Raw genomic sequence first — 115,343 nt, 5'->3', positions numbered from 1 at the left:
AACCAAGATACGGGAATGAGTAGTCGTTTCGCTCAGAAACGGAATGAATTGTCGTTTACGTCTTTGGCAATCGGTTATCGTTTTGACCCGAAGAATTTTAAATTCTTGCAAGCGTGCCGGATTGCCAGTATGTCGCTGAACGCCACGATGGAGGAATTAGGTCGAATTTCATCGATCAGAACGGAAAGGGGATTGGATTACCCGTTTGCCAGAACGTTCAACGTGTCGTTGTCGGTATTGTTTAATTAAAATGAGGAGGAGTACGAGATGAAAAACTTATTATTATCAGCAATTTGCATCGTTTCGTTGTTCTTGTCTTCCTGTCAGAATTGGATTGATGTGAATCCGAAAACGGATATTGAGGCCGAAGAGTTCTTTACTTCAGAGGACGGGTTCAAGAGTGCGTTGACCGGATTGTATAGCATGATGGTGCTGGAAAAGTCATACGGAAGACAGATGACGTTTGATTTCGTGGAGAAATTGGTTCAACGATATGACAATTACGCGGCAGGAACCGTGACGGATGAGGAACGGGCTGCTATCTATAAATATGGTGAAACGACAAGTTCTAAAAATGCGATTGCCGAGATCTGGTTGAAGTTATATAACGAGATTGCGAATATCAATAATTTTCTGCAATACCTTGAGTCAAACGGGGATGTGATCGTGACGGAGGGGTATCGTGATCTGATGAAAGGGGAGGCTCTTGGCTTACGTGCATTCCATTATTTTGACCTGTTGCGTTTGTGGGGACCTATTTATACCCAGGATTCGACAAAAGCATGTATTCCTTACCGGGAGCAATTTAATTCGGAAAGCGCACCCTTGATGGCAGCTAACGAGGTGATGAAACGTATTGTTGCCGATTTGAAAGCTGCCGAGGAATTGTTGAAGAATGATCCGATGAATTATGAGAATGTTGCAGACGAGCCTTTCATCGGTTATCGCAAGCATCGTATGAACAAGTATGCCGTTAAGGCTATGTTGGCCCGCGTATATTTGTACATGGGAAATAAGACGCAGGCAGCGAATTATGCCCGGGAGGTAATTAATGATTCCGGGTTGCGGCTTGTACGTGATAACCGGGAAGACGTGTCTTCGTACGGGGAGACTATTTTCGGACTTTCCATGTATAATATGGAAGAAAAGTTAGCGGCTTATTGGAAAGATGCCACGACTTTCGACACGCAGTACTATATTTCTCGAACCAATATTTCATCCGTGTTTGAAACCAATTCGGGCATCGGGTTGAATGATATGCGTTATCGTTCGAATTATGGCTTTATTCATACTTCTGCCAATCTTTTTCTTTGTCGCAAATATTTAGGTGCCAGCGGAATGTATGGAGAGAAAATCCCGTTGATCCGTTTGGCTGAGATGTACTATATACTGGCAGAATCGGTTGCTTTGTCTGAATGTGGACAATATATTAACGCGGTGAAGAACGCCAGGGGTATTTCCAGGGCATACGACGTTGGCACGGGTGTGACTGAAGAACAACGTTTGGAGGAATTGAACAAGGAGTATCAAAAGGAATTTTTTGCAGAAGGGCAGTATTTCTACTTCTTGAAAAGACATAACATGAAAACCTTCTACCGTTGTCCCGTGGAGAATTTTTCAGCTTACGTGCTTCCGGTTCCGGATGACGAAAAAACGTATGGTGAGGCTGAGTAATCATTTAAACGCAAAGTATAGAATATGAGAAATATATATGTTATTATAAGTGTTTTGTTATTCTCTTTAGCGGCGTGTCAGGAAAAGGAGATTCTCGGCTACTCGATAGAACGGGATGGTTTGCAGTTCGATTATGACACGAATGAAATGAGAGTGACGGTTGATTTTATGCAGGAGTATAGAATTGATACGGTATGGTATTCCGGAGTCCCGGGTGAGGGATATTATTACACGTCAAGATGGTATACCGGAGATTCTTTGCTGAAAAAGAAAATTCAATTGAATTTGTCCATGATGGGGCATGCCGTGGATTATGACCGGGAATTTCGGTTGAAAGCGGTGGTGGCGGAAGGTACGGATGAAGTGGCAAAAACTTTCTTGGAGTTTGAGCCTTCGTACGTGTTCCGTGCCGGACAATTGAAAGACACGGTGGAAGTGTACGTGTTGAATCCGGGTGCTAGGGTGAACTACACGATTGGTATTGTTTTAGATACGGAGAATTCCGATCCTTCATTGGAATTGGGAGCAACGGAAAAGAATGAATATCAAGTGCTATTAAGTAATCGTTATCCACAGCCGTCTCAATGGGATGCGAGTGTTGTCGGGGAGTTTAGCGAGGACAAGTATGCATTCATGGTAACCATTTTGGGGAAATTGTATGATCCGTATGCCAACTGGAGTTCTGATATAGCCACGCTGTTAGAGGCTTTGAATGAATACAATGCTTCACATCCCGGAGAAGAGAAAGATTTTACATTCCCGGAACCTCCGGCTCCTACTTGGTGGAGTACGTTTGAACACATAATCGGAGAATATTCTATGGCCAAGAATCAATTTATGCAGGAGGCTTTAGGGTATGATTATAACTATTTCGGTTGGTGGTGGATAGAGGATGAGGCTGGAATGAACCAACGCTTACGGGATGCCTATGACGAATATAACGCTGAACACCCGGATGATCCGCTACCGTTCGAACAATTCCCGGTTATATGAGAGAAAGATTATTCTATGATTCATAAAATAGAAAAACAATGAAAAGATTAATATTTATAGTCGGATTTGTTGCGTGGTTTCTTGTCGGATGTTATGATGATAAAGGAAATTACGACTACAAAGATATAAACACGATTGATGGGCTTACGTTTATGCCTACACCGATTACCGTGGAAGAAGGAAATACGTATCGATACGAGTACCGCCAGCCGGCACAGGAAGAATTGAAGGTGACCTACTCTCCGGTATTTACCCAAAGTATGGTGGAAGGGGAGGATAACGTGGAGTATTTGTGGACGGTGGGATACAAGGATGGTTCTGAGAATGTTGTGGATAGCGTGTTCACGAAAGAACTGGAACTGGCTTATCCTCCAAAGAAAACAACTAGGTATAATGTTAAATTCCGGTTGAGTGATAAGCGGACAGGTGTTGATCATTATCGTGATTTTACCATGACTACGAAAGTGCCGTTCGTGAATGCGTGGTTTGTCCTGAATGGCCCGGAAAACAACAGGAAGTTATCGACCGTGGAGGAACCGGATTCCACGAGCCCGATCATCAGTTATGATGCTTATAAGGATTTGTGGAACAGGGAACGATTCCAAAAAGCGGAGGCTTTGTCGTACGTGAATTTCCTGACTCATATGGATGGTGGGGATAAGTATGAAAATTTATATGTTATTCAGCGGGATTCTGTTGCTTTGATGTTGCCTTTCGTGTTGGAAGACCGGAAAGATTCCAGATCGTTATTTGCACCGGGAGCTAACCCGAATAACTTGGTTTATAGTGAATCTCATCCTTTGAGCAGGTATGCTATTGCCGTGGATAATAACGGTAAATTCTATCATTCGGGAGGAAGCGGATATTATTTTGCCGGTTTGGCTGAAAGCGACGTGCAGAATTACGTGATCGACAAGATTTATATGAGTAAAGCGGGTTTTACCACGATTTGGGATAAAACGAACCGGAAATTTATGTCGTTTGATCCTGCTACAAATCAGTGTTACAACATCACGAGTTCCGACGGGAGTTACCCGCAAAATGCGGTTGAATCAAACACGGTAGAGATAAGTGATTTCCCGGTGGAAGGATTGTCGGAAGTTGTTAACGGGACGACTCATTTGATGGAGATTTTGTGGTTGGGGCAAGGAGTTACTTCGGGTTCCGAAGAGACCGGAGCAACAGCTATTGGCGTGATGACGGATACCTGTTACATCTTCTATATAGAGGCTAGTGATAAGGGAAAATCAATGAGGGCCGAAGAGTCCCCGATTAAGGTGACGAGAGTGAATTTGGGAGAACTCGGGTTTGACCAGAATACTTGTTTTGCCACGTCTTCCGCTTATGCAGAACAATTTTTTTACACGAAAGAGAGTAAGGTGTTCTTGTTTAATACCGTAAGTAAAGAATCGATAGAATTGTATGATGCGGGTGACGTGATCACGAAGTTGAAGTTCAGGTCTGATACTGATGCTAGTTTTCCGGATAATTCTTCCCCGTACCGTTGCTTGGGAATTGTCGTGAATGTGGCAGGTGCGGGTGAATTGCATGAGGTAATTTTGGACGAGGCGGGGGATTTCGTGACTTCACATACGTTTACCGGTTTCGGAGAGATAAAAGATTTGATTTTTACAACAGTAATGAGAGTGATTCAATAGATATGTATAAGTTATTTAGTCAATTGTTTATAATTGCTTTTTTCCTTTTCCCCGGATTATCTTTCGGGGAAGGAAAGAAGTTCACAATTAACGGGAAAATACCGGAAATGCCGTCAGGCAGAATGATAGTGATTTCCCAATTGGTGGACCGGGTGGATACGTTGGGGCGAGGGGATATTCATGGCGGGAAGTTCGTGGTGGAAGGAGAAATAAATGAACCTTGCGTGGCATTGATTTACGTGGAAGGGTATGGCGGAGGCTTTGTTTTTATTTTGGATTCAGATGCTCCTTACGAGATGGAATTGTTCCAGTCTGGTAAAAGCGTAATTAAAGGAGGAAAATTACAGAGCGAGTTAATAGCATACCAGAAAATTGTTTCCGAAGAAAACGAGAAAATTAAAGCTGCACGGGCAAAACTGGCGGAGGCAAGCGAGGCGAAACATTTCCGTACAGCAAGTGAATTGCAGAAGAAGTTGGATCAAGTGATGGCAGATGCGCAATCTCGTTTAGGTGAGGTCGTGGAGAGGAATAAAGATAACGTGTTTGCAGCTTATATCCAGACGGCGGGTATGGAACATCTGGATTTGAGTCGTTTGAAGGAGTGTTACGCGAGTTTGACGGATAAAGCAAAAGCAACAGGCCCCGGTAAGTTAGTGGCAGCTCGAATTCAGGCGTTGGAAGGGGTTGATGTAAATGCTATTGCCCCGGATTTCACGCTACAAACACCGGAGGGGGAGGACGTTGCCTTGTATGACGTGAAAGGAAAATTGAAGATCATCGATTTCTGGGCATCTTGGTGTGGGCCGTGTCGGATGGAGAACCCGAATATGGTGAAACTGTATGCTGAATTTAAAGATAAAGGTTTGTCCGTGATCAGTGTCTCCTTGGACGAGAAAAAGGATAAGTGGGTGGAGGCAATCAAGAAAGACGGGTTGACTTGGTTACATCTTTCTGATCTGAAAGGATGGCAGGGCGACGTGATAAAGAAATACAATATTGATGCTGTTCCGACGATCTTCGTGTTGGATGAAAATAATCGTATTATAGCTAAAAATCTGAGAGGAGAGAAATTGAAGGCTTTTGTCTCTGAACGATTGAAATAAGGTTTGTGTTTTAAAATGTAAAGGGAATCCGATAAGTGAAATTGGATTCCCTTTTTTGATTGTGAGAAGATGATGAACTTTAGACATGGACTCTTTTTTATATATTTGCAAATGTTTGTGTAAAATATATGAATTGTAAAAAAAATAGTCATGCGGAAAGTATTATTGAGTGTGATTCTTGTCGGATGGAGCATATTATTATATGCCCAGTACGAGGGAATGGAATATTACCGGGAACAGGACCCGGCGGTACAAGCGAAATTAGAACAGTGGCAGGATTTGAAGTTTGGTTTTTTCGTGCATTGGGGACCTTATAGCCAGAAAGGGTATTGCGAGTCGTGGACGATTTGTTCGGAAGACGTGGATTGGATTCAACGGGACACGACGATTTCTTATGACGAGTATTACTGGAATTACGTGGGATTAAAGAAGACGTTTAACCCGGTGAAGTTTAACCCGGAATACTGGGCTGATCTGGCAAAAGAGGCCGGAATGAAGTATTTCGTGTTTACCACGAAACACCATGACGGGTTCTGTATGTGGGATACCCGGGAAACGGATTACAAGATTACTTCCGAGGAATGTCCTTTCCATACGGCTCCGAATGCGGATGTCGTGAAGGAGTTGTTTCGGGCCTTCGGGGAAAGAGATTTCATGATCGGGGCCTATTTTTCAAAGCCGGATTGGAATAGCCCTTATTATTGGTCGGATCGCTGGCAACATGGGGATCGTAACGTGAATTACAAGATCAAGGAGCACCCGTGGATGTGGGAGAAATTCTGCAACTTTACTTATAATCAGGTGAAGGAACTGATGACTGGTTACGGGAATATAGATATTATCTGGCTGGACGGGGGATGGGTGGCCCCGGAGAATCGGGGACAGGATATTAAAATGGATCGGATTGTCGATATGGCTCGGGAGTATCAACCCGGCCTGATTGTCGTGGATCGCTGGGTTGGAGGGAAGTACGAGAACTACCGTACCCCGGAACAGAAGATTCCCGAAAAGCCGTGGGAGTACCCGTGGGAAACGTGTATGACGATGGCCAATCAATGGTCGTATTTGCCGGGTGATAAGTATAAGTCTACCCGGGAACTGGTGCATTACCTTGTGGACATTGTCAGTAAGGGAGGAAATTTCCTGTTGAACGTGGGTGTGGATGGTAACGGGGAGATCCCGCCGGAAGGAATCAAAATTATGAAAGAGATGGGAGCGTGGATGAAGGTTAACGGAGAGGCAATCTACGAGACTCGGCCAATTGCACCTTACAAAGAGGCGAAGATTTGTTACACGAAACATAAGAATAACGGGAAAGTGTATGCTATTTATCTAAATGATGAAGATGAACCGAATCCGCCCTCACAGATTATGTTGTACAGTATTAATCCGGCTAAAGGGGCTAAAATCTCGTTGTTGGGTTATAAAGGGAATTTGTCATATAAACGAGTTGGGAATGGGGTGTTGGTGACACTACCGCCTTCTTTCGTGAAGAACCCGGCTTGTGGTTACGCATGGGCATTATGTGTTTCTGGAGTTAATGATAAAGAGGCTGTCTAAAAAGCCAATTTTAAACAACTACCCCCACTAACTCCCCCTTACACAGGGGGAGAAACCGCTTGGTAGTCAACTCTCCCCCTGTGTAAGGGGGAGCTGGAGGGGGTAGTTTGTAGATACTAGATAAAGCTTTTTAGACAGCCTCTTTATCATTAGAACCCATTCAACTGCATGGTTGCCGTGGGAATCAATAACACGAAACCGATAATGACAAGCAGCAGGATGAATTTCCAGAAGAATTTCACCCAAATATCGTAAGGAATACGGGCAATTCCCAAAGCGCCGATCAGCACGCCGGAAGTCGGGGTGATCATGTTCGTGAATCCGTCCCCGAACTGGAAAGCCATCACGGTGGCTTGTCGGGATAGCCCGATCACGTCGGAGAAAGGAGCCATGATCGGCATGGTGAGAGCGGCTTTGGCTGAACCCGATGGAATGATGATGTTGATCATGGTTTGGATCAAGTACATGATTCCTAGTGAAAGTACACGTCCTGCCTCACTCATCAGGCTTGCCAGCGAGTGAAGGATCGGGTCTATAATATGTCCTTCCTGCAAGACAATGATGATACCCCCGGCCAACCCGACTACTAGTGCGGCAGAAAGAATATCTTTTACTCCCGCGATAAAGAGTTTGACAATACTATCTGCATTTTCCTTGGCTGCGAATCCGGAAAGGATTCCCATGGCAAGGAATAAACCGGATATTTCGGGCAGATACCACCCGTAGCCCATCACTCCCACGATTAGGAAAAGAATCGTGAAACCTAGGATTGTCAAGATAAAAAAGTGGAAAGATTTCCGTAAAGAAAAATATCCGATCAAGGCAAATAGCACGGTTAATGCCGGAACAACAAATGTGGTTAGACTGGAATGTTCCCCGATGGATAGTGTCGTGCGGGGGAAATAACAGGAGAAGAGTACAAGTCCGGAGAGGATAAAAAGATAAACCACCCAAGAAGAAGTGTAACTTTTATATTCGATTTCTTGCGTGTTGTCCACTTTTTCCTGTCTCCAATGGCTATCCAAGTTATACACGAGAGAGGCTTTGGGATTCTTTTTGACTTTTGCCGCGTAGCGTAGTACCCAAGCAATCATGATCACGTTAAGGATGGCCCAGCAGAAAACCCGGTATTCAAACCCGGAGAATAGCGGTAGGTCTGATAATCCTTGTGCAATACCGATCGTGAAAGGATTCAGAATAGCTCCCGCAAACCCGACATGGGCGGCGACGTAGACCATACATACTCCCGTGAGAGAATCGTAACCCATGGATATGGCCAGAGGAACAATAATAATGACAAAAGCCAGCGTCTCCTCGCTCATCCCGAAGATCGCCCCAAAACAACTGAACAGGAGCATGACCATGGTGATAATGATGTTATTGACCCCTAGTTTACGGATAATCCCGATATGTTCGAGTTTCTGAGTGGAGCGTAAGAAGGAGAAAATTCCCACGTCGATGGCCTTGCTGTTATTCATGATCCAGAAAGCACCTCCGATGATCAGGATAAAAGCGATAATTCCGGCTTGTTTCTCGAATCCGTTGAAAAGGGCCGAAAACACCTGCCACGTTTGCGGGCTTTTGGCCACCTCGTGGAATGAATCGTTCACGATTACGGTACGTTCCACTCCATTGACATCGACGGTTTCCCGGGCATATTCCCCGCCCGGTATAATCCACGTCAGGATGGCACAGATGATAATGATTGAGAAAACAATGGTGTAGGTGTGCGGCACTTTCTTTAGCATAACGGGCTGTGTTTTAGATTGAGGGTTCAAATTTACAAATATTTGTGAGAGAGCAACAATATGTGGCGTGGAATTCTTAAATTTGCATGAAAGAAGTAAATCATAACCGTATGGACTCATGTTTGCAGGATAAAATATTGGCGGGGGAGAGTAAAGTCTTGGAATTCAAAGAAATTCTGCCGCAAGGGGATAAAATAGCGAAAACTGTTATTGCATTCTCTAATACTAGCGGGGGGCAATTAATTATCGGGGTTGGAGACGACAGAACGATAAAAGGCATTGACCCCGACGTAGATATTTTTGAATTGCAGGATAGAGTGGCATCCATTATCTATGATTTATGTTACCCGAATATTCTTCCCGAATTTTACACGACAAACGTGGATGGAAAGTTATTGTTTATAATAGAGGTCTATCGTGGGAATCTGTTGCCTTACTATTTGAAAAAAGAAGGGCGAAATCATGGTACTTACGTGCGGATAGGAAGTTCTAACCGTAAAGCAGACGTGGAGACCGTGATCGATTTGGAGCGGCAAAGAATAAATAGAAGTTTTGATGAGGAGATCTGTTTTGACACGTCTTTTGATAGTCTGGATTTGACCCCGTTGCAGAAAAGGTTCGAGGCGAGGGGGAAGATCCTTGATATAGAGAAGTTGAAAAGTCTGAAACTCGTCCAAGAAGAACATGGGCATTTGTATCCTTCACAAGCTTTGTTAATTTTGTTAGGGGTACGGGAAAATGCCACCGTGAAGTGTGCCCGTTTTAAGGGAACGACCATGGGATCATTTATTGATAAGAAGGAATATTCGGGAGACCTTTTTTCTCAATTGGATCAAGTCGAGATGTTTATAAAAAACCATCTCCATTTGGCGGGAGTGATTAAGGGGTTACAACGAGAAGATCGGTACGAGATCCCGATGGAGGCGATTCGGGAAGTTATATTGAACGCTTATGTACATAGGGACTATATTAATTTAGGGCGGGATATAAAAGTCGGTATTTATGATGACATCGTGAATATTGTTTCCCCCGGGGGATTCCCGAGTTCGATTACGATTGAGGACGTGCTTGCGGGACGCTCTGAAACGAGAAACAAGGCGATAGCCCGTGTGTTTAAAGAGTTGGACTATATCGAACAATGGGGCAGTGGAATAAAGAGGATATTTTCATGGTGCGAAGAGGCTGGGGTTGCAAAACCGTTGATTACTGAAAAAGGAGATTTCGTGGATGTCGAGTTGTATCGGGAATACACGAGTGTCCAAGAAAGTGTCCAAGATGATGTGGGTAAAAAGTTGACTGTCAGTGAAAGTGTCAGTGAAAGTGTCAGTGAAAGTGTCAGTGAAAGTGTCAGTGAAAAAAAACGAATAAATCTGAATGAAAAACAAATAATGACGTTAGAATTTTGTTCGTTACCTCGGACAAGTAAGGAAATATTCGATATGTTGGAAGTGACGTATCATTCAAGAAATATTAAATTATATATTACCGCATTAGTGAAACAGAAGTTACTTATACGGACTAATCCCGATAACCCTAAAGATAAGAACCAAAAATACATAACAACAGAGGCAGGGAAATTATACGTAGAAGAGAATGATAACAGAAGAAAAACAAGATAAAGTATTTACCCGGGATTTCTTTCGAAAGGTGGGGAAAGCGATACATGATTATAATTTAATAGAGGACGGGGACCGGATTTTGGTAGGAGTTTCGGGCGGGAAGGATTCATTGGCCTTGTTGGAAGTGTTGGCCATGCGCGCCAAGGACCCGAAACAAAATTACACGGTCATAGCGGCTCATATCGCGGTGGAGGATGTCGCTTACGAAGTGGACAGCGATTACTTGCGAGCGTTTTGTGAACGTCTGGGGGTGGAGTATGTTTACCGGACGATCCGGGTGGACACGACGGTGAATCCCAAGAAACCGGCTTGTTTCGTGTGTTCATGGCATCGGCGTAAGATGCTTTTCGATATTGCCAAAGAGTATGATTGTAAGAAACTGGCCTTAGGCCATCACCGGGATGATGCCGTGGAAAGTCTTTTGATGAGCATGATGTTCAACGGAACGATTTGCAGTATGCCTGCCCGGTTGGAAATGTTCAAGAATACGTTCACGCTTATTCGTCCATTAATCTATCTTTCGAATGACGAGACGTCACGATATGCCGAAATGCGGCAGTTTAAAAAGCAAAAAAAGCATTGCCCCCATGAAAAGGCAACGAACCGGGATGCCGTGAGTAAGTTGCTTGACCAGATGGAAATAATTTCTCCCCATGCCCGGAGCAATTTGTTTGCAGCGATGCAAAATATCCGGGAAGATTACTTGCCTTGATGCTGTTTATATACCGGGAAATGATAAAAACGGAATCGAATGATTTTTAAGTGATCCTCCTTTTCCCGCTTGTAGAGTGGAAAAGATAGTTTTTTCTGTATCAGATAAATGGCATCGAATTTTTTAAATAAAAATATTTGTGGGGAAAAATTGTTTTATTCAAAAAAAGGTCCTAATTTTGTCTTCAGGAGGTGAGGATTCCAGAGAGAATGGAATTCTTAACTAGATAAAGGCACTTATTGGAGGATAAGTGTCATTTATTTTTTTATGTACAAATCAAGATCTTAATATAACAATTATGACAAAGAAGGTATCTTATGTAACCAAAGAAGGGCTGAAAAAATTGCAGGATGAACTGGACAATCTGCAGAATGTAGAGCGCCCTAAGATTTCTAAGGCAATCGGAGAAGCCATCGAAAAAGGAGATATCTCCGAGAATGCAGAGTATGATGCGGCGAAAGATGCCCAGGGATTACTGGAGGCTAAAATCGCCCAGCTACAAGATATAGTTTCCAATTGCCGGATCATTGACGAGTCACAGATCGACACGTCAAAAGTTCAGATATTGAATAAAGTGACGATCAAAAATATAAAGACAAAGGCAACGATGACTTATACTTTGGTGTCAGAAAGTGAGGCTGATTTCAAGGCTGGTAAGTTGTCGATCACCACTCCTATCGCCAAAGCTTTGATCGGTAAAAAGCTAGGGGATAAAGTAGAGGTGCAAGTGCCGGCCGGATTGATGGAGTTTGAGATCATGGACATTTCAATTTAATTGAAAACGGAGAACGAGAAAGATAAAAGTTAAAAGCTAAAATCTAAAATTTTAAATCTAAAATAGATCATGGCTTCAATTTTCACGATGATTATTAACGGGGAGATTCCATCTTACAAGGTGGCCGAGGATGAAAATTATTATGCATTCTTGGATATAAATCCCATGCAGAAGGGACACACGTTAGTGGTTCCGAAGAGAGAAGAAGACTATTTGTTTGACCTGACGGATGAGGAATTAGCCGGGATGATGGTGTTTGCCAAAAAGGTGGCCAAAGCAATTAAGAAGAGTATCCCCTGCCAACGAGTGGGGGTAGCCGTGCTGGGCTTGGATGTTCCACATGCTCATATTCACTTGGTTCCTTTGGTTGAAGGCAACGAGTTGAACTTCTCTAACCCAAAGAAACAATTCCCGAAAGAGGAAATGGAAGCTTGTGCTAAGCTGATTAATAGCAATTTGTAAAAATATTAGACAATTTATCATGAGGGACGCGACCACGTCCCTTTTTTTATCAGAAGATGGAAAGAAAAAAACTATACAACGCTTACGAGCAACACGAGGGATATAATTGTTTCGGTTGTGCATCCGGAAATGAACATGGTTTGCGCTGTGAATTCTATGAAGAAGGGGAATATATTACTTGTCATTGGATGCCCCGACCTGAATTTCAAGGTTTTTTTCACGTGTTACACGGTGGAATACAGGCAACATTGATGGATGAAATCGCGTGTTGGAACGTTTTTGCGAAAGTGAAGAGTGCGGGAGTTACGGTTGAATTGACAACGAAATATCGTACTACCGTTTATTCCGATCGGGGGGAAATATTCCTGCGTTCCCGTATCGTGGAACAAAGTACCCGTTTGGCAAAGATGCATGTGGAATTATTCAATGCGGATGGAACGTTGGGTAGCGAGGCTGATGTGGTTTATCGGATTTTCCCGGAGAACGTGGCTCGTCAACGGTTAGGATGGACGGGAATCGAGGCGTTTCATCCCGAGGAAAATGAGTAAACATGGTGGAGGCCCGTGTAATGGGAAATGAGCCGGGAATGATACTTAATTTTGATGAGGTTTGTCAAAAGTTTATCTTGAATTAATGTAAAATAATGTTATTTAAATGCTATCGTTGTGTTATCATAAAGTAAGCCGCTCCCATTCCGCTCCCATTCCTGTCCTATTCCGCTCCTATTACAATAATAAAAAATTAGAGATAGATAGTAGAAGTTAACATTTGTATGAGTAAATAATAACATGATGATTATTGTGTAAATCATGAAATTTGTCAGGATACTCGTTTTGCATGAATAGATCATTACTCGAACTCCGTTTTTCAATTCAAACGGGAAATGATTACCTTTGTCGGGAAAGATTTACACGTGGTGTAATGGCCGTTTGAATGCAGAAATAATGAATGATATGGAATACAAGAATGTGGTTTGGGATTGGAACGGGACGTTGTTGGATGACGTGAAAATTAGCGTGGATACAATTAACGTGATGTTGGAACGGAAACATTTGGGGAAATTGACGGTGGAGGAATACCGATCGATCTTCGGGTTTCCCGTGAAGCCTTATTACGAATCGATCGGATTTGATTTCACGCGGGATGACTGGGAAGCCGTGTCGAGAGACTTTGTGAATATCTATAATGATTTGGCGAAAGACGTGGAGCTGACTCCCGGTATTATTCCAGTGCTGGAGGGAATAAAGAAAAAAGGCATACGGCAATATATATTATCCGCATTGAAAGAAGATTTATTGACCGGAATGTTGGAGCGATTCGGTATTCGGGAATATTTCGATGGGGTTTGCGGATCAAATAATATTTATGCGGATGGGAAGGTGGCACGAGGGGAGGAGATGTTACGGATGTTCCCGATTGTCCCGGGAGAGACGGTCATGGTCGGTGATACTCTGCATGATGCAGAAGTTGCAGAAGCCTTGGGGTTTGATTTCAGATTGTATGCCGGGGGACATAATAGTGCGGAACGCTTGGCGGAAAAAGGAATCGTGTTACAACGAATGGAACAACTTTTGTCGGAAGGCTGGTAGGCGACTTATATTCCGAACAGTACGAATTTCAAATTATTTCTGAGGATGGCCAAGGCACGCTGGAAGTGGGTCTTCACGGTTGTCTCTGCGATGTCCATTTGTTCCGCAATTTCACGGACTTTCTTCTTTTCCACGACGTGTAACAAGAGAACTTCCCGTTGTTTTTCGGGTAAGGATTCCAGAATATATTTCAACCGTTCGTGGATGTCCTCGTCGATTTCCGGGTCTTCCACGCTGGAGAATAGCATGGCTTCGATGATTTTATCCTGATGTTTATATTGGATATTTAGAGAGCGGAGATAGTTCAAGCAATTATTTTTGACGATACCTAATAAGTAATAGAATACGGGTTGAGTTTCATTATAACGTTCCGGGTGAGACCACAGGGAAAGAAAAGCATCCTGTACGAGGTCTTCAGCGTCATCCCAATCGTAGAGGTAACGCATGGCGTATTGCTGTAATTTGTTGAAAGACGTTCGGTAAAGCTCATGAAAAGCCTCTTGATCATGTTTTTTGATCAAGTGTCCCAAGTCGTCTTGTACAGTAAACTGATCCATCGTTGACATCTTATTTCGGACAAAGATAAATTTTTTTTTGGTATCGTGTCATCCGTTTTTGAATCTCATGTTAATTAGGAGTAAAATGTAACATCTGATTAAGCGTGTTGACTTATGGATAAGAAAATTAATATTAGCTGGGATATTCTGGTGAAAAAGGTACGGTGGGGATTGACACCGGAGGAGGAGAGTGCATTCCGGGAATGGCTGGCTCAAGATAAAAGTCATGAAGTATATTTTGAACGAGTGCGAAAGGTTTGGGATGCGGATGAGCCGACTTCTTCTTTAAAGTCAAATCTGTCCAAGGTGATGACTCGTTTCGATGCTTACGTGGAGAAAGAGAAAGAACTCCGCCGTCGTCGGATAATGCGGAACGTGTACCGGTATGCTGCCTGTTTACTGGTGGTTTTGACCGTGGGGGGAGGAATGTGGTTTTTTAGCCAGAATGACGAGTCGGTTAAAGTGGAACCCAAGATGGCCCAAGAGATTCTTCCGGGAGGAAATAGGGCAATTATTCTTTTGGCAGATGGGGAAAAGGTGGACGTGGAGTGGTTGGCCGATTCTAGTCGTTATAAGGTAGATGGGGTTGAAGTCACGACGGAAGAGGGAAAGATTCGATACATGGGAAAAAGTAACACGAAAGTGGAGTATAACACAATCATGATCCCGAGAGGTGGGGAGTATCAGGTGGAGTTGAGCGACGGGACAAAGGTTTGGTTAAACGCGGAAACTCAATTAAGGATTCCAACGACGTTCGTGGGGACCGAGAGAAGGGTGTTTTTAAAGGGGGAGGCTTATTTTGACGTGACGAAAAATGATAAACAACCTTTTATCGTGGAGACGGATCTGGGAGAGGTTAAGGTATATGGGACGCAGTTTAACGTGAAATTTTATCCCGAGGAGCGAGAGATAAAGGCCACGCTGGTAGAAGGAAATATCGGTTTTAGGAGCGAACAGGTGGCCGAGTTGAAAATAAAACCGGGGTATCAGTTAAGATTGGCGGAGGGGGCTAAAAAGCCGGAGGTGAAACCCGTGAAGATTTATAACGAGATTGCGTGGAAGAATAGAATGTTTTGTTTTGAGAGCGAGAGATTGGAAAGTATTATGGTCAAGTTGGAAAGGTGGTATAACGTGGATGTTGTTTTCGAGGACCCGGCGTTGAAAAACTTTAAGTTTTCGGGAAATCTGAATCGCTATGATAATATAGACAAGATATTACATTTTTTTGAAGAAGTGTTCGATGTTAAATTTGTTGTGGATGGAAATACGATAAAAGTGATGCGAAAATAAAAAAAGCAGAGAATGCATTCTTTGGTCGGCAAACTTTAGATGGCATTCTCTACACGGTGATTAATATTAACAATTAATTTTACAAATGTATGAAAAAAAGGACACGTGACAGGCATGTGCGGTCTGTATTTTTGCAAAAAATTTTACTGGTGGTGTTTTTAATGTTCTCTTTTTCGTTGTCTTATGCGGCGAGAGAGGACTCTACGAAACTGGTTAATTTTACGGTGAAATCGGAGTCATTGAATAATGCCTTGATCAAGTTTAAGGATTTGACCGGAGTGCAGATTCTTTTTAATGAAGAGCTTTTGGGAGATAAGGCTTGTAAGGATTTGAACCTGGTGAATGTTACCGTTGATGTTGCTCTTGGAAAAATTTTGGAAGGAAGTGGATTCATGTATTCTAAGGTTGACGGGGTTTACGTGGTGAAAAGAGCCTCGGAACAAAAGGATGCGCAAGTGAAACCCCGGGTATTTACCGGCGAGGTAGTTGACGTGAAAGGGGAGCCTTTACCGGGGGTAACGGTTATCGTGAAGGGAACCACTTTTGGAGGGGCGACGGATGTGGATGGAAAGTTCGAGTTGTCGCTTACTTTGGAAGGAGAGGTAACCTTAGTATTTTCGTTCGTGGGGATGGAAAGCCAAGAAATCGTGGTGAAGGATCAAAAGCCTTTGCGGGTGGTTTTAAAGGAGAGTTCCGAGAGTTTGGAGGAAGTGGTGGTTACCGGTGTCTTCGAGCGTAGGGCAGAAAGTTTTACCGGTTCGGCAACAACGGTTACCCGGAAGGAATTATTAAAACGGGGAAACCAAAACCTGATCCAGAGTTTAAGAAATATGGACCCGGCGTTGAATATTTCCCAGAATTTATCTTTCGGTTCGGACCCGAATAAGTTGCCGGATATGGATTTGCGGGGAACCTCTTCGTTTCCGGATATTAAAGGACAATACACGTCGAATCCGAACTTGCCTTTGTTTATTCTGGATGGTTTCGAGACGACCTTGGAGAAGGTGATTGATTTGGATATTAACCGGATTGAAAGTGTTACCTTGTTGAAAGATGCCGCGGCAAAAGCAATTTATGGTTCTAAAGCGGCGAACGGGGTAATGGTTATTGAAACGGTTCGTGTGCAATCCGGAGAGTTACGGGTGAATTATATCGGTTCTTTGAATTTGGAGATGCCTGATTTGAGCAGTTATAATTTGTGTAACGCCAGAGAGAAATTAGATTTGGAATATCAGTTGGGCGCTTACGAGGGAATAACTCCCAAGCAGGATTTCGAGAAGACACAATTGTATTACCATAATCTGGAAGAAGTTGAGAAGGGGGTAAACACGGATTGGTTGTCTAAGCCTTTGCGTAATGGAATCGGACATAAGCATACGTTGAATTTTGAGGTCGGTACGAGTGAGCTGAGAGTAGGGGTAGATCTTTCTTACAATAATATCGAAGGTGTTATGAAGGGGTCTAAACGTAACACGATCGGGGGAGGATTCACCGTAATTTATCAATATAAAAAGTTGTTGTTCCGGAATCAGTTCTCGTTTTCAACCACGAAGTCGGAGGATTCTCCGTATGGTGAATTCTCGGAATATGCCAAGTTAAATTCTTATTGGCGTCCTTATAATGAGGATGGAACATTGCGGAAATATTTGGGCGTAGGTCCCGTGCTTTCGGAAAAAGTGTATAACCCGTTGTTTAATGCAACCATTAACACGACGTATAAGAAGAATTACACGGATTATACGAATAATACTTATTTGGAATGGAATATCCAGCCGGGGATGAAACTCGTGGGACGTGTCGGTTTGACGAATAGAATTAGCGGGGGAGAAGAATTTTTGCCGGGAAGTCATTTGAAATTTATAAATACGGCAGAGGATGATTTTTTCAAACGAGGAAGTTACAAGCAAACATACGGAAAATCATTTTCTGTAAGTTCGGATATAAACCTGAATTATTCTCATAATTGGGACAAGCATATTTTGTTTGCTAACTTGGGGGCTAATATTCGTAGTAGTAATTCGGAAGAGTACATCCATTCGGCTGTCGGGTTCCCGAATGATAAGATGGATAACATCATTTTTGCAAAGCAATATGCCGATAATTCAAAGCCGACGGGAAGCGAGTCTATTGACAGGGAAGTGGGTGCTTTGTTGGCGGTGAACTATTCATACGATGATCGTTATTTGGCTGACTTTTCGTTGAGAGCAAGTGCCTCTTCTCAGTTCGGATCAGATAACCGGTGGGGAACTTTCTGGTCTGCCGGTTTGGGATGGAACGTGCATAATGAGGCTTTCTTTAAAGAATCCGGTGTGGTGAGACAATTGCGATTAAGAGCGTCCATGGGATATACAGGTTCTCAGAACTTTAATTCATATCAAGGGATGTTGTTGTATAATTACTTCACGGATGATTCTTATCTGGATTTTATCGGAACTTACCTGGAAGGGTTGGCTAACAGCAAATTGAAATGGCAGCAAAAATTTGACACGAACTATGGTATTGACGTGAATTTGTGGGGGCGTTTGAACGTGAAGTTCGATTACTATCGTTCGGTAACCAATAATTTGCTGACCGATATTACGACTCCGCCCTCTTTGGGATTTACCAGTTACAAGGATAATTTAGGTAAATTGTTAAATACCGGGTACGAGTTTAACGTGAATTATTTGGTGCTTTCTCGTCCGGAAGACCGGATGTCATTGAACGTGTTTGTTGCCGGAACTTCCAACAAGAACAAGATTAAAGAGATTTCCAATTCTTTGAGTTCTTTGACGAGTTCGCAAGATAAAGAGGCGGCCAAGTCGAACAAGCCTTTCGTGCGCTTTGTCGAGGGACAATCTTTGAATGCTATCTGGGCTGTTCGCTCTAAAGGAATTGATCCATCCAGTGGTAAGGAAGTTTTTGTACGTCCGGACGGGACGTTAACAGACACGTGGTCGGCTTTGGACCAGGTGGTTTGTGGAGATACCGAGCCGAAGTTGATGGGAAATGTTGGTTTTACTTTTGAGTACAAAGGATTATCCGTGTCTTTCACCGGGTTGTATCGTATCGGGGAGTATATGTATAATCAAACCTTGGTGGACAAGGTTGAAAATGCCCAGTTAAATTATAACGTGGACAAACGGGCTTACTATGATGCATGGCTGAAAGAGGGTGATAATGTACAATTCAAGAGTATCGGGGCTTGGAACAAACCGACTCAGGCAACTTCCCGTTTTGTTCAGAAGTTAAATGAATTCGATTTCTCGGCATTGTCGATCGGGTATGATTTCTATCGGTTTGGTTTCGTGGAGAAATGTGGATTGGAAAGATTGCAGTTGCAATTTAATATGAATGACATAGGTAAAATATCTTCTGTCCAGATTGAACGAGGAACTTCATATCCTTTTGCCCGGTATTGTTCGTTTACGTTGAATGTTAACTTTTAAGAAACCTGAAGATGAAAAAGAGAATTATATACAGTGTGTTACTGATTCTGACCGTGCTGGTAAGTTCTTGCGAGTCATGGTTGGACGTGGAACCCCGTACGAAGGTGAAGTCTGATGATCTGTTTGAAACAGAGGCAGGTTTTAAGGATGCTTTGATCGGGGCTTATACTTTGATGAAAGCGGAGGCTCTTTACGGGCGTGAATTGACTTACGGGTTTATTGATGTTGTGACAGGGCCTTATGCCGCTTATAATAATCAGGTGTACAATGAAGTTGCACAATGGAAATATTTGACCAGTACAACCGTACGGGCGCAGATTGATGCCATGTGGAGTAAGATGTATAATATGCTGGCCAATGTGAATAATCTATTGGATAATATTGATAAGCGTCAATCTGTTTTCACGGGTGATAATTATAATATTATCAAGGGAGAAGCATTGGGATTAAGAGCGTATATCCATTTTGACTTGTTGCGTTTATTTGCATCGGCTGCCGATTTGAATAAAGAGGCAATCCCGTATGTAAAAACCTTACAAATCGAAGTTCCTCACGTGTACACGGGGAAAGAGGTGTTGGCCTTGTTGAACGAGGATATTAAAAATGCTTTGACTTGTCTGGAAAAGGACCCGATTCGGGAAGGAAAATTGAAAGATCTTTCCGGTGATGGGTTTATGAATGCCCGCCAGATGCGTATCAATTATTTTGCGGTGAAGGCATTACAGGCTCGTGTTGCCATGTGGGGGGATGATCTGGAGACTGCCAAGGCGGCTGCCGGGGAGATTTTGGAAATAGCCGATGATATTTTTCCTTGGGTAACGACAAGTGCTATTTCCGCAACAGAAGATAAAGATCGAGATTTCACGTTCTCTACCGAACATATTTTTGCTCTTAACGTGAAGGATTTAAAGGATTTGGCTAATAAATGGTTATTGACAGACGGGAGTAGTCAACAGCTTTATTGCCAGAATTACACGATGCAACAATGGTACGAGATCGGACGGGGAAATGCTGTCGGAGGGAATGATTACCGGGTAAACTATATCATGAAACAGCAGGAGACCGGTAGCCGGGATTACGTGATTCGTAAATATTATCAACCGGATAACTATAAAGCAGATTATGCCAAGAGATTACCGATGATTCGTCGTTCCGAGATGGCATATATCATGGCCGAGTGTTTGATCGGAGAAGATGACGCAAAGGCTTTGGAGTATTTGAACGAGGTGAGACGGCATCGGGGTATCGTGTCAGATTTGACGGATGCAAGTAAATTGCGTGACGAATTGACGAAAGAGTATGCAAAAGAGTTTTTAGCGGAGGGACAGCTTTTCTACTATTGCAAGCGTAATGAGCTGACAAAATTCCCTTATGGTTACCAGACGGCGACGGAGGATAATGTTTACGTGTTGCCGAAGCCGGATGATGAAATTGAGTTTGGAGACTATTACACGACAGATGAAACAAAATAAGAGAATTATGAATTGTTATTTTAAATATATCATGCTGGTTGTAGCCTCGGTATTTGCTTTGTCTTCTTGTGAAGAAAAAGATGTAGAGGTTTACGGGAACGAGGCGTATCTGGTGTTTGAAATGCCGGGTTATGGATTGAATAATACTCCTCGGGATTCGATGGTGTTTTCTTTTCCGGCCAAAGGTGATGAATGTGTAGAAGATACCTTGTGGTTTAAAGCTCGTATTATCGGGAAATCGGTTCCGTATGACCGGGAAATCAAGTTCGTGGTGAACGAGGAAACGACCACGGCAAAGAAAGATGAAAACTATAAACTAGACCCTGTCAGTATGCCGGCTAATAGCTACACGGTGGATGTACCTTTGGTCGTGTATCGTGCCGGTTTAAAGGATAAGAGTGTACGCTTGGAGTTGACCGTTGAACCGAATGAATATTTTGGGGTTGGTTTTGAGAAAACGAGTAAAGCCATTTTTTTGTGGGGAGATATGTTTATCAAGCCGGATAACTGGGATTCTTCCAATTATAAGAATTGTTTCGGGGAGTTTACCGAGACCCGTTATGCTTTCATTTTGGAGGCTTGTGGCATCGTGGAATTACCGGACCCGCAGGATCTTGTGACATTAGGGTTTTATAACGCGAAGGTGCGTGAAGCTCTTTACGAATACAATAAAACACATGATGAACCTTTAGAGGATGAACTTGGATTGGTAGAATTTCAGGTTTGGACTGGAACAGGTGGTATCGGATAGGAAAAATATAGATATTGATTGAATTAATTGGAAGAATATGAATAAAAATATATGGATATTGATTATGGGACTTTTCCTTTTCCAAGCTTGTTTGGATGATGAAGGAAATTATTCCTATTCGGATTTGTTACCTATCGAAATTGATTCTTCAAAAATGGCAAATTCGTATCGGATAACCCAGTTGGATTATTTGGTGGTCGATCCGGGTGTTAAACAAGGGGCGGATGATTCAAATTTATCTTACGAGTGGAAGATTTTCCAAGAGTCGAATATGCCTAACACGGAAACGGGAAAGATTGTAAACGATGTGGTTGGGCAAGAAAGAAAATTGAATTATAAGGTGACAACTCCACCGGGAGAATATACGCTTAGTTTTACGGTAACGGATAAACAAAATGGCGTTTCCGAGGTAATGTCTCGTAAACTTTATGTGGAATCTTTTGCCTCGGTGGGATTAATGGTTATGCATGGTGATTCTGATTCGACGGACGTGAGTATTCTGGTAAATGATAGAATTGTTACGGATGCGGCGACAGATGGTGTAAAGCATAATATTTTCTCGATAACTAACGGTCATAGAGCAGTTGGGGTTCCGGGGATGGTTGCCTACGTGAATAATACCCATAATGTTTACGTGTACACGAAAGGAAATCAGGGGGGATTCCGGACGAGAGGAAGTGATTTGGAGATATTGGATGCGTATGCCGATATGTTCACAGAGCCGTTGGAAAGCAGTAAGATCGATTTTCAAGGATATAATTCATGGCTTTACAACGATTTGTTAGTTAACGGAGGAAAGTTGTATTTCGCCAGCCAGTCAACCACTACATTCACGAAGTTTGGTGTTCCTGTTTTTGGTATGGAGTATTATGCAGAACCGTTTATTGGAACTCAAGAACGTGGGTATTATTATGGTATTTTCTATGATCGGTTACAAAGACGTTTCTTGTATATTGATTATAGTAGAACTCCTAAAACGTTTAAAGAAGCCGGGGCTGCAGCCGCTTTCGACATGAATTTGATCGGGAAGGATATGGTATATGCGGAGCATGGATTCGAGAAAAAATGGTATTGCGTGATGCGAGATCCGGATAATGTAGCTGATCACACTATTTACGTGTGTGATTTTTCCAAATTTGACGATGGAAATCGGGGTGTCGGGAAATACAGTGCAAGCGGATGTACGGACATGAAGGATGCCAAGGCATTTGCCGTGGGAAATCGGAGTGAGTTACTTTATTACGCGACAGCGACAGAAGTAAAGCAATGTAATTATACTTCGGGTGGAACTTCAACCTTGCGTTATACCTTGCCGGATGAGTTGATTCAAGCGGGGTATGAAATTAGCATGATGTATTTGTTTAAAGTATCCGGTAAAGAGAATGAAGGTAAACTTCTTTATGTCGGGGTCTATAATTCAACGACAGGGGAAGGAAAATTGCTGGAATGTCCGATCGTGGAGACAAGTGGAGAGGTGCTAAAAGACAAGATTAAGACGTATGAGGGTTTCAAGAAGATTACTCACATGGCTTACAAGTCAAAATAGACCTAAAGTTTAGTATTCTTCAGGGGGAGCATCGGCGGTTGATGTCGGTGTATTCCCTCTGAAAATGTTCGTGTATGTAAAAACTGTATTTATAAAAGAGTCGAGTATGAAAAAGTTTGGTGGATTGATGTATCTACTTTGTATGTTAATATTAAGTGGTTGTAGTGGTGATGCGTGTAAAGTGGATGGTAAAATGAGTGACTTCTCAGGAGAGACAACGGTTTATCTGTTGCGGAGAACGGGTGAGTTCACGCATGATACACTTATGCAAACCGTCATGAAAGACGGGAGTTTCCGCTTGGAGATCCCTCGTGATTTATGGGGTGAGCAATATAGTTTGAAATTTGGAGATAAGCGTTCGTCGGTTGCTTTTTTTGCAGAACAAGGAAATGTACGTATCGAAGGAAGTGGGAAAACGATTTATGATGCAAATGTAACGGGAACACCGGCAAACGATAGTTGGGATCGATACCAGAAGTTCATGTTGGATATCGCCAAGCAACGAAATCTTTTGGGAAAAGAAATAGGTAGCAGTAACGAGTCGGATAGCATTAAACGAGTAAAATACACGCAACTTTTCCAAAAGCTAGAGGGAGAGATCGAACGTTATAAAGATTCATTAGCACAAGCGGATGCAAATTCCGTGGTCCCTTTATTGCTGTATCATCAATCGTTGCAATTGTTGAAATACGATGAGATTGATCGGATATTAGCAAAATTTACCCCTCAATTAGCTGATAACAGGTATTATAAAGAATTGAAAGCACAGGCTGATGTTTTACGTAAAATATCTCCGGGAGTGATGGCTCCTGATTTTGAAGTGAAGACGGTGGATGATGGAACGATAAAACTTTCTTCTTTCCGGGGTAAATATCTTATTTTGGATTTCTGGGCATCTTGGTGTGCGCCTTGTCGGGAAGAGACGGTTTATATCAAGGATATATATAATAAATTTCATGATGCGGGATTGGAAGTGTTTTCTGTCTCCTTGGATGATAAGAAAGCGGCTTGGTTGAAAGCGATCGAGGAAGATGGCATGATCTGGAATCATGGGTGCCAGTTATTAAAAGGCGGTAAAAATACCCCGGTGGCACAACTATACGGGATTGACGGTATTCCGGCTATATGGGTGATTGATCCGGAAGGTAAAATTCTGGCTCAAGGACTTAAAGGGGAAGAATTGGTTGCATTTTGTACCGGATTATTCCAAAATAAGTGATTACTGGGTTGTTTTCTAAATGTTCGAGAATGAAAAAAATAATTATATTACTATTACTGGTATGCCCCGTGCTGACGCTGCGTGCTGATGAGGGAATGTGGCTGTTATCACGTTTGAAACAGCACAATGAGGCTCAGATGAAAAAATTGGGATTGAAAATTCCCGTGGAATATATTGTAGATAGTTTAAGCCAGGCTATTATTTCTTACAATGGAAGTGGGACAGCTTCTTTTATTTCAAAAGACGGTTTGTTGCTAACGAATTATCATTGTGCCTATGCAGCTATTCAACAGAGTAGTTCGGATGAGCATAACTATATTCGAGATGGATTTTGGGCGATGAATCAGGGGGAAGAAATTCCATTGAAGGGAGTTGATATTTCCATTAACCGGGTGATTAAAGATATTTCAGAGGAAGTGAACGCCAAGTTGGTGGGAGTAAAACCGGAACATAGTACAAGATTTGGAGTTGTTAATGGCATTGCGGAAAAATACCGGAAACAATATCCGGGAATGAAAGTGAATATTCGCAGTTACCGGGATTACACGTTGCACGTGCTGTATGTAACGCAATCATTTCAGGATGTTCGTCTCGTGGGGGCGCCCCCTTTTGCAATTGCAAAATTTGGAGGAGAGACAGATAACTGGACGTGGCCTCGTCATGGTTGTGATTTCGCTTTTCTGAGAGTGTATGTATCTAAAGACGGGAAATCAACCGGTTATCATGCCGATAATGTTCCTTATCATCCGGAGGTGTATCTGAAGGTTTCAGCAGAAGGCTATGAAAAAGGAGATTACGCTATGTCAATTGGTTATCCCGGTTTCACGGAACGGAATGCAACTTCTATGCTGATCTGGGAGAGGCAGAACGTGTTGAATCCCCCGTTAATCAAGGTTCGTACGGCCAGACAGGAAATATTGCAGAAGTTTATGCGTGAGGACGAGAGTCTGCGTATAAAATATGCAGAAAAATTTGCATCATCAGCCAATTATTGTAAGAACTCCATCGGGGTAAATCAATGGATTGAGGATCTTGATGTTTGTAAGAAAAAGGCTGAACAAGAACAAGAGTTCTTGAATTCTTGCGAGAATGATTCCGTCCGTCAGGCTTATGCTGGTATGCTTCAGACGATGGAGAAAGGAATTAAAGAATGCGCTCGTTATCGTATTGCTCTAGGGTATTATGTGGAAGTTCGAAATGGGTGTGAAATGCTGAATTTTATTTCCGGTTTTGGGCGTTCCATTCCCTATGTCATGAAAGAAAAAGGGGAGTCCATGAGAAATTTTGTGGTGAATGTGAAAATGCACTACAAAGATTATTCAGAGAAAGTTGATCGGGCTGTGACAAAAGCCTTGTTAAAATTGGTATGGGATGATCTGGATGCAGATTTACAACCTAATTTCGTTGCAACCTTGAAGACAGACTATAATGGAGATATAGATCGTTTTGTTGATGAAATGTATGAACAATCTGCATTTGCTAATGAAGAACGTTTATTGGCCGCATTGAAAAATCCGAATTGGAAAGTTGAAGATGACTTTGCTTATAAAATAGTAGAGCAAATGGAGAAAAAGGATAGGGAGATATTTGCTTTGGTTAGCAAAAAACTGGATGTAGTTCGAAAAGCTCAATACCAGTATAACAAAGGAAGATTGAATTTCCACCAAGAAGATTATTATCCGGATGCAGATAAGACGATCCGTCTTTCTTACGGAACGATTTGTGATTTACCTTTAGGAAACGGAACCGTGAAATCTTACCAGACACGATTAAGTGGGGTGATAGCGAAAGCGGATGCGAACACGGGGAATCCGGATTTCGATTTGCCGGAGAAATTGAGAACACTTTGGGGACGTAAAGATTTCGGGCGTTATGGAGAGAACGGCGATCTGCCGACTGATTTTATCATGAATGGAGATGTTACCGGGGGTAATTCAGGAAGTCCGTTATTGAATGCGAAAGGAGAATTGATCGGGTTGGTATTTGACTGCAACTGGGAGTCCATGACCCGTGATTTCAACTTTGATCAAAATCTACATCGGGTTATTTGTTTGGACGTTCGGTACCTACTCTTTATCACGGAGAAATATGCTCACATGAATTATATTATTGCTGAAATATTAGGGAAGTAATCACATGAAGTTAAAATATATTCTGGCGTGTTTATCGTTTCTCATGATCACGTCAACGGCCTTTGCGCAAAAGGCCGCTTACATTATTGTCTCTAAGGAAGAGATGAAGATGACCGTTTATGATAATGACGGGAAGGAGTTATTAAAATTTCCTATCGCTTGCGGGATGAATTTCGGGCAGAAAGTGAAAGCGGGGGATAACCGGACACCGGAAGGTGTTTTTAAAGTTGTGAGTAAAGAATCTGCGGCACATTGGACGTATGACTTCGGGAAAGGACCGGTGAAAGGGGCTTACGGGCCTCTGTTTATCCGGTTGAGTACTCCGGGGTTTAAAGGTATTGGAATTCATGGTACGCATGATCCTGCAACGGTTCCCGGGCGGGAGACTCATGGATGTATCCGATTGAAAAATGATGATTTGGTGAAGTTGTCTAAATTCGTGGATAAGGGGACAGTCGTGGTTATCCTACCTAGTCGTACGGATGTGCTGGCAACTTTGTCGAAGAAGGAGAATACACCAGAGAAGTTATTCATGTATAAATAAATAAGCGTATGAAGGGATTATTAGGGTTATGGTTGGTGATTTGTGTATGTGCCTGTACATCTAAAGATGTTTGCCACGTGCAGGGGCGTATCGAGGGAATAAAGAATGATGTAGAGATCGCGGTTCTACGTCAGGTCGCCGGGTTTCAGTATGATACGGTGATGAATGTATCTATGCAGGGGGGACGGTTCCAGTTCGATTTGCCGGGAGAATATTACGGGGAAGCGTATGAATTACAATTTGGTAATCTGCCGGGAAGGGCTCTTTTCTTTGCGGAGAAAGGAAATGTACAGGTGCGTGGTCACGTGGATTCTCTTTTCTTCTCCCGGGCATCGGGTACTCGGGGAAATGATGAGTGGCAGAGTTATCAACGGTTTACGAAGTTATTATCGGAAAAGAGAGAGAATGCCATGTTTGCTCCTGAAATGAGAGAGGCGAGCGAGGAAGAGCAGATAGCAAGACGGAAAGTGATTATGCAAGAATACGAGGAAGAATTACTTTGTTTTCAAGATAAGTTGGCCGGAGATGGAAATTCTTTAGCAACCTTGTATAGTTACTGGAAGAGGTATTTGAACATGGATGCTGACGAGATTTATTCGGTTTTAAAGAAATTCGATCAACAACTTGCTGGTAATCGTTATTATCTTGATATGAAGAATCGGGCAGAGACGTTGACTCGGGTGGCTCCGGGAAGTATGGCTCCTGTTTTTACCGCTATAACTTTGGAGGGTGATACCGTATCTTTGGCCGACCTGCGGGGAAAATATGTTATTCTGGATTTTTGGGCGTCTTGGTGTATGCCATGTCGTGCCGAATCGGTTCACGTGAAGGAAATTTATCAAAAACTTCATGAAAAGGGATTGGATGTTTTGTCTGTGTCGTCGGATAAGGATGAACAGGCATGGCGGAAAGCAATAGAAGATGACGGTATGGTGTGGAATCAAGGAATCTTACGAGGTAAGAATAAAAAACACGTGTACGAGTTGTACGGTATAGTCGGAATTCCTGCCATTTGGGTGATTGACCCGGATGGAAAGATTATAGGAAAAGGTTTGAGAGGTGAAAAGTTGAAAGATTTTTGTTCTCAATTGTTTGATTAGATCAGTAAGAACCCCCAAAATGACGAAAGCATTTTGGGGGTAATTTTTTATAGCTTGTATTGATACAATTGAGCTAATATGCTGTGATACTCTTTCTCCACGTCCAGATAGCTTTGGTGACTATCATAGATTGTCGAGAGTTCCGTGAAATAATCAATTACGGAGAGTTGTCCGGCATTCAGGGCTTTGTTGAGTAATTCGATATTACGTTGTTGTTCCAATACTTTGGCATAATCGGCACGAGAAATCTGTAATGCCTCGGCTTGTTGGTAAAGCTGTTGAAGATTCGTTTTTAAATTCAAGCGATTGTCTTCCAATGAGGCCGTGGCAAATTCAGCTTGTGCTTTCGCTTTTTTCACCGTGTTCTTGTTCTCGAACAGGGGGATAGATACTCCTACCATAAATCCATTAGAAGCCACGTGGTCCGAGGCCGCATTACGTTTGTACCCGACATCGAATTTCGGCAAGGTAAGGGAACGACTTAATTTCACTTCCCGGTTGGCAATCTCTTGATCTCCGGTAAGGCTTTTCAAATTCGGGTCTGCCTCCATGAAGGCAGCTTGTAATTGGTCAAAATTGATGAGTTCTTCCCCCGCCGGGTAGTCCGTCGCGTCAAACGTGATCGGGTTTCCCCCGTTTAAATTGCGAAGTTGCTCTTCGGCAGCGGTTAAGGCGGCTTTGTTCAAGCGGCTTTGATTTTGGGCATTCAATAATTCTAACTGTATTTTATTTAATTCCAATTGGTTCGCATCACCGGATTCAAACCGCTTTTTGTAGAGTGCGAACATGGTTTCTGCATTAGCTAACCGCTCGTCCAAGAGGCTCTTTTGTTTCCGCAAGTAGATGATCTCTATACAAGTCTGTTTGGCATTTAAAAGTAATTGTTGGCGATAGGCGGCGGATTGGAATCCGATCGTGTTTGCTTTTAAGTTTGCCAGTTTGTTTTTGTTGGAGTAGGTTGTTGGGAAATCCAGCGATTGTTTTACCGTCAACGTGTACTCCGAACCGGGATTGTTACGGTTACCCCACATCTGTTCCCATTCCACCGAGGGGTTGGCAAGGAACTTCCCGGTTTGGGCCTCCAACTTTTGAGCATCGGTCATTTTCGTGTTGGCTTGCAATGACTTGTTGTTGGTTTCAATGCTTTTCAGCACTTGATCGATGCTGTTTTGGGCTCTCGTGGTGAGAGTTCCCAAAAGCATCCATCCGAGTATGTACAATTTATATGTTTTCATTTCTTTATTTTCAAAAGGTTACATTTCCAGGTTCTCGATCTCTTTCTGTTTGTGATTAAGTAACAGGTACATGATCGGAACGACAAAACCGTTTAATAAAGTAGAGCTTAATAATCCGCCTAGAATTACCTGGGCCATGGGGCTTTGGATTTCATTACCCGGAAGGTCACCGCCTACGGCTAACGGAATCAAGGCTAAAGCGGAAGTCAAGGCTGTCATCAAGATCGGGTTCAACCGGTCAAGTGAACCGTGAATAACGCTATCATGCAAGGACATACCTTCCGAGCGCAGGTGATTGTAGTGAGACACGAGTAATATACCGTTTCGGGTAGCGATCCCGAACAGGGAGATAAACCCGATGATGGCCGGGATACTGATGATTCCCGATGTAAACCAAATACTTAGTACTCCTCCAATAATTGCCAACGGTAAGTTCAACATGATGATACCGGATAACGGCATACTATGGAACTCGTTGAACAATAATAGGAAGATCAATAATATGGAAATTACCGAGGTTAGGAACAACGTGCGGGATGCCGCTTGTTCGCTTTCGAATTGTCCGCCGTATTCCACGTGGTAACCTTCCGGCAGGGTAATTTGTTCCCCTACTGTTTTTTGGATGTCTTTTACCACACCGTTCAAGTCACGTCCGGCAACATTGGCCGAAACAACGATTTTCCGTTGCACGTTTTCCCGGCTGATGGTGTTCGGACCTACCAAGGGAAGGATTTCAGCCACGTAGTGAAGTGGAACTTTCTGCCCGTTGGCGTCAATCATCAAATTACCGATCTGTTCCATGTTAGCCTTGTCATCATCATGTACTTTTACGGTGAGGTCGAACACTTTACCGCCTTCGTACACTTGTGACACGACTTTACCGGAAAGAGCCACGTTAATGAATTCCGAGAATTCAGGCAGAGGGATACCGTATTTAGCGAGCATATCCCGTTTGGGTTTGATCTGCAATTGGGGACGTTCGATTTGTTGTTCCAGTGTCAAGTCGGCAATACCGTCAATTCCTTGAATGGCCTCTTTGATTTGTCCACCGATGTTATATAGTTTATTCAAGTCGTTTCCGAATAGCTTGATGGCGATATTCGCTTTTGTACCGGAAAGCATGGCATCAATACGATGAGAGATCGGCTGACCGATTTCGATGTTCACTCCCTTTAGTTCTCCCAGCCGTTGACGAACGTCAGCCAAGAATTCATCCCGGGAACGTTTATCTAGTTCGAAAGGAGCTTCCATTTCAGAAACGTTTACTCCAAGGGCGTGTTCATCCAATTCTGCACGTCCGGTTTTGCGGGCCACGGTTTGTATTTCCGGAATGTCCAGAAGAATCTCTTCTGCCATACGTCCCATATTATCAGATTCTTCCAAGGAAACTCCCGGCATGGTACTGATGTTAATCGTGAGTGATCCTTCGTTGAACGGGGGCAGGAAACTACGTCCCAATCCGGTCATGATGACAATCGTGAAAATTAGCAGGGCAGCACTCGTCCCGATAACCATTTTCTTGTGGCGGAGAGCCCATTCCAATGCTTGCTTGTACCATACTTTCAAGGTGCGGGACACGAAAGGTTCTTTCTCGTTTTTCTTCAGCGCCTTTTTGGTGGTTAGCATATAGCTACATAGTACTGGGGTCAAGGTTAATGCCACAACTGTTGAGGCGAACAGGGCCACGATAAATGCGATACCTAGCGGGATCAACATACGTCCTTCCATCCCGGAAAGGAAGAATAAGGGTAAGAAACAAGCCACGATAATCAGTGTCGAGTTCAGAATCGGCATTCGTACCTCGCGGGAGGCCTCGAACACGACTTTCAGCGAGGAAAGTCGTTCTTCCGCGGGCTTTAATTGATTTTCTCGTAAGCGCTTGTACACGTTCTCCACGTCAACAATAGCATCATCTACAAGAGAGCCGATGGCAATGGCAAGTCCTCCTAAACTCATCGTGTTGATCGTCAAGCCGAGCCCGTGAAGGGTCAAAATGGCAACCAGCAAGGATAGGGGAAGGGCAACTAGCGAAATAATCGTGGTACGCACGTTCATTAAGAAGAAGAAAAGCACGACAACCACGAAAATAGCTCCCTCGAACAATGCTTTCTGTATGTTAGAAATAGAACTTTCGATAAAGCGGGATTGACGGAATATGTCGGAAGAGATTTTCACGTCAGACGGTAATGTCTTTTGCAGGTCCACGATGGCCTGATCCAGTTTATCGGTTAGTTCCAGCGTGTTCGTGTTCGGTTGTTTCGTGATGGTTACCAGTACGGCAGGTTTTGCTCTTTCGGAGGCAAGACCCAGTTTCGGTTCTTTCGGTCCGATTTGTACGGTTGCGATGTCCGATAATAGAACCGGAACGTTGTTTACGGTTTTAACTACACCTTTACCGATTTCTTCCACGTCATTTGTTGCCAAAAGACCTTGCACGATGTACTCGTTACCATATTCGTATAGAATACCTCCCGTGGAGTTCTGATTCATGTTATCCACGACGGTCAACACTTCATCCATGCTGATCCCGTAATGTTTCATCCGTGCGGGATCAAGAAGAATCTGGTATTCCTTGATGTCACCACCGATCACGGCTACCTGTGCAACTCCACCCGTGGATAACAAACGGGGCCGGATTGTCCAGTCGGCAATCGTCCGTAAATCCTGTAAAGAAGTACTGTCGGCAGTTAACCCGAAAATCATCATTTCTCCCAAGATGGAAGATTGCGGTCCAAGGGTGGGTTGTCCCACGTTACTTGGTAAAACATCTCCCAACGTGGATAGTTTTTCAGACACGATCTGACGGGCCGTGTAAATATTGGTACCCCAATCAAATTGTACCCAGACTACCGAGAATCCGGTTGTAGAGGATGAACGTACACTTTTCACGTCCGTGGCTCCATTGACAGCCGTTTCGATCGGGAAGGTTACCATACGCTCCACCTCTTCGGGAGCCATTCCTTGCGCCTCGGTCATAACTACCACCGTGGGCGCGTTCAAATCCGGGAATACATCCACTTCCATTTTATGCGCCGTGTAGGACCCCCATAGGAGCAAAGCTATCGACGCGATCATTACCACCAGCCGGTTATGTAATGAATATTGTATAATCTTATTCAGCATCCGCGATTAATTTTAGATTTCAACTTTTAGTTTTTATCTTCTAACTTTTAGTTTATCAGTGTTCATGGCTATGTCCGTGAGGAATTGCTCCGGATGCAGAGGCCATTTTGACTTGATAGGCTCCTTTGGTTACGACACGGTCTCCGGGGTGCAGGCCTTTGATGATCTGTACCTCTTTGCCATTATTGGCACCCAATGCCACTTCTTGTTTGCGGTAGCCTTCCTCGTCAATTTGCACGTACACGTAGTGGATTCCCATCTCGTTGGTTAATGCGGATACGGGGATGGATAACGTGTTTTCAATTGGGGCTGAAATAAGATATACTTCTACGAAGGATCCCGGGATCACTTCGCCTTTATTGTCAAATTCGAAAGATACGGGGATAAAGAATGAATTCTCGTTGGAAGTTTTTCCGAAAGAAAGCAAGCGTCCGTTCAAGTCTTCCAAGGAGTAAACTTTATTATCGTACGGAGTCTTGAAATTAGCGCTCTTTACGGATTGCATGGCATTGTAGTATCTTTGGGATACTTCGGCCCGGAGTACTAGGCGTTGGTTTTGAGAAACCGTTGCTAATGGTTGTCCGACCGTGATGTATTCTCCTTCTTTTACAAGAATGTTTTTCATGTGTCCGTTAATCGGGGCGTTTACACTGACTCCCTTTGCCGTTTTGTTATTGGATACGGCGTCATAAGCTGTTTTCGCGTTCTCGAATTCCAGTTTGGTACTTTCGAATTCTTTTTGAGATATGATTTTGTCCTTTACAAGAGCCTCGGCACGGTCATAGCTGGCTTTAGCTGCCTCGTAAGTTGCTTTTACTTTCGTGTAATAATCTCCTTCCGCAATGTCTTTTGAAGAAATCTGGAATAGGGATTGTCCTTTTTGAACCTTTGTCCCTTCCGTTAATTTGTTGGAAGAGAAAGAAACGACGCCATTACTGGTAGCGACGATAACAGCCTCATCACCGGGAGCGGCAAGCACTTGTCCTGTTGTTTTGACTACTTGGTTAAAAGAGGCGGGTTGAATTTCCCGTACTTCGAAAGTGGTTTTTGCTGCTTGGGCTTTCGGGAAAATGATCTCGTCACTGTGTTTGGTTTCTTCACTTTCGTGACTGTGACCGGCATGTTCCTCCCCGGTTTCATGTTCATGATCGTGTCCCTCATGTTCGTGATCATGTCCCTCGTGTTCATGATCATGTCCTTCGTGGCTATGATCATGTCCTTCATGGTCGTGTCCTGCGTGAGTCTCCGTTGCGGAGTGAGTGTGTTTATCTTGTGATGATTGGTTTTTGCACCCCCATAAGGAGATCGCTAATATTGTAATAGCATAAATAATTGTTCTCATAAATAAGTGATTTAATGTTGAGAATAAAACAATAAATAATAATTGTCCGGTTCACGCCGGGCGAGTAATTCTATATTTAAGCTATTACGGTAGGAGGAGCCCTGCCGGCAGAGGTGACGCTCCACGTGATTGGGTGGAGATGTTCCCGGTAAAATATGGGTGGAACTTCTTTTGGTACTCCGAGAAGTGATAACGAGTGATCTAACCCGGCAAGGGTCAGTATGGATTGGAATGGTTGATCCGGAATGATATTCGGACAACAATTACACTCGTCATGATGTTGTTTTACAATACTTGTCTGGAATAGTAATCTGACTTCACATTCACCCTCGGTAGGAGTTGAGTCATGTTCGTGGTTACATGCTTTTTCGATGAACGAACTGTGTTCATGTGTAGCCGTGAAACAGATTAATTTACCGTGGTGATGATGAGGCATAATGGACGACAGTAGCATAATCATGCTAGCAAAAATAAGCGGGATAATAGCTATCTGTCGTTTCCTCATGGTTTACAAACCTTTAATCGATACAAACATAGTTTTTTGTGTGCGGATTTGCAAATCTTCACACAAAGTTTAATAAAACATTAACTATTTCTGCATCTGTTTCTCGAAACCTTTCAGCATCAATTCCGCGGATGCCGGGTTCGTTGCTAATGGAACATTGTGAACGTCACATACACGCATTAACATTTGCACGTCAGGTTCGTGAGGGTGTTTCCCAAGCGGGTCACGGAAGAACAGCACCATTTGTACTTTATGTTCTGCCACTTGTGCTGCAATCTGGGCATCTCCCCCGAGTGGACCGGAAAGAAGGCGTTCAACTTTTAACCCGGCAGCCTGTGCATGTTTTCCGGTAGTCCCGGTAGCAATGATCTCTATGTTTGCCGAGTGCATGAATTCATAATGTCTGTTCAGGAAAGCAACCATATCTGCTTTTTTCCCGTCATGTGCGATTACTGCTAGTTTCATCTTCTGTTATTTTAAGGTCATACAAATATATAAATATGTAAGTGAAAACCGGAAAGCTAAAAACTAAAAGTTTTGGTTGATTTCAGTATTGTATCTGTTTTCTTGAAGAAATTCTTGCTTTTCGTCAGGTGAAAATCTTTCATAACACTGTCAGCCAAATTTTCCGGTATCACGTAATAACGCCGCCGCCCTTCCTCGTAGGGACGGTACATGTAAAATTTAATCGGCTCCATCTGATAACGTACAGGATGATTCCGGGGTTTCGTTAAAGTCACGCGAATACATATTCCTCCTTCTGTTCCTTGTTGGGACTGGTTGGAAATAAAGTTACCCAGAGAGAAAACGGTAACGCCTAGTGTATCTTTGTCCGAGGTATAATATTCTATCGGCTGGACCACGTGGGGATGTGAACCGATGACCATATCAGCTCCTTGTTCATGCAACCATTTACTTAATGCCCGCTGTTCCTTGTTCGGAAAGTTATGGTATTCATACCCCCAGTGCATGAAGGCTATGATGTTGGTGGCCGTGTCCCGGTGTGCCAGTTGGATGTCTTGTTTTATGGCGGTCGTGTCAATGTGCGGGACGACAAAACCTTTCGGAACGGGGAGGCCATTTGTCCCGTACGTGTAGTTGAGTAATGCTATTTTGAAACCATCTTTCTGAAGATAGAGCGGGTGTCTCTTTTTGTAATTGAGGGTATCTGTGAATGTTCCCGTGTGTGGGATTCCTAATGAGTCCAAATAATAGATGGTATTGGTGATCCCTTTCCCGAGTTGGTCACAGCTATGGTTGTTGGCGGTAACAAATGTTGTTACTCCCAGTTGATGAAGGTCCCGGGCAATTTGCCAGGGAGAGCAGAATCGGGGATAACCGGAAAAGTCTTTATTCCCCAAGGTCGTTTCCAGGTTGGCAATGACGAAATCGGCATCTGCCCAATAAGGAGCGATGTACTTGAAACATTTCTGGTACTTGTAGTCTTTTTCCGATGGTTCGTGCGCGCTATATATCTGCGGAAGGTGTTGGATGATGTCCCCGCAAAACAAAAGAGTCAGCGTTTGTGACGAGTGAGGAAATTCCAGCGAGTAATCGGTTTGAACGGGTGATTTCTTCTCCTTGCAAGACGTGAACAACAGGAAGACGATACAGAACAAGAGAATTCGGTTGTAGTGCATGTATTTTTATTCTTTCTAGTTGATCAATGGGGAAGAGAGATAAAAAAAGCCGTCCGAAGACGGCCTTTTGATTATTTCGTTAATTCGAATTCAAATTCTTCTTCGGCAGGAGGGATACATTGTCCGCCAGAGCAAGACATATATTCTACGTAGCCTACTAATTTAGCTTTGTCTCCTTTCAGTTTCACCCGTTGTACGAAAGTCACGGTCCCTTCGAAATATTTCAATTCCATGTTGAAGGCCTCGCTCTTTTCAGTTTTAGGTTCTGTTGTTGCTTTAAATTCTCCTACTAATTCAATGTCTTTCGTCTCGTCTTCATCCATGTTGAAGGTTGTAGGAAGAGGTCCGTTTTCCGGTAATTTGGTATCGTACAGATGCCATCCGCTTTCAATTGTCGCTTTGCAGATGATGTCATAAACACCTTCGCTTACTTTCTTGAAAGAAATTTGCCATTTCACTGGTTTTAATACCTGTGAATTTGCAGCCCCAACCATTAAGGTTAATATTGCTGTAAGAATTAATAGTCTTTTCATGAATAAATTAAATTAGTTTTTAAAATAATTTCTCTCTAAAATTTAGTGATGCAAAGTACAAAATTATCGAGAGAAACTATGTTAGCTTATAGTTAAATTTTTTATAATGTTTTTTTCACGGCCACTTCTTCAAAGCTTTCGATGAAATCTCCTGTCTGAATATCGTTGTAATTATTGATGTTCAAACCACACTCGAATCCCTTGGAAACTTCTTTCACGTCGTCCTTGAAACGTTTCAATGATCCCAGTTCTCCGGTGAAGATCACGATACCGTCCCGAATCACGCGTACTTTTGAAGAACGGGTGATCTTTCCGTCTCTCACGATACATCCGGCAATCGTTCCCACCTTGGTAATCTTGAATGTTTCAAGCACTTCCACGGTAGAGGTGATCTCTTCCTTGAATTCCGGGGATAACATACCTTCCATGGCGGATTTGATTTCCTCGATCGCCGTGTAGATGATCGAGTAAAGTCGGATGTCGATTTCCTCTTTCTCTGCCAGCTTTCTGGCACCCATGGAGGGACGTACCTGGAATCCGATGATGATGGCGTTCGATGCGGCAGCCAACATAACATCGCCTTCGGAAATTTGTCCCACGGCTTTGTGAATTACGTTCACCTGGATTTCCGGGGTTGACAACTTGATCAAAGAGTCGGACAAAGCCTCGATAGAACCGTCCACGTCTCCTTTCACGATGATGTTCAACTCTTGGAAGTTTCCGATAGCAATACGTCTGCCGATCTCATCCAGCGTGATATGTTTCTGGGTACGCAATCCCTGCTCGCGTTGTAACTGTTCCCGTTTGTTAGCCAAGGCACGGGCGTCTTTCTCGTTACCCATGACGTTGAATTTATCACCAGCCTGTGGAGCCCCGTTCAAACCGAGAATCAATGCCGGGCAGGATGGTCCGGCCTCTTCCATTTTACTTCCGCGTTCGTTGAACATGGCCTTCACGTGTCCGAAATATTGTCCGGCTAGTACCACGTCTCCTACGCGTAACGTTCCGCTTTGTACGAGTACGGTTGCCACGTAACCCCGTCCTTTATCCAGTGAGGACTCAATGATTGAACCGATCGCTTTCCGTTTCGGGTTAGCCTTTAACTCTAGGATTTCAGCCTCAAGTAACACTTTCTCCAGAAGTTCTTCTACATGAAGACCTTTTTTAGCGGAGATTTCCTGACATTGGTATTTACCACCCCATTCTTCTACGAGGTAGTTCATGGCAGCCAGTTCTTCCCGGATCTTGTCGGGGTTAGCTCCCGGTTTATCAATTTTGTTTATCGCGAATACAATGGGTACTCCTGCCGCGCTGGCGTGATTGATTGCCTCAACAGTTTGCGGCATGACGTTATCATCGGCTGCAATAATGATGATGGCAATATCCGTTACCTGGGCACCTCTGGCACGCATGGCCGTAAACGCCTCGTGTCCCGGGGTATCTAGGAAGGTCACGGTTCTACCGTCAGTAAGTTTCACGCTGTAAGCACCGATGTGCTGGGTGATTCCTCCTGCCTCTCCGGCAATCACGTTTGCTTTACGGATATAGTCCAGTAAAGATGTTTTACCGTGGTCAACGTGTCCCATAACGGTCACGATCGGCGGACGGGATTCCACGTGTTCTTCTTGTTCGTCTTCATCCTCGTCAATAGCCTCCTGAATATCCACGCTTACAAATTCGACATCAAATCCGAATTCTTCTGCCACGATATTAATGGTTTCTGCATCCAGACGTTGGTTGATGGACACGAACAAGCCCAAGGACATGCAAGTTGAGATAATATCTGCCACGGAAATATCCATCATGGTTGCTAACTCGCTAACCGTAACGAATTCCGTGAGTTTAAGGATACTCTTTTCCAGTTCAGCCTGCTCCATTTCGGCCTGCATCTTCTGGTGTACGGCATCTCGCTTGTCTCTCCGGTGTTTGGAACTCTTGGTTTTTCCCTTGTTCCCCAAACGGGCAAACGTGTCTTTGATTTGCTTTTGTACGTCTTCTTCAGAAATTTCAGCCTTGCTGGCTTTCTTTTTCTTTATCTTCTTTATTTTTTTCTTGCTTTCTTCCTGTTTGGCGGTTTTAGAAGCTTCAATATTGATTTTCTCGTCTTTTTTCAGAATACGTTTTCTCTTTTTACGAGTTTCCGATTCATCTGAATCTTCTTCACCTTCGTTTATCACGACATTTTTCTTGATCACGATGTCATCCGTACTCTTGGGAGGAACCAAAGATTTTTTCTTGAGTTCCCGTTTGTCCCTTTCTCTTTCTTGTTTACTCTTCTTCGGGGGCCGGGTACGCTGATTGATCGCGTCCAGATCGATTGTCCCGACAACCTTCACGTCTTTAATCGCCGGGGTCGGTGATTTGTAGCTCACTTCCCTGTCGGTTCTGTTGGAATGATCTTCAGACGGGGCTTTTTCCTCCTGACGGGTTTCAACTTTCGGTTGCTTGATGATCGTTTTCGGAGTTCTGGCAACAGGAGCTTGAGCTTCTTCCCGTTCTTGCTTTTGTGCAACTACGGGAGTTTCTTTTACCTGAGGTTCTGCCGGTTTTTCTTCTTTCTTTTCCTCGATCTTCACCTCTTTTACCTCCTCAACCTTCTCTTCCGGTTTTTGTTGTTTATTCAGTCTGTTCAGGTCGATGTGATCCACGACCTTAATTTTGTTTTCCAGTTTAATCTCGTCCTTTATAGATATAAATTCCGGAGCGTGTTCCTCCGTACCATTGTTCATGTTATCAATGGTAACCGTTTCTTTTTTTAACCGTGTATTTTTTAAATCTACCCGATTGGATTCTTTTTTAGCCTCGCTATCGGTAGAAAACTCTTTCGCTACTAAAGAGTACTGGTCATCTGTTAATTTTGCGTTTGGATCAGATGAAATCTTAATCCCCTTTTCCTGCAGGTAATCCACTATCGTGGACAAACCTACGTTAAATTCTCTAGCAACTTTACTTAGTCTAACTGCCATATTAAGATTTTATTTTACAAGCATTATAACCTTGAGCGTTCCTTATTCAAATTCGGCTCTTAATATTTTGAGAACATCCCTGATGGTCTCTATCTCAAGATCAGTCCTGCTCTCTAATTCTGATTCACTTAACTCTAACACGCTCTTTGCCGTGTCACAACCCACGCGTTTCAGTTCCTCGATTACCCATGGTTCGATCTCGTCGGAGAATTCTTCCAGGTTAACGTCTTCTTCCTCTGCGGTTTCAAGTTCACGATAAACATCGATCTCGTAGCCCGTGAGCTGGCTGGCCAGTTTGATGTTCAAACCGCCTTTACCGATAGCCAGGGAGACTTCCTCCGGGTTCAGGTAAACGTTCGCTCTCTTGTTTTCCTCGTCCATTTCGATCTTGTTGATCTTGGCCGGGTTCAACGCACGGGTGATGTATAGTTGGATGTTGTTCGTGTAGTTAATCACGTCGATATTTTCGTTTCTCAGTTCCCGGACGATGCCATGTATACGTGAACCTTTCATTCCGACGCAAGCTCCCACCGGGTCGATACGGTCATCGTATGATTCAACGGCCACTTTGGCACGTTCTCCCGGAACACGTACCACGTTTTTGATCGTGATCAAACCATCAAATATTTCCGGTACCTCGTTCTCGAACAATCTTTCAAGGAATACGGGTGATGTACGGGAAAGGATGATGTACGGGGAGGCGTTTTTCATCTCCACGCGAATAACGACTGCACGGATGGTATCTCCTTTCTTGAAGAAATCACTGGGGATTTGCTCCTGTTTCGGGAGGATCAGCTCGTTGCCCTCGTCATCCAGAACTAAAATCTCTTTTTTCCATACCTGATAAACCTCTCCGGTCACGATCTGGCCCACTTTCTCTTTGTATTTGGTGAAGATGTGATCTTTTTCCAGTTCAAGAATCCGGGCTGAAAGGTTTTGTCTTAAAGCCAGCACGGAACGGCGTCCGAAATCTTTGAATTTCACCTCGTCGGTCACCTCTTCTCCCACCTCGTAGTCGGCATCGATTCTCTTTGCCTCCGTCAGCGAAATTTGGGTGTTCGGGTTTTCGAAGGCATCGTCTTCCACCACGATACGGTTTCTCCAGATTTCCAAGTCACCCTTGTCGATATTTATAATGATGTCAAAATTCTCGTCCGTCCCGTAACGCTTGATGAGCATGTTTCTGAAAATATCTTCCAATACTCTCATCAAGGTTGCCCTGTCAATATTTTTAAGCTCTTTAAATTCCGCGAATGAATCTATCAAATTAATGGCTTCCATTTTTATTTTATGTATTTAGAAAACAACAATATCTTTAACCTCCTTTATGTCTGTAAAATGAATCTCTTTCTCCACTTTGACAATGCTTTTCTTCTTCTTTCCTTCCACGGCCACTTTTTCTTCACATTCGATCACGATCCCCGTGTTGGAATGGGATTTTAATATTCCCTGTAATTTTCCCCCGTTTTGCAGTTTCACCTCCACTTGGTTACCCAGGTTTTTCTCGTATTGCTGGGTTACTTTGAAGGGATAACCGATTCCGGCACTCGAAACGGTTAACTCGAAATCCTCGGTATCTCGATCCAGTTTTGCGTCCAATTGTTTGCTGAGGGTCACGCAGGAATCCACGTTAATACCCTTCAGAGAGTCGATGTAGACCTCGATCGAGTTGTCCGGAGATACTTTCAAGTCCACCAGAAACAAATCTGTCCCCTGCAGTATTGTTTCGATAATGTCTTTTATTTCCTCTGTACTTTTCATTCTACTCTTTAATCTAAGATAACAGAAGAGGGGACTAATCGCCCCCTCGTTTGTTAATAACCGAGTGCAAAGATACAATTAATTATTTTTAATCCAAAGAGTTCCAGTGGAAAATAGGTGATGGCGGAATATTTTTTTTCGGTGCGAACGTTTCCGGGAAAGGGGTTTCATAGCAATGGAAATCGTGTTGGAGACAAGCCTTTAGGCCTTGATATGTATGGTTTTAAATACTGGTATTGAAACATATTTGTCACATTTTCTATATAGTTCCAAATAAAATTTGTAAGTTTGCCGAAATTTTTTGAATTATGGAGTTTAAAGCAAAGGATATAGCAGCTCTATTAAGCGGGGTTGTCGATGGAGACCCCGAGATTTCTGTAAATAACGTATCTAAAATAGAGGAAGGAAAGCCGGGAACGTTGGCTTTTTTAGCTAATCCTAAATACGAACATTATATCTACACGACGCAAGCATCGATCGTGTTAGTGAATAAAACATTCGAACCCACGCACGAGTATTCCTGTACTTTGATCCGGGTGGAATCGGCTTATGATGCCATTGCAACATTGCTGCAAATGTATGATGATATGAAGCCGAAACCAGTAGGAATTGAACAACCTTCTTATATCAGTGATAGTGCCACGATCGGGGAAAAACCTTACATCGGGGCATTTGCATATATAGGGAGAGGTGCGAAAATCGGGAATAACGTGAAAATATATCCTCAGGCCTATATCGGTGACGGTGTGGTTATCGGGGATAACACGATTATTTATGCCGGGGTAAAGATTTACACGGGATGCGTGGTCGGGAAATCCTGTATCCTTCATGCCGGAGTGGTACTGGGAGCTGACGGTTTCGGATTCGCTCCGGAAGGTGATCATTACAAGAAAATCCCGCAGATCGGTAACGTGTTGCTAGAAGACGACGTGGAGATCGGGGCAAATACTTGTATCGACCGGGCCACCATGGGTTCTACGATTATTAAAAAAGGAGTTAAACTCGATAATTTAGTCCAGATTGCACATAACGTGGTGGTGGGTGGTAACACGGTTATCGCTGCCCAGTCTGGGATTGCCGGGACTACAAAAGTCGGTGAGAACTGCGTGTTCGGCGGGCAAGTGGGTATTGTCGGTCACTTGAATATCGGGTCGGGGACGCAGATTGCTGCCCAGAGTGGTATCACTTCCAACATACCGGAAAAATCTGTCCTGCGCGGATCACCTGCATTCGATTATCCGAAATACCAGAAATGTTATGTCATGTTCCGTAAATTACCGGAGCTATACGGGCAAATAAAAGATTTAGAGAAAGAAGTAAATAAATTAAAATCAGAATAAAATGTCAGTAAAGCAAAGAACTTTAAAGAGTGAATTTTCTTTGAATGGAAAAGGTTTGCACACCGGGAAACAGGTGGCCGCGACCTTTAAGCCAGCTGAAGAGAACTTTGGCTATCGAATACGTCGAATGGATTTGGAGGGGACTCCTGAAATTCCAGCTTTGGCTGAATATGTAAAATTAATGGATCGTGCCAGTTGTCTTGAAAAAGACGGCGTGTGCGTGTTCACCATGGAGCATGCGATGGCAGCTCTTTACGGGAGCGGAATTGACAACTGCCTGATCGAGTTAAGCGGGGAAGAATTCCCGATCTTGGACGGTAGTGCTAAATATTACGTGGAAGAGATAGAGAAAGTAGGTTTTGAAGAACAAAAAGCGGATAGACGCTACTTTACCGTGAAAGAGCAAATGGAATTTTGTAGCGAGGACGGGCAGACGAAAATCACGTTATTGCCGGATACCGACTATAATATAAATTTGGTCGTTGCTTACGATTCTCCTTACTTGCAAATGCAGTATGCTACTTATTCTGAGCAAGTAACCGATTTTGCGAAAGAGATTGCCCCGTGTCGGACATTCGTATTCCTGCGCGAGTTGGAAATGCTTTTGCAGCACAATCTGATCAAAGGCGGGGATTTGGATAACGCGATTGTGATCGTTGATCGTGAAATTTCTCAAGAAGAGGTGAACCGTCTGGCTAAACTGTTCAACCACGATTCTATCGAGGTGAAACAGGGTATTTTGAATAATTTGGACCTGTACTTTGACAATGAACCGGCTCGTCATAAATTGCTGGATGTTATCGGGGATCTGTCTTTATGCGGGCGTTTTATCAAAGGACGTGTTATCGCGGAGAGACCGGGTCATAAAGCAAATACCAGCTTGGCCAAGAAAATGTGTAAGGCCATCACGCAGGCGGAGAGAGAAGATGTTCGTCCTGACGTGGACACGACAGCCGAACCGTTGATGGATGTGAATAAGGTGAGAGCCTTGTTGCCTCATCGTCCTCCTTTCCTGTTGGTTGACAAGATTTATGAGGTGACGGATGACATCGTGATCGGTTGTAAGAATGTTACCATGAACGAGCCTTTCTTCGTGGGACACTTCCCGGAAGAACCGGTGATGCCGGGTGTGCTGATCGTGGAGGCGATGGCGCAGTGCGGGGGGATTCTGGTGTTGAATCAGGTGGAGGACCCGGAGAATTACTCCACGTATTTCGTGAAAATAGATGGTATCAAATTCCGTCATAAAGTTGTTCCGGGCGATACGCTGGTCTTTAAGCTGGTAAAGATTGCTCCCATCCGTCGCGGGATCGTGACGATGAGAGGGTACGCTTTTGTCGGTAAAACGTTAGTTTGTGAAGTGGGAGAATTCATGGCCCAGGTTGCAAAAACGAAAAAATAGTGATAAGCTTGTACTTAAAATGTAACTATTATATTGTAATTAAATAAAAAAACGAATGAAACAACCGTTAGCTTATGTTCATCCTGAAGCTCAGATCGCGGATAACGTGGTGATTGAGCCTTTCGTGACAATTGATAAGAATGTTGTCATTGAGGAGGGAACAAGAATTGGTTCGAATGTCACTATCCTGGAGGGAGCGCATATCGGGAAAAATTGTAAGATTTTTCCGGGGGCTGTTATTTCTGCCATTCCTCAGGATCTTAAATTCAAGGGAGAGAAGACCATCGTCGAGATTGGTGATAACACGACCATCCGGGAGTGTGCGACTATAAATAGAGGTACTGCCGCTAAGGGCGTAACTAAAGTCGGGAGCAATTGTTTGATCATGGCCTACGTGCATATCGCGCATGACTGCGAGATCGGGGATAATTGCATTATCACGAATGCTTGTCAGTTAGCCGGAGAGGTCGTTGTGGATGATTTCGCTATTATCGGTGGAATGTCTGCCGTACATCAGTTCGTACATATCGGTCGTCACGTGATGATTCAAGGCGGCTCTTTGATTGGTAAGGACGTACCTCCTTACGTGAAAGCCGGGAGATTACCTTTATCCTACGCGGGAGTGAATTCGATCGGTTTGCGCCGTCGCGGATTCGTGAACGAAAAGATCAACGAGATTCAGGATATTTACCGGATACTTTTCCAATCCGGGTTGAACAACTCTGACGCGGTGGAACGAATCGAGGCCGAGATGCCGGCATCCAAAGAACGTGACGAGATCATTATGTTCGTGCGTAACAGCAAACGGGGTGTCATGAAAGGCTATATGGGATAAAAATCCAAAGCATTAAAATATAAGAGGTGTGGTACTCTACCACACCTCTTTCGTTTGTAAGGATTTACTTACTTGTATCTGTTCTTTATTTTCTCATCATCCGGAAAGGACAATTTTCAATCACCGTGCGGATACGTTTTACTTGATCATAGGTTATCGTGTAAGCGGGCCCATAAACATCCATAATCTGGTAAGAATTGTAGTAAATTTCGTTACCGTTTTTGTAAAGATGATTCCCGTCCTCTTGATACGTCCATTTTTCAAGGCTCATGTTTGAGTAAGCGGCCGTGTAAGTATCATCGCAGAAATCGTCTAGCTCTCCGACTCCTATTCCGTAGTATGTGGGGAAAAGTCCATAGAAAATTCCTAAAGCGTCTTCGAGTCCCTTATTGTCTTGAACCATTGAATAATAGGTGCTTCTGGTAATCCCGATAGCAACTTCATTGAAACTATAATATTTTGCATCAGAAATGTTATTAACGGTTCTGATATACCGATCGCCCATTTCCAAATGACTGCCATTGTTTAAAATATATGCGGGTAAGTTCACTTGGTCTTCTGTGAATTCGGAGATATAAATATTTAGATAGTGATTTATATCCCAAATCAGATAACTTTTAATATAACTATTAATACTTGTCTCATCACTGACTTCCACTCGATTGATTCCTTTTTCTTTTAGTTCGTTTCCTTTGGGATCATGAGTAGCCAGTTCAAACGTGATTTTTGAATCGATAGAAGAAGGAGCATGAATGATTTCGTTTTTAAAAACTCGGTTAACCCGGTCAATCAATTTCTCAATATCTTCGGCATGAATACTTGCATAGGCATTTGCTTGGCTACGGGGCACAACGATGTGAAATATTACGGGAACCGTAATGGGTTCAAACACATCGGTCGGGACCGGACGTAAAGCAACTTTCCTGGGTGTAGACTCAAACCCTTGGTATGAAGCCAGGAATACCAGTGTATCTTCTGAAAGATCGGTAGTTTTAAAGGTCCAATCCACGGGAGTGCCGTCTTTTTGGTAGATTTTTATTTGACTCGAGTCAAGCTGTTCGGCAGAAACTTCTATCGTGTCTCTATAAGTTTTCTCGATCAGGTTTATTTCTCCGTCTACTTCTTTCTGTATCAAACGGGTATTTTCAACTGCACAGAAAGCTTTTACGATAAACTTTAATTCGGCGGTGCCGTCAGCTATCAGCACGGGGCTGTTGGGACTCAAGCTTAGGCGTACGATATTTAGCGGAGCCTCGATTTTGTAAGATTCATATTCTTGTTTTTCGCAGGCTGTGCATAAAAAACAAATTATGATGATAAAAAAACTGATATTTTTCATGATGTCAAATTCTTAAACTATTAATTATTCTGTAACAATCAGCCATCCTGGATTCTGTTCGATGTCGTTATATTGTAATTCCTCTTTCACGGGTATCGGCAGCGTGAAACGATAATCGTTGTCCTCCAAAGTATAAGTAGGATGTTCGGCATCTTCATAAGAACTACGGGTCCAGCCTGTCTGTAATCGGCTTAGGTCACACCAACGCATATCATATTCATAACAGAATTCCCGGCGACGTTCATTCAATATCTCTTGTAAAAGGGCATTTCCTTGATAACCGTTATAATTTGAATACCGATGTTTTTGAAAATCCTCCAACCATTTCTTTCCTTCCGATTCATTACCGGAACGGGCATAGCTCTCTGCAATGATCAGGTACATTTCGGCAGCAGACCAGAATTGATAGAGTTCTACTGAAACATATCCGGTTGCGATATTCATGTATTTAGTAATTACCTGCTTGTCATTGAAGAACTTTGTTTTTCTAATATCATTATCTTTAAATAATGCGTAAAGACTGGCTGAAGAATACAGATTTTGTGATGCGGATTTAGGATTTCCGACAATAAATCGTAATTCGTTGGCAGACCTAAAGTCAACCATTAAAGCATGCGGAGCCTCTTTTGAAATCCCAAGTACCTCGTTATATACCGGGAAAGGCTCATAATCCTCGGTGGATTGTAATTTTAATGCTTCCAAGGCAGATTTTGCGTGTGATGCAGCATTTTCGTAATCGTCATCGGCTTTGGCTCCCGAATCCCCTTTATAAAGGAATACTTGGGCTAAGATAGCATGGATGATGTTTTTGTCATAGAAAACATTGTAGGTAGATCGAGGTTCGGTCGTACATTCCACACATTCCGTCAGGTCGGAAATGATTATCCGGTAAACCTCTTCCTGAGTCTTGCGTGAGGCGTCGTATTCTGCTACCTTTTGGGCATCCAGATTGACGGGTAACCCGTATTTATTTAAGTGGTAAGGAGAAAAGTATTGCATTAACTTGAATAGATGCCAAGCCCGTAACACTTTTGCTTCACAACGAACAATATCGGCTTGTTCCTTGGAAGCCTCAACCCGGCTCAATTCATCAATAATCGTATTAAAGAAACCGATATTCGAGTAATAGGCTTTCCAGATGACTCCCGGTTGTGTCGTGTTTTTCCAGTTCGCTGATTCCACGTACAAATTCTTTATATTCCCGAATATATAGCGGTTTTTAACGTAGGTGTCCACGTCAATGTCATCCCCGTAAAAGTGGAGGAAGGTCCAGATGTCATTTTCGATATAGGGGATTGAAGTTCCCTCCAGATTGTCGTAATCGGGCTCGGCATACATACGTAAATGTCCACCCAATAAAGCTTTTACTTCGTCATAGGTCCGGATAGCTTGAACATTTGACGGTTTGACATTCAAATAATCCTCACATCCCCAGCAGCAAACGATGAGTGCCCAGAGGCATATTATTATTTTTTTCATCTTCATTATTTTTTAGAATCCAAAATTCAATGTAAATGTATATTTCCGGGAATTCGGATAACCAAATTCACCCATTAACAAAGGGTCTATTCCCTTGTAGCTTGTGATTGTGAATAAATCTTTAGCCGTGAAGCTCAGACGGGCGGAGTTGAACCCTATCTTTTCAAGCCATTCAAGTGGTAAGTTATACCCTAATGATACATAGCCGCACTTCAGATAGTCTCCTTTTTCCAATCCCCAATCGAACATATAGAAAGTATAGAGTCCTTTCAATTGAGTCAGACGGGGAACATTGGTGATGTCTCCGGGTTTCCGCCAGCGATTTAAATCATTTACGTGCCGGTTCTGGCTGTCCGGGTCTTTAAACGTGTTGAACGAACGGATCATGTGGCCTGTTTTGAATTCAAAATTGGCGGAGAATACAAATTGCCTGAAATTTACTGTCGTGGAGAAGCCTCCTACATAATGTGGATTGGAGTCTCCCAAGTAACTTACCATGTCTCCGGGAATATCGTAGAAATTAGTCGCCATGTCATAAGTAGCGTCGTTGCTATTCTTATGTACCAGTGTAGTCCCGGTCATGGGGTTTATTCCTGCTACCCGGTAACCGTACCAGCCTCCTGCCGGTTTGTCTTCGACAAATTGGTGTCCTTCTTCCTGGGAAATTTTTGTGGGTAGGTCATCCACGCTTTTGTAGTAAGTATCTTTTACCGTATTTTTATTGTAGGCTATATTGAAATTGGCAAACCATTGCAATTTTTTCATTTTCAATAAAGTTATACCCAAGTCAATTTCAATACCCTTATTGTGCAGGTTCGCCACGTTGGCTGTTGCTTCCTCTCGTCCGGAAGAAATTGCCAAGTGTTTTTTATCCAGTACATCACGGGTAATATTGTAATAATAGTTCAAGTTCAACTCTACCCGGTAATCGAATAATGACAGGTCTAAACCGACATTCATATCTCTTTTGGTCTGCCATTTGATATTGGGATTCGGGTAAGTGAATGATTGGGGAACAAGTTGACCGTCGTATTTTATATTTTTATTTAAAGTATAAACCAGAAAAGGAAGGGCATTTTTATCGATACTTCCGGTATAACCGAAACCGCCCCGGAATGATAACATGTTTATCCATGATACTGTTTCCAAGAAACGTTCTTTGTGTACATTCCACCGTAAAGCTACATTCCATAAAGGAGTAAACTGATTTTTATTTCCGATTACATCCGAACCGTCATAACGCATGGACCCGGTTACTATATAACGATCCTTGTATGAATAGGACAGATTGGCATAGAAGGAAGACAAACGGGAAACTTCTTTGCCCGTATTTCCTAATTCCAATAAATTGATGTCCGATTGTGCTATGCCTGTTAGTTCGGGAAATCCGATGATGTTGTGTTCCTCATCGAATATCGGGGAATAGTTATAGAAAGATTTACTTTGTCGTTCCATAACCTCCTGACCGATGAATAAATTCAAAAAATGGGTATCCAAGAAATCTTTTGAATAGGATAAAGTATTTTTTAGCGTGTAACTATTCGAGTAGGAAGTGCTTTCCCGCAAAGAACCTTGCGCCATATCCGGATCCATTTCACCGGACCAACCGAGCATGCTTTGATACCAATTGTTCTTGTAATTCGTGTAGGTTCCGGGACCTTCCACCGTCCGGTCATGGTTGGAATTGACGTTATAAATACCATGTGTGGTAAACATTAACCCTTTGATAATCTCCCATTCCACTTTCATCGAAATATCTGCATCGATATACCGGGTGTTTTGGGTGTTCTCTTTGATTTCTTTCATAATATTGAAAGTAGACCACTGTAAACCGGGATGTAATGAACTTGAATTCGGGGCGTAAGTAATATCGGATGCATAAGAACCGTCCGGATTATAGAGACGTTCGTAAGGATTGGCATACATGGCGTATTCCAACGGATTTACCAAGCTGGCTGTTATCTGGTCCTTTTTATAAGTTACGCTCAAACCTCCGGTAATCCGAATCTTTTCGGAAGGGGAATGGGTGATCTTGCTGCTCATTCCTAAACGGCTGTATGTGTTATTGGGAACAGTACCTTCTTCCGTCAGGTAATTTACGGAAGTGTAATGTTGTGTTTTTTCAGAACCTCCGGACATGCTGAAATTATATTGCTGGGAGATGGCTGTTCTGAATATCTCTTTAAACCAGTCCGTGTCAATTTTTCCCAGTTCGGCAATTTTCGCTTCGGCTTCCTCGGTCGTGTATTTCCCCATGTCTCTCATTCTTAAAATGTTCATCACCTGCCCGGGTTCATATAACCAGGAGGCTTCATCTGTGGCAAACTCCCGTTCGAATTGAATCTTCTGGGCGGTATTCATCATGTGTATATTATTTACAGGCCGTTCTGTAATACCGTAATTCAAAGAGAAATTGAAACGGGTTTTCCCGACTAATCCTTGTTTTGTTTCTATGACAATAACTCCGTTGGCTGCCCGGGCTCCGTAAATGGCCGTGGCTGCTGCATCTTTCAGTACTGTGATGGATTTTATATCGTTGGGAGACAAGTTCCCGATACCGGAAGTGAAGATCGTTGACTGTAAATCGGCTGATCCGATTTTTATATTCGGAATTTCTCCTTGCATGGGCATTCCGTCAACAATCCAAATGGGTTCCGTGCTTCCGTTTAATGAATTGATTCCCCGGATCTGAATCTTGGCGTCTTGTCCCGGTCGGCCGGTACTGATCATGTTCAAACCAGCAACCGTGCTGCTCAAGGCTTCTTCCACGGAGGTTAGCCCTTTCCCTTCCATTTCTCTTGCCGTGATTGTTTTCGTACTACCCGTCAAACGTTCCCGTCTCACGCTTTGGTATCCGGTGACTACCACTTCCTCCATTTCCTTGCGGTCTTCTTTCAGGATTATGTTGATAACGGTTCTTCCGTTCACTTTCACCACTTGGTCAATATACCCCATGTAAGTTACCAGTAATTCTTTCTGTTCGGTGGGTACGCTTAGTTTATATTCGCCGTTCACGTCGGTTGCCGTTCCGATAGCGGTACCTTTTATCCGTATCGTGGCTCCGATTAGGGCGTTGCCGTCCGAGTCTGTAACTTTACCTCGAATGGAAATCATTTCCGGTTGTTCCTGTGCCCGGTTCTCCTTGTCTTTTCGAACAATAACAATGGTTGTTCCTTCTATGACATAAGTGAAAGAGAACGGAGTCAATACTCTTTCTAATAAACTATTGATACTTTCATCTTTTGCTGTCAGATCGATTTTGCCTACTTCTTTCAATTGGTCGGCGTTAAAAACGAAATTCATTTTTGTTTGTTTCTGAATCTCCAGAAACAAATCATTGAATGTGACACTTTTAAGGTTCAAGTTGATTTTTGTCTGGGCGGTTACGTTGGCTCGTAACGAAAGTGCCAGAGTCACCATACAAATCATCAGAAAGAGTATTTTCAAATGATTGTTTCGGATATAAAATCCCGACTGATAATTTTTCATAGCTTTTGTATTAGTGTTAAAACTCCCTTTACTGACAGCTTTTGACTGTAGTTTGATAAATTGTGTTGATTTAAAATATTACTTTATAAAAATTTGGTTTTCAATGATATTGAATGATACGGTACGGGTCAGTTCGAATTGATTCAGTAGCTTGCTGATGTTTTCTTCTTTTTGAACCGAAGCGGTAAAACGAATATCTTTTAATTGTGGATTTTCAAATATTACTTTCATCCGGTACCAGCGTGAAAGTGTCGTCATAATATCTTCGAGGCGTTCCTCCTCAAAAGCAAAATATCCCTCCTGCCAAGCGATATAATAATTGACATTGATATTTTCTTTGACGACAATTCCTTCTTTTTCAGAGACCCGTGCCAACTGATTGGGATACAGGATTACTTCTTGCATCTTTGAGTGGTGAATCCCTACTTTCCCCTGCACTAACACAATACGAATTTCATCCGGATTGTAGCTGTTTACATCAAAAGAGGTCCCGTATACTTTTATTCTGGTGTCATACGCGTGTACGATAAACGGTTTTTGATCTTTGGAGATCTCCATATAAGCTTCCCCTTTCAAATACACCTCTCGCTGTTCTCCCGTGAAAACAACAGGATAACGAAGTTCACTTTCCGAGTTTAATTTTATCCGGCTCCCGTCTGACAGGACAACCGAGTATTCTCCGTAACGGGGTACTTTGATGGTGTTGTATTGTTGTATTTCAACATTTCCGGAGTCGGGCGTGTAAACAACCTCCCCTGATTTTTTGTTCAGGATAGCCGTATTTTTTTCTTTCAATTCAAGTTCTCGGTCTAATTTAATCTCTTGCCCGTTTGCCAGAATTAAAGTTGCCTGTGGTTTCCCCGGTGTAAGATAACCATCCGGTTCCCGTGTTTGTAAATTGGTGGGAGAGGGGGAATAGAATGTGATAGCAATCCCTATTACCAATACTAGGATTGCCGCAATTTTACTGCTGTTACGTATTATTCGGCGGCGTCTTTTCCACCGTATATAACTTCTCAGAGAGGCTACGGCTTTTTGTTTTTCATTCTGGTCAAATTTCTTTAATAGAATGGTTCTTTGTTCCGGATCAGAAAGTAAATATATTGTTTCTTTACATTCGTCATTTTCCACGAAATATTCATCCGGTTTTATTCCGTCGATAATTTGTTGTGCCCTTTCCTGTGCTAATTTTCTTGCTTTTAAATACAAATCCATCTTTCCGTAAATTAATTTGTTTCCTCCCGCCTGTTTATAATAGAAACAACATCGGTTTGAAAATTAATTACGCAAAAGGGCATTATTTTGAAAAAAAATATGTATTTGTGATAACTCTCTAGAAATAAGCGGATTATTCCCCGTGTAAAAAAAGGGAGAATAATAAAATAACGAACATATCCTTCGACAATTTGTTCCTTAGAACGGTTAGTGCTTTCTGTTTTTGAGCATAGACCGTGTTAATCGAGATGGATAAGATCTCAGCTATTTCCGGGTTTTTATGTCCTTCTAAAGAAAGTCTCATGACTTTGGCACATTCCGGGGGAAGAAGTTTCAGGTGATTGTATAAAATGGCTAATGTTTCTGACTCGAAAATATTTGACAGGATATTGTCTTCTTTTTCATCGAAACTCTGGGCAGTGTAACGTTGGGCTGCCACGGTGTGTTTATGTTCATTTTTCCAACGATTGCGGATAGATAAATACAAATAGGATTTCAACAGGTCAAAAGATTCGAACTGTTTTTTGTTCTCCAAAACGTTCAAAAAAATATCCTGTAAAACGTCATAAGGTAGAACTGTATTGTCTAAAAATAATTTGGAGGCAAAGTAATATAATTCATTATAGAAATGTTCATAAACAAAACAAAAAGCGTCTTCCTCTCTTTTGTTGAATTGTTCCAACAGGTTGTGGTTTAAATCAGGGTATTTGCATGTCGATTGTTGCATTGTTTTGCTTGCATTTAAAGGAGTATATAACAATATGTTGTTTCAATTAAAATGTCTATGGTGTTATGTGAATTGCATTTATAATTATTGTGAAAGTGGTACTATATTGAATGTATTATATCTATTTATGACTGGTGCGAATGTACGATAAAATTTTAAAATTCCTTCAAAGCGTGGAAAAATTTTAGAATATTTCTTTAAGGTGTATTATCAATGGGAAGAATTTTAATTATTGATAATCAGTAAATTAGCTCACATCTCTTCGTTATCTCTCCGTTATACTATCTAGGAACGGAGAGATAACGAAGAGAGGTAATAGCCTTAACGAACGGATGTAAGGGAAGATATGATGATGGGTGAGAGAAGGGTAATAAAAAAAGCACTCCTTGCGAAGTGCTTTTTTGCTGTTCTAATCCTGGAATTATAATTTCGGACCTGCGGCAACCAATGCCTTTCCGGCCTCGTTTCCTTCGAACTTCTTGAAGTTCTTGATGAAACGTTCTGATAAGTCTTTTGCTTTGGTTTCCCATTCGCTGGCGTTACTGTATGTGTCGCGAGGGTCAAGAATCTTCGGATCAACTCCCGGCAATGCGGTCGGAACCTCGAAATTGAAGAACGGGATTGTTTTGGTCGGGGCTTTATCGATAGAGCCATCCAAGATAGCGTCGATGATGCCGCGAGTATCTTTAATGGAGATACGTTTCCCGGTTCCGTTCCATCCGGTATTTACCAAGTATGCTTTTGCTCCTGTTCTCTCCATTTTCTTAACTAGTTCTTCTGCATATTTTGTCGGGTGTAATGACAAGAATGCTGCACCGAAACAAGCCGAGAAAGTAGGAGTCGGTTCGGTGATACCGCGTTCCGTTCCAGCCAATTTTGCAGTGAATCCGGACAAGAAATAGTATTTCGTTTGTTCCGGGGTCAGGATAGATACCGGAGGTAATACTCCGAACGCATCAGCTGATAAGAAGATAACTTGTTGTGCAGCCGGACCTTTAGAGATCGGTTTCACGATATTCTTGATATGATAGATCGGGTAAGAAACACGAGTGTTTTCGGTAACTGATTTATCATTGAAGTCGATCTTTCCGTTAGCGTCCACGGTAACATTCTCCAACAAAGCGTCACGTTTGATGGCGTTATAGATGTCCGGTTCGGCTTCCTTGCTCAAGTTGATAACTTTGGCGTAGCATCCGCCTTCGTAGTTGAACACGCCTTCATCATCCCATCCGTGTTCGTCGTCACCGATCAAAAGACGTTTCGGGTCAGTTGACAAGGTCGTTTTACCTGTTCCTGACAAACCGAAGAAGATAGCGGTGTTCTTACCTTCCATATCCGTGTTGGCAGAACAGTGCATAGATGCGATTCCGCGTAACGGGTTCAGATAGTTCATGATAGAGAAGATACCTTTCTTCATCTCACCACCGTACCAAGTGTTCAAGATTACTTGCTCTTTGGTTTTCAAGTTGAAAACGGTAGCTGTTTCGGAGTTCAAGCCTAATTCTTTGAAGTTTTCAACTTTAGCTTTTGCAGCGTTGAAAGAAACGAAATCCGGTTCCCCGTAGTTCGCCAATTCTTCTTCTGTCGGGCGGATGAACATGTTCTTCACGAAGTGAGCTTGCCATGCAACTTCCATAATGAAACGAACTTTCAAACGGGTACCCGCGTTGGCCCCGCAGAACGTGTCAACCACGTACAGTTTTTTGCCGGACAATTGTTTCACGGCTTTTGCCTTCAAATCTGCCCATGCTTCTTCCGAACAAGGTTTGTTGTCGTTCTTGTATTCGTCAGAAGTCCACCATACAGAATCCTCGCTGGCCTCGTTCTTTACAAAGAATTTATCTTTCGGTGAACGTCCGGTGTAGATTCCGGTCATCACGTTAACTGCGCCAAGCTCGGTCAAATATCCTTTTTCGTACCCTTCCAGTTTCGGGTCTGTTTCTGCCTTGTACAATTCTTCATATGAGGGATTGTGAAGGATCTCTTTCACATCCGTGATTCCATAAATACTTAAATCTAATTTTGCCATAGCAATAAATTTATGTTAGAAATTAATTAATTCTTTTTTTCTTTAATTCGGCACAAAAGTAGGAAACATTTTGATATAAAAGAACCAATTTCTCCTTTCCCTTGTCCGTTTATGTTTTATTAACACGTTCTTGTTTTCCTATTCTCTCAAGCATATGCTTACACGATCGTATACCTTTTGTACGTTCGTGTCCGTGAACTTGTTACGATCTATGTTTAGAATGTAACTGTCGGTGAATGGGGAGTTTAGTTTTCGATCAATCCGGCTCCTGCCGATGGCGGTTAGTGCCGCGACTTGAAGATAGGGATGATCGGAATTTAAATATTCATTTACCATTTGTTCCACGTTTTCCCGTTTCGAAAGAACCAATGTCCCGAAATATTCCGCAATCTCGAAGTTGTAACAGTATTGTAATAATTGAGTAATTTTTTCTGTAATCAACTCTTGAACCGGGAATAAAAAACAGGCAACGATTTGTTCTTCTCGTTTCTTTGTTCCCCACAATAGTTGTGCCAATCTTAAATCGGGTTGGTATTGTCCGGCCAGATTTTTGAGAGAGAGGTAACTTGCCCCGATCTGTCCCCGCGTGTCAGCTCCTATCCGTTCCATGCTGTCAAGACTTCTTCCGTTTTGTAACCGGAATATTCTTCGGCTGACTTCTTTAAAGAGTTGCTCTACTTTTTTATCTATCGGGAAAACTTCCATCACCTTGTCCTGTTTATTTAAAGTAAATGAAAATATTAGCATGTTTATACACGTGCAAAAATAGCTATAAAAAATGAAATCGTGGCGTCAGAGGTTATGTTTTGTAGCATATTCAAACGTTTGTGTAGAAGATGATTAGTTTAAATAATCTGAATCTGTTAAATATTTATTAAGATTTCGATAGAAAGGTAATCTTTGGGAGGATATAATTAATTTCGCTTTCACAAAGACCAATAGAACAAATTTAAAGGAATAAATGATGATCAAATGTTTTTTATGGTTCGTGCCCTGCCTTTTCGTGCTGGCCGGGTTTGCACAGAAAGCCAATTACAAAGAAGCCGAACGTTTTATGCGTGGGAACGCGGAAAAACTGGTAGGATCAACGAAAGTAAGTCCCCACTTTTTGAAGGAAAGCGATAAGTTTTGGTATAGTTACAAAACGGGCGATGGAACCCGTTATTATTTCGTTGACCCGAAGGCGAGGATTCACCGGGAGTTATTCGATCGGGAATTTATGACTGCCGAGATCAGCAAGTATACCCACGGACCGGTGAATTATAAAGAACTACCCGTGCGGGCATTGGTTTTTAAAGAAGATGAGAAAACATTGAAGTTCGAGGTGGATACTTTCCGTTTCGAATATAACATTTATACCAATCGGTTGGTGAAAATAGATTCTGCCCGGAAGAAGCCGGATGCAACTCCCAAGAAATCGAACGGGCTGGAGGGAACGTATTCTCCGGATAGTACTTATATCGTTTACGCGAAAAGTCATAACCTATATATGCTTTCCGTGAAAGATTCCGTGGAAACCCAGATCACAACGGACGGAGAATTGAAATACTCTTATGCCTACGGTGATACGGATACCACGAGTAAACGGGTGTCTGCCCGGGTGACTTGGTTCGAGAATTCTGAACGCTTTTACGTGCGTCGCTCGGACCGGAGAAAGATCAAAACGCTTTATGTGGTTAATAATTTGAGTTCCCGTCCGACGTTGAACGAGTATGAGTACGTGATGGCCGGGGATCAGGAGGTGCAACACGAGGAGTTATTCTTGGTGGACACGACCGATAAGAAATTGATCAAAGTGCCGGTTGAGAAATGGCCGGATCAGACGTTGAGATTATTTACCCCGGGAAAAAAGGTCAACAGTCTTTATTTCCTGCGCAAAAAGAGAACTTGTGACGAGATCGATTTTTGTAAGGTGGATTTGAAAACGGGGGAGGTGAAGGTGTTGATTAACGAGATTAGTAAGCCTTATTTCAATAATGATTTCTTCCATCTTTCCTTGTTGAACGAGGGAGAAGATATTATCTGGTGGTCGGAGAGAACGGGTCACGGGCATTTCTATCATTACGACGGCGAGGGAAATCTGAAGAATGCGATTACTTCCGGGAATTGGACGGCCGGGAAGATGGTTAAGATTGATACCGTGGGACGCACCATTTATTTCGGGGCTTACGGGCAGGAGAAGGGGGCGTGTCCCTACTATGCCCGGGTGAATAAAGCCCGGATTGACGGGAATGGTCAAGTGGAGGTGCTGACTCCCGAACAGGCCACTCATGAAGCTTATTTTTCGAAGTCAGGACGTTATTTCGTGGATAATTATTCCCGTGCGGACTTGGAACCCCGGAGCGTGTTGCGGGATAACAAGGGAAAGGTGATTCTGGAATTGGCCTCACCCGATTTGACTCGGCTTTACGAGGCCGGATGGAAGATGCCGGAGCCTTTCACGGTGAAGGCTGCCGATGGGCATACGGATTTGTACGGTTTTATGTGGAAGCCTTTTGACTTCGATTCAACCCGGCGTTACCCGATTATTTCGTATGTTTATCCCGGGCCGCAAACCGAGGCGATTCCGTTGGAGTTTTCCGTGACGGCAGCTTATAATGTTGGTCTGGCACAAGTCGGTTTCGTGGTAGTGACTTTCGGTCACCGGGGAGGTAGCCCGATGCGGGATAAATGGTATCACACGTTCGGGTATAATAATTTGCGGGATTACCCGTTGGCGGATGATAAGTGTGGTATAGAGCAGTTGGCTGATCGTTTTTCTTTTATTGATAAGTCCAAGGTGGGTATTTTCGGACATTCCGGTGGAGGTTTCATGTCTACCGCAGCATTATGTACTTATCCCGATTTCTACACGGCGGCTGTTTCGTCGGCGGGAAATCATGACAATAATATTTATAACCAATGGTGGGGAGAGACGCATCACGGGGTTCGGGAGGTTAAATCTTTCGAGAAGAAAACCGTGAAAGATTCCATCACGGGGAAAGATACCACGATTTCCGTGGAGAAGATCAAGTTCGAGACGAAAATCCCGACGAATATCGAGCTGGCGAAGAATTTGAAAGGGTATTTGATGCTGGTGACGGGTGACGTGGATAATAACGTGCATCCGGCGAATACCTTGCGTATGGCAGATGCGTTGTTGAAAGCGGGAAAGAATTTTGACTTGGTGATTTTACCGGGACAAGCTCACGGTTTTATGGGCATACAACAGGCTTTCTATCAACGGAAGATGTGGTTCCACTTCGCGAAACACTTGTTGGGGGATTATTCGTCCGATCAGTTCCGGGAGATTGATGCTTATATGCGGTTGTGAGGTAAATGCTAACGCCTTGATTTTATTACATAGGATTAGAAATAATTCCCGAAGAGGGAGAGTTACCCAGCTCTCCCTCTGTTTATAGAGGGAGTACCCGAAGGGGGAGGGAGTTCGTGCTATATTATCCCGTTGGCGATCCTTTGTCTATCGATAGGCTATGACAAGAACACGGCATCTTCATAGCATGAACATAGCAAGATCAATCTCTTATGTATTTGTCGTGTTTTTGCCTTGTCATTACTTGGTATTTGTCATAGTTTATCCCTAGTTTACCCGTGGAGCAATGTGGGACGAGCGTCGAGATGGATGCTTCTACGAAGATTCTGTAATAGAAATAGGAAGGGGGAAAATGGATCGTCCCCCTTTCTGCACGAAGTCTTTTCACTGGTTGCAATTGTGAAATGTAAGTCCGGACTTCGTGTTGGTCTGAACCAAGTCAACGATGAAAATTCTAAATTGTCTTATTTGATGTTGGGGCAAAAAGCAACAGGGGAAAATAGCCGGATCAATGCAGGTTCCGGCTATTCCTGTTTCTATATCCCGGTCAATAAAAAATCCGGACCGAGCAAGTCAATCCGGAGTATGGCATAACGGCTCGGGATTGACTTAATTCATGGAAGTAGCGATCTGTCAACATGAAAAAGTAACCCCATGCCATTATAAAAATTGGTGATTCCTCATACAATCTTTAGTACAAAGGTATTGGTTTCGATTGAAAATCGGGACATATTTGTCAAAAAGTATGCCCCGATTTTGTATACTACGATTATTTAATGCACCTTATTCTTTCACCACGATGGTAAAAATGTCTTCAAGAATGGCTGAGTGGTCCTCGTTTTCCACCTGTAAGCTGATTTGATAAGTTCCTGCCGGGATATTGTTGTAAACGGGAATGTCAAAAGCACCGTTTCCCCGGACCGTAACCTCTTTCAGAAAAGCTACTTTGTCGCCATCGGTTGTTGTTACCTGCCGGATTGTGATGTAGATGGGTTGAGTTCCTTCCACACCTTCGATGGGGGGAGAGACCACGTGTAGGGGTTCATTCGCATCTTGGGATTTCGTGACCTCCAGTACGTTCGGATTATATTGGGCGGCCTCCGTTTCTAAATATCCTACTTTTACATCGTGGCAGGAAAATAGGGCAAGGCAGATAATGATAGATATGTATTTCATATTCTTGTCGATTTAAAGTTTTTCAATTTTTTCAAGTTCTGTTTTTGGGACAAGGTCTCCTAACGTGTAATTGTAATTCAAAGAATGGACGACCCCGGTCAGCGTTTCAATGTCCGGAGAGGCTAATGGTATTTGGGTGTCGGCATTCTTCGAGAACAGGTACAGGTTAACGGCTCCTGCGTCGGCAACACCCCCGTATTCCGATTTCTCCCGGTAACCCAGTAGAGTTACGCCGCCTGCCGTGGTCATTTCTGTGGCGCCGACAATTTTCCCGGTAACATCCGGAATTCGGAAATTCATTTCGTCTTTCATGATCCGTTTCTTCACAACGTGCATGAGGATAATTTGTTTACAGAATGTTTTACTCATATCGCTTATTCTTGTAATCTTCCGGTCCAGCATATAGCGGCGAATCGAATGGTTCGTGGGCCCCCAGAACGTGATTTGTTCATAGCCGGGTTCTCGGCCTTCAAAAAGACTTTCCAGTTCTGCATGTTGAATCATAACCAGCAGGGAGTCCCAGTTGTAGGAGCTGGTATGGAAGTATTCGAGCATGGAGCAGTCATGTTTCCCGTTGGAAATACCGGTATCTATGTAATTGCTTTTGGGATCACAACTAGTTAGAATGCCAATGGTGAATATGCTTAATAAAATGTATTTCATAATCTTCAATTTTTATTCCGGTGAATGTTAATAGCGTGCTTGCCAATATTTGTTTTGGGTCATAAGTGAATTCTCGTTGAAAGCCGGGTAACCGACAGGCATGTATAGGGCCCCGTTATCCACGTCTTGTTGAGTCATTTGAGTGGCATGGAATTTGGACAACTCTGTTTTCCAGTATCCATTACGGACGATGTCATACCATCTTTTCCCTTCCCATAAAAGTTCTTTTTCCCGTTCCTTGAAAATGATGTACCTTAGGTCGCTTCCTTCCGTGGCGGCATTGTAATCATGACTCCGGTTCCCGTAGGCTCTTTCTCGAATGCGGTTCAGGTCCTTTGTGGCGAGATCATTTTTGTTGATGCGAGCGTAACACTCGGCCCGGAGGAGAATGAGGTCTGCCAGGCGATAAATGATGTGGTCACAGGCGAAACATTCGAATTTACCTTGGCTCCATGAAGTTGTTCCCAGTTGTACTTTCCTGAATTTGTACGGGTAGGCATATCCCTCGGCCAAAGCGTGCCATTCGGCGTTTTTACGGATTGTGTCGAGGTCATAGAAATAGGCCAATCGGCGTTTGTCTCCTTGGTACACACCCTCGGCGATCGTCCCTTCAAAATGACCCGGGTACATTTTATCCACGGTTGTTTCGAACATGCGGGCGTAGCAGTATTTGATGTCTCCCCGTCCGTCTTCTGGGCGAATCGGGAACGTGACGAATTCTTCCATGGGTGTCCAGGGATTACGGGTAGCCTCCACGTAATTGAATTTAATTTCAAAGATTCCTTCGTCACTTCCACCGGGTAGGACTTTGGTGCATACTTCTTCGGGGTCGGTAGCTAGGGTGTAATGACAGGAGTCAATCACGAAGTTGGCGGCGTTAATGGCCTCCTGCCATAATTTGGGTTCGTTATTGATGGCAGCCTTCCACGCACAAAGGTCTGCCTTGAGAGCCTGGGCGATCTCCTTGGACGGGGTGGCTTTGTCGGTTACTTGTGATCCGTTGGCATCGATCAAGCCATCGTGCAGGGGCAGAAGTTTAATTGCTAGGTTGGTTTCATCCAGGGCGAATTGCAGGATGTCGGCAACGGATGATTTCGCTTTTTTAGAAATATCTCGGCTGTCAGTTTGTAAAGGTGCCTCTCCCCATTTTTGGGCAATGCGGAAATAGGTGAATCCACGGTAGAAATGTGCCAGTCCGATGTAATAATCTTTTCTGTCTTGGGTAATCTCGGCCTTGTCAATGTTTTCTAATAAAATGTTGGCGTAGCAGATTATTGCGTAGTGTGAGTTCCAGAAAAAATCAACGTAAATCGGTGTGAATTGCGTGGCATCCCAGTTGAAACTCTTTTGTGCGGAGGTGCTACTTAATGTGTCATGTACAAAACCGAGGTCGATGGGGGTTTTATTTGCGTTAAAGGCACAAGTACTTCTAAACTCATCCCGAAGGGCATTCAGGGATGTTTCAATGTCTTTTTCCGTTTTGAAATAGTTCTCAAAAGTGACCGAGTTTTCAGGGATTACTTCTAACCCGTCCGTACAGGCAAGGCAGCCCCATAATATGCTTAGAATGAATAATATTTTGTTTGCTTTCATGGCTATCATAGTTTAATCGTTATACCTAAAGTGAGTTTGCGTGCCAACGGGTAGTTTTTACCATCGTCAAGCCCGGTGTTTATATCCACGGTTTCTGGGTCTAGTCCCGAGTAGTTCGTGATGTTCAACAGGTTCTCTCCACTGAAGAACACGCGAATGTCTTTAATGTATATTTTCTTCAGGAGATTTTTAGGGAGTGTATAACCGATAGTCAGGGTTTTAAGTTTTAGATAATTTACTTTTTCCACGTAGCGATCTATCACCGGAGACCAGCTATCATTGAAATTGTTGAGTTCTGCTTTGGGATAGGTGCTGTTGTCGCCTTCTTTCTCCCAGAAAGATACTTTCTGAATGTCTTCAAAGATGGGGTACAGGGAGGTTTCCTTGCTGGTTGAGACAATCGGGAGCAAGTTGATCATGTCTCTTCCCAGAGAGTAGGACCACAGCATGTTCAAGTCAAAGTTTTTCCATTTGATTTCGTTCACAATACCACCGTATAGTACGGGTAAACTACTGCCGATGTACACGACGTCCGATGTGCTGTTGATGTAACCGTCCCCGTTCACGTCGACGATCTGTAAATCTCCGGGTTTGTAGAATACATCTGAGAAGTATTGTTTCTCGATGGCCCGGTACGTGCCGTCTTGGCGGTAGTAGTATTTAATATCTTCCTCGGACTGGATATATCCCGTTGTCTTGTATCCCATGATGTTTCCGACGGGCTTTCCGATAATGTAGCTGCGACTATTCCCGGTCATGTCACTCATGTTCATATCTTTTCCGTTGTAGGTTTCCAGTAATTTGTTCCAGTTTTTGGCAAAGTTGACAGATATGGTCCAGAAAGAATCATCCGTCCGCATGATGTCATATTTAATGTCAAATTCAATACCTTCGTTTGAAAGGGCTCCTGCATTTCTCCACATGGCAGAGTAGCCGGAATGATTTCCCGGTATCGGGGTTTTACTTAGCATTTTGTCCGTGCGGCGGTAGTAATAGTCGGCTGTGACGGAAAGACGATAATTGAAAAAATTCATGTCAAGACCGAGGTCATATTGCTTGGTTTCTTCCCAACCTAGTTTAGGGTTGTAATATCCTTCTTGTAGATCTGGGGTAATGATGGGGTTACCCTCGTAAGAACCTTGGCCGCCTAAAAGTAAGCCGTAAGCCAAATAAGGTTGGTTGAACTGGTTTCCGGAGACCCCGTAACTGAGACGAAGTTTACCAAAACTTAATGCCCCGAACCATTGCATGAAGTTTTCTTCCGAGAAGTTCCAGGCTATGGCAGCCGACGGGAAGGTGGCCCAGCGTAAATCCCTCCCGAACACGGAACTTCCGTCTCTTCTTAACGTGGCGGTTAGCATGTATCTTTCCTCGAAGACATAGTTAAGACGGCCGAAATAACTCATCATTTTTTTCTCGGTGAAGTCAGATTGGTAGTCTTTTAGGGCTTGTGTGTAATAATCTCTATCTGCGAGAGAGGGCCACCCGTATTTCGTGGCGTAATGCACGTAGTCACTCGGACCGTTTTGGGCGGTTCCTCCGATATAATTATATTGGTCGTACTGGTAGGAATACCCCAGCATGACATCTATTTTGTGACGTTCACCGAAGATTTGCTGGTAATTGATCAGGGCCTCGTCCAGGATCGTGTATTCCCGGCTAACCTCTCCGTTGGTTAAGGATTCTTTCGGGTCATTCAGCCAAGAAGGAGAGAAGTAATTTCGGTTATTTTGTGAATAGTCGAGAGAAATCGTGTTGGAAATATTCAGACCTTTCATAATGTCCAGTTTTAAACCGAAGGTGCTGCGTAGGCGGTAGGTGTTGTTTTTTTCCTCTACACCCCGTAGACCTTTTAATACCTCTTCGGTGACCGAGTTGTTGCCCGGTAGTAGGGTGGATTGCGATAGCGGGTCACCCGGAATGACTTCCACCTCGTTCCCGGCAGAGAATCCGGAACTTTTCACGCCCCGACTACGATCGGAGAAGGCCAAATAATTTCTGAAGTCCACGGTTAACATGGGTATCGGGTTCATGATGAAGTTTCCCATCAAGTTTATTCGGGAGTACCCAGTTCCTTTCAGAATACCTTCTTCATCGTAGTAACCTAATCCCACGGAATAAGTCATTCGTTCCGAACCACCGGATGTTTGTATGTTGGCATTCAGTGTTTTGGTGGCTTGGAAATAGTATTTATAGAAGTTGGTAGAGTTGTTGTAGAAAGGGTTTAAGCTATCTTGTAATTCATCCCCGTTCTTGTTCCCGGAAACAGTCCCATCTCCCCAGTAGGCATCGTATGAACCGCCCTTGGTGTAAGCCTCTTCATAAGAGGTGGGATAGATATACATATTTTTATCTTGATCTTTATAAGCTTTACGGGCATTGAAACGTTGTAACAGCCGGAAATTGCGTTCCGCTTTCCCTCCGGTTTGCACGGGGTATTCCGGTAGCACGTTGTACGTGTATGAGAAATTGACATCGAATTGAGCGGATTGGTTTTTACGGCCTTTTTTGGTGGTCACGATGATGACCCCGTTGGCCGCTCTTGATCCGTAAAGGGATGTGGCGGAAGCATCTTTCAGAATCTGGATGGATTCGATCACTTCCGGGTTCAGGTCGGCCAATCCGTTTGTCCCGGTAACCGGAGAGGTAAAGGAGGCCATGGGTACCCCGTCAACTACCCACAGGGGGTTCGAGAAACGCCGCCCGCTTTCCACGCTGAGGGAGTTGTACCCGCGAATGGTGACTTGGGTTCCACCGCCACCGGGGGCTCCCGTGATGTTGGTTACGTCCATACCGGCCACTCGTCCTTGCAGAAGGTTGGCGATGCTCGGGGAAGGGATTCCCTTGATGGATTCTGCTTTCACGACGGAGATGGCCCCCGTCATTTCCCGTTTGTTGGTTTGCCCGTAGGCGACAACGTGTACTTCATCCAATTCGGAAATATCTTCTTCCAGGATAACCACGAGGTCTTTATTTCCTTTGAATGGAATTTTCTTGGTTTTATAGCCGACGAACGAGCATACGAGGTTTCCGGATGATACAGGAAGTTCGAGGACAAATTTACCGTTGACATCGGTGGCGGTTCCCAGTAGCATACTGTCCAGTTTGATGGTCACCCCCGGCATGGGTTCGCCTTTCTTGTCTTTCACGATACCCGATATTCTGTATTTCTTCACGTCGTCTGTTTTGGGAGTGGCTTTCATGACGATGATGAACTCCCGGTTTATTTCAAAGGTCAATCCCCGGTTTGTCAGCACGCGATGTAACAGGTCTTTTAATTCGATCTGGTCGAAATCGGCCTTGACTTTGGCTTTTTTATCGAGCATATCGTTGTTATACATCACGATACATCCCGTCTGTTTGCGGATTTCCCGGAATAGTTCTTCATAGGTTGTTTCGCCCATGTTCACCTTCATCTGGTATTGTCCCAGGGAGTTGGCACTTGCTCCGAATATGAAGCCTACAAGTAAAATCATTGTTAGTCGCATAATCAAAAAGATTTTCCAACGTTCGCTTTTTTTGAAAGCGAACCCTGTTAATGGATTTTTTTTCATACATTTGTAATATTAAGTTTTAACTGAACTGGGACCGAAAGGTGGTGCGAACACCTGACGGTCTTTTTTATTTCTCGTATATCTGGATTACATTTCCATTCACTTTAAAGTAAACATTAGATGTTTTTTCAATAAATTCAAGCATGAATAACAGCGTGTTACTCCGTTTGATAGCACCCGTGAACTTGAAGTCTCGTATATCGCTGTTCGCGAAGAAGAAGTCCACGTTGTACCAGCGGCTTAACTGTGATACAAGTTGTACCAGCGGCATATCATTGAATTCGAACATCCCGTCTTTCCAAGAGACATAACCAGTGACATCCACTTCCCGTGTTTTCAGCGTCCCGGATTTATTCTCCGTGACGGCCTGCCATCCCGGTTTTAGAATACATTTTTCATGTTGATTGTACACCTCGACTTTCCCACTCACGAGAGTTATAGCTGTGGTCGTTTCATCCTCGTAAGCGCTGACATTAAACGAAGTTCCGAGAACTTTCGTGTTGGAGTACGGGGTGTGGACGATAAAGGGGCGGAGCGTGTCTCGTTTTACTTCAAAATAGGCTTCTCCTTTCACGCTGACCTCCCTCGTGTTACCCGTGAACCGGACGGGGTATTTCAATTCGGTTTCTGAGTTTAACCAAACCTTGGTTCCATCCGAGAGAGTAAGGATGTATTCTCTACCGCGGGAGACAACAAGTGTGTTGTACTCGACGGTTTCATCTGTTGCCCGTGTTGAAAGAGAGTCACTAAGCTCGTATTTTAGTCCGGTGTTTTCACCATCTTTAACGATGGTGTTTTTGATTTTTATTTCGAAGGTATCATCAGCATTTAATTGAATCTTTTTCCCATTGTCAAAGATTAAGGTGGCTTTAGGACTACCGCTTTTCACTTGAGCCAAGTCAAGGATCGTTTTTTCCGGGGAGGGTTCGTGAGGAATGAATCTCGTTACCGCAAAAAGAATTAAGCAAGCGGCTGCTACACCGGATACAAGGTATTTCCAATGGAAGGATTTCTTTTGTTTTTTTAGACGGGAATTCAATTTTTCTTTTCCTTGCAGGGAATCGATACGTTTCCATGTTTGAACGTGTGCGAGCTGATAATGGGTCTTGCTTAATCTTTCAAATAGATCCCGATTTTCTTGACTTGTGTCAAGCCAGTCTCGGATGAGTTCTATCTGTTCCGGAGAGGCTTTTCCAGTCCAACAAGCTTGAATGGCTTGAAATATGTTGTCATCTATTTCCATGTTTCTGTTTATCTTTTATTAGTTAAACAGATTTTTGGTCCTGACGGGTGAATGAAATAAGAAAAAAATGAAATATATTTTTAAATATCTCTGGTAAACAGTGTGTTGTAGGCGTTGTTTTATTGAAAATCCTGGGGGTATAACATGAAAAGCAAGAACATTTTCTTGTATTCTTCTAATTCTGAACGTAATTCTCTCATCCCGGCTTTCAGTAATGTTTTCACGGTATTAATGGATACTTCCAGTTCATCCGCAGTCTCTTGATAGGAGTGTCCTTGACACATGACAGATTGGACAACTTGTTGTGTCTTTTCAGGAAGTTTCCGGACGGCAGCTAAAACGGTTTCGATGACGGTTTCATCCAGTAGATAGGATTCCTCTTGAGCTATGGCATAATGAGGTAAATCTAATTGCTCCGTGGGTAGTCCTTTTTTGGTTATCTGGTTCATACAGGCATTTTTCACGATCGTGAAAAGGAATGTTGACAAAGCGTTTGGATGGATATGTTCATAAAGTTCTTTTTCCCATAGTTTCACGAATTGTTCCAGTACCGTGTCCTCAGCTTCCGGTAGATCGTGGAGTAGGTCATCGGCGAACACGACTAAAGGTTTGTAATACCTGTCAAACAGTGCATTCATACCTTGTCTTTTACCGGCTTGTAGCAAAGCTATTATTTGTGCATCACTGACACTCATATCCTATTCACATGATTTGTTCTATTTTCCCGATTAGTTGTTTTGCAGAAAGATCCATTTGCTCAACGGCCATCCAGGTCACGATGTTTTCCCGGTTGACGAGATAGACACGGGGAATGGTGCTATTGGCAAAAAGGGAAAAGACTTTTTCGTCCGGGTCAAGGTAGAACGGCATCGTGAAGTTTTGTTCTTTCCAGAAAGCGTTGACGACTTCGGCTGTTTCCCCGCGGGAGATGGTGACGAGTCGGAAGGTGGGCTGGTCTTTCAGTTCATTCCACACGCTGTCAATCTTCGGGAGTTCCCGCTTGCAATCGCCACAGGTGGTAACGAAGAAAACCAACAGGGTTGTGTTTCCCGATAAATCTTCACTATGAAGTTCTTCTCCGGTTGCGTTTTTCACGGTGAATTCCGGTAATTTGTCGTTTTCTTCGATGTAATTTATGACATCTTCTTTTTCGTCTTTAATACAAGAAAGAAGAAGTAATATAAATGCAAGTAACGTGACGAATATTGTTTTCATCTTTTACGAATTCTGTTTCAATTAGACCGTGAAATTAGCGAATAACATCGAATTATAAAAATATTACGTATTTTTTACCTTGTGAAGTAAGTATATATACACAAGCGGGGAGCCAGGAAATCGTGTATGTTTGTATGCGGTAAAAAAGAAGAATAGTATGAATAAGATATTGCAAGAAGATTTTGACTTGACTCCGTGTATGGTTGCCGGATATGAAAGTTTTATGGGTGGTTTGTTGAATATCGTACATTCCGGGCCGATCTGCGAGGGCGTGGGAGAACAGATCAAGTCGTATGTGCTGGATTTTGTGCAAAATCACCCGTTGGATTCTTTTGATCGCTTTTCGGATGAGACCTACATGCGGAATTATATTGGCAGGGACGAATCCGGTTGGGAGGCTATCGTGATGTCGTGGAAGAAAGGAAACCGTACGGCCATTCATGCTCATCCCCAGTTTGCTGGTTACACGTTTGCCGATGGAGAGTTTTTGGTTGAGGTTTTTGAACCTTTTAAAGAGGGGATCCGTCTGGTTCAAGAGATGACAATTAGCGATATTCACGGGTTATATGCTATCGGTGAGGCCGGTAAATTCAACAATCATATTCACCGGATTACCTGTTTAAGCGATATGGCTCACAGTTTGCACGTGTATTCGGACGACGCGTTGAAAGGGGAAAAGCTGGATGAACAAATGATTTATTAATTTTAGATTTTGGATTTTAGATCCTATCGATTAAGTGATTTAATGATTTTCGATTAAGTGATTTTAATCACCCAATCATCGAATCGGCAATCACGGAATCTTTTTCATTCTAAACTCTAAATTCTACATTACTTTAAACTTTTCTTCATTTTCAATTGTAAAATATTATTTTTGTCGGCGTGTGTAAATGTTAGTAATAAATTAATAGTATGAGTGTGACAACAGAAAAGAAAGAGAAAGTAAAGTTTAGTAAAGCGTTTTGGGTTGCCAACACGGTAGAATTGTTAGAGCGTGCTGCTTATTACGGGGTGTTCGTCGTGATCACGTTATATTTGAGTAACGTCTTGGGATTCACGGATATTCAGGCGGCGACTATTGCGGGAGTTTTTTCCGCTTGTTTGTATTTATTGCCGACATTTTCGGGTGCGCTTGCCGATAAGATCGGTTTTCGTAAGTCAATGTTATTGGCGTTTACCTTATTGTCGTTAGGTTATTTGGGATTGGGATTATTCCCGAATTTTCTGGCCTCAACGGGATTGGTTGAGTACGGTTACGTGACAAAGTTTACGGGATTGCAGGAAAGCGGTTATCGCTACGGGATTATTCCGATCATGATTCTGATTATCGTGGGAGGATCATTCATAAAGAGTGTGATTTCCGGTACGGTGGCCAAAGAGACGGACGAGAAAAATCGGGCAAGAGGGTTTGCTATTTTTTACGGGATGGTGAATATCGGAGCTTTCTCCGGAAAGGTTCTTGTCACCCCGTTACGTGATGCCATGGGGCATGAGGGGATGATCGTGTTAAATTATTTCTCCGCAGGAATGACTTTTCTCGCGTTGATCGCGATTTATTTGTTTTACAAGAGTGATAAACACGCCGGGGAGGGAAAGACTTTCGGACAGATATGGACGGCTTTGGTGAAAGTTTGTACTAACGGACGGTTGATTGTTTTGATCTTGATTATTACCGGGTTCTGGATGGTACAGCATCAGTTGTATGCCACGATGCCGAAATACGTGACCCGTTTGGCGGGAGAGGCAAGTGCTATCGGTTGGTATGCTAACGTAAATCCTTTGGTGGTCGTGTTGACGGTGAATCTGGTGACTTCGCTGATGCGTAAAAAGTCAGCTTTGTTCTCCATGACTTGTGGTATGTTCATCATGCCGATCTCGGCTTTGTGTATGGCCTCTGGGAATATGTTGGGCGGTGGTGAGATTCTTGGATTGCATCCGGTGGCGTTTATGATGATCGTGGGAATCGTGTTCCAGGGATTGGCAGAAGTGTTTATTTCTCCTCGTTTTTTGGAATATTTCTCTTTACAAGCGCCGAAGGGAGAAGAAGGAATGTATTTGGGTTTTAGTCATCTACACTCCTTTTTGTCATCCATTTTCGGGTTCGGGTTGTCCGGGTTCTTGCTGAGTAAATATTGCCCTGCCCGTGAATTATATAGTAGCGAGGCCGATTGGATGGCTGCCTCTGCAAATGCGCATTACATCTGGTATTACTTTGCGGCAATTGCTTTGGTATCAGCCGTGGCCCTGATTATTTACGGGAAAGTGGTACGTCGATTGGATGCGAAGAAAGCGTAAATGTTATTAAACCTCTTGTTATTCTTAAAAGTCATTGCGTAATTTGTGTGGCATAAAAAGTGCTGCACAAATTATGCAATAATTATCTTGCTTATAATGAATGATATTCGAGAGAGAGCGTATTGTGTGTAAAACTGGGGACATGGAATTCATCCGGTTGAAACACTTCCTTTGACGAGGGTACTTGGTCTTGAGTTTTGATATAATTATTTATTGCTATCGTTGTTCCGATAAGGAAAAGAACGATAGCCAGGATTAATGCTCTTATCATAGCTTTCGATTTTAGGTGAGTTTAATCTTACGTGAAATGTGATGATAAGGTTACAATGCAGGTCTTTGGCGGTGTTTACTTCATCAGTCCTTTGATTTTTTGTTTTAGGGATTCACCTTTCAGGTTGATAACGATGATTTTAGTTCGGAACCGTGATAAGGCATAGTAAACCGTCTTCTTCAATGGCTTTCAGCCACTCGGATTTGTCACTATCCAGAGAAATACTGATGATTTCCAAGCCTTGGGAATTGAATTCATTGTGGAGAGCTACCATTTCCGGATTTGTTTCCCGGCAGATCTGGAATGAAAAGTTCTTTACGGTAACGAATGGTCGGTTTTCTTCGTAAGAATTTCCAAATTCTTTGTTAGCTTTGTGGGAATGATGAAAGATATGAAGACGGTTATAGATTTATTTGAAAGAAGTTGCGAAAAGTTTCCGGATAATCCTTATTTATGGGAAAAGAAAAACGGGAAATTCGCGGCTACATCATATATGGAGGTAAAGCGAGAAGTATTGAACTTCGCGGGTGCTTTGTGCCAATTGGGAATGGACAGGGGAGACCGGATTGCATTGTTAAGCGAAGGCTGTAATGCTTGGGTGTACTCGGAATTGGGGATGTTATACGCCGGAGGCGTGAATGTGCCGCTATCCATAAAGTTGACGGATAACGAAATTGTTTTTCGGGTGGAACACTCTCAAGCTCGTTTTTTGATCGTGTCCGCAAACTTTTTGAATCGAGTTCGGGGAATTGAAGGGCGAATCGGAGGGGTGGAAAAGATTATCGTGATACATTCAGATATAAATGAAGGTAAATACGTGTCCTTTGAGTTGTTACAACGAGAAGGGGAGATTTGGCGGGGAGAACACAAGGAGTTGCTGAATGACCGGATTTATGCCGTGACGGAGGATGATCTGGTAAATATTTCTTATACTTCGGGGACGACGGCGGAGCCGAAAGGAATCATGTTGTCCCACCGGAATTACGTGACGAACGTGTTGCAATCAGATTCCTTGATACAAATCCCGGCATATTATCGGATATTATTGTTTTTACCATGGGATCATAGTTTTGCCCATACGGTAGGGCTTTACTCTTTTATGTATAACGGGGCCTCGCTGGCTTCTGTCGATTACGGGCAGTCGGGAATGGAGTATTTGCGTAATATCCCGGTGAATTTGCAGGAAGTGAAACCTCATATATTATTGAGCGTACCTGCCTTGGCGAAAAATTTCCGCAAGAATATCGAGGCGGGAATCAAAGCGAAAGGACGTTTTACAGATCGGTTTTATCATCTGGGATTGAAGATTGCTTATACATATAATGGTTTCGGGGACGATCGGGGACGAGGATGGAAGGTGTTGCTGAAACCTTTGGTGAAATTATGGGATTCTCTTTTATTCTCTAAACTTCGGAAACAGGTATTTGGCGGAAACCTTCGTTTTTTCGTGGGAGGTGGAGCCTTGCTGGATATTGAATTACAGCGTTACTATGCGGCTTTGGGAATTCCGATGTTTCAAGGGTATGGTTTGTCGGAGGCCTCTCCCGTGATCAGCTCGAACACCCCCGGGCGTTATCGTTTCGGTTCTTCCGGGATATTGGTAAAACCGATTGATTTGAAAGTTTGTGATGAGGAAGGACAGGAATTACCTCAAGGACAAAAAGGGGAGTTGTGGATAAGAGGAGGAAATGTGATGGCTGGATACTGGCGAAACGAGAAGAGTACGGCCGAGACGATCGTGGACGGCTGGCTGCATACAGGCGATTTGGGGTATTTACATCCCAATGGCTGGTTGTACGTGCTGGGGCGTTTCAAATCCTTACTGATCGCGAATGACGGGGAGAAATACAGCCCGGAAGGAATCGAGGAGACCATTGCCGAACAGTCGAAATATATAGATTATTGTATATTATATAATAATCAATCCCCGTACACCGCCGGGTTGATTGTCCCGAATAAAACGGCGTTACGGGAGTATATCGAGAAACAGGATGTTGAATCGGATTCTATGGATGCTTACCGGGTTATGTTGAAAAAGATCCAGAGTGAGTTGATGGCTTACCGGGTAGGTGGGAAACACGCTCATTTATTTCCGGAAAGGTGGCTGCCTGCCGTCGTGGCCGTGTTACCGGAGGCGCTGAACGAACAGAATGGCATGATAAATTCGACCATGAAAGTCGTAAGAGCTAAAGTTTATGACCGATTTAAAGAAGAAATCGATTATCTTTACACCCCGGAAGGAAAAGAAATTACGAATAAACGTAACCTTCAGAATTTAAAGCAATTAATATCTTGAATTGAAAGTCAGAAAGTGTAATCATTTTCAATTTTCAATTTTCAATTTTCAATTTTCAATTATTATGAAGCGTCGATCTACGAAACAAGTTAAGATTGGAGAAATATATATTGGATCGGAGTATCCGGTTTTGGTACAATCCATGTTAAATACCGATACGATGAATACGGAAGCTTGTGTGGAACAAGCTATACGGATTATCGAGGCGGGAGGAAAGTTGGTGAGGATTACGGCTCCCGGAATAAAGGAGGCTAAAAATCTGGAAAATATTCATGCGGAGCTACGTCGGAGAGGTTACACGACTCCGCTTTCCGCGGATATTCATTTTAACCCGGAGGCGGCGATTGAGGCTGCCAGACACGTGGAGAAAGTACGTATCAATCCGGGGAATTTTGTGGATAAACGGGCGACTTTCAAAACATTGACTTATACGGACGAGGAATATGCCGCGGAGTTAGAGCGTTTGCGTGAAAAGTTCACGGTATTTCTGGACGTGTGCCGGGAATACGGGACGGCGGTGCGGATAGGTACAAATCATGGATCTTTGTCTGACCGGATTATGAGCCGTTACGGGAACACACCTGCCGGAATGGTGGAGGCAACCATGGAATACCTGCGGGTGTGCCGGGATGAGAAATTTGATGATGTCGTGATTTCCTTGAAATCGAGTGATTGCCGGGTGATGGTTGAGGCAGTGCGTTTGCTTGTGAAGGAGATGGAGAAAGAGGGGATGGATTACCCGTTGCATCTGGGCGTGACAGAAGCCGGAGAAGGAGAAGACGGAAGAATTCGTTCTGCCGTGGGTATAGGTACTTTATTAAATGAAGGATTAGGCGATACGATCCGGGTATCCTTGACTGAGGAACCGGAACAGGAGATTCCCGTGGCGAATCTTTTAAATGAGATTTGTTGTTTACAGGATTTGAAGACGGAACCGATTCACGTGGAAGGGCGTTACTCTCATCCCGTGATTGTAGCGGATATTTCTAAGGTGGAATGTCTTGACGAGGCTGTGATGGCCGGTCTGGATTTTCACGTGGCGACAGAGAATGATCCCGTGTATGGCGATATGTTGCAAGGTGGGATGCGGTCTCCGGAGATGATCTACACGGAGGCATTGGGACCGGAGTTGACGAAATTACCGGATTCCGTGACCGTGGTGGTTCCTTTTGATAGTCTGGATATTGCCCACGTGTATAATCGTAAGGCGGTCGCCTTGATTAATGCCAAAGATTTCGTCCGGCTATCGAAACCCGTGGAGGGGGACGGTATTTTCGTGGAAGTGTGCGACGTGGAAGTGATAAATACCGAGCTTGCCGGAAAGTTGGAACGGGAGAAAAATGCGATCGTGGTGTTGAATCCTGAGCGTCCTTCTAGCGCTTTGTATCGTTTGTACTTGGGAGAGTTGAAACGTTTAGGGATAATGAACCGGGTAATTGTGCGGGCCATGTTTGACGAGTCGGATTCCAACAGGTTGAGTTTGTGGATGGCAGCTCATCTGGGTGGTTTATTCCTTGACAGACTGGTTTATGGCTTGTGGTTGTCATGTCCCGGTATTCCGGATATGTTCTACGGGGTACATTTGAGTCAGGATATATTGCAATCGGCAGGAGTGCGTCGTTATAAAACAGAGTTTATCAGTTGTCCCGGATGTGGGCGAACATTATATAATTTGCAGGAGTCCGTGGCGAAAGTAAAGAAAGCATTTGCTCATCTGAGTCGTTTGAAGATTGCCGTGATGGGGTGTATCGTGAACGGACCCGGTGAAATGGGGGATGCGGACTATGGTTATGTGGGTGCCGGAAACGGGAAAGTGAATCTATTCCGGGGAAAAGAGATGGTGCGTGTGGCCGTGCCGGAGGAAGAAGCCATTGAGGCATTGAAACAATTAATAAAAGAGAACGGAGATTGGAATGACTGATACAAGAGATACCGCACCTTTAGTTTTAGGTACCGAGAAGATCGGAAAATTGTTGATGCAATACGCTATCCCGGCGATTATTGCCATGACGGCCTCTTCACTTTATAACATGGTAGATAGTATATTTATCGGTCATGGAGTGGGACCATTGGCGATTGCGGGATTGGCTATTACATTCCCGTTTATGAATCTGGCAGCGGCTTTCGGGTCGTTGGTAGGGGTAGGGGCATCGACGTTGGTTGCTATTAAATTGGGACAGAAAGACAAGGAGAGTGCTACTCATGTTTTGGGGAACGTGGTGATGCTGAACGGGATTATCGGCTTGGTATTTATGACCGTGGCATTGCTTTTCCTTGATCCGATATTGCTCTTTTTCGGGGCGAGTCCGGACACGTTACCTTATGCAAGGGAATATATGCAGGTGATTCTGGCGGGAAATCTCGTCACGCATATTTATATGGGGTTGAACGAGGTTTTAAGAGCTTCGGGTTATCCACAAAAAGCGATGGCTGCTACTTTGACGGCTGTTATTGTGAATTGTGGGTTGGATGCCTTGTTTATTTTAGGTTTCGGCTGGGGAATCCGGGGTGCAGCTTTGGCAACCATTGCCGCACAGGTTATTGCTTTAGGGTTTGAAATCCACCATTTTTCAAGGAAAAAGAGTTTTTTACATTTCCAACGTGGAATCTTCGGGTTGAAACGTCAGATCGTGGGAGGAATGTTGGCCATCGGGTTATCTCCTTTCTTGATGAATCTTTGTGCTTGTTTTGTTGTGATCTTGATCAACAAGAGTTTGAAAACGTATGGAGGTGATTTGGCTATCGGGGCGTATGGTATTGTAAACAGGATCGTCTTTTTGTTTATCATGATCGTGATGGGATTTAACCAAGGAATGCAGCCTATTGCGGGGTATAATTTTGGAGCCCGGCAGTTCGACCGTTTGATTCAGGTATTGAAATATACCATCTTTTGTGGTGTGACTGTAACGACAGTCGGTTTTCTGGCGGGACAGATTTTTCCCCGGCCATTGATTTACCTTTTCACATCGGATGAAACTTTAACTAATATTGCCGTGGAAGGTCTGCGTATCGTGTTACTATTCTTCCCGGTTGTCGGTTTCCAGATGGTGACATCCAGTTTCTTCCAATCTATCGGGATGGCCAAGAAGGCGATCTTTTTGTCGTTGACACGACAGTTGCTATTTTTGATCCCGTCATTATTGGTGTTCCCATCCATTTGGGGAACGGTCGGAGTCTGGATGAGTATGCCGGTTGCGGATGCCATCGCGACAATTGTGGCTGCCTGTATGTTAAGATGGCAACTAAAACATCTGAAAGCATGAAGAAATTTATATTATGGCGGGTTACAGGTTCAAAAAAAATCGATAGCTTTGTAGAAGAATAGATTTAAAAGATCAAAATATGGATAATAAATTTGTTATTACAATAGGCCGCCAATTCGGAAGTTGTGGTAAAGAGATCGGACAAGAGTTGGCAAAACGTTTCGGGATTACCTTCTATGACAAGGAATTAATTTCCCTCGCGTCGAAAGAAAGCGGTTTGTGTCAGGAGTTTTTCGAGAAGGCGGATGAAAAGAATTCCGGAAACTTGTTACAGGCTTTTGCTGCCGGATTTACCTTCGGGCCCTTCCAGTACAATGATTTTCTTTCTAATGATAAGCTTTTTCAAATCCAGTCGGACGTGATTCGTAAGGTGGCAGGCGAACATTCCTGTGTGATCGTGGGACGTTGTGCCGATTACATCTTGCGTGACAATAAACGTTGTATCAACGTGTTTGTTCATGCAGATATAGAAGAACGCGTGAAGACAGTGATGAATCGTCAACATATATCGGAACAGGAAGCCCGTGAGTTGATTCGCAAGATGGACAAAACTCGTCCGAATTATTATAATTTCTACTCAGATAAAGAGTGGGGTGTGGCATCATCTTACCATCTATCTGTTGACTCAAGTCTATTGGGAGTACACAAAACGGTGGATTTTATCCAGAAATTTGTGGAAGAAGCACTGAAAGACTGAATGATTTTTGATTTACGATTTATGATTGGCTATTTTTCAATCATAAATCGTAAATCAAGAAATACTTTAGCGAGTTAGGTAGAAAAGTTCCGGTTCTTTTCTCTCATGGAAGTTCTTGAAGAGAAATTCTGAAAAAGGAGTGTTGAAAACTCTGGCTCCGTTAGGACATTCCTTCACGCAAGCACAACATTTAATACAAATTTCGGGATCGCTCACGATCTCTTCTTTTAATTCGATGGCTTCAACGGGACAGATTTCGATACAATATTGACATTGTGTACACAGTTCGTCAATGGTGATCGGGGTTGCCGGAGTTTTAGGTTTATTCTCTTTATACGGGAAATTCCCTTTTACCTGTAAAGCTGGTACTTTTGTTATATCGGTATATTGATCCAGTTGCTTTATAATATTCTTTCCGAATTCGACCGCTATTTGTATGTCGGATACATCGGGACGTCCGGCTGCCGTGGGAAATTCCTCCGTGCTATACGAGTGTTCCCCGATAAAGGCTCCACCGGCAACAGGGATAAAACCCAGTTGTTTCACGGTGTCCCGTAATTCAAGTAAGGCATCCTCGTAATCCCGATTTCCATAAAGAACAATAATGATAGCCGGGGTGTTATCTCCTTTTATTTTTTGTAGCCTTTCCAATGCCGTCGGGGCTACTCTCCCCGCATAGGTTGGAACACCGATGATTGTGAGTGTGTCCGATAGTATTGTTTTTTGATCTGCGAACGGGTAAGTTAAATCAATCTCTTTATTTACTATAATATTCATTCCTTCTGCAATCGTCGAAACGATTTTTGCAGAGGTATGAGTCGGTGAAAAATATACGGGTTGAATACTCTTTATTTGCATAATGTTCTCTGTTTCTAGATTATTGTTTTCAGCAAAGGTAAGGATTATTTAGTATATTCGTTTTCTGTTACTAATTTTCACATTTTACAAGTGGTTTGTGAAAAATATAATCATATTCTGTAAAAAAAGTCATATTTGCCTCACCCCTTTTATGGCGTTTTCGTGCTTTAGGGGAAAAGGCACTAATAATTAAATAATGGTTGTAGAAAAAATTCAAATAGAAACGTCAGAAATAGACTTGAAAGATACTCAGATTTTCAAGGCTATTTTTAATATGTTCTATCCCCGGGCCTATGCTTTCACGCTAAAGTTACTCCGGGATGAGGTCATTAGTGCGGATATTACTCAAGAAGCTTTTCTCTATATGTGGGAAAAAGCATATCGTTTTCCGGATATGATGTCGTTTAAATCTTATTTATACAGTTGTCTGAAAAATAAGACCTTAAACTATATTCGGGATCATAAGGTGGAACGGAATATGGAAGAATTGGAAGATGTTTTTGTCGATGAAGTTTCTATCGATCATCTGGTTATCGAGCATGAGTTGAAAGCCAGAATATTGGAAGAGATCAATAAACTGTCGGATGTGAAACGGGAGATCATGTTGTTACGCATGAAAGGGTATAGCTATGACGAGATCTCGGAAGAATTATCTCTGAGTATTAATACGGTGAAAACGCATAAAAAACAGGCATATAAGGATTTGAAAGTCCATTTGTCGGATTATAACCAGTGCCTTCTGATATTGGTTTCGCTGTTGGTTGCATGTTTTTGTTAATAGATAAAAAGTATATTCATGAAAAGGATACGGAAGGATATCGAAATTAGTGATTTGATTTATAAATCTCTTCGGGGAGAGACCTCAAAAAGCGAGGACGAATTGTTGGAGGCATGGTGTTTGGAACCGAGGAACCGGAAATTATTCATGGAGCTTCGGGAGGCTGACCATCTTTACGAGGGGGTGGCAGATATGTATAATGTGGATACCAAGGTACCTTTTAAGAACGTGGATGATCGGATCAGGAAAAAGAAACGAGTACGTTTGATGAAGTATGTTTCGGGTGTTGCGGCCGTGTTATTGGTGGGAGTGGTGCTTTGGGGTTTGATGGAAAAGGAAGAAAAGATGCCGGTGAGGCAGGTGTTACTTTCTTCCGTATCAAAAGGAAAGATGGAACCTTTTGCGACATTAGTGACCACGGCGGGAAAGGTGGTTTATCTGGAGGACTCTGTAAAACAAGAGTCTTTGAAGATGGGGGGAAATAAGGAGACTTTGAAACCGCAGGAAAGTGAGCGGGACGTACAATCTGTTCCCGAGCAAGAAGTAGAATACAACGTGTTGACGACCTCAAAACAAGGAAATATAAAGGTGGTTTTGTACGATGGTAGTCTCGTGTGGCTGAATGCTGGGAGTGAATTGCGATATCCGAATACGTTCGTTGAAAACCAGCGGGTTGTGTATTTGAAAGGGGAGGCTTATTTTGATGTGGCAAAAGATCACGGTCATCCCTTTGTGGTGAAAACGATCTCTTCCGAGATCAGTGTGTTAGGAACAAGTTTTAACGTGAACGCCCGAGAAAATTCGTGTGTTACGACCTTGGTGGAAGGGCGTGTGAGAATGAAACATGGAATGTTGGATAGCGTGGAATTATGCGCTGGGCAACAAGCTTTGCTTACCGGGGTTGGGAAAATACGAGTGCAGGTAGTTGATACGAGATATTACACGAGTTGGATGGATAACATGTTTGCCTTCCGGGAGGCTCCGTTACGGGAAATTGCAGACGTGCTGGAGAATTGGTACGGGTGTGAATGTCGTTTTGAGAACTCTGCTTTGGAAAATATTCCCTACACGACAATGGTGGAAAGGTATTCGGATGTGGATAGTGTGTTGCAGATTTTGGCAGGTACGGGTGATTTCCATTACACGAGAATAGGTGATTTAATCATTATAAAAGAAAAATAGGCAAAGAGCCTTCACTCCCTTTACCTATTTGTTACTCATTAATTGAATAATTAAAAGCAAATTTATGAAGAAAAAACCGATTTGTTACACTTTTGGAGAGTGTATTTTTGGGAATGACAGGTTTTTGAAACGATTCCTGAGTTTGTTGTCTTTGTTTATCATAGGCAATATAGGTGTTGTTGTGGCTCAAGAAGTCCCGAAATTTACCGTGGATTTTAAAAATGCCTCTTTAACAGAGGTGTTTGATTATTTTGGAAAAAATAGCGATTACAAGTTCACGTACAACAGCGAGAACGTAAAAAATGAGACGAAAAAGATTACCGAATCTTTTAAGAATGTGACTTTAGAACAGATTCTTACAAAATGTCTGGATGGAACACGTTTTAGTTTTGAGATCGTGAACAAAAACGTGGTGATCACGCTGCGGAAACTACCGGACGTGAAGTTGACCGAGATTACTGGTCGGGTGGTTGACGAAAACGGGAATCCGGTCCCCGGGGCTACCGTGTTGATTCAGGGAACTACAAATGGTGTAGTCACGAACATGGACGGATATTATGTGATTAACGTGAGACCGACAGATGCTTTACGGGTTTCTTTTATCGGTTACAAAACGTCGATAGTGGAGCCGAGAGGGAAAACGAAAGTGAATATACGTTTGAATCCCGAGGAGCAAAAATTGGACGAAGTGCAGGTTGTGGCCTTCGGTAAGCAAAAAAGAGAGAGTGTAACGAGTGCCATTACTACCATACGCCCAATGGATTTGAAATCGTCTAGTAGTGATTTGACTTCCGCTCTTACCGGTAAAATTGCCGGAATCATCGGTTGGCAGACGGGTGGTGCTCCTGGTGCATTGACTGAAGAGGAAATGAACACCAAGTTCTACATTCGGGGTATCAGTTCTTCTAACGGAGCCTCAGAACCTTTAGTGTTGATTGACGGGGTGGAATCTTCCCGTTTGGATTTGGCACGTATGGCTCCAGAGGATATTGAGAGTTTCTCCGTGTTAAAAGATGCGTCGGCAACAGCGATGTACGGGGCACGCGGTGCAAATGGGGTTATTATCGTGACAACAAAAAAAGGAGAAGCCGGGAGTGTATATACTTCTGTACGTTACGAGGCAGTAGCCTCTATGCCGACGGATAAAATCGAAGTGGTGAATCCTCAAACTTATATGCGGATGTACAATGAGGCGTTGTTGGCGCGAAATCCGGGTGCTACTCCCCAGTATTCCTTGAATCGTATCGAACGCACGGGTAGTAAAGATTATCCCTCTTGGGTGTACCCTGCTAACGACTGGTTTAAGGTCCTGTTCAAAGATTATTCCGTGAACCATCGTGTGGGGGTGAATGTTCGGGGTGGGTCCGAAACAGTCCAATATTATGCTTCTGTCAATTATGTACGTGACCAGGGAATGTTGAAAACCGATCGGTTGAATCAGTTTGAAGTGAACATTAAGAATTCCACGCTTTCATCGCGTATCAACTTGAATGTAAATTTAAGTTCCGGTATCAGAATGTTGGTCTATACGAATATAAATTACGATAAATATCATGGACCTCGCTCTGAAGTACAAACTGCTTATGCTTATGCATTCAATGCTTCACCAGTAAATTTTGCCCCTACTTATCCGGGTGATTTCGAACATGGTTGGCCGCATTTACGTTTCGGGAGTGTGAGGAAAGGTGATGGCGTTGCCCTTAATCCATACGCTCAAATACAGAGTGGTTATCAAGATCGGAGCCGTTATAGTGCGACGACTAAATTAGAGTATATCCATAATTTATCTGGATTGGTGAAGGGATTGGAATTACGAGCGAGTGCCTCTTTGTCAAAAACCGGGTACGAGATGAATGCTTTTGAGTTCAGACCTTTTTATTATGCGATGGATGCAGAAAATGGGGGGTATGATTTTGAAACCGGAGAACATAAATTGACGCTGTTGTCGAATGGACGACGGACCTTGCAAAAGCCTTATCAGGGAGGATCTGCCTCGACTTCTTCCACGCAATTGGTGTATGAAGGTCGTATGCTGCATACCGCAGCTTGGGGTGGGGTTGATGCAACTTTGCACCAGACATCGTTGACGGCTGTATTTCAGGCACTACAAGCTAATTCTGCTCCGGTGAGTGATTTGTTTGGTAGTTTCGAGCAACGTAACTTGAGTTTTTCCATGCGTGGTAGTTACGGATTCTTAGATCGTTACTTTGTAGAGGCGAGCTTTGGGTATAATGGTTCTGAGCGTTTTACTAAAAATAATCGAATGGGGTTTTTCCCGGCTGTCAGCGGAGCCTGGATTATTTCTAAGGAAAATTTTATGCAGGGAGGTATCAATAAATGGATCTCGTTCCTAAAGTTGAGAGGTTCATGGGGGAAGGTCGGTAACGACGGAATCATCAAAGACCCTCGTTTCGTGTATATGCCGGAAATTATTGGAGGGCCAGGTTATATGGACCCGGAACCGGGATCACAGCAGCAATTAAGCCGTAAAGAGGTTAAAAATTATGGTGACCCGGATGTGAAATGGGAGGTGTCCGAGCAGTTAAATCTCGGTTTGGAGACCCGCTTTTTTAAGGATATTTTGGAAGTCAACCTTGATCTTTATCAAGAGATACGTCATAATATTATCGAACAACGAGTTACTATTCCTGCTCAGGTGGGGGTGGAAGTGAACCCACTGGACAATTTGGGTAAAATTCGGGCTCGAGGTTTGGATCTTTCTGCTAAAGTGCAACACTCTTTCAGTAATGATTTTTGGATTATCCTAAACGGAACCTTTACTTATAACAAGGCGGTTTACAAGGAGTTGGAAGAGGCAAAGGATAAACCGTATTGGCAGTTGAAAACAGGGTACGAGCTTTCTCAGCGGGTAGGATATATTGCTGAAGGGTTATTCCGAGATCAGGCGGAGATCGATAACTCGCCACAAGCAAATACTGGTATCATGCCGGGGGATATTCGTTACCGGGACGTGGATGGAAACGGGACGATTGATGTGAATGATGCGGTGCATATCGGTTTCCCGGAAACTCCGCGGATGGTGTATGGTTTCAGCGGTTTTATCAATTACAAGAACTGGGAGTTTAACTTCTCGTTCCAAGGATCTGGTAAGCGAGGATTCTTTATTAATCCGAAAGCCTTGTCTCCATTTGTGGAGGACCATGCGATGCTGAAGGAAATTTACGAGAGTCATTGGACGGAGAAAAATGTGGATAACCGCCCCTTCTGGCCCCGTCTTTCCGTGCAGGACATCACTGTTTATAACAAGCAGGAAGATTGGAGTGCGAATAACACGGATGATCGCCGTTCCACCTATTTTATGCGGGAGTGTCGTTTTTTACGTTGCACGGCGTTGGAACTGGCGTATAACTTGCCATTGGGACTCCGCAAAAAATTGCGGATGCAGAACGTGAAATTCTTTGCTCGTGCCAACAATCCTTTTTTGATCTCCAATTTTAAATTGTGGGATGTGGAATTAGGAGGAAACGGGTTTAATTACCCTATTCAAAAGACCTACGCTATGGGTGTTAATATTAGCTTCTAATTAAAAAACAGAGATAAAATGAAACATTTATTATCTTATTTATTACTTCCGTTTTTACTGTTCACGTCTTGTGACAGTTGGTTGGATGTGGTGCCGGAGGAGGATATCGCAACCATCGATTCGGAATTCGAGACTTATGATCAGGCTTACGTGTGGCTGAAAAGTGCTTATGCCTATATGCAAGACCTTTATGACCGGTGGGATGATGTGACTCACACTGGGTCAGATGAATTAGTTGCCGACAATTACATGAGAAATACACTTTATTATCATCCGGAAGGATTGGATATTATTGGCGGTATGCAGAACGTGTTAGATCCTTATGGAGACACGTGGCTTAATATAACCAGTGCTAATGGTGTGCCTTGCCGGAAAGATTTTTACACGCAAATCGTGATTTGTAATCATTTTATTACCCGTATAGACAATGTATATAATTTGCCGGATAAAGATAAGGAGGAATGGAAAGCGGAAGTGGTTGCGCTAAAGGCCTTTTATTATTTCGAGCTGGTACGTCGCTACGGCCCGGTAATGATTGTGCCGGATCAATTTGATCCGAATCAGGATGTCGAAACATTGAAGTTACCTCGTCTTCACGTGGATACTTGTTTCAATTACATCGTGAGTCTTTGTGATGAGGTGGTCGATTTACTTCCCTCCTGCAATGCGAAACAGAGTGAGCGACGTGGATATTTCAATAAAGAGGCTGTTATGGCATTGAAAGCGCGGGCATTATGCTACCAGGCTTCTGATCTTTTCAATGGTAATCCCGATTACGGAAATCTCAAAAATAAACAAGGTGAACCTTTGTTCAGTTCTACGGCTGATCCTCAAAAATGGGAGCGGGCTGCACAGGCTGCTATTGATTTAATTAATTATTGTTCCGAAACAGGATCAGCGAACTTGGTGAGTGGCAATTCTGCTAATACGGAATTACAGGGTTATATGCTTGATATAGAGAGATCCATTCAGACGTTTGGGTGGTTGAGTGACGAGGTGTTGTATATGATTAGGCTACAGCAGGGAGACGGGTTATTTAACTATACCTTGCCTAATTTTGATGACGGTTCGAACCATACGTTGCCGGGGGCTTGTTTGACGCCAAGCATGAAAATGGTAGAGATGTTCTACACGGAGAATGGTTTACCCATCGATCAGGATTTGAAGTGGGTAGGGGGTGGAAATCCTTATGCTCTTAGCGTGGAGACCGACCCGAAGTATACTGATGTGGTTGTTTTGAACGAACCTGTATTAAACCTTCATCGTCGCCGTGAACCCCGTTTTTATGCTACTATCGCTGCCGATCGTTGTTATTGGCGCTTGGGTACTGGTGCAAACAATGTCTATTTGATGAAAGTTTATCAAGGTGAAGGATGGGGATTGAATGAAAAACGTTTGTCCGCTACCGGTCCGCAAAACATTACCGGTTACTATTTGAAAAAATGGTCTTCTTCGAGGGCGACTCTTCTCGGCCATCAAAGTGGTTTAGGGAGTTTGGGAGAAAGACCGGCTTCTATTTTCCGTTTGGCAGAGATGTATTTGATTGCAGCCGAGGCTCTGAATGAGTGTAAACAAGCTCCTGATGCGGAAGTGTACAAATATTTGAACGTGGTGCGAAAACGGGCAGGAATTCCGGATGTAGAGGAAGCTTGGAAGAATGCCAAGGACCCGGGTAGAGTGAAAACGAAGACTGGAATGCGAAATATCATCCGTCAAGAATGGAACATCGAGTTTGCTTTTGAGGGATACAGATTCTGGAACGTGCGGCGTTGGAAAATTGCCAATGTCGAATTTAACGAGAAATCCTTGGGGTGGAATGTGATAGGGAATAATGCTAATAGTTTCTATAATAATGGACGAGGCCCGGTGGTGGTTTATTCCGGCAATAAGTTTGTTGCACCGCGAGACTATTTCTGGCCTATTCGGAGTGAGGAGGTGCAAACGGCCGGTTGTGTGCAAAACCCGGGATGGTAAATTAGAATTTAGAATTTAAAATTTAGAATTATGACGCAAAAGATATTATTCTTTTTATTGATACTGGTTGCATTCGTTGCTTGTAAAGATGACGATGAAAACGGTTTCGACGTGCCAGTGGAGTTTCGGAAAATCTCTTTTGATCCGGTTCCGGGAGGTGCGGTGATGCGCTACAAGTTACCTGACAATATGAATATTTTTGGAGTACGAGCCCGTTATAAGGATGCTTACGGGCGGCAGTTAGTAAAAGAAGGAACCTATCTGACTGACACATTGTTGCTGAACGGTTTTGCGGAGGCGAGGACTAACGAGCCGGTACAGTTGACTTTTCTTAATAATAACCTGAAGGAATCGGCACCGCTGGAAAAGACGTTCAGCACACAAGATGCAGCCACTGTAGCTCTCTTCGAACATCTAACAGTAAACCCGTTTTGGGGAGGTTTCAACGTGACCTATACGTCGCCAGCTATTGTGGAGGGAACGGTACATATTTTTTATGTAGGGATAAATCCTACCACGAAACAAGAGGATAATATCCTGGTGGGAAGTTTTCCTATTCTAGAAGGGGGAGACACGCTAAATTTTGAGTTGAAACAGGCGTTGGATGAACTGAAAGTGGTTGTACGGACGGATGATTTCGAGGGAAATCAAGTGAAAATGCAAATCTATGAGGGCATTGATGCCTTGGCGATGGAAATGCTGTCTCCGGATCAGTTTACATTCTCTTTTCCTCCGGCTTTGCAAATCGAAGATGAACCCCACGAAATCGGCGTGAAATATCTTTTCGATGGGAAAAAGAAGGGTGCTAATTATCGGAAAAATTACCAGCGAGGTGATAACTACAAGTTTGGTACTTTTGTTGCAGGGCCGAATGCCTTCGGGGAACGTTTTGTCATAGACTTTGGCACGCCGAAGATTCCTGCTATGTTGCGTGGGGATGCTTTCCTATATCATGGACGTGATTATCCTTATGCTAATCCCAATTATCCTGATCCGACTAAAGATATGTTTGTTTGTACGTTATGGACAGCCGTGTATACTTCTCGATTAGCAAGTAAGATCAAAGTGTACGGGACCAATGCGGAAAATCCTAGTACAGCGCCTCTCAGTGAGTGTACTCTGCTTTATTCCTTGAATGATGATCCGGGATGGACTAATTTTTATCGTAATGCTTGGTGTCGTTTCTCTGATTATCAACAAGGTCCTAATGACAGAAGTTCAGCATTCAAGGACAAGGATGACAAGACTTTTGAGGCGGCAGATCCCATCTCTTTGGATATGAAGTGTAACTATTTAGGTAAAGCTTTTCGCTACGTTTTCTTCATCATTGAGGATACGTATATGAGTCATCGTTGGTCAAATAACTATCCGTATGGATATGAGGATAATGCTAATGAGTACATCACTTTCGACGAGCTAGAGGTATTTGTAAAGATGGAAAACAAATAAAGGAACAATTATGATGAAAAAACTATATTATATAATCGGCCTGCTTACCGCACTCTTTGTGGTAAGTTGTAGCGAGAGTCTTGAAGAGACCTACGACGAGTTTGCCGGAGACGGGATGATCCGCTACTTGGGCAAATGTGCGGATGTGGAGGTAAATCCGGGGTGGGAACGGTTACAAGTGGTGTGGAAACACAATATTGATGCCGGGGTAAAAAAAGTAAAAATCACGTGGAAATCAGATAAAGGATCTGGTGAAATGTTCGCCAATCCTTGTGATCCAGACAGTGAAGATCTGATGGATACCGTTTATATTGATAATTTGGGAGATGCCATGTACACGGTACGGGTGAACAACGTGGATGCCAATGGAAGAGAGTCATTAGTGGAGGAAAAATACGGTCGGCCGTATTCCTACGATCACGAGGATTTGCGCTCCTTCTCGCGAGGAGTCACGGCTTTTAGTCGCATGGGGGACAAGTTGGCGGTAGTGCTTGATCAGGATAATGAAAATGTTAAGGAAATGATGTTGTGTTTTAAAGATAGAGCCGGGGTGGAACATACGTGGGATATGAAAGCCCACACACACGATTCTCTTTCTTATGAACAGTGGGGAAGTGCTGTTGAGCTAGGACGTGACTATTTTTTCTTGTTGCCTGATGAGGTTGGTGTGGATATTGATTTTAACCAACCGATTATCGTGCAGCGGAAGGGAAAATTGTTGGGATGTGTCGATGAAATTGACTTTAAGGATGAAACATTGAATCTGAATGAAAGGTTGTGGTCTACGGCATTCTCCCAGCTGATGCTCGGTGTCTACGGACAGGATTGGGAGAACCGGGTGAACGAGGTGGAAACCTTGGAAATGGATTTCGATATGACTTCCATGCAGGATTTGATGTATTTTCCGAACTTGAAGAAAGTTGTTCTTGGTAAAAATCGATACATGGATTCCCAGTATGTTAAAAGCAATCACAGTACCACGGATGAATACGTGGGTTTAGTGATGTTGCAATTTTTGAAAGATACTCGTCCCGATTTCACGGTAGAGCGTTATAATGAGCACTATTTTTACCAAAAAGATGCTGTTGGAACGTCTTTTTTCGATGCATATAAAAAAGCAGGGAAATTGACGGATTTAGCATTCGAGGAGAAGGGAAACAGCAATATGCTTGATAAACCGGTCTACACGCCGTTGGATACCCTCGGCTGGGAGGTAACTTGTTCTGATACCGTGTATAACGGTTACAAGGATAACGGGGCTGCCATGTTGCTTTTCGACGGGTTGAGGCATGTCGTGGTAGATTATGGTTATGGCTATACGGAAGAATATGACGTGGAGGTGTATTTTGAGCCGGCAGAAACGGTGGGCGCCAGTGTTGTCTCCGTAACTTATGATATGAAAACTCCTCAAATTGTGGATGGTTTTAAAGTGGGACAGCCTACCCGTAACCAAAAAGGAGATACAGATTACTTGTTGTCTAATTTGAAAATCGAGTTTTCTACCGACGGTTATACTTGGACGAATGCCAATTACACGGATGGAAGTGCCTCGATAGGGAACACCCCCGGAGAGGAAACTTATCTTCTAGTACCGGAGGAAATGCGAACTCCTGTACGGTATATTCGCCTGAAGATGTCGAATCGTCCGATCGGCACGATCAGTAGCTTGACAAAGTACTGCTTGCGTTTGGGTAAGTTTATTCCGTGTACGGTGGAATAGTTTAACTACTAACAAAATAGTATTTCCCTGTCTTGCGTGCGGGCAGGGGAATACTTCCCTTTCGTTTGGTACGTGAGAACGATTACTACGAATTTAAACCGGTAATGATGAAGAGAAATAGATATTTAATAATATTCGGTATCATTGTTTTTTTCTGGAGTTGCGCAGAGTCTGATTTACGATTAGAGGAAGAACAACTTGTGATTTCTGAATTGAATCTTCTTGCAGGGAAATTGAAAGTTAGTGATTTGCTCGTAGAGAATAGTCCGGAAGGGTGGAAAAGTGCTACCGCAACGATTTTGGATAATGGTATAGGAAATAGATTGCTTGAGTTTGTTTACGCTCTAAGTCCGAATAAGCCTTTTGTTCATTTTGAGGTAATACTAGATAAAGATGGAAATCCGGAAATGAGTTATATCGGAATGAATTATGGTGAGAGAGGGAAAATAGGCTATACTCAGGCGGCATTAATAAATGAATACAAAGACGAACTTCTATGTATTCCAGTATGCAGGTAAGGAACCTGCACTTAATAGGAGTGATGAACTAGAAGCTTACCTTGCCCAGTATTTTTATGCCAGCAGTCGAGAGTATTCTGCATGGGTTATAGATAAAAAATTTACAGAGCGTATTATGGAGCTTGCATCATATATTGATGCAAGTACCGGCTATTTGCGGAAAGGGGTTGATTACGAAGAATTTTATAATGTATATACAAGTGCTTTAGATTATCTTGACGGACATCCCAATTATAGTGGTGACGGTTGGACGTCAGGTAGGGTTGAAGCAGGTTTGTATCCTTTTCAAAAACTTGCAAAACTACTAAATCAGAATTTATGAAACGTATTGTTTTATTATTTGCGGCATTGTTTAGCGTGAGCATGCTTTTTTCGCAAGAAGTGTTCAGGCTCGGAACTGTGAAAGGAGAATATGTGACGTATAAAGTGAGGGAACAAAAAGATGTTCCAACACGTTGGATTGTCAGAAATGTTCATAACCCGGATACAGCTATAAAAATAGTTCCAAACCCGGGAGTGATCTTTTCCCAGGAGAAGGATATTGAAATGCAAATAGCAAAGATCTTACATGAACATTTATCAGCGGAAGAATTGTTGGAAATGAAAACGAGAGAAAAGGAAGGAGGAGTTTGTTGGTTTGAGGTCATTCTTCGTGTTGATCGCAATAAGTACAAGTTATTGCAAGTAACTTGTTTTAGATTTTGCAATAAGTACATGGCTGGAATGAGGAGACCTCCGGAGAAACGTCAGGATTACCCCGCTTCATATAATGATTTTTGGTTGAATATTGATCCAGACCGATTACATGCGATAGAAAAAGATATCGTGAAGCGAGTGGTGCTACCGGAGAAAATGCCGGAAATACTTCTAACGGATGATTTTAATATTTTGATAATGCCTCGTGATTTGGGTGATATAAAGAAAATAAAAGAAGAGAGAAAGAAAGCGATAGAGCGTTGGAAAAAGGAAGATGTTAAACCTCGAGCAGGATGGCCTCCCATGATTTTATAGAAAAAAAACTGATATGAAAAAGATATATATAATTTTCACAATATCATTCTCTTTTTTGAATACATATGGACAAGATTTTCAAAGTTTTAAACGGATTGAAAACAATTTTACTTGGATTGTTCCTTTAGATTTAGAGCGGGAATTTGAAGCCTTGCAGCAAGAGGTTTGGGAAAAAGGATTTGATTTAGGAATAGCTTACGTAACCCGTGTCCGCAAGGGAAATACTCGTTGGGATGAGGAAGTCGAGTTCTTTAAAGCAAAAGGATTGTTGGATACAAATGCCTCGGTTCCCGATACACTGACCTATTGGTTGGAATCGCGAGTTTGTCTTACAAGTAAAGAAGGTGTAATCCAACCTTATCCTAAAGAGTGGTTGGAAGCAATACCTGATACATTGACGAAACGTTTGTGGAAACGAGGAGACGAGCTATATAGCAAGGTGAAAAACAAGAATTATTTTGATGTATATGCTTTAGTGAAGAACACGGGCGAGGTGTTGTCCGTCTATTTTCGTGTAGATTCGGCCTTGTTGGACGTGGTTCAAGAAAAGGAATTGCAACTGATTTATGACGCGGCCATAAATCAGCCTTTCCACCCGGATTGTTTTGACTTTAATCGTCCGGATGGGAAATTGTTTATGGATACTATGGATAAATACCCAGAGGCGGATTCACGTGTGAATAGAGAAAAACGCGATTCAATAAATAAGATTCGTTACAAGATGCTGGCAAACGCGTACGATCAAAAAATCCCTTGTGTTTATGGTGTGTTGCATTTTTTTAGTCTGAAGAAGGGTATATAGCTTGTGGTCTTGAACTTTGGAGGAAAACGTTGGAAAAGAAAATTATAACAAATATAGTACTTTTTTACAAGCACTTAATACGGTGCCGTTCTATAGCGGTGATGGATGGGTTTCGGGGTTGGTTCAACACGGTTTCTATCCTTTTCAAAGACTTATAAGATTATTACGTGATAAATGAAAATTTATGAAGCATTTTGTATTTTTATTTGTGGCATTGTTTAGTGCGAGTTCCTTGTTTTCGCAAGAGGTATTTAAACTTGGGACGGTGAAAGGGAAACACGTGACGTATGAAGTGAAGGAACAAAATTCTTTCCCGTGGGGCAGAATTGTCAAAAATACACGTAAATCGGATACCGCTAAAGTGGAAGTGATGGATGTGTTCAACTTAGTTGCTCAAACATGGGATATTGAAATGCAGATAGCAAAAATTATTCACGATCGTTTATTACCAGGAGAATTGCGGAAGCTAAGTAAGATAGCAAAATCTTTTCCCTCGGATCATTTTCAAACGATGATTCGGATTGATAGTAATAAGCTGGTACAGGTGGAGTGGTTCGTGTTTTACGGCATGTATCGGGACGGGATACGGAAATGTGCCAGTGAAATTCCGGATACAACGAGACGTCCAATGAATTGTATCGATAGAGACAGTAGCGGAAACATAACAAAGGTGCAGTATTTTGTAAAAGAACCAGAATATCGGAAGAAGGAACCAGATGTTCCCAGTGACGGGTTTTGGATACATTTCGATCCCGACCGGCTGTATGAAATAGAAAAAGACATCGTGAAGAAAGTCATACTACCCCCGGGAATGACGAGGGATTTCGTGTATGTTTTACAGATTGGTATATTGTACGAGTATATCTGTAATTTGAAAAAGGCAAGAGAGGTGAGAGAGGAGGCGATCGAAGCTTGGAAAGAGGAGATGTTAAGATCTAGGTCGGGATCGGTTTCTAATATTTAAAATAACGAATAACAAGCAACAATAATATAAACGAGAAGAGTGAAATAACGAACTTAAACGATAGGCTTATGAAAATGAATGTATTGATTCTGGTGGCGATTTTCCTTTTGGGAAGTTGTACAGAGTCACCATTAGAAATGGAGCAAGAAGATGAAATTTTTAGCGATACACGAAGTGGGATTAGTCCGATAGATGAAGCTCTAGCGAATTTGAAAACTACGCGTTTGGGCGGACCGCTTTTGACGTATGCCAGTTTGAGGTGTCCGCCGAAGTACGTGATAGAATTTACTTCTACTTTCAGTATCCCCGAACGTTCTATGCGTTACATGGGGATGGGGTGGGTTTTATACAATCCGAATAATTTGCAGAATGGAGACCTTGAACAACTTGCATTTCATGAGTTGTTTCATATTTACAAGGACGGGAATGATGTTAACCGGGTGTTGAATGACGAAATCGAGGCGTATATGGCCCAGTATATTTTTTGTTTGAGCGTGGGGCGGCCCGAGATTTTTAAAACATCCAATGATGAGCTTACAGAGAATATAATAAAATTGGTAAAATGCATGGATTTGGATAGCGGAACTATTACATCCGATGAGTTTGCATCTCACTATGATAAGGCAATGAGAGCGATAAAGCAATGTTCGTTGTATCAAAATAAAGAGGGAGAGGCTCCATGGGTGGAATATCCGATTCGCGATATATCCACCTTGTGTAATTTTTTAAGAAGTATCAAGTAATAACCTTTATCATGAAACAGTTTATTTTATTTTTAGTAATGGTTTTGAATACCGGAATGTTGTATTCTCAAACGGGAAAAGAATCAAAATCGGATATATTGGAAGGCAAGCAGGTGGGAGACACGCTAACGGGGAAAGGGGTAAAATACAAGCTTTACCGGGATAGCGATAATGATCTCTTCGTGTTGCAAAACTTGGCCAATCAGGACTCGACCGGTTTACGAGAGGTTTACCCGGATGACAAGATCGATGAATATTATATCCCGCAAGAGGTACGAGTGAAACTGGCGACGATCGTGGGGGCTTGCCTGCCCCCGGAACAACGGGCTATTTACAAACGGGGGTGGGCGGGTGTGTTTATACATTTTCGATTGAAACAGGGAAAAATCAAAGAGCTGGCATTCCGGTTTGATAAACCCGAGTGGGGAGATGTCGATCCCCGGTTTAAAGATAACGAGGAATATTTGAAAATGTTTTGGACGATGTCCGTGGATCAGTTTTATAAAATCGAGCGGGCGTTAATCGAAGAGATAGACTGGAGCGAGAAGAAGTGGGCTAGAGAGGGAAAGTACTTGAAAGTACTTATTAACAGCGGGGTGGAGTGGTAGAGAAATAAATTACGGGTACTGAAAACATGAAAAAGTCATGAACACAACAAGAGTGAGTGGTGATGATTCGAGATGTGGAAAGCCAGATGAAGCCTTACGTCTACGGTATGCTGGAGTTTTTCACGATGAAATATCTTGGTAAAAGTAAATGAATTGAGTATGACAAGAATAAACTTTTTACTGGTTCTAGTGGCGATTGTCCTTTTTGGAAGTTGTGCTGAGTCTCCATTAGATATGGATCAGGAAAATTTGATTCTTCCCGACCTTCAAATTATGAATAATAAAAAGGAACTTCCTGCAGAATTTCAGGATGTTCCACTAATTATTAAAGATGCTCTTTTGGGGCTCTATGAAACAAAAATAGGAGCAAATCTTGTCAATCGAGCTGCCGAAGCCTTGAAAAATAGTGGTATAAAAGCACGTTTTGTTTATCAATTGGGCCTGAAGAATACGTTTAAATATATAGGGAATGGGTGTGTGGAGTATAATTTTGCAGAGATGTCTACAGATGACATATTGCAGTTAGTATTTCATGAATTAATACATATGGCTCAGGAGCCGAAAGGGAGATTGTCATATCTATTGGAAACTGAAATCGAAGCTTATTTGGGACAATATTTCTATTGCATGATGTCAGGGAAAGAGTTTAAGGCGTTGAGGGGGAATAATCTGAATTTTGAAGAAAAAATAAAGAGTCTAGCACAATTTTTTGATATATATACGGGAAAAGCCACGAATGAATCCATGTTTCAACATGCATTTTTGATCGCTTTAGCAGAGATCGGGTTACATCCTTTGTATGGTAGTGATAAGGGGTGGAAAATAGGACCGTCTCCATATTCTGTTCGAATACTTTCAAGTTTAATGATAAATTAATGGAATTATGAAACAACTAGTTTTATTATTAGCGTCAATCTTGCTTTATAGCATTGTATGTTCACAGGAGATAAGGGGTAAACGAATCTCTTGTGTCGATGGAATTCCTTTAGAATGTTTGAAGACGGGTGATGTGTTACAAGGGGAAGAAGTGGCTTACGAGGTAAAGAAAGATGTTTCAAGTCTTTTTTTAAAGAACCGGAATAATAGGTACGACACTCTCGGTATTGAAGATGGATACCAGAAGGGGCATGTATATGTGGCCAATACTGGATTTGATAGTTTAAGATATAATATTTGGGAAATCGTGTATAATCATTTAACTCGGGAGGAAATAGATGAGGTAATATGTCAGGGGGCCGGTTTCCGTGTTTTTTGCGTGTTGGATTCTTGTTTATGCGTACGAGAAGTAGTTTTTGGATTGTCTAAAAATCCTTGTGATTTTGACGAAATAGACAAAGGATATATAGCTTATATGCGCTCGAGATTTATAGATAGCGGGATTTCCAAGGATGCCATTGAAACGTGGGAGAAAGCACACGTAGAGCGAACATTCAATAAGCATCGTGATGCTTGTTTTTGGAGGACATACCCGGTAGATCGTTTTCGTGCTATCGAAAAAAGAATTATAGCAAAGGCTCGATTGAATGAAGAGGACGATTATTATTCGGAAGTGAAGAAAAACGGATGTTGGAAAAATTATTTCGTGGTCAATGTCGAATCCAAAATTTTAGAGAGAATGAGGGAAAACGGAGGAAGTATTCCCGAGGAGAGTGTACTTTACGAGATATTTTATAGAGAATTTTTTTGAAAAACATAAATATATGTATTTATGATAAATATCAAGAATACTTTGGACGATGTCCGTGGATCAGTTTTATAAAATCGAGCGGGCGTTAATCGAAGAGATAGACTGGAGCGAGGAGAAGTGGGCTAGAGAGGGAACGTACTTGAATGTACTTATTAAAGCGGGGTATATTGACGGGGAGTGTAGAGAAATAAATTATGGGCGCTGAAAACATGAAAAGAAGTAGCGCGACTATATCTACCTTGTGTGATTTTTTGAGAAGTATTAAGTAATAAATTTCATGATGAAACAGATTATTTTGTTATTGGCGTTGACGAAAAGTTGAAGGGAGATGTGAAATAGAATGTAAAACTTTCTTTTTAATAAAATGAATTTTATAGGTGAACTTTAAAAATACGGAGATATGATAAAATCTAAATTCTTGTTGTTCTTGTTGCTCTTTTGCTCTCCGGTTGCCATGGCTCAGGAACAAGACAAATTGTTGCAATTGCTAAAATCGGAGTTGACGTACAGCATGAACGAGTTAAAAAAGCAGGCTCAAGCTCCTTATTACATGAATCTGCGGGCAATGGACGATTACACGGTGAACGTCACAAGTAGCTTTGGTGCGATAGCATCCTCCCGGGAAACCCGGATGAGAACACTGGTTCCACAAGTGCGGTTGGGCAGCCTGGAACTGGATAACTTCAAGTACAATTCGCAAGGGGCGGCACAAGATCCTCGCAGAGGTAATGTCTCGGGAGTGTTCCTGCCGCTGGATGATGAGACGACGGAAGGTATCCGCGAGGCAATCTGGCGAGAGACATTGAAACGTTACAAGTTTGCCCAACAACAATTGGAAGTCTCGAAAACGAAAGCCACGGTCAGCGTGGAGGACGAGGACAAGGCTCCCTGTTTTTCGGGTGTTACCGCAGAGAAGTATTACGAGGCCCCGCTGGACGGCATCGACAAGATAGTGGACGTCGCTGTGTGGGAAAAACGCTTGAACGAGGTTTCCGCCGTGTTCAAGGCTTGCCCGGAGCTGCAACAGGGAATGGCGAACTTGACCTTTCAGGTTTACCGGACCTACTTGGTGAGTAGCGAGGGTGCGGAGGTGGTACAGAATCGGGTATCGGCCCGGGTGATGTTGTCTGCTTCCCTAAAAGCCGCTGACGGGATGGTGTTACCATTGAACATGGATTATTTTGCCTACAACCCAGACGAGTTACCGGGTATTGACCGGATGGTTGCTGATGCGAAAGAGATGACCCGTCGCCTGCTGGCGTTGCGAGATGCACCCGTGGCCGACCCGTTTACGGGTCCGGCGATCCTTTCGGGTCCGGCAAGCGGGGTGTTCTTCCACGAGATTTTCGGTCACCGGCTGGAAGGTCATCGTTTGAAAACGGGAGGCCAGACGTTCAAGAAAATGGTGGGAGAGCGAGTGTTGCCGGTGGATTTCCAAGTATACTGCGATCCCACGTTGACTCGTTATGCCGGAACGGACCTGAACGGTCACTACCTCTACGATGACGAAGGCGTGAGGGCTCGCCGGGTGAATAACGTGGAGAATGGCGTGTTGAAAGAGTTTCTGATGAGCCGGGTTCCGCTGGACGGGTTTCCGGTTAGTAATGGCCACGGACGGACTTCCGGCGGGGGGGATCCCGTTTCCCGGCAGTCCAACCTAGTGATCGAGACCGCACATCCTTACACGGAATCCGAGCTTCGCCAGATGTTGATCGAGGAGGCCAAGAAACAAGGGAAGGAATATGGTTACTACTTCAACGCCGTGACCAGCGGATTCACTTACACCGGGGAAGGTGGAAGTCTGAACTCGTTCAACGTGACTCCGCTAGAAGTTTACCGGGTGTACGTTGACGGTCGTCCGGACGAGCTGGTTCGCGGGGTGGACATGATTGGGACCCCGCTCTCGATGTTCTCGAACATTACCGCCGCCGGTGACCAACCGGCCGTGTTCACGGGGATGTGCGGTGCCGAGTCGGGGTGGGTTCCCGTAACGGCCTGTTCGCCTATGATTTATGTGAGCCAAGTGGAAACGCAACGTCGCGCGCAGTCTCGTGACTTACCTCCCGTGTTGCCGGCCCCGGAAGTGAATACTTCTACCGGTGGTGATGGTGACGAGGCGATCTTCGGGGCGATGGACGAGGAGTTACGGAGGAACATGGTCGGTCTTTCGTTGCCGGGTGAGGCAAAGCCTTATTACCTGTCTTACGTGTTGACTCGTTACCGCCAGTGGCAGATTGCCGGTTCGTTGGGAGGCATCTTTTATTCCACGGTAACTCCCTGGCAAAGCTCCGGTGGGGTGCAGGTGATGCTGGGGAATTACCAGCACAACAGTGATATTCAGTACATGGGGCAGGTGGCTCCCGTTCAGTTGCCTGCAGAGTTGGACGGCTACAACATCCGCCGGGGATTCTGGGAGACATCGGACTTGATGTATCGTTTCTCGTTACAAGTGATGGCACGGAAGATTGCTCACCTGAAGAGCAACCCGTTGCCGCCGGCCGAGGCTGCCGTGCCGGACATGCAACAACTTCCGGCCGTCACCAAAATGGTAGAGCGACCGAGACCCTTCGAGGTTGATCTTGCAGTGCTGGAAGGAATGGTAAAAGAACTTTCCGTCCTGTTCAAGGATTACAAGGAATTATTCAACTCCAACGTGATGTTGGTCGCCGTGGAACAGGACAATTACCGGTTGACAAGCGAGAATGTCCGATTGAAATTCCCGCTGGGGTTAGTAGGGCTCACGGTGAGCGCATCGGTGAGAACGACCGACGGCTCGACGGTATCTGATGTCCTTGCGATCAGTTCGCTGGATAATCCGGCAGACTTGCCGTCCATAGAGGAGTTGAAGAAGAAGGTGAAGGACTTTGCCGATAACTTGATGGAATTGAAGGAGACACCGATGATTGAGGAATATTACACGGGTCCAGTGCTCTTCGAGGGGGGGGGCTGCCTCCCGGCTGTTCACCGATAACTTGCTATCACCGGGAAGATTACTGGCACTGCGGACGATGGCCCCGGCTCGGGGAATGCTGGACGAGCAACTGGGGCGTAGAATCATAGATAGCCGCTTGACGGTGAAGAATTACACGACGCTGGCGGAATATAACGGGACCCCTCTTTTCGGGTGTTACGAGATTGACGGGGATGGCGTGGTCCCGGCAGCCGAGTTGACCCTCGTGGAGAACGGGGTCTTTAAGCGAATGTTGAATGGTCGGGTTCCCACACTGAAGGCCCCGGAATCCACGGGTAGTGCCCGTTTTATGATTTCGCCGGATAACCCTATGGCGATCGTCTCCCCGGGAACCATTCACGTGCAGGCGAGCAAGGGCGTTGGCCCCGAGAAGTTGAAGAAGGCCCTGTTGAAGGCGGCTAAAGAGGCGGATCTGGAGTACGCCTACATCGTTCGACGCATCGGTGGAGAGGCATCTGCGGTTTACAAGGTGAACGTGAAGGACGGCAAGGAGATCCGGGTCCGGGTGAACAATCTGTCTGCTCCGGAATTGACGAAGTTAATGGATTTGAAGGGAATATCTTCCGATGAACGAGTGATGAACTACTTCCCGAACGGCGTTCCCGCCTCCCTGATCTACCCGTCGGCAATCATCGTGGGCGACGTGGAAATCAACAGGACTACACCGAAGATCGAGGAAGAGCCGGTGCTGAAACATCCGTTGCAACGATAGTGGAAGAAAGAAATAATTAATTATAGACACGTTGTCAACTCTCCCGTTGAAACTTACCGGTCGAAACGGGAGGGGTTTATTAAAAAAGAGAAGGTCATGAAAAAAATAGTATTATCAATGTTGCTGGTAGTTTGCTCGTTTGTAGTGAGCTTGGCCCAACAGGGATTCAAGATCACGGGAGAATTGGGAGGGACGATCGGGGGAGATTTAGTGTTGGTGAGTGCCAGCCCGGGAGGGGCGGTTAAATTGGATGAGGCTCTCATGGTGAACGGTAGTTTTGAATTTTCGGGACAAGTTGATTCCATGATTCTTGCTTACATAATGACAGCGGAGCAACAGCCGATAGCCACGTTGATGCTCGAGAATCTGGAATACACGATCGTGGCAGGGGAGAATGGCATAGAAGTACGAGGCGGAGGGGAATCCCAAAAGATATTGAACCAGTACAACGTTATCAATCAAACTATCACCCGGGAAAAGATGAGGATGGAACAGGAGGTTCGGGCCGCTTATGCCGAACAGAACCAGATGAAGTTGCAAGCGTTGCAACAACAATTTGAGAAGACAATGACGGAGGTCGGAAAGAAACAAGAGGAGTTGTTTAAAACTTATAAAGATTCGCCCGTCACGGCCTTCATGATCGCCTCTGTCATGCTGCAAATGGATTATTCTTCTTTGAAAGCTCTTCACGAGATGTTGGGAGAACCGGCCAAAACGTGCTTTTACGGGCAATTGATTGCCATACAATTAGCAGCTTTAAAACAAGTGGAACCGGGATCCGTTGCCCCGGATTTTAAGGGAGTAACGTTGAATGGCGACACGCTTTCCCTTCACGGGATCAAGGCAAGAGTGAAACTCTTGGATTTCTGGGCCTCATGGTGTGAGCCTTGCCGCCGGGAGACCCCAAACGTGCGCAAGATATACCAAAAGTATCATGACAAGGGATTGGAAATCATCGGTGTTTCGCTAGACGATAAAAAGCAGGAGTGGGCCAAGGCAATGAAAAACGACAAGGTCACTTGGCCTAACGTTTCAGACCTGAAAGGAAAGAACTCGGAGATCGCCGCCCGTTATTTCATCAGGGGAATCCCTCATACCATCTTGCTGGATGAGGATAACCGCATCGTGGCCAAAAATCTCCGGGGAAAAGCGTTGGAAAAGAAGATTGCGGAGTTATTAGGGGGAAAATAAGGAAAGCAAAACTGAATTTTTAATGACGGAAAAAATGAAACAAGGTATATTGTATTCATCCTCAATCTTTAATCATCTGGCTGTATAGAGTGACAACAAGACAGGTAGATATAACTATGAATAAAAATGATGAAAGCGATTCTATTATTTGTTTTATTATGCCTAACGTTAGGAGGGCAGGCTCAAAATTTGAAGATGGAAAAAGTTTTTGGTTCGGAAAAGAAGGCTCGTTGGGATTCTTTGACTTATCGACTTCAATACGGGAATGGGATTTATTGTATCCAAGATACCTGTGATGCGGTTTTGGTTTCTGATTACCCGTTCGCTGATCATAATTTTGACTATAACAATGATATCGATTCTTGTCGGATCGCTTTTGATCATGCGCAAGAGGCTTGGACTATACAATGTATAAAGGCTTTGCCGGGAGATATTTTGCGTAAACTCGTGCAGCATGTGGAGCGATACCCGAATTTGAATTTTTGTATGGCTTCTATTCAATTTGATAGAGAAGGAAAAGTAATATATGTTTCTTTTCAGATGTATGGTGTATTATTTGAAAGCATGACGGAGGAACAAATCAAGCGATTTTATCGGACTATAAAAGAAATGAAAGTTCCTTTGACCGGATTTTTTGATTTCCTCGAAGGGAAATTTGTTGCTAGTGGTGATATTGATTTTTTAAACCCGATTCTAGAAGGTAAAGTGACTTTCCCGGGAGGGGAAAACACTGGAAAAGAAGATTGCGGAGTTACTGGAGGAAAATAAATAAAAAAGAGAGGATATGAAGACGTGCAAATTTATACTGTTATTTGTTTTACTCGTTTCCTGTTGGAATTGTGCGGAGCCGGAGTTGGGATTCGAGGAAAAGGTGCTTCCCGATGCCGAGTTGAACTTTCTCCCCGAAAATATAAGGGTCATGGATTTGCTTGCGCCAGGTTACCTTGATGCTTGGGGGGATGCCACTTTTACTATTTTGAATAATAGTATAGGCAATAAATTGTTGAGATATGTCAAAGCGTTGAGTCCCAATCGTGCTTTTATTCGTTTCGAGGCTATACCGGGAGAGGATGGACTGCCGGATATGAGCAAGGAAGAAATGGCTTATGCGGGGAGTGGATTAATACGTTACACGGGTAAAGTGCTGAATAATGATTGTAAAGACGAACTTTTATTCCATGAATTTTTTCACGTATTTCAAAATGGTATTGAACGTCCACCGAGAAAAAGCGTGAACAATGAACTGGAAGCTTGTCTGGCTCAATATTTATACTCTGACAGTAAAAGCAGTAGTTATTTTGCTGTTGTAATTGATCGTGATTTTCGACCAATACTTGTGGCACTTGCCTCTTGTATAGATAAACGTACCGGTTATTTGAAAGAGGGGATCTCGTATGACGAGTTTCACGAGAAATACGTGGCGGCGTTGGATTTTATTGCAAAAACCCCTCCTTATAATGGTTCTGATTGGATGCGAGATCAAGCGGGATATAACGAGCATCCTTTTCCAAAACTTGTTCAATTATTAAATCAACACTTATGAAACAGATTCTTTTATCATTAGCAGTATTGTTCGCAACGAGTGTCGCGAACGCTCAAGACGTGTTTAAACTCGGGACAACCGTGAAAGAGAAGCACGTGACGTATGAAGTGAAACATATTGTGACTCTCTATAAGCCTAAGGGGCCTTCTTACCCGCAATGGATTGTTCGTAATGTTCATAACGTGGATACCGTGCAGAAAGAGATACCGTATAGGGGTGTGGTGAAACGGGGCTTTTTCGAGGATTTAAGCATGCAGATCGGCATCATTCTCCACGATCATTTGTCGGAAGCCGAGGTCGCGGAGCTAAATGAAAAAGAGAGAAAAAATAAACCATTCGGGGAAAATGCTGGGGTCGTGTTGCGTGTGGATAGCACGAAGCGTAAAGTGTTGCAAGTGACTTGTTTTTTGTTTTATAATCATTACGTGGCGGCACGGGATCGGGCGGCGAGAGGATGGCAACGGGAGGGAGATCCTGTTGCTTACGATGGTTTTTGGCTGAATTTTGATCCCGACAGATTGTATGCGATAGAGAAAGATATCGTGAAACGATTAGTGTTGCCTGAAGACACACCGGAGATGTATTTGAATGACGATTTCGAGGTATATGTATGTCCCGATCAAATACTTGACCCGGAAAAGGCTAAAGCGAAAAAGGAGGCAGAGGAGGCAGAGCAAAAAGCGTCAAGGGAATATTGGCAAAAAAGAAATCAGATGTATAAGTTATAGGCTTTTTAAAATTCGAGGAAAGGCACTGGAAAAAAAGATAGTGGAGTTGCTGGGCGGGAATAAATAAAAAGAGAGGACATGAAGACGTGCAAATTTATATTGTTATTTGTTTTACTCGTTTCCTGTTGGAATTGTGCGGAGCCAGAGTTGGGAATCGAGGAAGAGATACTTTTTGATGCCGAATTGAACCTTCTTCCCGAAAATGTAACGGTTGCGGATTTGCTTCGAGATAATTCTCCCGAGGAATTTAAACAAGCCACGGGAAAAATATTGGGGAATACACTGGGAAGGAGATTGCTTCTAAGGGTTAAAAGTATACCGAATCGTCCTTTAATTTATTTCTGGCCCATCATGGATAAAGACGGAAATTTGGTCATGGGGGTTGATGGAGAACTGAGATATTATGGGATGGGAAGGATTGATTATAATGAAAAGATATTACGAGATGCGAATAGAGATGAACTCTTGTTTCATGAGTTTTTTCACTTTTTTCAAAATGGCAACTTACTTCCAAATAGGAACTTGAACAATGAAGTGGAAGCTTATGTTGCCCAGTATTGTTGTAAAAATTATAAAATAGAATACACATGAAAAAGATTATTTTGTTGATTATTTCTTTGTTTATCGTGAATATCTTGTTTTCCCAAATATTGTATGACGAAGGTATCGTGAAAGGTAAGAACGTGACGTATGAAGTCAAGCGTGGCAAAGGACATTTGAAATCGTTCACGTTTATACGAAACGTGAATAACCCGGACACCACTTTTCGAGAGGTGCCTAATCATAATATAATCCCTCCGCAAATGGTTGATATCAACATGCAAGTAGCTGAAATTATACACGATGGATTGTCACCGAAAGAATTAGCCCAAATATATCGTAGTGCTCTTATCGGTATGACATTTAGGGTCGATGCGAAAAAAAAGGAATTATTGCAGGTAACTAATTTTTTTTACTTGTGCGATGAACCGTTTTGGGCAAACTTCTCTCCGGACAGATTGCATGATTTGGAACAGCTTATCTTGAGAAAATTGAAATTACCGTCGAAATTGCAAAAAATCTACGTGGAAGCTGACTTTTTCGTTTTTGTATATGGAAGTGAGATTCAAAATATAGAGGAAACGAGAGAGACTCGAAGAAAAGCGATAGAAGCCTGGAAGCAAAAAGATTTTAAAGTTGAAGTTCGGCCATGGCCTAAATTTGTAATAAAGGAAAAACAAGATGAAGAATGATGTTTTCATTAAAAATGAATGTCGGAATGGATCGTAATAGTTAAATAGATCGAACATGAGAAATTTTATGAAATAACTAGAAGCTATTAAAATAAAGACAAATGAAACAGGTTATTTTATTAGTATTATTACTATTCGGCGTGAATTTTTCACTGTTTTGTCAAGATGTATTCAAACTTGGAATAGTGAAAGGGAAAAATGTGACATACGAAGTAAAAGAGTATAAATGGAATTATGCTGAGTGGACGGTTCGTAATATTCATAATCCCGATACAATGACAAGGTGGGAACCGGTAAATAATCCCGGTGCGAACGTAAATTTAAGTAGTGCTTTGCAAATAGGACAAATTGTTCGGAAAAGACAGCGCTACCCGGATCATTACGATGGATTTTGGTTAAATATTGATCCTGACAGACTCCACGAAATAGAACAAGATATCGTGAAAAGGTTCAAAGTCCCTGAAATCAGCGAGGATAGGCTGAAGGATCTTTTGACAGAGGATTTGCCATTCTGTGTATTTTCTAATGAAATTCTTGAAGTGGAAAAGGTTATGAAAGTGAGAAAAAAGAGGCAGAAACAAGATCAGAAAGAATGGGACCAAATAAGGAAGGAGAGAGAACGAGAGGATAGAAAACAAGAGAAGAGATGAAGAACAGCAGATGTAGATACATGTTTTAAGATGGACCTGAATGCAACCCCATTTTCTAACATTGTAACGCTGATGAAATATTAATTGTAAAATAGGATTACGCATGGCTTAATTTTATAGAAACGTTGACTGAATGCGAAGTTGAAGCGTGAAGATAAAATGTGATCAGTGATTTGAATAAACATGTAGAACGCTCCTTTTGATTGGGGCATAAAAATAATTATATATGAAGAAAGTGATACTGTTACTATTATCCGGAGTGTTGTTTGGAGGGACTTGTTTGGCCCAGGATGGATACACGATTTCCGGGAAAATTCGGGGCATATCGATTACTAAAGTCTTTGTCGTGACAGCCGATTTTGGTCGGGTCGATACGCTGGCATCAACCCTTGTTGAGGGGGATAAGTTTATACTCAGAGGAACGGTGTCCGGGGAAGCTCGTGCCGTGAATCTAGCTTTTGCCGGGGTGGAAGGACAGGTACCCTTGTTGTTGGAGAATATAAATTACCAGGTTTCAGTTACGGCACAAGGGGCTGCAATAGAGGGTGAAGGACCGGCCGTGAAACTTTGGAAGGAGTTTGAACGCATCGGTCATGATTATGCTGTCGAGAAAAACCGTGCCGAGGCAGAGTATAAGGCTTTGGAAGGCGAGGGTAATGCGGCGAAAGTTGAAAGTTTGCAATTTCGTCTTGACAATGCTTACAAGCAATCGGTGCTTAAAACACAGGAATTGATCAAGGCTAACGCTGACAATTATGTCTCGGCTTACATCATCGCCTTGAACATGGCTGCAGATGATGAAGCCACGCTTCGTGCTAAATATGAATTATTGGGGACGTCGGCTCGTGCCACAGCTCCCGGCAAAGCCATAGCGGCGATGTTAGATCGATATGGTAAATTGATCGAGGGAGAAGTTGTTCCCAATTTCACCTTGATGAAACCTGATGGCAACACGTTTACCTTACATGGTTTGCCCGCTAAATGGAAGGTTATACATTTTTGGGCTGCACAACAAGGTAGTTCTCGGCAGGATAACTCTGATTTGGTTAAGTTTTACCTGCAATATCGCCCGAAAGGTCTTGAAATTGTCAGTGTGGCTCTGGATGAAAGTGCTGCCATGTGGAAACAGGCTATTGGGCTTGATGGGATGATTTGGACCAACGGTTCAGACCTTAAGGGTATGGAGTCCGAGATTGTCCGCCTCTATCTGGTGCGGGATCTCCCGACTTATTTCCTGCTGGATGCCGAGAATCGTATCGTTGCTCGTAATCTTTCGTTTCCAGAGCTTCGTGCTAAAATGGCGGAGTTGACGAAGAAGAAAAAGAAGAAATAAAGTGCTTTTTATTTTCAGGTGCGTGCGAAAGGGGGAGTTGAAAAAAATGTTGACTCCCTCTTAATTTTTAATACTCTCGATCACTTTACGTGAATACCCGTAGATTACAGGGTGAAGACAGCAATCAATCACGGTACATCTTCGGTTCTCCTTCGGTACAAGGTCGCTCGTGGGCGTTTGTTCGGCGGGTAAGAATCGTCAGGGCCACGTTGTTATTCCCGTTGTTTTCCCGTTGAAAACAGGGGGAAGACAGGGATTAAAGGCGTATCAAATTCGAATCAAGGACGAATCAAAGACGTTCACGGGTGTCCATGAAAGGTGCTTGCCGGGCGAGAGCGCGGTCCCTTTTCCCGGTCGTGCCGCCTTTCCCTCCCTTTTCCCGGTGGTCTTTCCCGTTTTCCCGGTAAAAATTTTTCTCCCTAACGTTTTGCCAGTCACGGTATTGGTCGGGGGCTTGAAAAAAAGATGAAAAATAATGGTGAAAAAATTTGGAAAAGGGGGAATCATTGCCTTATCTTTGCACCCGCTTTCGAGAGAGAGGGCACGAGGGAAAGAGGTTAAACGAGGGGCTGGAAAAAAAGTTTGAAAAAAAAGCTTGAAAAGTTTGGAGAATGAAAAACAAGCCTTACCTTTGCAGCCGCTTTCAAGAGGAGGGCACGAGGGGATGACGGGAGCGACAAGATGAAAAGAAGAGTTCTTTAAGATATTGAAATGAACAAAACGTAGCGAGCGTGAATCGAAATCGACGGTAGTCGAGATTCATGAAACACATGACCCGGCCAGAATAAAAATTTCTGTAAATAATTTTACTATGAAGAGTTTGATCCTGGCTCAGGATGAACGCTAGCGACAGGCTTAACACATGCAAGTCGAGGGGCAGCACGGTGTAGCAATACACTGGTGGCGACCGGCGCACGGGTGAGTAACACGTGTGCAACCAACCCCGTACCGGGAGATAACCCGCGGAAACGTGGACTAACATCCCATAACACTCTAGAGCCGCATGGTTCTGGATTTAAAATTCCGGTGGTACGGGACGGGCACGCGCGACATTAGGTAGTTGGCGGGGTAACGGCCCACCAAGCCGACGATGTCTAGGGGTTCTGAGAGGAAGGTCCCCCACACTGGAACTGAGACACGGTCCAGACTCCTACGGGAGGCAGCAGTGAGGAATATTGGTCAATGGGCGAGAGCCTGAACCAGCCAAGTCGCGTGAGGGAAGAATGGTCTATGGCCTGTAAACCTCTTTTGCCAGGGAAGAATAAAAGGTACGTGTACCTTCTTGCCAGTACCTGACGAATAAGCATCGGCTAACTCCGTGCCAGCAGCCGCGGTAATACGGGGGATGCGAGCGTTATCCGGATTTATTGGGTTTAAAGGGCGCGTAGGCGGGACGCCAAGTCAGCGGTAAAAGACTGCAGCTAAACTGTAGCACGCCGTTGAAACTGGCGACCTGGAGACGAGACGAGGGAGGCGGAACAAGTGAAGTAGCGGTGAAATGCTTAGATATCACTTGGAACCCCGATAGCGAAGGCAGCTTCCCAGGCTCGATCTGACGCTGATGCGCGAGAGCGTGGGTAGCGAACAGGATTAGATACCCTGGTAGTCCACGCCGTAAACGATGCTCACTGGATCTTGGCGATACACCGCCAGGGTTCAAGCGAAAGTATTAAGTGAGCCACCTGGGGAGTACGTCGGCAACGATGAAACTCAAAGGAATTGACGGGGGCCCGCACAAGCGGAGGAACATGTGGTTTAATTCGATGATACGCGAGGAACCTTACCCGGGTTTAAATGTGGAGTGCATGAGCTGGAAACAGTTCTTTCCCTCGGGACTCTTCACAAGGTGCTGCATGGTTGTCGTCAGCTCGTGCCGTGAGGTGTCGGGTTAAGTCCCATAACGAGCGCAACCCCTATCGCCAGTTGCCATCGGTTCAAGCCGGGCACTCTGTCGAGACTGCCACCGTAAGGTGCGAGGAAGGCGGGGATGACGTCAAATCAGCACGGCCCTTACACCCGGGGCGACACACGTGTTACAATGGCCGGTACAGAGGGTAGCCACGGGGTGACCCGGAGCGAATCTCTAAAGCCGGTCGTAGTTCGGACTGGAGTCTGCAACCCGACTCCACGAAGTTGGATTCGCTAGTAATCGCGCATCAGCCATGGCGCGGTGAATACGTTCCCGGGCCTTGTACACACCGCCCGTCAAGCCATGGAAGCCGGGAGTACCTGAAGATCGTGACCGCGAGGAACGGGCTAGGGTAATACCGGTAACTGGGGCTAAGTCGTAACAAGGTAGCCGTACCGGAAGGTGCGGCTGGAACACCTCCTTTCTGGAGACGAGTTCATGTGGCTCGCTACCGCCAGTTCATTATCAACGGGATTCCCTCGAGGGATCTTTAGAGACGAGGCTCGTTGCCTTGGTCCCGCCATCATCAACCTCGACAACTGTCGAGGTTGATAAAGTTCTTTGACATGCTGGAACGTTAATGGATCATTTGATCCACGAAGTAAAAATGTAGTAGAATAACACAGAGCCGTCCCTGTAGTGATACACGGGACAAGGTAAAATTATTAAAAAACACGACGCTAACGAACGTGAACAACCAAGGGCGCGCGGTGGATGCCTAGGCTCTCGGAGGCGATGAAGGACGCGATAAGCCGCGATAGGCCACGGCGAGGTGCAAGTAACCCTTGACCCGTGGATTTCCGAATGGGGTAACCCGGCCGTCTAGATGACGGTCATGCAGTAATGCAAGCGAACGCGGGGAACTGAAACATCTCATTACCCGCAGGAGAAGAAAACAACAGTGATTCCCCCAGTAGTGGCGAGCGAACGGGGAAGAGCCCAAACCGTTGCCGTTTCGGCGACAGCGGGGTCATGGGACCGCGACATTCGACGATGGACGAAGTGCAATTACCTGGAAAGGTAAGCCGTGGAGGGTGACAGCCCCGTGCACGACACCTCCATCTAAGATAGCGGAATCCCGAGTAGGGCGGGACACGAGAAATCCTGCCTGAATTCGCCAGGACCTCCTGGCAAGGCTAAATACTCCCGAGAGACCGATAGTGAACCAGTACCGCGAGGGAAAGGTGAAAAGTACCCCGAGCAGGGGGGTGAAATAGACCCTGAACCCGCGCGCCTACAAGCGGTCGGAGCCATGAAATATGGTGACGGCGTGCCTTTTGCATAATGAGCCTACGAGTTAGTCGTCACCAGCGAGGTTAAGGGCTTCAGGCCCGTTAGCCGAAGTGAAAGCGAGCCTTAACAGGGCGTCGAGTTGGTGGCGCTAGACGCGAAACCTTGTGATCTACCCACGAGCAGGTTGAAGTCGCGGTAACACGTGATGGAGGACCGAACCGGTAAACGTTGAAAAGTTTTCGGATGACTCGCGGGTAGGGGTGAAAGGCCAATCAAACTGGGAAATAGCTCGTACTCTCCGAAATGCATTTCGGTGCAGCCTGTGATGTTCTGTTCCAGAGGTAGAGCTACTGGTTGGACGCGAGGGCTTCACCGCCTATCAAATCCGGATAAACTCCGAATGCTGGAACACGAAATCATGGAGTGAGCCCGCGGGTGCTAAGGTCCGCGGACGAGAGGGAAAGAACCCGGACCACCGGCTAAGGTCCCGGATGGACAGTTAAGTTGATCAAACGAGGTGGGATCGCGGAGACAGCTAGGATGTTGGCTTGGAAGCAGCCATTCATTTAAAGAGTGCGTAACAGCTCACTAGTCGAGCGATCCCGCGTGGATAATACACGGGCATCAAACTGTCAACCGAAGCCGTGGGGTTAGTTAATGACTGACCGGTAGGAGAGCATTCCTGCCAGCTTTGAAGGTCACCCGCGAGAGTGACTGGAGCGGCATGAAAAGCAAATGTAGGCATAAGTAACGATAATGGGGGCGAGAACCCCCCACGCCGCAAGACCAAGGATTCCCCGGCAATGTCAATCAGCCGGGGGTCAGCCGGCCTCTAAGGCTCACCCGAAGGGGGATGCCGACGAGAAACGGGTTAACATTCCCGTGCTTCTCGTCACCGTGACGCGGTGACGGGGTGATGAATGGACCGCGCGCTGACGGAATAGCGCGTTGAAGGCCGTACCCTGTGACGGTGGTAGTCAAGCACGCCACCGGAGGCGAAAGTCGATAGTACCTCGAGGCCTCGGCCGAGGGGATAGCGTCCAGGCAATTTACCCCCTAGAAAACCCGCTAAACTTCAAGTGACGAGGAACCGTACTGTAAACGGACACACGTGGTCGGGTAGAACATACCAAGGCGCTCGAGTGATTCATGGTCAAGGAACTAGGCAAAATAGTCCTGTAACTTCGGGAAAAAGGACGCTCTAGTGATAGAGCCGCAGAGTAATGGCCCAGGCGACTGTTTACCAAAAACACATGGCTATGCCAAATCGAAAGATGACGTATATGGCCTGACACCTGCCCGGTGCCGGAAGGTTAAGAGGAGAGCTCATCCGAAAGGAGAAGGTTTGAATTGAAGCCCCGGTAAACGGCGGCCGTAACTATAACGGTCCTAAGGTAGCGAAATTCCTTGTCGGGTAAGTTCCGACCTGCACGAATGGTGTAACGATCTGGGCACTGTCTCGACCATGAGCTCGGTGAAATTGTAGTTCCGGTGAAGATGCCGGGTACCCGCGACGGGACGGAAAGACCCCGTGAACCTTTACTGCAGCTTCGCGTTGTTCCCGGGCACGGGACGTGTAGGATAGGTCGGAGGCTACGAGTCGGTTTCGCCAGGAATCGAGGAGCCATCGTTGAAATACGACCCTTCTCTTGTCTGGGATCTAACCCTTTGTATAGGGGACACCGCGTGGTGGGTAGTTTGACTGGGGTGGTCGCCTCCAAAAGCGTAACGGAGGCTTCCAAAGGTACCCTCGGGTTGGTTGGTAATCAACCGTAGAGTGCAATGGCACAAGGGTGCTTGACCGGGAGACCAACGAGTCGATCGGGTGCGAAAGCAGGGCATAGTGATCCGGTGATCCCGCGTGGAAGGGTCATCGCTCAAAGGATAAAAGGTACTCCGGGGATAACAGGCTGATCGCCCCCAAGAGCTCATATCGACGGGGCGGTTTGGCACCTCGATGTCGGCTCGTCACATCCTGGGGCTGGAGAAGGTCCCAAGGGTTCGGCTGTTCGCCGATTAAAGTGGCACGCGAGCTGGGTTCAGAACGTCGTGAGACAGTTCGGTCCCTATCTGTCGTGGGCGTTGGAGATTCGAGAGGTCCTGACTCTAGTACGAGAGGACCGGGTTGGACGCGCCGCTAGTGAACCTGTTATGACGCCAGTCGTACGGCAGGGTAGCCACGCGCGGACGGGATAAGCGCTGAAAGCATCTAAGCGCGAAGCCTGCCTCGAGATGAGATCTCCTTACAGGGTCGTCGTAGACGACGACGTTGATAGGCCACAGGTGTAAAGCCGGTGACGGCAAAGCCGAGTGGTACTAATCACCCGAAAGTTGACGTTCGGTGGGTGAGATGATTCAGTTAACGTTCCAAGCGATTGTCAATCAAGGAGATTGGCGGTCGATAGAAAGCATGAGATGAAGAAACTTTAAAGATATTGTCACGAGTAGCCGGAGGGCTCGATGAAGTGACGTGAAAACATTAAAAGGTGTCTATAGCGACGGTGATCCACCTCTTCCCATCCCGAACAGAGAAGTTAAGCCCGTTAGCGCCGATGGTACTGCCCTTGGGTGGGAGAGTAGGTCGATGCCGAATTTAGAAGAGAGGGCGAGTTCAAGTGACTCGCCCTTTTTTTATATTGTCTCGTGGAGAACCTGTAACCTATCAACTTGTAACCTGTAACTTGCCGCAGGTAATTTTTTTCATTACCTTTGTGTGTATGAGAATTCGGACAAATATAATATCGATAGGATTAATCTTGTTAGCTTTATTCATTGCCGCTATTTATTTAATAGGGGAAAAGATTAGTGACGTGGGGAACGATATGAATAATGCGAATGCACGAGAGGCTTGTCGATACCGGGCAGAATCTGTTGCATATGAATTTAAGAAAACCGAAGAATTACAGCGATTGGCGAGAGAGTTTTTTGGGAAAAGTGAATCTTACCGGGAGCAGGATTTATTTTCGCTTTTGAAGACGATGCAACAATTGGACCCGAAATTAAGTAGAACTTGGTTTTTCAGGGGTACCAATGATTCTCTACGGTTGTTGGAACGGAATAGTTCCGAGTTACGTAAGATGAAACTTTCCGGGATCGAGTTAAAGTATATGTATACCTTATTGGATTCACATGCGGATCACCATTTTAGTGGTACGTACCACGAGGATGGAAAGACTTACTGGACGACAATCGAGGCTATTGAACCGACAGCGACCCGGCGTATCCTTTTTGGATTTGATATCTCGTTGACAGACTTACATTCATATTTTGCAGAGGTTACAGGAAAGGTGTCAAGTTACGTGTTTATTGTAAATGAACGGGGTATATTACTTTCGCATCCCGATGAAAATTTATTGGGAACCTCACCTTTCCAAAAAGAAGAGTTGGATTCTATCAAGGAAGTATTAAAAAGTCAGAGTGAATTGGAAATTATGGTTCATTCTAATTTTCTGTCTTCACAGGTGCTTCGAATTTACTATCCCTTACTTGTCGGGAGTGAAAAGTGGGTGATTGCCGTTAACGTGCCGCAGTATGGAAATCGGGAGATATTGGATGAATTTCATCGTTACACGGCGATGATTGCCTTGATTACAGTAGTTATATTCGCAATTTTGTTACTTTTTGCCCAGCATAAATGGCGTAAGGAATACCGTTTGCGGCGTAGTTTGGAACAGGAGTCGATGGAACTGCATTTACAACAGTTGAAAAATCAGATTAACCCTCACTTTTTGTTTAATTCCTTGAATTCCTTGAGTGTGTTGATTGGTTCGGATTCGACTTTGGCGAGGGAATTCGTGTTGAAGTTATCAAAGGTGTATCGCTATTTGCTGGAGACAAGAAACGAAAGCTTGTCCACGGTGAAGGAAGAGATCGAGTTTACCCAGCAATATTATTTTTTGCAGAAGATTCGTTTTGGGGATCAGTTGGATTTGTCCATAGATGTGGGACCGGATTGTTTGGAAGCAAAGGTTCCTTCGATCAGTTTACAGATGTTAGTAGAGAACGCTATAAAACATAATCAGGTGACTTTACAAAATCCCTTGCATATTAAAATTTATGATCGGGATGAATGTTTAATCGTGGAGAATAATTACCAGCCCCGTGCAGAATCTAGCGAGGAGTCCATGGGCGTGGGTTTCGAACGCATTCAGGCCATTTATGACTTTTATTCTGGTGAGAAATTTGTATGTGATTGTGAAAATGGATGTTACGTTTGTCGACTACCTCTTTTAAGAAATCGTTTATAACAAAAAATCGATGATTCACTCCTTTTTTTCGGGGTTTCACTCCCCTTTTATTTTTATTGATTGAAATCTGTCTTATCATTGTAAAGAATCAGTTAACCAGATAGATTTAATGAATAAAAGAAGTATGGTAAGAACAAAAACATTCATTTTAGGTGCGATAGCCCTTGTTGCCCTATCATTATTGTCAGAACCGGGATATTCTCTGGAAAGACGAAAGAAAAAACATGCCAAGGATACAACGGAAGTGTCTAAACCGGATGCTTACGGGGATTTGGTGAAAAAAGCCAAGATTACTGAAGGTATGGTAAAGATTTTAACGGTTGAGAATGATTACTATTTCGAGGTGGCTGATTCGTTGATGGGACGTGATCTTCTAATCGTTAATAAAGTGTCGGGAGTACCTTACGAGTTGAATGATGCAGGCTTGAATAGAGGAATGGAGTCGAATGACAAGCTCGTGCGTTTCTATAAAGATAAATCTATGAACAAGGTGTGGGTGACAACTTACAATGGAAAGGTAAGTGTACCCGAGGGAGATGCGATCAGTGAGTCTGTGAAGGCCAATTATCGCGAGTCCGTGATCGAGTATTTCCCGATCGAGGCTTACGGAAAGGATTCGGCGTCCGTGGTTATCAAGGTGAACAAGATTTTTGACGGAAGTGAGAAAAGTTTTAATGATATATATAATGAAATTGCTTTAGGCGGTTCGGTAAAAAAGGACTTGTCGAAGATATTGGGCGTGAAGGTTTTCCCCAAGAATGTGGTGGTAAAGGCGTTAATGACGACGCAGGTGGTTGATGGCGGCGTGGCGGTACCTCTTACGGTTGAAACGACAACAAATTTGGTGTTATTACCTAAGGTTCCTATGAAGCCACGTTTCGCCGACCCCCGTGTAGGTTTTTTTGCCACGGAGCATATTTATTTTACAGACGAGCAACAGCAAGTGGAAAAACGGGAATTCGTTCATCGTTGGAGATTGGAACCAAAACCGGAAGATATAGAGAAATATAAAAGAGGAGAGGCTGTAGAGCCTGTAAAACCGATCGTGTTTTACATTGATCCTTCTACCCCGAAACAGTGGAGAGAAGAGATTAAAGCAGGAGTTCGGGATTGGCAGGCCGCATTTGAGGCGGCAGGTTTTAAAAATGCTGTTGTCGCGAAGGATGCTCCGGAAGGTGATGAAGATTTTGACATAGACGACATTCGTTATTCGGTCATCACCTATGCGGCATCCCAGCAGGCTAATGCAATGGGGCCGTCCGTGGTTGATCCCCGTTCAGGAGAGATTATCGAGGCTGACGTGGTTTGGTGGCATAACGTGATGTCATTATTACATACTTGGATGCGAGTACAGACAGCACCGATAGATCCGAGAGCCCGTGCAAATAAATTGAGCGACGAGCATATGGCCAGCGCTATCCGCTTTGTTTCTTCTCACGAGGTAGGGCATACTTTCGGGTTGAAGCATAACATGGGTGCTTCTCATGCTTTCCCCGTGGATTCTTTGAGATCGCCGAGCTTTACGGCAAAAATGGGTGGAACGGCAAGTTCTATCATGGATTACGCGCGTTTTAACTACGTGGCCCAACCGGGAGACGGGGTAAAGGAAATTACTCCTAAAATCGGGACGTATGACAAGTTCGCGATTAACTGGGCTTATCGTTGGCTAGATATGGAGACACCTCAAGAGGAGTTGCCGATATTGAATGAATGGATTCAAGAGCATGAAGGAGACCCGATGTTCTGGTATGGCGAGCAACAAGACCCGAAAGATCCGATCGATCCTCGTTCTCAGGATGAAGACCTTGGAGATGACATCGTGAAAGCCAATCGTTACGGGATTATGAATCTGAAACGGATTGTTCCGAATATTGTCGCATGGACAGAGGAAGACGGAGAATCTTTCGCGGAGGCAGGAAAATTATTGATGGCGGTGATTAACCAATGGAAGATGTATGCCGGGCATGTTACAGCTAACGTGGGTGGTATTTATATCAATAACCCGGTGAAGGGAAGTCCGGAGGATCGGTATATCCCGGTGCCGAAAGAGATTCAGAAAGAGAGCGTGAAGTACTTGATTGAAGAGGTGTTTATTGTTCCGGAATGGTTGTTCGGTGCTGGGGTCTGGAAGAAGAGTTACCCGATTCAGATGGGCGTGGAATATTCTCCTTACACGGTTGCACGTGAGTTGCAGTACGCTACATTCTATAATCTGTTGAAGGACGAGCGTTTGTTGCGTATGTTTGATTCTGAAGCGACTTTAGGTCGGGCGAAGAGTTACACGCCGGAAGAGATGTTCGCGGATATTCATAACGTGATATTTGCCAGCAGTAAGGCTGGGCGTAACTTATCTATCTACGAGCGGATGACACAAAAGAATTTTATCGATGCGATCATCGTTAGCTCGAACAGGGCTGTGGAGAAAACGACCAAGAAAGCGTTGCATCATTCAAACACGTGTTGTTTTGCCTCTAAAGCCCCCGAATTTACGATTGAGCCTAGAGAAGAGGTTCAATTGAGGACCTTACACTTCTCTTCCATGGGTAGAGTTTCTGAGGCTGTATCGGTGAAGAGAGGCGAATTGTTGAAAATTTTAAAATTAGCGGAAAATAAACGAAACACGGGTAATGTAGAAACTCGTAATCATTACGAGGATTTGATTATCCGGATTAAAGAGGCGTTGAATATGAGATGATTTTACACCTTATAACATACAAATTAAATAAGTTAGCATGAAGAAAAGTTTATTATTGATTGCGTTATTGTGTCCGCTTTGGCTGTTTGCCCAAAGCGAGAGCGACTATCGTACGATTAAAGGAGTCGTGATGGACTCCGTGACGAACGAGACTTTGATTGGAGCTACGGTAATGATTGACCCGGATGCGGCAGAGGCTAAGAATCTCGGCCCGAAGGGAACGATTACTGATTTTGACGGAAAGTTTGAATTGAAAGTGCCGAAAGCGGTGAAATATGTGGTGGTTAGTTTTGTCGGTTATAAAAATGCGAAACTGGACGTGACGAAAACCACAGAATTTAAGGTTATGTTACAACCGGATCAGGAGCAGTTGACCGAGGTGGTGGTGACGGGTTACCAACAGATCGAGAAACGTAAATCGACATCGGCGATTCAGACCGTAAAGATGGATGATATAAAGAGCATCGGTGTTGCTAGTATTGACCAGTTATTGGAAGGGCAGGTTGCCGGTATGACGTCTATCCCCACGAATGGGGCTCCGGGAGCCCCGAACAAGATGCGAATCCGTAGTACGGTTTCTCTGACGGGAA

General features: G+C 43.7%; 90 protein-coding genes and 3 rRNA genes (2 of these 93 only partly in view). 64 read left to right on the top strand and 29 right to left on the bottom strand.

Going from position 1 to position 115,343, the window contains the following annotated elements; translation table 11 throughout:
- From F1644_RS09865 to F1644_RS09840, 6 genes are all read left to right on the top strand, one after another.
- Nucleotides 1-249 carry the end of a SusC/RagA family TonB-linked outer membrane protein gene (locus tag F1644_RS09865; RefSeq protein WP_118303912.1) on the top strand. The gene continues 3,120 nt to the left of window position 1, outside the view, so the window shows 249 of its 3,369 coding nt (coding positions 3,121-3,369); its start codon lies beyond the left edge, outside the window; the stop codon is at nucleotides 247-249.
- Nucleotides 250-267: 18 nt separating this feature from the next.
- Nucleotides 268-1,674, top strand: coding sequence for a RagB/SusD family nutrient uptake outer membrane protein (locus F1644_RS09860; RefSeq protein WP_209279517.1), 1,407 nt, complete (start codon nucleotides 268-270; stop codon nucleotides 1,672-1,674).
- A gap of 24 nt (nucleotides 1,675-1,698) precedes the next feature.
- A complete protein-coding gene (locus F1644_RS09855; RefSeq protein WP_118303914.1) occupies nucleotides 1,699-2,667 on the top strand; it encodes a DUF4843 domain-containing protein in 969 nt (322 codons plus the stop codon).
- Between the two features lie 38 nt (nucleotides 2,668-2,705).
- Nucleotides 2,706-4,325: a PKD-like family lipoprotein gene (locus F1644_RS09850; RefSeq protein WP_118303916.1), complete on the top strand. Its 1,620-nt coding sequence runs from the start codon at nucleotides 2,706-2,708 to the stop codon at nucleotides 4,323-4,325.
- A gap of 2 nt (nucleotides 4,326-4,327) precedes the next feature.
- On the top strand, nucleotides 4,328-5,428 hold the full coding sequence (locus F1644_RS09845; RefSeq protein WP_118303918.1) for a redoxin domain-containing protein: 1,101 nt from the start codon (nucleotides 4,328-4,330) through the stop codon (nucleotides 5,426-5,428).
- Between the two features lie 150 nt (nucleotides 5,429-5,578).
- A complete protein-coding gene (locus tag F1644_RS09840) occupies nucleotides 5,579-6,988 on the top strand; it encodes an alpha-L-fucosidase (protein WP_118303920.1) in 1,410 nt (469 codons plus the stop codon).
- Nucleotides 6,989-7,137: 149 nt separating this feature from the next.
- Here the strand turns inward: F1644_RS09840 and F1644_RS09835 are convergent, their stop codons facing one another.
- Nucleotides 7,138-8,736, bottom strand: a complete 1,599-nt coding sequence (locus tag F1644_RS09835) for a YfcC family protein (protein ID WP_118303922.1) — start codon at nucleotides 8,734-8,736, stop codon at nucleotides 7,138-7,140.
- Between the two features lie 110 nt (nucleotides 8,737-8,846).
- On the opposite strand from F1644_RS09835, the gene F1644_RS09830 reads away from it, so the two are divergent.
- From F1644_RS09830 to F1644_RS09805, 6 genes are all read left to right on the top strand, one after another.
- Nucleotides 8,847-10,355 carry an RNA-binding domain-containing protein gene (locus tag F1644_RS09830; RefSeq protein WP_118304030.1) on the top strand — a complete coding sequence of 503 codons (1,509 nt, stop codon included), beginning with the start codon at nucleotides 8,847-8,849 and terminating at the stop codon, nucleotides 10,353-10,355.
- A complete protein-coding gene (locus tag F1644_RS09825) occupies nucleotides 10,330-11,067 on the top strand; it encodes a tRNA lysidine(34) synthetase (protein WP_118303924.1) in 738 nt (245 codons plus the stop codon). Before F1644_RS09830 ends, F1644_RS09825 begins: the two co-directional genes overlap by 26 nt.
- Nucleotides 11,068-11,365: 298 nt before the next feature.
- On the top strand, nucleotides 11,366-11,842 hold the full coding sequence (gene greA, locus F1644_RS09820; RefSeq protein ID WP_087421496.1) for a transcription elongation factor GreA: 477 nt from the start codon (nucleotides 11,366-11,368) through the stop codon (nucleotides 11,840-11,842).
- A gap of 69 nt (nucleotides 11,843-11,911) precedes the next feature.
- A complete protein-coding gene (locus F1644_RS09815; protein WP_087421497.1) occupies nucleotides 11,912-12,304 on the top strand; it encodes an HIT family protein in 393 nt (130 codons plus the stop codon).
- Between the two features lie 56 nt (nucleotides 12,305-12,360).
- Complete coding sequence (locus tag F1644_RS09810; protein ID WP_118303926.1) at nucleotides 12,361-12,852, top strand: PaaI family thioesterase; 492 nt, start codon at nucleotides 12,361-12,363, stop codon at nucleotides 12,850-12,852.
- 405 nt (nucleotides 12,853-13,257) lie between these two features.
- A complete protein-coding gene (locus F1644_RS09805) occupies nucleotides 13,258-13,893 on the top strand; it encodes an HAD family hydrolase (RefSeq protein WP_087421878.1) in 636 nt (211 codons plus the stop codon).
- A 5-nt stretch (nucleotides 13,894-13,898) separates the two neighbouring features.
- Here F1644_RS09805 and F1644_RS09800 read toward each other — a convergent pair whose 3' ends face one another.
- Complete coding sequence (locus tag F1644_RS09800) at nucleotides 13,899-14,450, bottom strand: RNA polymerase sigma factor (protein WP_087421499.1); 552 nt, start codon at nucleotides 14,448-14,450, stop codon at nucleotides 13,899-13,901.
- Between the two features lie 114 nt (nucleotides 14,451-14,564).
- Here F1644_RS09800 and F1644_RS09795 point away from each other — a divergent pair, with 114 nt between their 5' ends.
- The 9 genes from F1644_RS09795 to F1644_RS09755 all read left to right on the top strand — a co-directional run bounded on the left by F1644_RS09795 (nucleotide 14,565) and on the right by F1644_RS09755 (nucleotide 27,932).
- Complete coding sequence (locus F1644_RS09795; RefSeq protein WP_118303928.1) at nucleotides 14,565-15,740, top strand: FecR family protein; 1,176 nt, start codon at nucleotides 14,565-14,567, stop codon at nucleotides 15,738-15,740.
- 89 nt (nucleotides 15,741-15,829) lie between these two features.
- Entirely contained in the window at nucleotides 15,830-19,168 is a 3,339-nt protein-coding gene (locus F1644_RS09790; RefSeq protein WP_118303930.1) for a SusC/RagA family TonB-linked outer membrane protein, read from the top strand.
- An 11-nt stretch (nucleotides 19,169-19,179) separates the two neighbouring features.
- Complete coding sequence (locus tag F1644_RS09785; RefSeq protein WP_118303932.1) at nucleotides 19,180-20,640, top strand: RagB/SusD family nutrient uptake outer membrane protein; 1,461 nt, start codon at nucleotides 19,180-19,182, stop codon at nucleotides 20,638-20,640.
- A 7-nt stretch (nucleotides 20,641-20,647) separates the two neighbouring features.
- The gene (locus tag F1644_RS09780) at nucleotides 20,648-21,391 is read left to right on the top strand and encodes a DUF4843 domain-containing protein (protein ID WP_158571849.1); all 744 of its coding nucleotides are present in this window, start codon (nucleotides 20,648-20,650) and stop codon (nucleotides 21,389-21,391) included.
- Between the two features lie 37 nt (nucleotides 21,392-21,428).
- Complete coding sequence (locus tag F1644_RS09775) at nucleotides 21,429-22,937, top strand: PKD-like family lipoprotein (protein WP_118303936.1); 1,509 nt, start codon at nucleotides 21,429-21,431, stop codon at nucleotides 22,935-22,937.
- A 106-nt stretch (nucleotides 22,938-23,043) separates the two neighbouring features.
- Nucleotides 23,044-24,156, top strand: a complete 1,113-nt coding sequence (locus F1644_RS09770) for a TlpA disulfide reductase family protein (RefSeq protein WP_158571850.1) — start codon at nucleotides 23,044-23,046, stop codon at nucleotides 24,154-24,156.
- 29 nt (nucleotides 24,157-24,185) lie between these two features.
- Nucleotides 24,186-26,288 (top strand): S46 family peptidase, encoded by a 2,103-nt coding sequence (locus F1644_RS09765; RefSeq protein ID WP_118303940.1) that lies wholly within the window; start codon nucleotides 24,186-24,188, stop codon nucleotides 26,286-26,288.
- Nucleotides 26,289-26,292: 4 nt separating this feature from the next.
- On the top strand, nucleotides 26,293-26,832 hold the full coding sequence (locus tag F1644_RS09760; protein WP_229128273.1) for a L,D-transpeptidase: 540 nt from the start codon (nucleotides 26,293-26,295) through the stop codon (nucleotides 26,830-26,832).
- Between the two features lie 8 nt (nucleotides 26,833-26,840).
- A complete protein-coding gene (locus F1644_RS09755; RefSeq protein WP_118303942.1) occupies nucleotides 26,841-27,932 on the top strand; it encodes a TlpA disulfide reductase family protein in 1,092 nt (363 codons plus the stop codon).
- Between the two features lie 47 nt (nucleotides 27,933-27,979).
- Here F1644_RS09755 and F1644_RS09750 read toward each other — a convergent pair whose 3' ends face one another.
- From F1644_RS09750 to rimP, 10 genes are all read right to left on the bottom strand, one after another.
- Nucleotides 27,980-29,167 carry a TolC family protein gene (locus tag F1644_RS09750; RefSeq protein WP_118303944.1) on the bottom strand — a complete coding sequence of 396 codons (1,188 nt, stop codon included), beginning with the start codon at nucleotides 29,165-29,167 and terminating at the stop codon, nucleotides 27,980-27,982.
- 18 nt (nucleotides 29,168-29,185) lie between these two features.
- On the bottom strand, nucleotides 29,186-32,290 hold the full coding sequence (locus tag F1644_RS09745; protein ID WP_118303946.1) for an efflux RND transporter permease subunit: 3,105 nt from the start codon (nucleotides 32,288-32,290) through the stop codon (nucleotides 29,186-29,188).
- A 55-nt stretch (nucleotides 32,291-32,345) separates the two neighbouring features.
- Complete coding sequence (locus F1644_RS09740; protein WP_087421510.1) at nucleotides 32,346-33,632, bottom strand: efflux RND transporter periplasmic adaptor subunit; 1,287 nt, start codon at nucleotides 33,630-33,632, stop codon at nucleotides 32,346-32,348.
- A gap of 76 nt (nucleotides 33,633-33,708) precedes the next feature.
- Nucleotides 33,709-34,137 (bottom strand): DUF6769 family protein, encoded by a 429-nt coding sequence (locus F1644_RS09735; RefSeq protein WP_147344454.1) that lies wholly within the window; start codon nucleotides 34,135-34,137, stop codon nucleotides 33,709-33,711.
- A gap of 84 nt (nucleotides 34,138-34,221) precedes the next feature.
- The gene (locus F1644_RS09730) at nucleotides 34,222-34,602 is read right to left on the bottom strand and encodes a methylglyoxal synthase (protein WP_027200415.1); all 381 of its coding nucleotides are present in this window, start codon (nucleotides 34,600-34,602) and stop codon (nucleotides 34,222-34,224) included.
- Between the two features lie 56 nt (nucleotides 34,603-34,658).
- Complete coding sequence (locus F1644_RS09725) at nucleotides 34,659-35,777, bottom strand: CapA family protein (RefSeq protein ID WP_118303948.1); 1,119 nt, start codon at nucleotides 35,775-35,777, stop codon at nucleotides 34,659-34,661.
- 71 nt (nucleotides 35,778-35,848) lie between these two features.
- Nucleotides 35,849-36,310, bottom strand: coding sequence for a protein-disulfide reductase DsbD domain-containing protein (locus tag F1644_RS09720; RefSeq protein WP_229128272.1), 462 nt, complete (start codon nucleotides 36,308-36,310; stop codon nucleotides 35,849-35,851).
- A 101-nt stretch (nucleotides 36,311-36,411) separates the two neighbouring features.
- Nucleotides 36,412-39,276 carry a translation initiation factor IF-2 gene (gene infB / locus F1644_RS09715; RefSeq protein WP_087421513.1) on the bottom strand — a complete coding sequence of 955 codons (2,865 nt, stop codon included), beginning with the start codon at nucleotides 39,274-39,276 and terminating at the stop codon, nucleotides 36,412-36,414.
- A 42-nt stretch (nucleotides 39,277-39,318) separates the two neighbouring features.
- Nucleotides 39,319-40,557 carry a transcription termination factor NusA gene (nusA, locus tag F1644_RS09710; RefSeq protein ID WP_118303950.1) on the bottom strand — a complete coding sequence of 413 codons (1,239 nt, stop codon included), beginning with the start codon at nucleotides 40,555-40,557 and terminating at the stop codon, nucleotides 39,319-39,321.
- A 15-nt stretch (nucleotides 40,558-40,572) separates the two neighbouring features.
- Nucleotides 40,573-41,037: a ribosome assembly cofactor RimP gene (rimP, locus tag F1644_RS09705; RefSeq protein WP_087421515.1), complete on the bottom strand. Its 465-nt coding sequence runs from the start codon at nucleotides 41,035-41,037 to the stop codon at nucleotides 40,573-40,575.
- Between the two features lie 308 nt (nucleotides 41,038-41,345).
- On the opposite strand from rimP, the gene lpxD reads away from it, so the two are divergent.
- From lpxD to lpxA, 3 genes are read left to right on the top strand one after another with little or no spacing between them, the layout of a single operon-like run.
- Nucleotides 41,346-42,377 carry a UDP-3-O-(3-hydroxymyristoyl)glucosamine N-acyltransferase gene (gene lpxD / locus F1644_RS09700; RefSeq protein ID WP_027200409.1) on the top strand — a complete coding sequence of 344 codons (1,032 nt, stop codon included), beginning with the start codon at nucleotides 41,346-41,348 and terminating at the stop codon, nucleotides 42,375-42,377.
- A gap of 1 nt (nucleotide 42,378) precedes the next feature.
- A complete protein-coding gene (locus tag F1644_RS09695; protein ID WP_087421516.1) occupies nucleotides 42,379-43,779 on the top strand; it encodes a bifunctional UDP-3-O-[3-hydroxymyristoyl] N-acetylglucosamine deacetylase/3-hydroxyacyl-ACP dehydratase in 1,401 nt (466 codons plus the stop codon).
- 55 nt (nucleotides 43,780-43,834) lie between these two features.
- The gene (gene lpxA, locus F1644_RS09690; RefSeq protein WP_027200407.1) at nucleotides 43,835-44,614 is read left to right on the top strand and encodes an acyl-ACP--UDP-N-acetylglucosamine O-acyltransferase; all 780 of its coding nucleotides are present in this window, start codon (nucleotides 43,835-43,837) and stop codon (nucleotides 44,612-44,614) included.
- 85 nt (nucleotides 44,615-44,699) lie between these two features.
- Here the strand turns inward: lpxA and F1644_RS09685 are convergent, their stop codons facing one another.
- From F1644_RS09685 to F1644_RS09655, 7 genes are all read right to left on the bottom strand, one after another.
- Nucleotides 44,700-45,953, bottom strand: a complete 1,254-nt coding sequence (locus tag F1644_RS09685) for a hypothetical protein (RefSeq protein ID WP_118303952.1) — start codon at nucleotides 45,951-45,953, stop codon at nucleotides 44,700-44,702.
- 24 nt (nucleotides 45,954-45,977) lie between these two features.
- A complete protein-coding gene (locus tag F1644_RS09680) occupies nucleotides 45,978-47,432 on the bottom strand; it encodes a RagB/SusD family nutrient uptake outer membrane protein (protein ID WP_158571851.1) in 1,455 nt (484 codons plus the stop codon).
- A gap of 12 nt (nucleotides 47,433-47,444) precedes the next feature.
- Nucleotides 47,445-50,921, bottom strand: coding sequence for a SusC/RagA family TonB-linked outer membrane protein (locus tag F1644_RS09675; protein WP_118303956.1), 3,477 nt, complete (start codon nucleotides 50,919-50,921; stop codon nucleotides 47,445-47,447).
- Between the two features lie 78 nt (nucleotides 50,922-50,999).
- Nucleotides 51,000-52,136 carry a FecR family protein gene (locus tag F1644_RS09670; protein ID WP_118303958.1) on the bottom strand — a complete coding sequence of 379 codons (1,137 nt, stop codon included), beginning with the start codon at nucleotides 52,134-52,136 and terminating at the stop codon, nucleotides 51,000-51,002.
- A 133-nt stretch (nucleotides 52,137-52,269) separates the two neighbouring features.
- Entirely contained in the window at nucleotides 52,270-52,863 is a 594-nt protein-coding gene (locus F1644_RS09665) for an RNA polymerase sigma factor (protein WP_118303960.1), read from the bottom strand.
- Between the two features lie 421 nt (nucleotides 52,864-53,284).
- Entirely contained in the window at nucleotides 53,285-54,892 is a 1,608-nt protein-coding gene (gene pckA / locus F1644_RS09660) for a phosphoenolpyruvate carboxykinase (ATP) (RefSeq protein ID WP_087421526.1), read from the bottom strand.
- Nucleotides 54,893-55,030: 138 nt separating this feature from the next.
- Nucleotides 55,031-55,639 (bottom strand): DNA alkylation repair protein, encoded by a 609-nt coding sequence (locus F1644_RS09655; protein WP_118260433.1) that lies wholly within the window; start codon nucleotides 55,637-55,639, stop codon nucleotides 55,031-55,033.
- 217 nt (nucleotides 55,640-55,856) lie between these two features.
- Here F1644_RS09655 and F1644_RS09650 point away from each other — a divergent pair, with 217 nt between their 5' ends.
- Nucleotides 55,857-58,205, top strand: a complete 2,349-nt coding sequence (locus tag F1644_RS09650) for a S9 family peptidase (RefSeq protein WP_118304032.1) — start codon at nucleotides 55,857-55,859, stop codon at nucleotides 58,203-58,205.
- 399 nt (nucleotides 58,206-58,604) lie between these two features.
- The gene (locus F1644_RS09645) at nucleotides 58,605-58,799 is read left to right on the top strand and encodes a hypothetical protein (protein ID WP_147344455.1); all 195 of its coding nucleotides are present in this window, start codon (nucleotides 58,605-58,607) and stop codon (nucleotides 58,797-58,799) included.
- Nucleotides 58,800-58,988: 189 nt separating this feature from the next.
- Here F1644_RS09645 and F1644_RS09640 read toward each other — a convergent pair whose 3' ends face one another.
- The 7 genes from F1644_RS09640 to F1644_RS09610 all read right to left on the bottom strand — a co-directional run bounded on the left by F1644_RS09640 (nucleotide 58,989) and on the right by F1644_RS09610 (nucleotide 67,649).
- On the bottom strand, nucleotides 58,989-59,381 hold the full coding sequence (locus tag F1644_RS09640; RefSeq protein WP_118303962.1) for a hypothetical protein: 393 nt from the start codon (nucleotides 59,379-59,381) through the stop codon (nucleotides 58,989-58,991).
- A 12-nt stretch (nucleotides 59,382-59,393) separates the two neighbouring features.
- The gene (locus tag F1644_RS09635; RefSeq protein ID WP_118303964.1) at nucleotides 59,394-60,044 is read right to left on the bottom strand and encodes a hypothetical protein; all 651 of its coding nucleotides are present in this window, start codon (nucleotides 60,042-60,044) and stop codon (nucleotides 59,394-59,396) included.
- 27 nt (nucleotides 60,045-60,071) lie between these two features.
- Nucleotides 60,072-61,637 carry a RagB/SusD family nutrient uptake outer membrane protein gene (locus tag F1644_RS09630; protein WP_158571852.1) on the bottom strand — a complete coding sequence of 522 codons (1,566 nt, stop codon included), beginning with the start codon at nucleotides 61,635-61,637 and terminating at the stop codon, nucleotides 60,072-60,074.
- A gap of 5 nt (nucleotides 61,638-61,642) precedes the next feature.
- Nucleotides 61,643-65,191, bottom strand: a complete 3,549-nt coding sequence (locus F1644_RS09625) for a SusC/RagA family TonB-linked outer membrane protein (RefSeq protein ID WP_229782398.1) — start codon at nucleotides 65,189-65,191, stop codon at nucleotides 61,643-61,645.
- Between the two features lie 67 nt (nucleotides 65,192-65,258).
- Complete coding sequence (locus F1644_RS09620; protein ID WP_168044283.1) at nucleotides 65,259-66,434, bottom strand: FecR family protein; 1,176 nt, start codon at nucleotides 66,432-66,434, stop codon at nucleotides 65,259-65,261.
- A 119-nt stretch (nucleotides 66,435-66,553) separates the two neighbouring features.
- On the bottom strand, nucleotides 66,554-67,129 hold the full coding sequence (locus F1644_RS09615) for an RNA polymerase sigma factor (RefSeq protein WP_118303970.1): 576 nt from the start codon (nucleotides 67,127-67,129) through the stop codon (nucleotides 66,554-66,556).
- 7 nt (nucleotides 67,130-67,136) lie between these two features.
- On the bottom strand, nucleotides 67,137-67,649 hold the full coding sequence (locus F1644_RS09610; RefSeq protein WP_209279516.1) for a TlpA family protein disulfide reductase: 513 nt from the start codon (nucleotides 67,647-67,649) through the stop codon (nucleotides 67,137-67,139).
- Nucleotides 67,650-67,806: 157 nt separating this feature from the next.
- On the opposite strand from F1644_RS09610, the gene F1644_RS09605 reads away from it, so the two are divergent.
- Nucleotides 67,807-68,352 (top strand): cupin domain-containing protein, encoded by a 546-nt coding sequence (locus F1644_RS09605; protein WP_118303972.1) that lies wholly within the window; start codon nucleotides 67,807-67,809, stop codon nucleotides 68,350-68,352.
- A 215-nt stretch (nucleotides 68,353-68,567) separates the two neighbouring features.
- A complete protein-coding gene (locus tag F1644_RS09600) occupies nucleotides 68,568-69,944 on the top strand; it encodes an MFS transporter (RefSeq protein WP_118304038.1) in 1,377 nt (458 codons plus the stop codon).
- A 91-nt stretch (nucleotides 69,945-70,035) separates the two neighbouring features.
- Here the strand turns inward: F1644_RS09600 and F1644_RS09595 are convergent, their stop codons facing one another.
- Both F1644_RS09595 and F1644_RS09590 read right to left on the bottom strand, forming a co-directional pair.
- A complete protein-coding gene (locus tag F1644_RS09595; protein ID WP_118303974.1) occupies nucleotides 70,036-70,215 on the bottom strand; it encodes a hypothetical protein in 180 nt (59 codons plus the stop codon).
- Between the two features lie 139 nt (nucleotides 70,216-70,354).
- Nucleotides 70,355-70,489: a hypothetical protein gene (locus F1644_RS09590; RefSeq protein ID WP_118303976.1), complete on the bottom strand. Its 135-nt coding sequence runs from the start codon at nucleotides 70,487-70,489 to the stop codon at nucleotides 70,355-70,357.
- A 117-nt stretch (nucleotides 70,490-70,606) separates the two neighbouring features.
- On the opposite strand from F1644_RS09590, the gene F1644_RS09585 reads away from it, so the two are divergent.
- The 4 genes from F1644_RS09585 (at nucleotide 70,607) to F1644_RS09570 (ending at nucleotide 76,471) form a co-directional block, all read left to right on the top strand.
- Nucleotides 70,607-72,511, top strand: a complete 1,905-nt coding sequence (locus F1644_RS09585) for an AMP-dependent synthetase/ligase (protein ID WP_373291441.1) — start codon at nucleotides 70,607-70,609, stop codon at nucleotides 72,509-72,511.
- Nucleotides 72,512-72,575: 64 nt separating this feature from the next.
- A complete protein-coding gene (ispG, locus tag F1644_RS09580) occupies nucleotides 72,576-74,432 on the top strand; it encodes a (E)-4-hydroxy-3-methylbut-2-enyl-diphosphate synthase (RefSeq protein ID WP_118303978.1) in 1,857 nt (618 codons plus the stop codon).
- Nucleotides 74,425-75,774, top strand: a complete 1,350-nt coding sequence (locus tag F1644_RS09575) for an MATE family efflux transporter (protein WP_087421536.1) — start codon at nucleotides 74,425-74,427, stop codon at nucleotides 75,772-75,774. The genes ispG and F1644_RS09575 overlap by 8 nt, the downstream gene beginning before the upstream one ends.
- 79 nt (nucleotides 75,775-75,853) lie before the next feature.
- The gene (locus F1644_RS09570) at nucleotides 75,854-76,471 is read left to right on the top strand and encodes a cytidylate kinase-like family protein (protein WP_087421537.1); all 618 of its coding nucleotides are present in this window, start codon (nucleotides 75,854-75,856) and stop codon (nucleotides 76,469-76,471) included.
- Between the two features lie 66 nt (nucleotides 76,472-76,537).
- Here F1644_RS09570 and F1644_RS09565 read toward each other — a convergent pair whose 3' ends face one another.
- The gene (locus tag F1644_RS09565; RefSeq protein ID WP_118303980.1) at nucleotides 76,538-77,329 is read right to left on the bottom strand and encodes a 4Fe-4S binding protein; all 792 of its coding nucleotides are present in this window, start codon (nucleotides 77,327-77,329) and stop codon (nucleotides 76,538-76,540) included.
- Between the two features lie 196 nt (nucleotides 77,330-77,525).
- Here F1644_RS09565 and F1644_RS09560 point away from each other — a divergent pair, with 196 nt between their 5' ends.
- From F1644_RS09560 to F1644_RS09405, 32 genes are all read left to right on the top strand, one after another.
- Nucleotides 77,526-78,107 (top strand): RNA polymerase sigma factor, encoded by a 582-nt coding sequence (locus tag F1644_RS09560; RefSeq protein WP_118261469.1) that lies wholly within the window; start codon nucleotides 77,526-77,528, stop codon nucleotides 78,105-78,107.
- A gap of 18 nt (nucleotides 78,108-78,125) precedes the next feature.
- Nucleotides 78,126-79,289, top strand: coding sequence for a FecR family protein (locus F1644_RS09555; RefSeq protein ID WP_087421540.1), 1,164 nt, complete (start codon nucleotides 78,126-78,128; stop codon nucleotides 79,287-79,289).
- A gap of 64 nt (nucleotides 79,290-79,353) precedes the next feature.
- Complete coding sequence (locus F1644_RS09550) at nucleotides 79,354-82,833, top strand: TonB-dependent receptor (RefSeq protein ID WP_118303982.1); 3,480 nt, start codon at nucleotides 79,354-79,356, stop codon at nucleotides 82,831-82,833.
- Between the two features lie 18 nt (nucleotides 82,834-82,851).
- On the top strand, nucleotides 82,852-84,807 hold the full coding sequence (locus F1644_RS09545) for a RagB/SusD family nutrient uptake outer membrane protein (RefSeq protein WP_118303984.1): 1,956 nt from the start codon (nucleotides 82,852-82,854) through the stop codon (nucleotides 84,805-84,807).
- 30 nt (nucleotides 84,808-84,837) lie between these two features.
- Nucleotides 84,838-86,256: a DUF4959 domain-containing protein gene (locus tag F1644_RS09540; RefSeq protein WP_118261466.1), complete on the top strand. Its 1,419-nt coding sequence runs from the start codon at nucleotides 84,838-84,840 to the stop codon at nucleotides 86,254-86,256.
- A gap of 10 nt (nucleotides 86,257-86,266) precedes the next feature.
- Nucleotides 86,267-87,976, top strand: coding sequence for a DUF4998 domain-containing protein (locus F1644_RS09535; protein ID WP_087421543.1), 1,710 nt, complete (start codon nucleotides 86,267-86,269; stop codon nucleotides 87,974-87,976).
- A 107-nt stretch (nucleotides 87,977-88,083) separates the two neighbouring features.
- Complete coding sequence (locus F1644_RS09530) at nucleotides 88,084-88,494, top strand: hypothetical protein (RefSeq protein ID WP_118303986.1); 411 nt, start codon at nucleotides 88,084-88,086, stop codon at nucleotides 88,492-88,494.
- A complete protein-coding gene (locus F1644_RS09525) occupies nucleotides 88,451-88,816 on the top strand; it encodes a hypothetical protein (RefSeq protein WP_118303988.1) in 366 nt (121 codons plus the stop codon). Before F1644_RS09530 ends, F1644_RS09525 begins: the two co-directional genes overlap by 44 nt.
- Nucleotides 88,813-89,505 carry a hypothetical protein gene (locus F1644_RS09520; RefSeq protein ID WP_087421546.1) on the top strand — a complete coding sequence of 231 codons (693 nt, stop codon included), beginning with the start codon at nucleotides 88,813-88,815 and terminating at the stop codon, nucleotides 89,503-89,505. Before F1644_RS09525 ends, F1644_RS09520 begins: the two co-directional genes overlap by 4 nt.
- 13 nt (nucleotides 89,506-89,518) lie before the next feature.
- Nucleotides 89,519-90,307 carry a hypothetical protein gene (locus F1644_RS09515; protein WP_087421547.1) on the top strand — a complete coding sequence of 263 codons (789 nt, stop codon included), beginning with the start codon at nucleotides 89,519-89,521 and terminating at the stop codon, nucleotides 90,305-90,307.
- A gap of 184 nt (nucleotides 90,308-90,491) precedes the next feature.
- Entirely contained in the window at nucleotides 90,492-91,271 is a 780-nt protein-coding gene (locus F1644_RS09510) for a hypothetical protein (protein ID WP_118303990.1), read from the top strand.
- 68 nt (nucleotides 91,272-91,339) lie between these two features.
- Nucleotides 91,340-92,014: a hypothetical protein gene (locus F1644_RS09505; protein ID WP_118303992.1), complete on the top strand. Its 675-nt coding sequence runs from the start codon at nucleotides 91,340-91,342 to the stop codon at nucleotides 92,012-92,014.
- 11 nt (nucleotides 92,015-92,025) lie between these two features.
- Nucleotides 92,026-92,622 carry a hypothetical protein gene (locus tag F1644_RS09500; protein ID WP_147344456.1) on the top strand — a complete coding sequence of 199 codons (597 nt, stop codon included), beginning with the start codon at nucleotides 92,026-92,028 and terminating at the stop codon, nucleotides 92,620-92,622.
- Between the two features lie 159 nt (nucleotides 92,623-92,781).
- Complete coding sequence (locus tag F1644_RS09495; protein ID WP_118303996.1) at nucleotides 92,782-93,498, top strand: hypothetical protein; 717 nt, start codon at nucleotides 92,782-92,784, stop codon at nucleotides 93,496-93,498.
- Between the two features lie 7 nt (nucleotides 93,499-93,505).
- On the top strand, nucleotides 93,506-94,309 hold the full coding sequence (locus tag F1644_RS09490; protein ID WP_118303998.1) for a hypothetical protein: 804 nt from the start codon (nucleotides 93,506-93,508) through the stop codon (nucleotides 94,307-94,309).
- Nucleotides 94,310-94,358: 49 nt separating this feature from the next.
- Nucleotides 94,359-94,514 (top strand): hypothetical protein, encoded by a 156-nt coding sequence (locus tag F1644_RS09485; RefSeq protein ID WP_158571853.1) that lies wholly within the window; start codon nucleotides 94,359-94,361, stop codon nucleotides 94,512-94,514.
- A 195-nt stretch (nucleotides 94,515-94,709) separates the two neighbouring features.
- On the top strand, nucleotides 94,710-97,280 hold the full coding sequence (locus F1644_RS09480; RefSeq protein ID WP_168044281.1) for a TldD/PmbA family protein: 2,571 nt from the start codon (nucleotides 94,710-94,712) through the stop codon (nucleotides 97,278-97,280).
- 37 nt (nucleotides 97,281-97,317) lie between these two features.
- Nucleotides 97,318-97,992, top strand: a complete 675-nt coding sequence (locus F1644_RS09475) for a metallopeptidase TldD-related protein (protein WP_317147152.1) — start codon at nucleotides 97,318-97,320, stop codon at nucleotides 97,990-97,992.
- Nucleotides 97,993-98,088: 96 nt separating this feature from the next.
- A complete protein-coding gene (locus F1644_RS09470) occupies nucleotides 98,089-99,183 on the top strand; it encodes a redoxin family protein (RefSeq protein WP_087421553.1) in 1,095 nt (364 codons plus the stop codon).
- 126 nt (nucleotides 99,184-99,309) lie between these two features.
- The gene (locus F1644_RS09465; protein ID WP_117774549.1) at nucleotides 99,310-99,951 is read left to right on the top strand and encodes a hypothetical protein; all 642 of its coding nucleotides are present in this window, start codon (nucleotides 99,310-99,312) and stop codon (nucleotides 99,949-99,951) included.
- 16 nt (nucleotides 99,952-99,967) lie between these two features.
- The gene (locus tag F1644_RS09460) at nucleotides 99,968-100,726 is read left to right on the top strand and encodes a hypothetical protein (RefSeq protein WP_087421555.1); all 759 of its coding nucleotides are present in this window, start codon (nucleotides 99,968-99,970) and stop codon (nucleotides 100,724-100,726) included.
- The gene (locus F1644_RS09455) at nucleotides 100,723-101,454 is read left to right on the top strand and encodes a hypothetical protein (protein WP_118304000.1); all 732 of its coding nucleotides are present in this window, start codon (nucleotides 100,723-100,725) and stop codon (nucleotides 101,452-101,454) included. The genes F1644_RS09460 and F1644_RS09455 overlap by 4 nt, the downstream gene beginning before the upstream one ends.
- A 78-nt stretch (nucleotides 101,455-101,532) precedes the next feature.
- A complete protein-coding gene (locus tag F1644_RS09450; protein ID WP_087421557.1) occupies nucleotides 101,533-102,045 on the top strand; it encodes a hypothetical protein in 513 nt (170 codons plus the stop codon).
- Nucleotides 102,042-102,686, top strand: a complete 645-nt coding sequence (locus F1644_RS09445; protein ID WP_118261457.1) for a hypothetical protein — start codon at nucleotides 102,042-102,044, stop codon at nucleotides 102,684-102,686. The genes F1644_RS09450 and F1644_RS09445 overlap by 4 nt, the downstream gene beginning before the upstream one ends.
- Before the next feature lie 101 nt (nucleotides 102,687-102,787).
- Nucleotides 102,788-103,336, top strand: coding sequence for a hypothetical protein (locus F1644_RS09440; protein WP_117774553.1), 549 nt, complete (start codon nucleotides 102,788-102,790; stop codon nucleotides 103,334-103,336).
- Nucleotides 103,337-103,562: 226 nt separating this feature from the next.
- On the top strand, nucleotides 103,563-104,669 hold the full coding sequence (locus F1644_RS09435) for a TlpA disulfide reductase family protein (protein WP_118261455.1): 1,107 nt from the start codon (nucleotides 103,563-103,565) through the stop codon (nucleotides 104,667-104,669).
- 808 nt (nucleotides 104,670-105,477) lie between these two features.
- Nucleotides 105,478-107,002, top strand: a 16S ribosomal RNA gene (locus F1644_RS09430).
- A 263-nt stretch (nucleotides 107,003-107,265) separates the two neighbouring features.
- Nucleotides 107,266-110,151: ribosomal RNA gene (locus F1644_RS09425) — 23S ribosomal RNA — on the top strand.
- A 142-nt stretch (nucleotides 110,152-110,293) separates the two neighbouring features.
- Nucleotides 110,294-110,404, top strand: a 5S ribosomal RNA gene (gene rrf / locus F1644_RS09420).
- Together the 16S, 23S and 5S rRNA genes form the textbook arrangement of a ribosomal RNA operon.
- A 124-nt stretch (nucleotides 110,405-110,528) precedes the next feature.
- Entirely contained in the window at nucleotides 110,529-112,058 is a 1,530-nt protein-coding gene (locus F1644_RS09415) for a histidine kinase (protein WP_168044538.1), read from the top strand.
- A gap of 124 nt (nucleotides 112,059-112,182) precedes the next feature.
- Nucleotides 112,183-114,753 carry a zinc-dependent metalloprotease gene (locus F1644_RS09410; RefSeq protein WP_168044539.1) on the top strand — a complete coding sequence of 857 codons (2,571 nt, stop codon included), beginning with the start codon at nucleotides 112,183-112,185 and terminating at the stop codon, nucleotides 114,751-114,753.
- A 37-nt stretch (nucleotides 114,754-114,790) separates the two neighbouring features.
- A protein-coding gene (locus tag F1644_RS09405) for a SusC/RagA family TonB-linked outer membrane protein (protein WP_087422520.1) crosses the window boundary here: on the top strand, nucleotides 114,791-115,343 show its beginning. It continues 2,768 nt past the right edge of the window; only the first 553 of its 3,321 coding nucleotides appear in the window; the start codon lies at nucleotides 114,791-114,793; its stop codon lies beyond the right edge, outside the window.

Source organism: Butyricimonas paravirosa (assembly GCF_032878955.1).
Lineage (GTDB): Bacteria > Bacteroidota > Bacteroidia > Bacteroidales > Marinifilaceae > Butyricimonas > Butyricimonas paravirosa.
Note: the sequence above shows the minus strand (reverse complement) of the source record. Positions and strands in the feature narration are given on the sequence as shown.

Coding starts and splice junctions, on each gene's coding strand:
- F1644_RS09675 (WP_118303956.1), bottom strand. CDS start 50,921: ATGAAAAATTATCAGTCGGGATTTTATATCCGAAACAATCATTTGAAA.
- F1644_RS09575 (WP_087421536.1), top strand. CDS start 74,425: ATGACTGATACAAGAGATACCGCACCTTTAGTTTTAGGTACCGAGAAG.
- F1644_RS09505 (WP_118303992.1), top strand. CDS start 91,340: ATGAAAATGAATGTATTGATTCTGGTGGCGATTTTCCTTTTGGGAAGT.
- F1644_RS09515 (WP_087421547.1), top strand. CDS start 89,519: ATGAAAAAGATATATATAATTTTCACAATATCATTCTCTTTTTTGAAT.
- F1644_RS09835 (WP_118303922.1), bottom strand. CDS start 8,736: ATGCTAAAGAAAGTGCCGCACACCTACACCATTGTTTTCTCAATCATT.
- F1644_RS09765 (WP_118303940.1), top strand. CDS start 24,186: ATGAAAAAAATAATTATATTACTATTACTGGTATGCCCCGTGCTGACG.
- F1644_RS09775 (WP_118303936.1), top strand. CDS start 21,429: ATGAATAAAAATATATGGATATTGATTATGGGACTTTTCCTTTTCCAA.
- F1644_RS09755 (WP_118303942.1), top strand. CDS start 26,841: ATGAAGGGATTATTAGGGTTATGGTTGGTGATTTGTGTATGTGCCTGT.
- F1644_RS09770 (WP_158571850.1), top strand. CDS start 23,044: ATGAAAAAGTTTGGTGGATTGATGTATCTACTTTGTATGTTAATATTA.
- F1644_RS09585 (WP_373291441.1), top strand. CDS start 70,607: ATGAAGACGGTTATAGATTTATTTGAAAGAAGTTGCGAAAAGTTTCCG.
- F1644_RS09685 (WP_118303952.1), bottom strand. CDS start 45,953: ATGAAAAATATCAGTTTTTTTATCATCATAATTTGTTTTTTATGCACA.
- F1644_RS09540 (WP_118261466.1), top strand. CDS start 84,838: ATGACGCAAAAGATATTATTCTTTTTATTGATACTGGTTGCATTCGTT.
- F1644_RS09850 (WP_118303916.1), top strand. CDS start 2,706: ATGAAAAGATTAATATTTATAGTCGGATTTGTTGCGTGGTTTCTTGTC.
- F1644_RS09625 (WP_229782398.1), bottom strand. CDS start 65,191: ATGAAAAAAAATCCATTAACAGGGTTCGCTTTCAAAAAAAGCGAACGT.
- F1644_RS09555 (WP_087421540.1), top strand. CDS start 78,126: ATGAAAAGGATACGGAAGGATATCGAAATTAGTGATTTGATTTATAAA.
- F1644_RS09500 (WP_147344456.1), top strand. CDS start 92,026: ATGAAACAGTTTATTTTATTTTTAGTAATGGTTTTGAATACCGGAATG.
- F1644_RS09450 (WP_087421557.1), top strand. CDS start 101,533: ATGAAGACGTGCAAATTTATATTGTTATTTGTTTTACTCGTTTCCTGT.
- F1644_RS09760 (WP_229128273.1), top strand. CDS start 26,293: ATGAAGTTAAAATATATTCTGGCGTGTTTATCGTTTCTCATGATCACG.
- F1644_RS09740 (WP_087421510.1), bottom strand. CDS start 33,632: ATGAGAACAATTATTTATGCTATTACAATATTAGCGATCTCCTTATGG.
- F1644_RS09860 (WP_209279517.1), top strand. CDS start 268: ATGAAAAACTTATTATTATCAGCAATTTGCATCGTTTCGTTGTTCTTG.
- F1644_RS09490 (WP_118303998.1), top strand. CDS start 93,506: ATGAAACAACTAGTTTTATTATTAGCGTCAATCTTGCTTTATAGCATT.
- F1644_RS09650 (WP_118304032.1), top strand. CDS start 55,857: ATGATCAAATGTTTTTTATGGTTCGTGCCCTGCCTTTTCGTGCTGGCC.
- F1644_RS09545 (WP_118303984.1), top strand. CDS start 82,852: ATGAAACATTTATTATCTTATTTATTACTTCCGTTTTTACTGTTCACG.
- F1644_RS09730 (WP_027200415.1), bottom strand. CDS start 34,602: ATGAAACTAGCAGTAATCGCACATGACGGGAAAAAAGCAGATATGGTT.
- F1644_RS09530 (WP_118303986.1), top strand. CDS start 88,084: ATGAAGAGAAATAGATATTTAATAATATTCGGTATCATTGTTTTTTTC.
- infB (WP_087421513.1), bottom strand. CDS start 39,276: ATGGCAGTTAGACTAAGTAAAGTTGCTAGAGAATTTAACGTAGGTTTG.
- F1644_RS09845 (WP_118303918.1), top strand. CDS start 4,328: ATGTATAAGTTATTTAGTCAATTGTTTATAATTGCTTTTTTCCTTTTC.
- F1644_RS09640 (WP_118303962.1), bottom strand. CDS start 59,381: ATGAAATACATATCTATCATTATCTGCCTTGCCCTATTTTCCTGCCAC.
- F1644_RS09780 (WP_158571849.1), top strand. CDS start 20,648: ATGAATTGTTATTTTAAATATATCATGCTGGTTGTAGCCTCGGTATTT.
- F1644_RS09620 (WP_168044283.1), bottom strand. CDS start 66,434: ATGGAAATAGATGACAACATATTTCAAGCCATTCAAGCTTGTTGGACT.
- F1644_RS09510 (WP_118303990.1), top strand. CDS start 90,492: ATGAAGCATTTTGTATTTTTATTTGTGGCATTGTTTAGTGCGAGTTCC.
- ispG (WP_118303978.1), top strand. CDS start 72,576: ATGAAGCGTCGATCTACGAAACAAGTTAAGATTGGAGAAATATATATT.
- F1644_RS09735 (WP_147344454.1), bottom strand. CDS start 34,137: ATGAGGAAACGACAGATAGCTATTATCCCGCTTATTTTTGCTAGCATG.
- F1644_RS09795 (WP_118303928.1), top strand. CDS start 14,565: ATGGATAAGAAAATTAATATTAGCTGGGATATTCTGGTGAAAAAGGTA.
- F1644_RS09560 (WP_118261469.1), top strand. CDS start 77,526: ATGGTTGTAGAAAAAATTCAAATAGAAACGTCAGAAATAGACTTGAAA.
- F1644_RS09615 (WP_118303970.1), bottom strand. CDS start 67,129: ATGAGTGTCAGTGATGCACAAATAATAGCTTTGCTACAAGCCGGTAAA.
- F1644_RS09445 (WP_118261457.1), top strand. CDS start 102,042: ATGAAAAAGATTATTTTGTTGATTATTTCTTTGTTTATCGTGAATATC.
- F1644_RS09550 (WP_118303982.1), top strand. CDS start 79,354: ATGAAGAAAAAACCGATTTGTTACACTTTTGGAGAGTGTATTTTTGGG.
- F1644_RS09810 (WP_118303926.1), top strand. CDS start 12,361: ATGGAAAGAAAAAAACTATACAACGCTTACGAGCAACACGAGGGATAT.
- F1644_RS09745 (WP_118303946.1), bottom strand. CDS start 32,290: ATGCTGAATAAGATTATACAATATTCATTACATAACCGGCTGGTGGTA.
- F1644_RS09565 (WP_118303980.1), bottom strand. CDS start 77,329: ATGCAAATAAAGAGTATTCAACCCGTATATTTTTCACCGACTCATACC.
- F1644_RS09805 (WP_087421878.1), top strand. CDS start 13,258: ATGGAATACAAGAATGTGGTTTGGGATTGGAACGGGACGTTGTTGGAT.
- greA (WP_087421496.1), top strand. CDS start 11,366: ATGACAAAGAAGGTATCTTATGTAACCAAAGAAGGGCTGAAAAAATTG.
- F1644_RS09665 (WP_118303960.1), bottom strand. CDS start 52,863: ATGCAACAATCGACATGCAAATACCCTGATTTAAACCACAACCTGTTG.
- F1644_RS09470 (WP_087421553.1), top strand. CDS start 98,089: ATGAAAAAAATAGTATTATCAATGTTGCTGGTAGTTTGCTCGTTTGTA.
- F1644_RS09720 (WP_229128272.1), bottom strand. CDS start 36,310: ATGAAAAGACTATTAATTCTTACAGCAATATTAACCTTAATGGTTGGG.
- lpxD (WP_027200409.1), top strand. CDS start 41,346: ATGGAGTTTAAAGCAAAGGATATAGCAGCTCTATTAAGCGGGGTTGTC.
- pckA (WP_087421526.1), bottom strand. CDS start 54,892: ATGGCAAAATTAGATTTAAGTATTTATGGAATCACGGATGTGAAAGAG.
- F1644_RS09460 (WP_087421555.1), top strand. CDS start 99,968: ATGAAGACGTGCAAATTTATACTGTTATTTGTTTTACTCGTTTCCTGT.
- F1644_RS09800 (WP_087421499.1), bottom strand. CDS start 14,450: ATGGATCAGTTTACTGTACAAGACGACTTGGGACACTTGATCAAAAAA.
- nusA (WP_118303950.1), bottom strand. CDS start 40,557: ATGGAAGCCATTAATTTGATAGATTCATTCGCGGAATTTAAAGAGCTT.
- F1644_RS09570 (WP_087421537.1), top strand. CDS start 75,854: ATGGATAATAAATTTGTTATTACAATAGGCCGCCAATTCGGAAGTTGT.
- F1644_RS09480 (WP_168044281.1), top strand. CDS start 94,710: ATGATAAAATCTAAATTCTTGTTGTTCTTGTTGCTCTTTTGCTCTCCG.
- F1644_RS09535 (WP_087421543.1), top strand. CDS start 86,267: ATGATGAAAAAACTATATTATATAATCGGCCTGCTTACCGCACTCTTT.
- F1644_RS09465 (WP_117774549.1), top strand. CDS start 99,310: ATGATGAAAGCGATTCTATTATTTGTTTTATTATGCCTAACGTTAGGA.
- F1644_RS09785 (WP_118303932.1), top strand. CDS start 19,180: ATGAAAAAGAGAATTATATACAGTGTGTTACTGATTCTGACCGTGCTG.
- F1644_RS09495 (WP_118303996.1), top strand. CDS start 92,782: ATGACAAGAATAAACTTTTTACTGGTTCTAGTGGCGATTGTCCTTTTT.
- F1644_RS09435 (WP_118261455.1), top strand. CDS start 103,563: ATGAAGAAAGTGATACTGTTACTATTATCCGGAGTGTTGTTTGGAGGG.
- F1644_RS09680 (WP_158571851.1), bottom strand. CDS start 47,432: ATGAAAAAAATAATAATATGCCTCTGGGCACTCATCGTTTGCTGCTGG.
- F1644_RS09655 (WP_118260433.1), bottom strand. CDS start 55,639: ATGCTAATATTTTCATTTACTTTAAATAAACAGGACAAGGTGATGGAA.
- F1644_RS09475 (WP_317147152.1), top strand. CDS start 97,318: ATGGCCCCGGCTCGGGGAATGCTGGACGAGCAACTGGGGCGTAGAATC.
- F1644_RS09605 (WP_118303972.1), top strand. CDS start 67,807: ATGAATAAGATATTGCAAGAAGATTTTGACTTGACTCCGTGTATGGTT.
- F1644_RS09670 (WP_118303958.1), bottom strand. CDS start 52,136: ATGGATTTGTATTTAAAAGCAAGAAAATTAGCACAGGAAAGGGCACAA.
- F1644_RS09455 (WP_118304000.1), top strand. CDS start 100,723: ATGAAACAGATTCTTTTATCATTAGCAGTATTGTTCGCAACGAGTGTC.
- F1644_RS09695 (WP_087421516.1), top strand. CDS start 42,379: ATGTCAGTAAAGCAAAGAACTTTAAAGAGTGAATTTTCTTTGAATGGA.
- F1644_RS09610 (WP_209279516.1), bottom strand. CDS start 67,649: ATGAAAACAATATTCGTCACGTTACTTGCATTTATATTACTTCTTCTT.
- rimP (WP_087421515.1), bottom strand. CDS start 41,037: ATGAAAAGTACAGAGGAAATAAAAGACATTATCGAAACAATACTGCAG.
- F1644_RS09520 (WP_087421546.1), top strand. CDS start 88,813: ATGAAACGTATTGTTTTATTATTTGCGGCATTGTTTAGCGTGAGCATG.
- F1644_RS09725 (WP_118303948.1), bottom strand. CDS start 35,777: ATGCACTACAACCGAATTCTCTTGTTCTGTATCGTCTTCCTGTTGTTC.
- F1644_RS09630 (WP_158571852.1), bottom strand. CDS start 61,637: ATGAAAGCAAACAAAATATTATTCATTCTAAGCATATTATGGGGCTGC.
- F1644_RS09595 (WP_118303974.1), bottom strand. CDS start 70,215: ATGATAAGAGCATTAATCCTGGCTATCGTTCTTTTCCTTATCGGAACA.
- F1644_RS09790 (WP_118303930.1), top strand. CDS start 15,830: ATGAAAAAAAGGACACGTGACAGGCATGTGCGGTCTGTATTTTTGCAA.
- F1644_RS09440 (WP_117774553.1), top strand. CDS start 102,788: ATGAAACAGGTTATTTTATTAGTATTATTACTATTCGGCGTGAATTTT.
- F1644_RS09830 (WP_118304030.1), top strand. CDS start 8,847: ATGGACTCATGTTTGCAGGATAAAATATTGGCGGGGGAGAGTAAAGTC.
- lpxA (WP_027200407.1), top strand. CDS start 43,835: ATGAAACAACCGTTAGCTTATGTTCATCCTGAAGCTCAGATCGCGGAT.
- F1644_RS09635 (WP_118303964.1), bottom strand. CDS start 60,044: ATGAAATACATTTTATTAAGCATATTCACCATTGGCATTCTAACTAGT.
- F1644_RS09415 (WP_168044538.1), top strand. CDS start 110,529: ATGAGAATTCGGACAAATATAATATCGATAGGATTAATCTTGTTAGCT.
- F1644_RS09485 (WP_158571853.1), top strand. CDS start 94,359: ATGTCCGTGGATCAGTTTTATAAAATCGAGCGGGCGTTAATCGAAGAG.
- F1644_RS09590 (WP_118303976.1), bottom strand. CDS start 70,489: ATGGTAGCTCTCCACAATGAATTCAATTCCCAAGGCTTGGAAATCATC.
- F1644_RS09825 (WP_118303924.1), top strand. CDS start 10,330: ATGATAACAGAAGAAAAACAAGATAAAGTATTTACCCGGGATTTCTTT.
- F1644_RS09855 (WP_118303914.1), top strand. CDS start 1,699: ATGAGAAATATATATGTTATTATAAGTGTTTTGTTATTCTCTTTAGCG.
- F1644_RS09410 (WP_168044539.1), top strand. CDS start 112,183: ATGGTAAGAACAAAAACATTCATTTTAGGTGCGATAGCCCTTGTTGCC.
- F1644_RS09840 (WP_118303920.1), top strand. CDS start 5,579: ATGCGGAAAGTATTATTGAGTGTGATTCTTGTCGGATGGAGCATATTA.
- F1644_RS09815 (WP_087421497.1), top strand. CDS start 11,912: ATGGCTTCAATTTTCACGATGATTATTAACGGGGAGATTCCATCTTAC.
- F1644_RS09750 (WP_118303944.1), bottom strand. CDS start 29,167: ATGAAAACATATAAATTGTACATACTCGGATGGATGCTTTTGGGAACT.
- F1644_RS09525 (WP_118303988.1), top strand. CDS start 88,451: ATGAATACAAAGACGAACTTCTATGTATTCCAGTATGCAGGTAAGGAA.